The following is a 113367-nucleotide window of genomic DNA, read 5'->3' as shown; positions in this document are numbered from 1 at the left end:
GTGGACCTCCTGCCCGACGTGGCATCCGCGGCGCCTGCTCCGGGCGCGTTCGTGGCCAAGGTCCGGAAGTTCAGTGCCTGCGTACGCGAGAACGGGTTCTCCGAGTATCCAGATCCCGATCCGACGACGGGAGATGTCGACGTGTCTGGTCACCAGGCAGAGAAGTTCAAGACGCCCGAGTTCGCCCTCACTGCCAAGAAGTGCTCCCGAGCCTGGACTCCGGCGCGCTCATCGTCCTCAACCCCGACGCCGTGACCAGAACCGGCCGCTCGGAGTGGGCCTGCCGCTCGGCGAGACGTCGTACTTCCGGATCAACGGCGTCCTCGCCGACGGCACACCGGCCGCCGTGGTGCACTACTCGGCGGCCAGGGGCGACTACATGCAAGACGCTACCGCTTCCGTGGTCCGGCAACGGCAGCGTTGACCGTGGTGCGCGCCGTCCCCCACCCGGGGGCGGTGCGTCTGCGGGCAGCGCACGGTTTCCGGCAGAACAGGCGTCGGCCTTCAGGGCGGCGGCCCGTACCGTCGTCGAGCTTCGCGTCTGTACTCGGCGTCACGAGCCGCAGCGGAACGTCGCCGTCCGGGCGAAGGCCGTATCAAGGCGGCATCAAGTACGTGTAAAGATTGCCGAGGGCAGGCAATGTATTGCCACCCGATCGCATGGCAATATGCAGGCCGGGGAGATCGCCGAATGAAAGCGGGGCCCGAATGAACTGGTTTGTGGGTCTCGGTATCGCGGGACTGGTCCTGCTGGTGCTCTCGCTGATCTTCGACGGGATCCTGGAAGGCCTGTTCGGCGGGGTGCTGGACGGGTTGTTCGCCGGGCTGCTGTCGCTGCCGGTCATCGCCGGATTCGTGTCCATGCTCGGCTTCGGCGGCGCGATCGCGCTCGGCACCACCGGTCTGGGGGTCACGGGGGCAACGGCGATCGGCGTGGTGGCGGGCGTCGCCGCGGGCTGGTTGACGTGGAAACTCAGCCGCGTCCTGATGCGGGAGCAGGGCTCGGCCGCTCCACAGGGCGACGATCTCGTCGGCGGCTCCGGTTCCGTGGTGACCGCTATTCCGGCCGAGGGATACGGCGAGGTGCTGGTGTATCTCGCCGGGCAGCCGCTGAAGCTGGCCGCGAAGTGTTCGGTGCCCGTGGCGCGGGGTGCCGAGGTCTGGGTGGAGTCGGTACTGTCCGCGACCTCGGTCGCGGTCCGGCCGGTCGAAGACTGACCGTCAGAGCGGCGCGCCACACCACGAGGCCCACACGCCAGCCCCTTCATCTTCCTTCATCGTCCTTCATCTTCCTTCCGCGTCCGTTCCTGATCCGTTCCAATCCGCCGTCCCCCGGGGAGGGCTGAGGGGATTCCACACATGAGCCCTGTACTGATTGCCGTGATAGGAGTCGTCGTACTCCTGGTCCTGCTGGCCCTCGCGGTCGTCACCCGCTACAAGGTCGCGGGTCCCAGCGAGGCGTTCATCGTCACCGGACGGCGCGGCAAGAAGTCCACCGACCCCGAAACCGGCCGCGTCTCCACCGACAACAGCGGCCAGAAGGTCGTGGTCGGCGGCGGTGTCTTCGTCGTGCCCTTCGTCCAGCAGAAGTTCACCCTCGACCTGTCCAGTCGGCACATTCCGGTGGCCGTCCGGGGCGCGGTCACGCTGCGCGGGGTGAAGGCCAACCTGGAGGGCGTCGCCATCGTCAAGGTCGGCGGCACCGAGGACTCGATCCGCGCCGCGGCCCAGCGCTTCCTCCAGCAGCAGGACGGCATCGTCGGGTTCACCCAGGAGGTGCTGTCCGGCGCGCTGCGCTCCATCGTCGGGCGGATGTCCGTCGAGGACATCATCCGGGACCGGGCAGCCTTCGCCGGACAGGTCGCGGAGGAGGCCGAGGCCAGCCTGTCCGGGCAGGGTCTTGTGCTGGACGCCTTCCAGATCCAGGACATCACCACCGAGGGCTCCTACCTGGAGGACCTCGGCCGGCCTGAGGCAGCCCGCGCCAAGCAGGAGGCCGACATCGCCGAGGCCGTGGCCCGGCGCGCTTCCGAACAGGCCCGCCTCAAGGCGGAGGAAGAGATCGCGATCGCCCAGCGCACCTACGCCCTGAAGCAGGCCGAGATCAAGGCCGAGACGGACGAGGCCGCCGCCCGCGCCAACGCCGCCGGCCCGCTCGCCGAGGCCGCCCGGCAGCAGGAGGTCCTGCAGGAGCAGGAGAAGGTCGCCGCCCGGCAGGCCGCGCTGACCGACCGCGAACTGGACACCCAGGTCCGCAAGCCCGCCGACGCCGACCGTTACCGGGCCGAGCAGGAGGCGGAGGCCCACCGCATCGCCCTGGTCAAGGAGGCCGAAGCGGCCGCCGAACGGGCACGGCTCACCGGTGAGGGCGAGAAGGCCCACCGTGCGGCGCTCGCCGAGGCCGTTCGTATCGAAGGTGACGCCGAAGCGGCCGCGATCGCTGCCAAGGGCGCGGCGGAGGCCGACGCCATGCACAAGAAGGCCGACGCCTTCGAACGGTACGGCGACGCGGCGGTGCTCCAGATGCTGGTCGAGGTGCTGCCGCAGGTCGTCGGCAAGGCGGCCGAGCCGCTGTCGGCCGTGGACAAGCTGACCGTCATCTCCACGGACGGCGCGGGCCAACTCCCTCGCGCGGTCGCCAACAACGTCGCCCAGGGCATGGAACTCCTCAGCTCCACCACTGGCGTCGACCTCGCCCAGCTCCTCCAGGGCCTCTCCGGACGCGGCACGACGAAGATCCCGGCGCAGGTCGAATCATCGGCTCCGGCATCGGCCGAACCGTCCCACGGCAAGATCGACATCACCGAATAGAACACAAAACGGGGGGACACCGCTGACCACGGAGCCCGGACGCCTGAGTGGCGCCCGGGCTCCGCTGTTTCCCGGCCCTCCTGCACCGCCGGCTGTGTTGAGCAGTCCGAGGAGTTCGGCGCGCAGGGCACGGTGGGCGAAGTGCAGGTCAGCGTCTCTCCGTTACTTGTCCGCTCGGTAGAGCTGGATGTCCTTGTTGACGAAGAGGTGGACGTAGCCGCACCGCCAGCAGATCAGCCCGGTGGCGCTCTCGTTGGCCCAGGCCAACTTCATGAACTCCATGCCGGTGCTGTTGAGCAGGACCTCCCGCTCTCGGAACAGGTCTCCTTGGCAGACCTGGCAGGTGAGCCAGACTTCCCCCAGTGCTGCACGTACCGGCTTTGCCATCGAGTGAACGCCCCCGTCCTTACCGTGTTGACGGAACGAGACTACGAGGCAGTCCGAGCCGCTCACAGCCCGGGGAGGGCGCAGTAGGGTCTTCTCGTCGTGCTGCGGGGAACACCAGGCATGAACTCTGCGGGCGGTCACGCGCCGTTGCCCTTCCCGCGCAGGGCAGCTCAGCAGCCGCCCCTGGACGCCACAAGCTTCCCCAGCTCAGACCATGAGTCTCCTTGGAGTACCTCCTCCGGGAGTGACCGAGCCGGGCTGCCCCCGCCGCTACGCGCGGCGGGGGGGCTTTTGACCGTCGCTCGGACACAGGTGACGTGGTGCTGTCCTTCGGTCAGGCGGTGACGGTGAAGCCGTGCTTCTTGCCGAGCTTGGTGAGGGATTCCTTGCCGGGGATGCCGTCGGCGGGCTCGCCGGGCTTGCGGCCGCGGTACCCGCACCGCTCCTGCCAGCCGCTCATGGCGTCCTTGGTGGCCGTGCCGTAGTGGCCGTCCAGGTAGGTCTTGGCGAGCAGGCCCTCGTTGACGAGAGCGGCCTCCACGGTGCGCACCCCGGCGTAAGTGACAGGCGTGCCCTTCGCGGCCGGGTTCGACTTCGCCGCGGCGATCAGCTTGGACAGCGACACCTTCGGCTTGGCCGGGACGGGCAGCTTGGTGGTGGGCGGCTTGCTGTCGAGCCGTTTCGCGACGCGGTCGAGGACCTGCTCCCAGTCCATGCCGGGCCCGCGCGGGTCGACCTTGCCGGGCTGCCAGTCCAGGTGCCGCAGCGCCGACCGGGCGCCCCACCCGTGCTGCCGGCAGATCGCGGCTATCACGCGGACGATGGCCTCGATCTGCTCGGTCGGCCACGGGTCCTTGTTGTCACCGAGGTTCTCGCACTCGAAGCCGTAGAAGGCCCGGTTGCCGTCGACGGTGGCCTCGTTGTCGACGGGCGGCCGCCGCTCTGCGATGACCGCGGACAAGACGTCCGGGTCTCCCAACCCTGCATGGTTGGCGCGGCCCCAGCCGACCACGTGCACGCGCCCGTCCTTGGCGATCATGCCGTGACAGAGCGGGCCGGGCAGTCCGGCATACCCGTCGCGCACGATCTTCACCGTGTTCGCCGTGCCCTTGGTGACGGTGTGGTGGATCATCACCCCGTGCACCGGACCCCACGGGCCCTTCGCGTTGCGGTTGTGGTTCTTCCAGTCGCCGACCTCGACGACGGTCACGCCCTCAGCCTTCAGGGCGGCGAGGAACTGGGCAGCAGTAAGTGGCGTGGCCACGGGCACCTCCAGGTGTGAGAGACGACGGTGATCCAGATGCGGTCGCCGGCAGCAAAGACCTGAGGGGTCGTCGCCGACACGGCGACCGCCGCTGTCGAATTGCCAACGTAGGCGCTCACGTCCGTGTTTGACCCGGAAATGCAGTTGATGATCAGCGGGTTGGCGAACCCGGATTACCTGGGCGAGGCCTCATGCTCGCCGCTCGCGAACAGCGACGTGTGGGGGAGCCTGGATGTCCTCCGCGGGAGGTCCGACCGGAGTGAGGCCCGCGCCTCACTCCGGTCGGTGATGGCCGTCGCCCGTGAGGTGTTCAGGACGCCCGCAGGAAAGCCGATCGCGCCGCCTTGCCGAGGTACGTGAAGCGCGTGTCGCCCGCGAGGTGCTTGTCGAGCGCTTCTTTGATGCCCGGCCACTTCGGGTCGCGGTAGTCGTCGAGGACGACGATCCCGCCGGGTGCCGCAATCTCCTCCGCCCACTCCAGGTCCTTGGCGACGCCCTCGGCCGAGTGGTCTCCGTCCACGATGATCACGCCGTAGCGGCGGTCGGAGACGGCCGCGCGGGTCTCGGGGTCCTCCGAGAACCCCTGCTGGATCCGGGCGGCGACGCCCGCGGGGCCGGCCAGCGCAAGATTCGTCCGGACGGCGTGCTCGTCGACAGGCGTGCCCGTGGGGTCGGGCCGCTGCTCGGTGCCGGGCTGCAGTTGCACGCCGGCGAAGGGGTCGACGATGGTCAGGATCGGGCTGCGGCCGTCGCGCTCCAGCATCCGGACGAGTCCGGCGGAGAACATGCCGTACAGCGTGCCGATCTCCAGGACCTCGTCGTTCGGCGGGTCGAGCAGCGGTATCGAGCCGAGCTTGCCGCAGATGTTCATGGTGCCGCCCGCGATCCGGCCCACGCCCAGCGACTCCAGTGCGACCAGCAGCCGGTAGGCCGCGGCGACGTTGCGCTCGGCCGCCTGGCGGTCGCCGCCGCCGAGCGCCGCGACCTCGGCCTGGAGACGGTCCATGGCGCCGGGCACGACGATCCGGGAGATGCCGCGGGCGCGGGGGCCGACCAGCAGGTCGAAGGTGTACTGATGCTGTCTCAGCACCTGGATGTCGCGCTTGAGCTCTTCGCTCTGCGACTGCGATCGGGCGACGGCGGAGCGGACCTGCCGCTCGATCCGCTTGTCGAGCAGCTCGGCGACGGGACGGAGCAGGCGCCGGGAGACCGAACTGCGAAGCAAGGAGCGGCTTTTCATGAAACCGATGACCTCGATCATCTCGCGACGAATTGACCCGGTGCCAGCACGGATCACAGGTAAGGAAAGGCTAGACGTGCCCCTTTCGGGCGGAAGGCCACGGAGTCGTCCGGCGGGAAAACTTCTGCCGAACTCCGCATTACGGTGATGCGGGGACAGGGTGTAAAGGACATTCACCCGCACGATGACGCGCCCCGGAGCAAGCGCGTCTTTCATGCGGCGTCGCCCGCGTAGGAGACCTTGTAGGTGACCTTGCCGCCGGCGGGCGGGGTGTCCGTGAAGGAGAAGCTGCCGTCCGCCTTGGTCTTGACGGCGGCCAGCGCCTTGCCGTTCGGCGACCCGACGTCCGTGCGGGTCACCTTCAGGGCGGTGCCCGCGGCGGGCAGCGTCTTCGAGGTCAGCTTGCCGGTGGTGGTGAGCTTCTTGGCACGTTCCGACTTGGCGGGTGCCGACACCTTGAGGGGGCGCCGTAGTAGCCCTGCTGGCCCGGCAGTCTGCCGGTGAAGTCCTCGACCGTCCGCTCGCTGCCGTCGTAGCCGCGCCACTGGTACGGCGCGGTGGAGCCGTCGCTCGTCTCCCGGCGGTGCAGATAGCCGGTGTCTCCGGAGGCGTACAGCACGTCCTGCACCGGCGTGTATCTGTCCGGCGCGGTCAGCACCAGCTCCGCCGGTTCGGTGTCCCCGGCCCGGGCGACCGGTAGGGACGGTGACGACGGGGACGGCGGCAAGGGCGACGACGAGGGTGAGACGGCGGGCGGTATCGCTTAAATGTTCGATTTTAATCCACGCTAGGCACAGCGCAGCACGGGACGGAGACGTCACACCCGCCCGCCGAGCCTCGTCAGCCCAGTGGTTCACTCAGCTCGATGGAGCGCAGGGCTGCCGCCAGAGCTCGTTCGTCGCCGACGTCGAGAGCCGTGTCGGTCAGTTTGATGACGTGTTCGTCGCCGTGCTCCAGGGCCAGTTCGACAACCTCTTCGGGGGTCGGGGTGCCCGGTGGGGTGTATGCGGCCGGGGCGTCCGGCGCGTACATCGCGGTCACCGCCGCGGAGGCCGTCCAGGCGGCCCGCAGGCTCGGTGCCCACAGGGGGCGTGGGAGCGCGGGCAGGACGCGCAGGACGGCGTTGGGCGCCGTGGCCGCGTGGACCAGCATCGTCGCTTCGCCATGGCCATGGGTGGCGTACCGGTGGGTGGCCGCCCGCACCAGCTCGGTGAGGTGGCGGTGCGCCGCGTCGGGGTCCGTGACCGTGGCCGCGGTCGCCCAGGTCGGCAGGCCCCTGACACGCGCGAGCCGGGTGGGGAAGCCGCCGTCCCGTTCGGCGATGGGCGTCACCGCGTCGAGGGCGGCGGCCGCGCTGTCGGCGCCGGACAGCGGGACGAGGCCCGTGACGGGGTGGTGGCGGGCCGCCCAGTAGCCGAGGCCGTGGGCGAGTTCGGTCAGACGTGGCTCGGTGGCCTCGCCGGCGAGGAGCGTGCGGACCGCGTGGCCCACCCGGATCACCGGGTGCGTCGAGCCGCCGTACATGCCGGGCAGCAGCCGGGGCCACCACTCGCCGAGCACGTCGCGCCAGGGGCGCTCGGCGACCTCCTGCCCGAAGTAGCCGATCCAGTCGGCGGCGCGGCGCGGATCACCGAGCGCGCGCTGCCAGTCGGCGGCCGTGACCGGTTCGACGCCGGACGGGAACTCCTCCAGCCTGGGTGCGTACAGATCGAGCCAGCGGTGCACCGAACGCGCCTGTCCGCGGGCGGCCAGCGCCTCGACGGCCATCGGCGCGTGATTGGTGAGCCGCCCCAGCCGCTCCGGCCCCGAGCTGTGCAGTCGTTGGAGTGCCTCGTCGAGAATTCCCGTCGTATCCATGGCAGGGAAGGTAGGCGGGACTCCGCGGCCGCGTAACGGGCTGAAGGCTTAGTCCCGGACCTAGGACCGATGCCAAGTGGCCTTCGCCGGCGACTGCCCGGCTGACCTGGCCGGTCGGTGATCCAGGAGACTGCGCCACGTTCGCGAAGGACCAGGTGCGGCGCGGGAACTACACGGGGCTGCGGCTACCGAAGAGCCCATGAGGCGCACCGCCCACAAGCACGGACACACGGGCCGAAGCGGATCGGCCCCCAGCCCCCAGCCCCCGATCACCCAGCCCCCGATCACTCAGCCGCCGAGCCACCCGGCCGCCCAGTCACCCGGCCATCCAGTCACCCACCCGCAGGCCCGGGTCACCCCAGACGGCGTACCGGCTCGCCCGCCAGGTACGCCCGGATGTCCTCCACGGCGTCGCCGTAGTACGTCGCGTAGTTGGCCTGTGAGACGTAGCCGAGGTGGGGCGTGGCGAGCAGGCGCGGGGCGGTGCGCATCGGGTGGCCGGCGGGGAGCGGTTCGACGTCGAACACGTCCACTCCGGCACCGGCGATCCGGCCCTCGTGCAGGGCGGCGAGCAGTGCGTCCTGGTCGACGATGGCGGCACGCGAGATGTTGATCAGGTACGCGGTGGGCTTGAGGAGGGCGAGTTCGGCGGCGCCGAGCAGGCCGCGCGTGCGGTCGCTCAGCGCGAGGTGGACGGAGACGAAGTCGCTGCTCGACAGCAACTCCTCCTTGGAGGCGGCGAGTTCCACGCCCACTTGGTCGGTGCGCTCCTTGGTGAGATTCCGGCTCCAGGCGCCGACCCGCATCCCGAAGGCGAGGCCCACCTGCGCGACCCGGCTGCCGATCTTGCCGAGGCCGAACAGACCCAGGCGGCGGCCCTGGAGATCGGCGCCGACGGTGGACTGCCAGGGGCCGCCCGCGCGCAGCGCGTTGTTCTCGGTCACCAGGTCGCGGGCGAGGCCGAGCAGCAGCGCCCAGGTCAGTTCCACCGGCGGGGTGGAGGAGCTTCCGGTCCCGCACACGGTGACGCCGCACCGCTCGGCGGCGGCGTAGTCGATGACCGAGTTGCGCATGCCGGAGGCGACGAGCAGCTTCAGGCGGGGCAGGCGGTCGAACAGCGCGGCCGGGAAGGGGACGCGTTCGCGCAGGGTGACGACGATGTCGAAGTCGGCGAGCGCGTTGGCGAGTTCGTCCTCGTCCGAGATGTGCTCGCGGAACGTGACGATCTCCACTCGGTCCTCGACCGAACTCCAGTCGGCGGAGGCGAGGGCGGCGTCCTGGAAGTCGTCGAGCACGGCGCAGCGCAGTGGCATGTCGGTGGTCTCCGTCCTTGGTTCGGACTGATCAGTCGGTTCGATCACACCACTGTCCGGCGAACCTGGTGGACCAGGGGCGACAAGGGCTCGTACTGTCGAACGCGGGCAGCCACAGGGACGACCACACTCGAGACGATCAGAGGTGCCATGACGGACGCCATGACGGACGCCACCGAAGCCACCGCTCCCGCCGCCGGATTCGCGGACATCCCGACGACCACGCTGGCCGACCTCCTCGGCCGGGCGCAGGTCATGGACATCGGCATCCGCCCGCTGTGGTCCCCGGTGCCCCGCGTGGCCGGGCCGGCGTTCACCGTGCGGTGCCCTCCCGGTGACAACCTCATGCTGCACGCGGCCATTCACCGTGCCGCCCCGGGCTCCGTCATCGTCGTCGAGTCCGGCGACCTGGACTACGCCCTGGCAGGCGGCAACGTCTGCGCCGTGGCGCAGCGCCGCGGCGTCACGGCCTTCGTGCTGGACGGCCTGATCCGCGACCTGGGTGAAGTTCGCGAGGCGGGCTTCCCCGTCTTCGCCCGGGGCGTCATCCCGATCCCGGGTGGCAAGAAGACCGTGGAGCCGCTCAACACGCAGGTGACCTGCGGCAGGGCGAAGGTGAGCGCCGGCGACGTCGTGGTTGCCGACGAGGACGGCGTCGTGGTGGTCCCGGCCGCCCGGAGCGAGGAGATCCTCGCCGCCGCACGGGCCCGGCTGGCCGAGGAGGCGGACGAGACCCTCGACGCGTGGGAGGAGGCCCACCGCACCCGCGTCCACGGGATCCTGCACGACCAGGGCTTCGAGAACTGACACCGCCCGGACGGGCCACAGCCGTTCGAGGCAGGGGGACCTCGTTCACCGGGGCCCTGCCCGCCGGATCACCATGACTACCACTGGGCGTAGATCTTGCCCTTGGTGTCGTGGACGGTGACCCGGGACACGTAGTCCCAGGAGCCGCTGCCAGGCTTGACGTCGGCGGTGGCGTACCAGACGCCCCATCCGGGCTTGCCGGGCAGCTCGATGAGCTTGCCGTGCACCGTCCCGTCCACCGTTTCGACCTCCACGCTGGACGCGGTGCCCTTGCCGCCGTAGTACACGCCGGAGAGGTAGATGCTGCCGTCCCCGGACTCCTCCTGGAGGTTGACGCCGGGGTTGCTCCGAGCGATGTTGCCGTCGGCCACGCTCCGGAACTGCGGGTCGGGTGAGGCCGGCGACGTCCAGTGCTTGCCCTCGGCCGTGAGCCAGAGCTCGAAGCCGGGGACGGCCGTCACATGCTCGCCGGAGGCGACGATCCGCGGCGTCGGGGCCGGGGCGGCCGGCGAGGCGGAGGGCGAGGTGGAGGGCGAGACGGACGCGGACGCCGCCGGGGACGTGACGCTGGGGGCGCCGGATTCCGTGCCGGGCAGCACGACGACGGCCAGGGGCACCAGCAGCAGCCCGCACCCGGCGCCGAGTACGGCCGTCCGCCGCCTGAGCCGGATCCGCCGGCCCTGGCGCTCCACGGCCGCCAGCGGCAGCGGGGAGGGTGTGATGTCGTACGCGACCTCGGTCAGTGCCCGACGCAGCCGTTCGGTCTCGGCGTGTCCCGGGGCTGGATCTGCTTCGGTTCTGGGGTGATTCATCAGTGGGCTCCGGAGACGGGATGGGAGCGGTCGGAGGCGCCGGAGGCGTCGAAGGCAGGATGAGATCGCAGAGCCGCGAGGCCGCGCCGCGCATGGGTCTTGACCGTTCCGATCGAGCAGTCGAGCACCTCGGCGATGTCGGCTTCGGCGAGGTCCTCCCAGTAGCGCAGCACCAGCACCGTCCGCTGCCGCGCGGAGAGCGTGGCGAGCGCCTCCATGACCGCGGCGCGGCGCTCGACGGACTCGGCATGGCCGTTGTCCGGCTGGTGCACCCGCTCGGGCAGGAACGGCATCAGCAGATGCGTGACGCGTCTCCTGCGGATCCGGCTGAGGTTGTTGTTGACGAGTGAGCGTCGTATGTAGAAGTCGACGTCCTCGTGCGGGATGCGCCCCCAGCGCGCGTACACCTTGGCCAGGGTGGTCTGCACGAGATCCTCGGCTTCGTGGTGGTCGCCGGTGAGCAGGACGGCGGTCCGTAGCAGACGAGCCCAGGCCGCACCGGCGTAGGCGGCGAAGTCGGTGCTCCCGGAGGAGGCTGCGAATCTCTCGTACTGGGGCACGGATGCGGTTCCTGTGGGTCGGGTACGGGGAGGAGAAGAGCCCGGGCGAGCCGGGGCGGGGACCGCGGCGGGTCCCCGCCGGGGGATCAGCTCAGCGACAACCGGGCGTAGATCTTGCCCTTGGTGTCGTGGACGGTGACCCGGGACACGTAGTCCCAGGAGTCGCTGCCGGGCTTGACGTCGGCGGTGGCGTACCAGACGCCCCATCCGGGCTTGCCTGGCAGCTCGATGAGCTTGCCGTGCACCGTCCCGTCCGCCGTTTCGACCTCCACGCTGGACGCGGTGCCCTTGCCGCCGTAGTACAGGCCGGAGAAGTAGGCGCTGTCGTCCGTGATCTCGGACTGGAGCGAGACTCCGGGGGCGTTCCTGTCGATGTTGCCGTCGACGACGCTGCGGAACTGCGGGTCGGGTGAGGAGGGCGTCGTCCAGTGCTTGCCCTCGGCCGTGAGCCAGAGCTCGAAGCCGGGGACGGCCGTCACGTGCTCACCGGGGGCGACGACACGGGGCGTCGGGGCGGTCTTCTTCGCCGTCGCCTGCACGGCCGTGACGGCCCGGGCCTTCGAGGCCGAAGCGGCCTGGGTCTGCGCCGCCCCCGCCTTCGTGACCGTGCCGTGCGGTGCCGCCGCGGGCACGGCGTACGACACCGTGGCCATCCCCGCCACGGCGGCGGTGACGGCGGCGCAGGTCAGATACTTCAGCGTCCGTTTCATGAACGGGCAACTCCTAGCGGAACACGGACCCTTGGGGGATCCAGGCTGACGGTGGGAAGGAGGGCGCCTCTCCACCCGTTCAAACCCCTCCGGGTTCCCTTCCGGATGACACCCCCGCGGAATTTCTTCGCGAGCGGCGTTCCGGGCCGACGCGCGCCCGGGCGCTGTTCCCGCTCCGCTCGGCGCCCGGCGGCGATAATCGGGGCATGATCCCCTCACGGTGCGCCGTCGCGGCCGAGTGCTCGTGTTCCCGGTCCGGGCAGGGGCCGTTCGCGGACGGCGGGGGCGCCGGATGAACGTCGGTGAGGTGCGGCGGCGGCTGCTGGGCGACCTGCTGGCGGTGGGGGCCCCGTACGGGCTGGCGCTCGCCGGTGGGGACGCGGTGCGGGCGCACGGGCTGGTGGACCGGCCCGGCCGGGACGTCGACGTGGCCACCGAGAGCCCGGTCGAGACCGGGGACATCGTCGCGGCGGTACGGGCCGGCCTGGAGGAGCGCGGCTGGCGGGTGCGGACGTCGGGGACGGAGCCGCTGGCGGCCCGGCTGGTGGTCGGTATCCCGGAGGTCGGGGCCGGGGCCGGGGCCGGGGAGGAGTACGCCGTGCAGGTGCTCAAGGAAGTGCTGTGGCGGCCGCTGGAGGCGGGCGAGTTCGGCCCGGTCCTCTCCGTCGAGGACCTCGTCGGCACCAGGGTGCGCGCACTGGCCGATCAGGGGCTCGCCCCCGACCTCGTCGACGTCCACGCGGCCGCCGACCGGTGGAGCCACCCGGAGCTGGAGGAACTCGGCCGCCGCCACGCCGGTGACGCCCTCGACCTCAGCGATCTGCAGACCCGGCTCGTCGGCGCCGAATGGATCGACGACCGCGAGTTCGCGGCCTGCGGGCTCGACGACCGGGCCATCGCCGAGCTCCGCCGCTGGGCCCAGGAATGGGCGGACGACATCGGCGAACGGCTCGCGGAGTCCTCGGCGCCACCCGACGACGAGTGACGCCACCTCCTACGACCGACCGACCGCGCGCCGCCGCCCGTCCCCTCCCCGCCCGTACCTACGGCAGCCCGCAGCCCGCCGCCCGCAGCCGGGCCCCTCGCCAAGGGATCAGCCGGTGATCACCGTCAGCCCCTCCGGAGCCGACACCTCCGCCGATCCGTCGGCCCTCACCGTGATGTCCAGGCGGCCTCCGGCGACTTGGAGCCCGGTGAGCGTCAGCGGGCCGTACGTGCCGGCGAAGCCCGGGGTCACCGTGAGGGTGCCGGCGGGGACGTCCGCGCTCAGGCCGAGGGCCGACTGGAGGACGAGGACCGAGGACGCGGCCGCCCACGCCTGGGGCCGGCAGGACGCCGGATAGGGCGCGGGGCGCGGGCCGGCCTCGATGCCGTGGCCCGCGAAGAGTTCGGGCAGCCGGGCGTCGAAGCCCGCGGACGCCGTCAGCAGGCCGTCCGCCAGCGACGCCGCGGCGTCCGGGAAGCCGGACCGGACCAGGCCGTGCACGGCGATCGCCGTGTCATGCGGCCAGATCGAACCGATGTGGTAGCCGTACGGGTTGAAGCCCACCGCCTCGCTGCTCAGCGTGCGCAGACCGTGGCCCGCGTCCAGGTCGCCGCCGGAGAGCCGGGCGGCCAGGAGCGCGCTCTCCTCGTGGTTCAGCAGACCCGTGCCCAGGAGGTGGCCGAAGCCCGAGGTGACCGTGTCGGCCGGCCTGCCGTCGCCGTCCAGCGCGACCGCCGGGTACGGGCCCCGTTCGTCCTCCACCCAGAAGCGCTCGCGGAAGCGCGCGGCGAGCCGGTCCGCCCACTCCTCCCACTCGTCGGCCCCCGGGCGGCCGAAGGACCGCAGCAGCGCCGCTCCGCCGCGGGCGGCCTCGTAGGCGTACGCCTGTACCTCGCACAGCGCGATCGGCGGCTGGGCGAGGCTGCCGTCGCGGTACCGGATGGAGTCGCCGGAGTCCTTCCAGCCCTGGTTGGCCAGGCCCCGGCCCGACAGGTCGACGTACTTGAGGAAGCCGTCACCGCCGGCGTCCCCCTGGTCGCGCATCCACGCCAGCGCCGACTCGGCGTGCGGCAGCATCCGCTCGACCTCCTCCGGCGCCAGGCCCCAGCGCCAGGCGTCGTGGAGCAGCGAGATCCACAGCGGGGTGGCGTCCACCGTGCCGTAGTACACCGGTGGGAGCGAGAACGTGTCGCTGAACGCCGAGGTGTCGCGCCGGACTTCGTGCAGGATCTTGCCCGGCTGTTCCTCGGAGGCCGGGTCGGTGACGCCGCCCTGGCGGCGGGCGAGGGTGCGCAGGGTGCCGGCCGCGAGCTCGGTGCCGAGCGGGAGCAGCATACGGGCGGCCCAGAGCGAGTCGCGGCCGAAGAGCGTCAGGAACCAGGGAGCGCCCGCGGCGAGGAACTGGTCCGGCCGGTCACCGGGCGAGCGCGGGTCGGTCAGGCGCAGGCGGTCCAGGTCGGCGAGGGACTGCTCCAGCCACCGGTCGAGGCCCCGGTCCGCGCTGCGCAGGACGGGGGTGCGCCACGGTACGGAGTCGGCGGGGGGCGCCGGGAACTGGTCGCCGTCCACGTGGGCCGCGGTGCAGCGCAGGGTGACCGTCCACGAGGTACCCGGCTCCAGGGCGATGTCGTACGACAGCCGGCCCGTCGCCACATCCAGCGCGTCGGGTGCGGGCTCGCTGGTCAGGCGCACGGCGAACCCGTCGCTCGCCCAGGACAGTTCGTCGGTGCCGGCGGCCTGCGGGGGCGCCATCTCCACCAGGCGACCCGACTTGACCTGCTCCATGGTGGCGAGGTCGGTGGCGGCCGTGACCGTCAGCCGGAAACGAACCGACTGGGTGCCCGCGTTGGTGACTTCGAGGACCTCCTCGAGCCGGCCGGCGGCCGTGGTCCGGCGCCGGTGCAGGGCGACCGCGGGGTCCGCCGTCACCTCTCCGAGCCCCCGCAGGATCGACCGGAAGTCCGCCCGGTCCGCCCCGCGCAGCCCGTGCCCGACCGGCGCCAGCGGGATGCCGTCGGCCGCGACGGTCAGCCGGGAGAGCGCCCGGCGGTCACCGTGGAAGAAGCCGTCCGCGCCGCCGCCGAGGGCCCCGTCGGCGCGCGAGATCACGAAGGTCGGGGCGTACAGCGTGACGACCGCGTCGTGCAGAAACGGCTGAAGGCCCTCGGTCACCGCAGGGGGCGGCGTGACCGAGCCGTTGGTGTCGGGGGTCTTGACAGTCGAGTCCAAGGGAGTAGAACCTCTCAGCGTTTGATCGTTCCAAAGACACTAAGTGACTCGTCAGAGCGCTGACAATGCTTTTGGAACGCTAAAACACGCTCATCGTTCCCTCTGCACGTCGGAGGCCCGCAATGGCCCGCTCCAGCAACGACCCGCCCGCCAGGGGCGGCCCGGTGACGCTCGCCATGGTCGCCCGCCGGGCCGGGGTCTCCCCGCAGACCGTGTCGAACGCGATCAACTCGCCGGACCTGCTGCGCTCCGAGACCCTGGAGCGGGTCCGCCGGGTGATCGACGAGATGGGCTACCGCCCCAGCCGGGCCGCGCAGACGCTGCGCACCCGCTCCAGCAAGCTGATCGGCTACGGCATCCTGCCCTCCCCGGCCAGCAGCCCCGTCCTCGACCGGTTCCTGCACGCCCTGTCGCAGGCCGCCGACGAGGCCGGCTACCGGATCCTGCTGTTCGCCTGCCAGCCCGGCACGCCGACCCTGGACGGCTACGAGGAACTGCTCGACCAGCACGAGGTCGACGGCTTCGTGCTCAGCGGCACCGAGCACAACGACCCACGCCAGGCCTGGCTCACCAAGCGGGACGTGCCGTTCGTCGCCTTCGGCCGGATGTGGTCGCGGCGGCAGATCGGCGACTGGATCGACGTCGACGGCGCCTCGGGCACGGACGCCGCCGTGGAGCACCTGATCGGCCTGGGGCATCGCAGGATCGCCTTCCTCGGCTGGGGGCGCGGCTCCTCCGGCGCCGGTGACGACCGCGCCGAGGGCTGGCAGCGGGCCATGAAACGGCACGGGCTGCCGACCCGCGGGCGCCGCGCGCAGAGCGTGAACGACATCGACGCGGCCCGCGCCGCCGTGAAGCCGCTGCTGGACGCGGGGGCGACCGCGGTGGTCGCGGCCAGCGACATGCTGGCGCTCGGCTGCTACCAGACGCTGCGCGAGCGCGGATCCGTCCCCGGCCGCGACGTCGCCGTGGTCGGCTTCGACGACTCGCCGACCGCCGAACTCCTGTCCCCCGCACTGACCTCCATCGCCCAACCGCTGGAGGAGGTCGGCCGGGAGTGCGTACGGCTGCTGCTGGCGCGGATGGCCGCTCCCGACGCGCCGCCCGAACGCATCCTGCTGCCGCCATCCCTGGTCGTCCGGGACAGCACCCGCGCACCCGCTGCGGACGCGGTCGCGCCCGCTGTCTGACGACGGCCCGGCAGACGCCGGGCACCAGGGCCGGCGCCGCCCCAACTGGCGCCGTTCCACCCCGAGTTCTTTCCTCCTCCACCCCCCGGCCGTGATGCGCGCCGCCGGGCGGAGCCGCCACTCACATCCCCGATCCCCGGAGGAATCCATGTCCCACCGTACGGCCGCCACGGCCCTCGCCACCTGCGCGGCGCTCCTGGCCACCGCGGGCTGCTCGTCGAGCTTCGGCGGCGACAAGAAGAAGGAGCAGGACACCGGCTCCAGCCAGCACCTGACGGTGCTGATAGCCAGCTCCGGCGACGCCGAGACCAAGGCCGTCAAGGAGGCGGCCGCCGCGTACGCCAAGGAGTCCGGCAACAAGGTGACCGTCGACGTCGCCAAGGACATGAACCAGCAGCTCGCCCAGGCGTTCGCCGGGCACAAGCCGCCGGACGCCTTCTACGTCAACTCCGACCAGTTCGCGAACTACACCAGAGGAGGCTCCCTTTACGCCTACGGCGACAAGGTCAAGGACGCCGACGACTTCTCCGAGCAGCTGCGCGCCTCCTTCACCCACGACGGCAAGCTGATGTGCCTGCCCAAGGACACCTCCACGCTCGCGCTGGCGGTCAACACCGACCTGTGGGAGAAGGCGGGGCTGACCGAGAAGGACTACCCGACGACCTGGGACCAGCTGAAGAAGGTCGCGGGCAAGCTGACCGGGCACGGTACGACCGGGCTGGTCGTGGGTGCCGAACACGCGCGGCTCGGCGTCTTCATGAAGGAGGCCGGCGGCTGGATGACCAACGCCGACCAGACGAAGATGACCGCCGACAGCGCGCAGAACGTGCAGGCGCTGACCTACGTGCAGTCCCTGCTGAAGTCCGGCTCCATGAAGTACGCCAACCAGGTCGACACCAACTGGGGCGGCGAGGCCTTCGGCAAGGGCAAGGCCGCCATGACCATCGAGGGCAACTGGCTCGACGGCGCCATGAAGGCCGACTACCCCGACGTCAAGTACAAGGTGGTCCCGCTGCCCGCCGGTCCGGCCGGCCAGGGCACGCTCGCCTTCAGCCAGTGCTGGGGCGTGGCCGCCGAGAGCGCCCACCAGGCGGCGGCCGTCGACCTGGTGACGTACCTCAACTCCAGCGCGCAGCAGCTGAAGAACGCCGACGCCTTCGGCGTGATGCCCTCGCGCACCAGCGCCCTGGCCGAGTACGCGAAGCAGAACCCCGCCGCGAAGGCGTGGGTCGACGGAAGCGCCTACGCGCAGGGCCCGGTGACCCTCGCCGGATTCGACAAGGTGCTCGGCCAGTTCAACACCGACCTCGCGGGCCTGGCCACCTCCGACCCGAAGAAGATCCTCGCCGACCTGCAGCGCAACGGCGAAGCGGCGCTCACGAAGGGCAACTGACCCACCGTGTCCGCGCGTACGCCACACCACCCCCAGCCGGAGCCGCGCTCCCGCGCCGGCCAGGGGTCCCGTACGGCCGGCCCGCCGGGCGAACCTGACACGCCCGGCGGGCCCGGCCCGAAGTCTGCGGCGCCCACCCGGCGGGTGGGGCGCCGCGCGGAGGGCGCCTGGGGCTGGCTGTTCGTCAGCCCCGCGGTGCTCATCCTCGGCCTCTTCCTGGTCCTGCCGACCCTGATGGCGCTGTGGGTGAGCCTGCTGCACTGGGACGGGCAGTCCAACCCGTTCAGCACGCAGGCGGATTTCGTCGGCCTGGACAACTACCGGACGCTGCTCGCCCACGACGGGCTCGACCGCACCCTGTTCGCGACCTCCCTGCGCAACAACCTGTACTACGTGCTGCTGACCGTGCCGCTCCAGACCCTCCTCGCGCTGGGTCTGGCGCTCATCGTCAATCAGCGGCTGCTGCGCGCCCGGGGCGCCCTGCGCACCGCGTTCTTCTTCCCCTCGGTCACCAGCTCGATCGCGGTCTCCACGATCTTCCTCTTCCTGTTCCAGGGCAGCGGAGCCGTCAACACCGCGCTGTCCTGGATCGGGGTGAAGGGCCCGAACTGGTTCAACGACCCGCGTGGAGTGCTGTCCCTGCTGCTCGGCGGCCTGGGCATCGTCGACACCGGTCATCCCTCGGGTGCGCTGGCCGACCACTCCTTCATGGGGCTGTCCTGGTTCGAGTGGCTGTCCGGGCCGTCGGTCGCGATGTGCACGATCATCCTGCTCGCGGTGTGGACGACCTCCGGCACCTTCATGCTGATCTTCCTCGCGGCCCTCCAGGACGTCCCGCGCGAGCTGGAGGAGGCAGCCGCGATCGAAGGCGTCAGCCGCTTCCAGATGCTGAGGTACGTGACGCTGCCCGCGCTGCGGCCCGTGCTGTTCCTCGTCCTCACGCTCGGTCTGATCGCCACCTGGCAGGTCTTCGACCAGGTGTACGTCATGAGCCAGGGCGCGCCCGGCAACACCACGCTCACGCCGGCGTTCCTGTCCTACTCCACCGCTTTCGACGACGCCGACTTCGGCCAGGGCGCGGCGATCGCCTTCGTCCTGCTCGTACTGATCCTGACCATGACGGCCCTCCAGCGCTTCCTGCTGCGCGAGCGCGCCGCCCGTCCCCGGAGGAACCGATGAGCGCTCCTTCCACGGCCGCCCGGGCGCAGGGCCGTCCGGTGCTCGGACGCTTCCCCCGGCCCGTGCGGATCCTCGGGTACGTGCTGGTGGCGGCGCTCGGGCTGCTGTATCTCATGCCGTTCGCCATCCAGTTGGTCACCGGGTTCAAGACGGACCCGGACGCGGCGGCCCATCCCCTCGGACTGTTCCCGGTCACCCCGACGACCGCCGCCTACCAGCGGCTGTTCGGGATCAGCCAGGCCGGGGAGGGTGTGCCGTTCCTGCGCTGGCTGGGCAACTCGGTGTTCGTCGCGGTCGTCGTCACCACCGGGCGGGTGCTGTTCGCGTCGATGGCCGGGTACGCGCTGGCCCGGCTGCGCTTCCCCGGCCGCACGCTGCTGTTCGGGTTCCTCCTCACCGTGATCGCGGTGCCCCCCATAGTGCTGCTGATCCCGAGGTTCCTGGTGCTCAACACCTTCGGGCTGTTCGACACCTACGCCGCCATGATCCTGCCGCTGCTGGTGGACGCGGCGCAGGTCTTCATCATGAAGCAGTTCTTCGAGTCGATCCCCCGGGAGGTGGAGGAAGCCGCCCGCGTCGACGGCGCCGGTGTATTCCGCACCTTCTGGTCGGTCGTCCTGCCGATGGCCCGGCCCGCCCTGATCACCGTGACGATCCTGGCGTTCCAGGGCTCCTGGAACGAGTTCACCCACTACCTCGTGGCCACCCAGTCCAGCCAGTACGAAACCCTGACCACCGGCCTCGCCCGCATGGTCTCCGGCAGCCTGGGCGGCGGCACCCAGTACCCCCTGAAACTGGCCGCGGCCCTGCTGTCGACCCTCCCCGTGGCAATCCTGTTCTTCTGCTTCCAACGCCACTTCGTCCAGGGCGCGAACGCGGGGGCGGTCAAGGACTAGAACAACCACACCAACCCACCCACCAAGCGCCGCGGCCCGCACTTGTCGGGCGGAGAAGCTCAGAGCGCGTCGAACACGGCCTCGAACGCGTCCGCCGTGGGGTCTATGACAACCGCCTTCTCCTTGAGCTGCGCGGGGAGATGACGGCGGTCGTCCTCGTGGAAGATCAGCGCGCCACCGTCCTGGGGCACTATCGAGGCCCCGAGGGCTGCCGCCAGCCGGGCGAGCACGCCGCTCATCGCGCCACGGGCGAAGTGCGTCGCCATCACGGACGACATCCCGTCCTCGGCCTGGGACGCGTGGTACAGGTCCGCCTCACCCCCATCCTCCGCGCGGAGCTGGGTGAAGCCCTCCTCCAGGCCGCCCGCCGCCGCGTAAGGCCCGGTCATCCGCCGGAACCGTTCGACGTCCAGAGCGACGGCCTCGCCGTCCACAAACCGGAGCAGGAAGACGCTGTAACTCACGGGCACACTCTGCCAGCACCATGATCCGCCGGACAGGCCCCAACACAACCACACCAAGCCACCCACCGGGCGCCGCGGCGGGTAGTACAACCCGCCGCGCCGTCCATAACGTTTCTGCAGGTCAGCAGGGGCGTTCCGTGGTCACCTGGGACGGTGAACCGCGTCGGCGTCCCGCAACTCGCCCTGTCTGGGCGCGGTTGTCCCCCGTGATTGGCAAGGGGCCATCAGGAGGGGATCACCATGGCCATTCCTCAGGTCGCACGGCTCATCACCGCCATCGGTGCCGCCGGCGCGCTGGTTTTCACCTCGGCGACGGGCGCCAGCGCTTCGGCAGTCGGCTCGACCCCCGTTCGGACCTTCGAGTACAGCGTGGGCGGTGTGACCATGAAGGTCCCCACGGGCTGCATGTTCACGCACATCATCCGCGGCAGCGCACTCCGGATCACCTACCAGAACGCCGGTGTCGACTGCGCCTTCGTGGGAGCGCTCAGCAGTGGCTTCTGCAACTGGCGTATCGACTTCACCTACGCGGACACCGGCAACCGCACCTATCGCACCTCGCGGGGCAGGACGCACGACGAGGGGATGAATCAACGCCATGCGGACCAACTCTCCTCAGACGCTCCCTCGTTAAGGCAAGGCGTGCGCCCGCCTCCATCTCAACAGGGTGTGGTGGGTGGGTCGGTGTCGTCGGGTCGCGGGGTGAGTCGTGCATGGGTGAGCAGTGGGGGTGGCCGCGCTGGGCCGGGGTTTGTGGGTTCGGGGTTGGGTTCGGGGTCGTTGTTGCGTTCTTCGCGTTCTTTCCCGGGTTGCCGCATGTCATCGACTGGGGTGCTCTTCTTCTGGCGCTGGGGGTGGGGCTGCTTGGGCGGTGGGGCGGGAGGGCCTGGGTGAAGAGGGTTCGTACTTCTCGGTGTCAGGGCGGCGGGACGCGATGGCCAGGGTGAGGGTCACCGCCGTCGAGGCCGCGGCCGTCGCCGTCATCGCCGTCGCGGGGGTCGTGAGTTGGGCGACCGTGCCGGCCAGGGTGGCGCTGACGCCCTGGAGGGTGAGCATGCCCGCGGAGTGCAGACCCAGGGCGTGGCCGGCCAGTTCGTCGGGGGTCGAGTTCATCAGGTGCTCCTGCTGCACCAGGCTCGCGCCGAAGCCGACGGAGGCGAGGGTGACCAGGCAGGCGGCCACCGGTACGGGCGGGTGGAGAGCGAAGAGCAGGTACGGGCCGGCCAGGAGCAGGAGCAGCGGCGTGGCCGCCCGGCGCCGTACCGCCGGAGGCAGCAGGCGGCCCACCGTCACGTCGCCGGCCAGCATGCCGAGCGCCGCGCACGCGAACAGCGTGCCCGCCGCGGCGGGGGCGTAGGAGACGTAGAGGGACTCGCAGCCGACCACCAGGCCGTTGGGGAGCCACAGGCCCAGGTAGGTCAGACGGCGCCGGCGGGACGACCACAGCAGGGCATTGGTGCGCCAGGTCGCCGAGACCGAGGGGCGGCCGGAGGCACGGGGCCGCCGGTGGGTCAGGCCGAGGCGGAGCACCACGGCCGCCACGGCGTACAGCACGGCGGACAGCAGCAGCGAGACCCGCGGTGACAGGGCCGCCACCAGCACCCCGCCCGTCGCGTACCCGGCGATCTGCATGACGCCGCTCATCATGTTGAACACCGAACGCCCCAGCAGATAGCCGTCCTTGGACAGGATCTCGTTCAGCAGTCCCCAGCGGACTCCTCCGCCCAGGGAGGCGACCAGCCCCTGCGCGAGGACCACGGCGAAGACCGCCCACAGCGCCAGGCCGGGCACCGCCAGCAGCGCCGTGCCCGCCGCGAAGGACAGGCACACGCCCACCAGCGCACGGCGTGGCGGCAGCCGGTCCGCGCCGGACAGGAAGAGGGTGGCGCCGAGCACCTGGGCCAGCGAGGGGCCGAACATGCTCACCGCGGAGAGCAGCGGCGAGTCCGTCGCTCGGTACACCAGGGTGCCGAGCGCAAGTCCGCTCGCCGTCTGGGCCACCGTCTGCGCGCAGGACGCGAGGAAGAGCGGGGTGAACTCCGGGGTGCGGAAGAGCTGTTGATAACTGCGCATGCGCCGGAGTCTCGGGCGGGCACGGCGCCGGTGGTTATTGTTTCGGACAGGTGCGAAAGGTCGCCGGGGGCGGGAGGGTCCATGGGCTGGTGGCAGGTCAACGCCGACACGCTCGCCGGAAGCCGGTTCCTGCTCTCGCCGCTCGCCGAGACCTTCGCGAGCCTGAAGCTGCTGCACGCGGGCACCGGCGGGCATCCCGGCGAACAGGCGTGGCTGCGCGCGCACCTGCCCGCCTACCGGCGGCTCCTCGCCGACGACCCCGTCACCGCCCTCCTCGTCCGCGCCGGACTCGGCCGGGACTGGATCGCCGACTTCCTCACCCCCACGCCACGGGACGAGGAGACCTTCGAGGAGGGGGTGGAGAGGGTGCGCGCCACCGACCCGGCGGACGCCCGCGCGCACCTGCGGACCTCGCTCGCCGGGCCACTGCCCTCCGCGCTGGAGCGGGACGACCTGCCCGAGCGCGCGGCCCGGCTCCTGGAGTACGTCTGGGCGGACGCCGTACGGCCCTACTGGGCCCGGCGGCGGCGCGTCCTCGAAGCCGATGTCGCGGCACGGACCGCGCGGGTCAGCCGGGGCGGCTGGGCGGCGGTACTGGACACCCTGCGGCCGGGCACGCGCTGGCTCGGCGAGAGCCGGTTCCAGGTCAACCTGCACGAGTATCCGCCGCGCGAGATCTCCGGCGCCCAGCTCGTCTTCGTACCGGTCACCCCACAGGCCGGCTGGGTGTCGTGGGACGAGACGCAGCGCCGGTACGCCGTCGTCTACCCCTGCGCCGGCGCCCTCGCCGACACCGACGCGCGCCGCTCCGCCGTGCCCGCGGGCCTCGGCGCGCTGCTGGGCCGTACCCGCGCGCAGGTTCTGCTCCTGCTCGACTCGCCGCTCAGCACCACCCAGCTGACCGCCGTGACCGGGCAGAAGCTGGGCTCCGTGGGCCGCCATCTGCGCGTACTGCTGGACGCGGGGCTGGTGGAGCGCCGGCGGGCCGGACGATCGGTGCTGTACTCCCGGACGGGGGCGGGCCAGGTCCTCATCGAGGCGGCAGCCTCAAGGACAGGCACGGGCACAAGCGCCGGCACGAGCGCAGAGACCGGCGCAGGGTCGAGCCCGGGCCAGGGGACTGCCCGCTCGGTGCTGCCGTCCCCGCGCGGCTAGCATCCGGTCATGACGACTTCAGACAGCAGCGGCGCCATCGCCCCGGACTCCCCCCTGGCCGTGGAGATCGGCGCTCTCCAGGGCGGGTCGGCCGGCCTCGGGCAGTACGCGGGGCAGGTCGTGCTCATCGTGAACGTGGCGTCCAAGTGCGGGCTCACCCCGCAGTACGCCGGACTCGAACAACTGCACGAGCGATACGCAGGCCAGGGCTTCACCGTGCTCGGGGTGCCGTGCAACCAGTTCATGGGGCAGGAGCCGGGCAGCGCCGAGGAGATCGCCGAGTTCTGTTCCGCCACGTACGGCGTCACCTTCCCCATGACCGAGAAGGTCGAGGTGAACGGGGAGGGGCGGCACGCGCTCTACGAGCGTCTGACCGGCTTCGCCGACGCCGAGGGCCACAGCGGGGACATCCGCTGGAACTTCGAGAAGTTCCTGGTCGGCCGGGACGGCAAGGTCGTCGCCCGGTTCTCCCCGCAGACCGGTCCCGAGGCCGCCGAGCTGGTCGCGGCCGTCGAGGAGCACCTCGCCTGAAGGCCCGACCCACGCCCGTCCCACGCCCGTCCCACGGGCCTTGCCCGAAGGGCCCGCCCCAGAGGTGTTGACCTTGCCCCTGGGGCAGGGCGGAGCGTCCTTTTCGCCGGGCGGAACAGGCCGCCCGGTGACGGAGGATGAGGGCGTGGACGAGGAACTGCTCACCATCGGCGCGTTCGCCGCGCGGGCCCGGCTGTCGGCCAAGGCCCTGCGGCTGTACGACCGTCTCGGCCTGCTGGTCCCGGCGCACGTCGACGCGTCCAGCGGCTACCGCTACTACCGCGGGTCCCAGGTCGAGCGGGCCCGGCTCGTGGCACTGCTGCGCGAGCTGGACATGCCGCTCGCCCGGGTCGCCGAGGTGGTCGAGGCCGTCGAGGTGGACGGCGCGGACGCGGCCGACCGGCTCGCCGCGTACTGGGCGGCCGTCGAGGCACGGGTGGCCGGCCAGCGGACCCTCGCCGAGTACCTCCGTGGACGACTGTCGGGGAGGAGCTCCGAGATGTACGGCAAGTTCGAGGTGGAAACGGTCGGCGTACCCGGGCAGGTGGTGATCACCGAGACCCGGCACACCCTGGCGGACGAGCTGCCCGCGTGGATCGGGGCGTCGCTGACCCGGCTGCTGGCGGCGGCCGACGAGTGCGGGGGCGTCACGGCGGCGCCGTTCGTCGTCTACCACGCCGAGGTGTCCATGGAGAGCGACGGGCCCGCCGAGGCCTGTGTGCCCGTCGCCGACGAGGCGGCCGCCCGGGCGTGGGCCGAGGCGCGGGGCCGGGCCTGGGAGACGAAGGTGCGGGTGGAGCCTGCGCAGCGGCTGGCCTACACCCGGATCACCAAGGCGCAGGTGGCCCATCCGCAGATCCTGGCCGCGTTCGGCGCGGTGGAGCAGTGGATCGCCGAACGAGGACTGGAGCAGGCGGGACCCTGCCGGGAGGTGTACTTCGCGGACTGGGAGGCGTCGGGGCCGGAGGACCCGGTGTGCGACGTGGCGTTTCCGGTGAGGTGAGCGGACCGACCAGCCCGCCCGGCGTCTGAGGACGAGGCCGTTCTGAGGACGAGGCCGTTCAGGCCGGAGCGGGGGTCCGGGGGCGGCAGTCCCCAGCGCCCCCGCACCCGGCAGCGGTCACTTCAACTCGTCCGGGCACGGAGTGCCCCGCGGCAGCTGGTACGGCGCCGCCAGGCGGTACGTGCCCGCCTTCGGCGCGACCAGCACGGTCCACTTGTCGCCCTCGGCGTCCTGCTCCGTCTCCATGAGGCAGCCGTTGACGTTGTCGTACGTCTTCGGCTCGCCCTTGGCGCGGTGCTTGGAGGCGTCGGTCTCCTGGGGCGGCTTGAGGCTCTTGCCCTGGTCGTCGACGAGGCTCAGCCAGGGCGAGTACGGGATGCGGATGAGGACGCGGCCGGCCTTGCGCACCTGGAGGGTCATCTCGCCCTGCTCGGCGCGTTCGACGACCGCGTCCGGCTCGGCGAGCGACGCCGGGTCGGTGACCTTGAACAGCTGCCAGTTGGCGTCGCCCCAGACCTGCTTGAGGTACGGCATGCCCTCCTGCACCAGCGCGCGCTCGCGCTCTCCGCCGTTGCCGTCGACCTCGCCCTTGGGCAGCACCACGTAGTGCACCGCCCACCGCTGCAACCAGTCGTGGTAGTTCGCCGAGTTGAGCGTGTCGTCGTAGAAGAGCGGGTTGCGCTGCATGTCGGCCTGCCGGTTCCAGCCGCGGGCAAGGTTGACGTAGGGCGCCAGCGCGGAGGCCTCGCGGTGGGAACGGGCGGGGACCACCTCGACGCGGCCCTTCTCCGCGCCCACCTGCTGCAACTGGTTGACCAGGGGGGCCAGCTCGCGCGCCCAGGAGGCGGCGGGCGTGGTGTTGACGATGTCGTCGACCGACTTGAACCCTATCCAGCCGACGAAGACGGCGACGGCCAGCACGATCGTGTACCAGGTGCGCGAGCGCGGGACCGCGAACGGCAGCGCCGCCACCAGGACCACCCCGCCGAACAGCATGGCCAGCCGGGTGATGTTGGAACCGATCTGGGAGCTGATCAGCCAGACCAGGACGACCGCCAGGCCGTACACCGCGGACGTGATCCGGACCGTCTTCCACTCCCGGGGGACGAGGACGACGGCGAACACGGCGTAGGCCAGGGGCAGGATCACCGAGGCGAACGACATCGGCTGGGTGCCGGAGAACGGGAACAGCCAGGCCGACGCGGCCACCACCGCGGCCGGCGCCAGGCCCAGCGCCCAGGCGCCCGGGCGGCGCTTCTGGAAGAACAGCGCGACCGCGACCAGGCCCACGAACAGGCCCGCGACCGGCGAGGACATGGTGGCGAGCGCGGCCAGCGGAGCCGCGACCAGCGCCTTCGCCCAGCGTTTGAAGCGCCAGCGGTGCGGCCAGCAGAACACGGCCGCGACCGCGCCCAGCGCGAACATCGTCCCCAGCCCGAAGGTGACCCGGCCCGACACCGCGTTGCACAGCAGCCCGAAGACGCCCATCAGCGCGGCCCACAGCGGGTTCCTGACCGAGCGGCTGCGGATGAGGACCAGCGTCAGCAGGCCCGCCGAGGCCGTGCCCGCGATCATCATGGTCGTACGGACGCCGAGGAGGGACATCAGATACGGCGACACCACGCTGTACGACACCGGGTGCATGCCGCCGTACCAGGCGAGGTTGTACGCCGAGTCGGGGTGCCGGCCGACGAACTCGGCCCAGGCGTCCTGCGCCGCGAGGTCGCCGCCGCTGTTGGCGAACGTGAAGAACCAGACGATGTGGAGCAGACCGGCCAGGACGGTGACGGACAGGACCGGGTGCCGCAGCATCCGCTCCCGCACCGCCATGACCGCCGACCGGGCGCGGGACCGTTCGCCGTCCCGATCGCCCCCGGGGTCGCCCACCGGGCCGTCCGGCCGCCCGCGGTCACCGTCCGTGTCAGTCGTGGACGCGCCTATTCGCGGACCGTTCCCCGGGCCCGGCTCGGCGTCGTCGGCGCGTGTCGGATCCGCTGTGGCCACCTGACGGCACTCCCCGTGTCCTGTTCTCTGTTCGCGGCCGCGTCCCGCGACCGGCGACATGCCCGTTTCGTGACGCTAGCACGCACCCCGCCGGATCAGCTCCCGGGTGGGGCTGGTCGACGGGGTGCGCGGGGGCGGCGACGGCCGCCGGATGACGCGGAGGTCAGCCGAGGCGCGTCAGCCTGGCCGGGAAGCCCGGCTCGGCGAGGTCCTCCTGAAGGGCGACGGGGACCTGTACGGCACCGTCCCCGCCGTCACCGACGGTGAGCATGCCCACCTCCGTGCCGGCCTTCGCGGTGTGCGGCAGTACGTCCTTGGTGACCAGGGACAGCTTCAGCCGCAGGCCGGCCCAGCCGACCGCGGTGACGTCCTTGGTGACGACGACCGGCGTGTGGCCGCCGAGCTGGTCGTCGACGTACCCGACGACATCGCCCTTCTTCACGATCTTCGCCGAGGTCGGCACGTCCTTCGCGGCGACCAGCGCGGTCTTGCTGACCGCGTTGACCGTGTCGAGGATCGACTGTCCCTTGTGCTGGCCGAGGATCGCGCCGACGATCGTCACCGTCCGGCCGCCGACCTGCTTGTGGGCGGCGAAGAGCAGGTTGCCGCCGGCCGCGGTGGTGGAGCCGGTCTTGATGCCGATCGCGCCGATGGCGTAGGGCAACTCGTTGTAGTTGTTCCAGTACTTCCCGGTCGGGTCCGTCCAGCTGGCCGCGCTGGTGATGGCCACCATGGCCGGGATCTTCATGGCCGCGTTGCCGAGCTTCACCTGGTCCTCGGCGGTGGAGACGGTGGTCTCCTTCAGACCCGAGGGGTCGGTGTACGTGGTGTTCGCCATCCCGAGTTCCTTGGCGGCGGCGTTCATCTTCTTGACGAACTCCGCCTCGGAGCCCGCGTCCCAACGGGCCAGCAGACGCGCGATGTTGTTGGCGGACGGGATCATGACCGCCGACAGGGCCTGCTTCTCGGTGAGGGAGTCGCCGACCTTCATGGTGTTGAGCGTGGACTCGCCGGCCTTGTCGTAGCCGCCCTCCTTCTCCGCCGTCGCGTCGATCTCGATCTTCGGACCTTCCTCGCCGGCCTTCAGCGGGTGGTCGCGCAGGATGATGTACGCGGTCATGGTCTTGGCGACCGAGCCGATGGCGACCGGCTTCTGCTCGCCGAAGTGGTCCATCGTGCCGACGCCGTCCACGTCCATCCAGCCCTGGCCCTCGTCGGGCCACGGCAGCTTCACCTGGTCGCCTTGGAAGGTGTAGGTGTCCTCAGCGGTCAGCGCGAAGGCGGGGCCGGGCAGCGGGCGCACGGCCTGCACGACCGCAAAGACGATCAGCAGGAGGATGACCAGCGGGGTCCAGATCTTGACGCGGCGCACCGCGGTGCGCAGCGGGGTCTCCGGGGGCGGCGGAGTGTTCGTCAGCTCGGCCAGCAGGTCCAGCGGCGGCCTGGGAGGCAGCGGCTGCTGGGTGGTGCGCTCGGGGCCGACCTGAGGGACGGCGGCCGTGGCGTCCGCGGGTACGGGCTTGGACGTGGGCGTGTCCGACTGCGCGGGCTGCGGCTTGCGGGGCTGCGCGGTGTCGTGCCGCTTGAGCGCGACGAACTTGCTGGTCCGCTCGGCGTCGGTCTCGGGCGCCCGCTTCTTGTCGCCGCCCAGCTTGAGCATGGTCGTGGGCTGGTCGACCTGGGGCTTGGCGGCGCCGCCGATCTTCAGCATGGTGGTGGGCTGGTCCACGGGCGGCTTCTCGTCCGGGGCCACCCCCTCCGAGCCGCTGTCGCCGGCTTCGGGGTCGTCGTCCTCCGCGGCCTCATCGGCTTCGGCACGCTTGCCGTCATCGGAGCCCTTGGCGCCGCCGTCACGCTTGGCGTCGCCGTCATCGTCGGCGTCGTCGGCGTCCTCGGCGTCCTCGGCGTCGTCAACGTCGGTGTCGGGCCCCTCGGCGTCAGCCTCGGGCTCAGCGCCGTCCTTCGTGCGCTCGGCAGCCTCAGGGGCGGCCCCGGCCTCGGAACGCTTGGCGTCGGCGGCCTCGTCGGCGTCCTCCGCGTCGGAAGCGTCCACCGCGGCCTCATCGGCGGCCTCGGGCTCAGCCTCGGCCTTCCCACGCGCGGCGTCCTCGGGCCCCTCGGCGTCGGCCTCCGGCGCGACCCCGGCCTTCGTAGGCTCGGCGTCGTCGTCGGCCTCGTCGGCGTCCGCCGCGTCGGAAGCGTCCACCGCGGCGTCGTCGGCGGTCTCGGACTCAGCCCCGGCCTTCCCACGCGCGGCGTCCTCGGCCCCCTCGGCGTCGGCCTCCGGCGCGCCCCCGGCCTTCGTAGGCTCGGCGGCCTCGTCGGCGTCCTCCGCGTCGGAAGCGTCCACCGCGGCGTCGTCAGCTGCCTCGGACTCAGCCCCGGCCCTCCCCCGCGCGGCGTCCTCGGCCCCCTCGGCGTCGGCCTCCGGCGCGCCCCCGGGCTTCCCACGCTCGGCGCCGTCGGCGTCCTCGCCCTCGGCGTCCTCGCCCTCGGCGTCCTCGCCCTCGGCGTCCTCCGCGTCGGAAGCGACCGTGGCCTCGTCGGCGGCCCGGGACTCGGCCCCGGCCTCCCCGCGCGCGGCTGCCTCCCCGCCAGAGGCGCCCTCCGAGGCCTCAGCCTCGGTGTCGGCGTCGGCATCGGCGTCCTCGGTCCCAGACACGGCCCCCGCGCCCTCCGCGCGCTTCTCGTCGTCCCCGGAGTCCACCCACGCGGCCACCGCCGCACGCAGGCGCGCGTCACCCGCCGCCCCGGCCCCGTCACCGTCGGCGCCGGCCTCTGCGGCAGCGCCCTCAGTGTCATCGGCATCGTCAGCGTCGTCGGTGTCATCGGCGTCGGCGGTCTTCGCCGTCGTCTTCACGTCCCGCGTCGAAAGCACCCGAGTGGCCGTATCGACCCCGCCGCGCCCCTCGGAGCCACCTGCCGAGCCCAACTCACGGGACTCCGCCGACTCACCGGACTCCCCCGTCAGCGCGAGCCGCGGGTCGCGGGCCTCGTTCCTGGACTCGGGAACCGGACCCGCGCTCCCCGACGTCTTTTGTACCGACGACTCGCGCTGCTTCGACCTGTCGGGGGACTCGCCCGCCACCGATGCCTCCTCATGTGCCGCACGCCCAACGTGCCGCTACCGAACCGTGAATCACGATCTGAACCGCCACCCGGACGACGCAGTCGGACCCTTGGCCGTACCACTGTCCGAACCATGTACCAGTGTCCTGTTGTACGGACCAAACTCATGCGGTAGACGAGAACGACATACCTACCGGTTCCCTTACGAACCGGTCACGCACCCTCGACAGACCAATGTGAGAGGGGTCACCCTGTCATTCATCCACGCGGGGAGGCATGGATGGGCAGGAGCCGCAGAACAATTCCGGAGGAGCTTCTGTTGCTGGCACTGGACCCGGCCACGGGTACCACTGCACAGCCGCAGTCGCTCGACCTAGGTCTGGCCGGAGCACAGCTAGTGGAGCTGGCGCTGGCCGGACGGATAGCCCCAGACGGGGATCGTATCGCCGTGGTGGCGCCACGGCCGACAGGAGATCCAACCCTGGACTGCGCGTTGGAGTTGCTGCGAAGGCGCGGCGCTCCGGTACGGGCCGTCCACTGGATCGGCGGGCCGCGTCTCGGGCTCCGCCAGACCTACCTCTCGCATCTGGAGCGGTGCGGCATGGTGCACGCCGTGGCCGGCCAGATGTGCGGGGTGCTGCCGACGACTCGCTACCAGGCGACGGACACCGCCATCAGCCGGGAGATCAGGGCCCGGCTGGACTCGGCGATCCGCACCGGCGTACCGCCGGACCCGCGGACGGCGGCGCTCGCCGCGCTGGCGCACGCGGTCGGCCTCGGCAAGCACCTGTACCCCGGCAACGAGGGGCGGTCGTCACGGTCCCGGCTCAGGGACCTGATCCGGCACGACCCCATGGGCGGCCTCGTGGCGCACGCCGTGATGGACGTCCAGAACGGCGTGGCGGCACAGCCACGCCGCAGCGCGGCCTCGGCCGGCCGCCAGGGCGGGGCGGGCACCAGGCCCGCGGCGGAACCCGCTCGCGGCGTTCCGATGCAGCCACGCCACGGTTCCATGGCCCGTGCCGTGGCCCACTGAGCCGCACCGTACAGAACAACGCCGCACCGCAGTCCCCAGCCCCGGAGCGACGGTCCGGGAGCCGCAGGATCGACATGGGCGGCGGGAACGTACACCTCGTACGCCTCCCGCCGCCCATCCGGCCATGTCCGGGTGCGGAGTACGTGCCCGAACTGACGTGTACTCGCTGCATATCCGGCGTTTTCCAGCGGTAGTAAGCACCTTGGTGGCAGTCTGCTCAGCAGCAGATACGCAAAGTAGAGGCATGCGGCCGGAGGTGCACGTCCCGTGGCGTCCAATGTCAATCCCACTGTCAGGCGGCGCCGGCTGGGCCAGGAGTTGCGCAGGCTGCGCGAACTCAAGGGCATGACGGCCGAGGAGGTGGCCGAGCGACTGCTGGTGTCGCAGTCGAAGATCAGCCGCCTGGAGAACGGCCGGCGCAGCATCAGCCAGCGCGACGTGCGCGATCTGTGCGGGGTCTACGAGGTGGAGGACCACCGGATCGTCGACTCGCTGATGCAGATGGCCAAGGACTCGCGCCAGCAGGGCTGGTGGCACTCCTTCGGCGACATCCCCTACAGCGTCTACATCGGCCTGGAGACGGACGCGGCGAGCCTGCGGATCTACGACCCTCAGGTCGTTCCTGGGCTGCTTCAGACCCGCCAGTACGCGGAGGCGTTGATCGCCGGTGCACTGCCGGAGACCGCGCCCGCCGACATCGAGAAGCGGGTGCAGGTCAGAATGCGCCGGCAGGAACGAATCTCCGCCGCCGAGAACCCGTTGCGGCTGTGGACGGTCCTGGACGAGGCCGCCCTGCGCCGGATCGTCGGCAGCCCCGCCCTGATGCGGGAGCAGTTGGAGCACCTGGTCGAGCAGTCCCGACTGCCGCACGTGACCGTGCAGGTCATCCCCTTCGACATGGGCGCGCACCCGGGCCTCAACGGCCAGTACGCGATCCTGGAGTTCCCGGACACGGCGGACTCCAGCGTCGTCTACATCGAGGGCGTCACCAGCGACCTGTATCTGGAGAAGGCGAACGACGTCCAGAAGTACAGCGTGATGTACGAGCACCTGCGGGCGCAGGCCCTGAACGTGGAGCAGTCACGTCAATTCATCGCGAATATCGCCAAGGAGACCGCGCGCTGAGTGCTGCAGCTCGAAGGTGCCGAACCGTACACCTTCACCAAGCCAAGGCGGAAGACTGCCTTGGAATATGCCATCCGTAAGGATGAATCGTCACTTCGGACTTGGAGTGCGGCGGGTAGCGTCGATCACGCCATCAGCACAACGTTGGCGTAAACCACTCCACTCGCAATCCGGAGCAGAAATGGCAATTCGTCAGGGCGTCACGGAGACGTGGACCAAGTCCTCGTACTCCACGGGCAACGGCGCGTGCGTCGAAGTCAAGTCACCGGTGGTCGCGGCCATGGCGGTCCGGGACTCCAAGGTCCCCGCGGGCCCGGTGCTCGGCTTCCGCGCCGACACGTGGAACACCTTCGTGGCGTCAGTCAAGGCTTGAGAAAACGACACAACCGCACGACAACTGCAACAAGCGCCAATTGATGAGCCCTCTCGACGAGTTCGCCGTCCTTGCCGAGGGGGCTCCGCTTGTGCCCGGACCCATCCGATCCGCTTTCACGTACATGAACCAAGGCCGGCAAGCGGAACATCCAACGGCGGAATGCTCAACCAGGCGCAGCGGTACATGGCCACCGCGTCCGCCCGTGAGGCCACCCGATCCGCGCGGCTCTCCGCCGTCCTGTGGCTGGTCTGGCCACTCGTCCTGTTCTTCCCGATGTGGATGTCGCCGCTGCTGGTCCACGCGCAGAAGCCGGACGGCTCCGACTCCTACGCCCTGATGACCGAGCAGTTGCTGCCGCACGGCCTGCTGGGCCTGGTGATCGTCGGCTTCTTCTCGCACACGATGGCCATGTGCTCCTCCGACGCCAACGCCATCGCGGCCGTCTTCACCCGGGACATCGCACCCGTCGTCTCCGCGCGGGCACGGGCCTGGAACCAGCGCAGCGGACTCGTCGCCGCCCGGCTGACCACGGTGGTCTTCCTCGCGCTGTCCATGGCGGTGGCCACCCAGGTCAACTCGCCGACGTTCAAGGACATCATCACCGTCGTCATCAAGTGGGTCGCCGGTCTCATGGGACCGATCGCCATCCCGATGATGCTGGGTCTGCTCCGCCCGTTCCGCCGGTCCGGTCCGACGGCGGCGCTCACCAGCTGGGCGGCGGGCCTGCTGGCCTTCTGGCTGGTGAACTACCCGATCAACTGGAACGTCGACGGCGGCGTGCCGTTGCAGTACCAGGTGTCGGTGCCGCTCGCCGTCTCGCTGGTCCTCTACATCGGCATCGGGTTCGTCAAGCCGGAGGACACACCGGAACGGCTCGCGATCATCGAGAAGGTCAACACGGACGGGGACGGCGACCTGGCGGCGGCCGCGGTACCGGCTCCGGCGGGCGCGGGCGACGACGTGGTGGGGAAGCAGCCGTAGCGGCGCGCGGCCCGGGCGGCTACCGGGCCCCGCGCGGATAGCGTGCCAGCCACCCCGGGGAGGACCCTGTGGGCCCGTGCAGTGCGGGCCCCTGGGTCATCTCCATCGCGAAGTCGTCCGCCAGGACCAGCAGAGTGGGACGGCCCTCCAGCTCGGCCAGCCAGCCCGGCGGGAGGGCCGTCTCTCCGTGCAGGGCGCCGAGCAGCCCGCCGGTGAGGGCGCCGGCCGCGCCGGAGGACCTGCCGTGGTTCACCGCCAGGCACAGCCCGTGGCGTACGTCCTCGCTCACCAGCGCGCAGTACACGGACACGGCGAGCAGCCCCTCCGCCGCCCCCTCCCCCGCCAGCTCCTCCACCCGGTCCGGGGTCGGCATGCCCTGCCGTACCGTGCCCAGCGCGCGCTGGAGGGCGTCCGACACCGGCTGGTGGCCGGGGCACACGGCGAGCAGTGCCAGCGACTTCTGCACGGCGCCGTCGAGACCGTCGCCGCGGGCGAGGGCGTGCACGATCACGGCGTAGGCGCCGGCGGCGAGGCAGGCGGTGGGGTGCCCGTGGGTCTGCGCCGCGCACTCGACGGCGAGCTGCAGGACGAGCTGCGGCTCCCAGCCGACGAGAAGCCCGAAGGGCGCCGACCGGGCGACCGCCTCCGGACCGGCCTCGGCGGGGTTCTTGGGCGCCTCCAGGGTGCCCATGGTGTCGTCCCCGAACCCGATCAGCAGCGGCCGGCTGGGGCTCCGCCGGGCGTACAGCCACTCCTCGCGGGCCAGCCAGCCGTCGTCCTTGCGCCGCTCGTCGGGCCCCCAGTCCCGCTGGGTGGCGGCCCACCGCAGGTACGCGCGGTGCACATCGGTGGGCGGATGCCAGGCCCCGGTGTCGCGGCGCACCTGCGCGCGGATGAGCCCGTCGACGGAGAACAGGGTGAGCTGCGTGAAGTGCGTGACGGCACCGCGGCGGCCGTGGGCGGGCTCGAGATCGCGGATCCCCTCGGGTCCGTGGGCCTCCCGGATCGCTCCGAGGTCCAGGGACTCCACCGGCGCACCGAGGGCGTCCCCCACGGCCACCCCGAGCAACGTCCCGCGCACCCGACTCCGGAAGTCCTGCTGCTCGCCACGCCCCCAGACGACCCCGGACGTCGCACCCACGCTGAGACCTCCCCGGCAGTTACCCGTCCGTACGCCCAACAGTTCAGCACTGTAATCGAACAGGGATGGTCAGTTGGGGGGACGGAAAGGTAGGGAATTTGTGATGGGCGCGATCCCGAAAGATCGTTTTCAGCCGTACCAGGTCACGTTGCACACGTAGACGCACTCGTGGCGCGGCACTGGCAGAAAGCTGACGAACCCACGACCGCCGAGAATGTCGAATTCACGCAGCCCGCCTTCCCGGTCGAAGGGCCTGCCGACCTTCACCGAGTCATGGCCGAGCGCAGCCAACTCGGTGACGATCCGCTCCACCTCGGCGACCACGCCCGGTGGTAGTCCATCCGTGACGTACGCGGCACTGGGGTTGTAGTCCCACGCCCAGTCCGTCACAACCCGGCCTCCGCCTCAGCCGCCTCCCGAATGGTTCGGATCTCGGCGATGGCCTGAGCCGGGTCCTGCTCTCCCGCGTCCACAATCCGTTCCAGCTCACGCAGCCGGACGGCGCGCTCCGGGTGCCGTTCGATCGCCACGAATACCGCCCAGGAGTGCACGAAGGCTCTCAGCGGCGCAAGGCTCTGTGTCTGCTGCGCGTTCGTCGTGGCTTCGAACAGGTGCTGCGTGAGGACGGGGATCCGGCTCGGAGCGATGCGCGCGACTGCCGCCCGCAGCGCGTCCGGCGTGAGCTCGGGCATGGGGATCAGCGGTCCGTACGGGCCGTCAGTCTGAGCGCTCACGGTGACCTCCGGTACTGGTGCGTCGGTCCTCGTACGGTACCGGTGTGGCCGGTGGCGCGACGCAGAGGCAGTGCTTGGCATCCGGCTCATCTCTGGGTCTCCCTACGCGGCTGCGGTGGACGGGCGGCAGTCTCTGCAGCGGCCTGGTTCTGGGGACCTGAACGCTCTCTCGCAGCCGTCGCAGGTCCGAAGCGGAGCCGGGCGGAGAGCGGTCGCGGGGGGGTGGTGGGGCAGCGGGGAGGGGTGCGGCAGGAGGGAGGCCAGGCGGTGGGCCAGGAACGCCGTCGGGTGCTTGATCGGGTCCTGAGGCAGGCCCGCCGTGAGCGTTCGCGCCACGGCCGTGGGCGGTACGCCCCGCCCCAGCCACTCGGAGACCGCCGGTGCCAGCCGGTGTACGTCCCGCTCGGTGAGGAGCAGGCGGGAGTCATGGGCGCGGAGGCCGGCGAGCAGGTCGTTCGCCGCGCGGGGTGCGGGGCCGAGGCGGCGGGGGGCCCGGGCAGGGCGCCCGGGCGGTCGGGCTCGGCGGTCCGGGCGGCTTCGGCGCGTCGCGGCTTGTTGTACGAGGTCGTGCGGGTCGTCATTCGGCCCGATTGAAGACGCTGCTTGGCGCGTGAGAGGTAGCCGTGTTCCTCCAGCTCCCGCAGGGCGGCGGCAATCCGGATCTCTCCCTCGGGGAACTTCCCGGCCAGCGTCTTGATCCCGATAGGGGTGCCCTTCGGCAGCGACTGGATGTGCACCGCCAGGCCGATCGCCCTCAGGGACAACTCGGCGTGCTGGGCCAGATGGTTGCCGACCACCGTGAAGTTCTCGTGGTGGGGTTCGTTCATGTGGATGACGCCGCCGGAATGGCCGGACTTGGCGCGTGCGGGCGCGTTAGGGTGCTGATCAGTCATCGGAAAGCGGCTGCTTCCTTCCAGTCATCGGGAAGCGGCTCTTCCCGATGATCAGGCCCTCGCAGTGGGATGGCAGTCCCCGCGAGGGCCGATGCATGTGTGCGGTTGGTGGGACAGACGCTGCACCACGTTCACCTCGCCACGCCAGCCGAGCGGGGCATATTCACTCCGCCGGGTGATCGACGGGGGCGGTGGGGGCGGGTTCGGTTCTTTCCCCGGTTCTTTGGTCTTTGGCGTCGGGCGCGGCCGGGTCACCGATCTCCGCGACGCGGTGCGAGTTCGGCCCAGACCGTCTTGCCGTGGGCGGGTGCCTCGGTGACGCCCCAGCGGTCGGCGAGCGCGGCCACCAGCAGCAGGCCCCGCCCCGACTCCGCGTCCGCCGCCACCGGGTCCGCGATCCTCGGGAGCCGGTCACCGCGCGCGTCGGTCACCTCGATACGCAGGACGCCGTCCCCGTGCAGCCTCAGCGCGAGCCGGAAGTCCCGCCCCCTGACCCGCCCGTGGAATGCCGCGTTCGCCGCCAGCTCCGCCACGATCTGTGCCGGATCGGCCAAGTCCAGTCCCCAGTCGTCCAATTGGCGCTCGGCCAGCAGGCGAGCCAGTCGCGCACCTCTGCGCGTCGCGGAGAGCTGCACGGCGAAGTGGGCCAACGGAGCAGCGATCGGGAGGGACAATTTCTTACTCATGTCACCCAGAGTCGTCATCTGTCCCTACGCTGAACAGCCATCACCTCGGTACGCAACGCGACTGTACGAACGCGGGGCGGAGTCGTCCGGCTCGTACGTCGGGAGGGGAAGGCATGGAGGACGAAGAGGCCGAGGCCGTACTCAGGACGGTCGGCCGGCAGATCAAGATGTGGCGGGAAGCCGCCGGGCTCAAGCAGGCCGAACTCGGCGCCGCCATCGGGTACGGCGACGAGATGGTCTCGTCCGTCGAGCGCGGACGCCGCATCCCCAAGCCCGACTTCCTCGACAAGGCCGACGAGGTGCTCGGCGCGGGCGGGAAGCTGTCGGTGATGAAGGCGGATGTGGAGCGGGCGCGGTACCCGAAAAAGGTACGGGACTTGACGAAGCTGGAGGGCGAGGCGGTCGAGTTGGGGGCCTACGACAATCAGCAGATCCACGGTCTGTTGCAGACTCCGGCGTACGCCCAAGCGCTGTATGCGATGCGTCGCCCCGCGTACACGGAGGACGAGATCGAGCGCCACGTCGCCGCGCGTATGGCCCGCAAGACCGTGTTCGAACGAGTGCCCCGGCCGCTCATCACCTTTGTCCAGGAGGAGGTGACGCTGCGGCGGCCGATCGGCGGCAGAATGGTTCTGCGGCAGCAACTCGAACGCCTACTGGACATCGGTCAGTTGCGGCACGCCTCGGTACAGGTGATGCCCACGGACCGTGAGGACCACGCAGGCATGGCCGGACCGCTGCGGCTCCTGAAGCTCCGGGACGGCAAGACACTGGGGCATTGGGAGGCCCAGTTGCACAGCCGGGTGATCAGTGACCCGAGAGAGGCCCAGATCCTGGATATGCGCTATGGAATGATCCGTGCGCAGGCCCTCTCACCTCGGGAGTCGCTGTCCTTCATCGAGAAGATTCTGGGAGAAGAGACATGACCACCACGCTCAACTGGTTCAAGAGCAGCTACAGCAGCAACGACGGACCTGATTGCGTCGAGGTCGCCATAGCCACCCCCGCCCCCTCCCCCACCACCGTCCACGTCCGTGACTCCAAGGACCGGGACGGTGCGCGGCTCGCGTTCGGGGGCGCGTCCTGGAGCGCGTTCGTCGAGGGTGTCGCTATTTGACGACCTCGACCCTCGTGCCCTTGGCCGCGAAGGTCCACAGGGCCGTGCCGTCGGGCTTGCCCATGCGGATGCCGCCCGTCTTGGCGTCGGCGGCGGCCGGTGGGGGTGAGGCACCGTCCACGGCGTTGCTGAAGGCGATGAAGACGCCGGACTTGCCCGCGAAGTACATGATGTGCTCGATCTGGACGCCGTCCGAGCCGGTGGTCGACGGGACGTCGCTCTTGGAGATCACGTAGGCGCCCGGGTCGGGGCTCACCGTGCCCGGCCAGACCGGGAAGGTGCGGATGGGTTTGTCGCTCTCGTCGACCAGCCACACCCGCTTCTGGGCGAGGGCGTAGACGATCCGGTGGCCCACGCCCGAGTCGGCCGGGACAGCCGGCGGGGCCGGGGGCTTGGGCTTGGCGGAGGGGCTTGCGCTTGCCGAGGGGGCGGGTCGTTGGTGAGCCGTCGCGGCCGTGGGGTGGGGACCCTGGTCGGCCTTCACCGCCAGTACGGCCACTGCCGCGACCGCTCCCACGGTCAGGCCGCTGACCCAGGCCCACGAAGGTATTCGGGCCGCCATGGGCACGCATCTCCTCGGCTGCTACTCGACCCCTCCAGCGGGGGTCGGATCATCGTACTGTGAGCTGCGTCTTCCTCGGTTCAATCCAGAACCGGCAGCAGGTCCGGCAGGTGACCGTCCGACGCGGCCGCCGCCCGCCGCCGTTCCTCCGGGACCTCGCCGTAGAGCGTGGTCCTCGGCTTCGCCGGGCGTCCGGCCGCCGCCGCCACCGCGATCAGGTCCTTGACGGACTTGTACGAGCCGTAGGAGGAGCCGGCCATGCGGGAGATCGTCTCCTCCATCAGCGTGCCGCCGAGGTCGTTCGCGCCGGAGCGGAGCATTTCGGCGGCGCCCGCCTCGCCCAGCTTCACCCAGCTCGTCTGGATGTTGGGGATCCAGGGGTGCAGCAGGAGGCGCGCCATCGCCGTGACCGCCCTGTTGTCCCGTACGGAGGGGCCGGGCCTGGCGATGCCCGCCAGGTACACCGGGGCGTTGGTGTGGATGAAGGGGAGCGTGACGAACTCCGTGAAGCCGCCGGTCTGCTGCTGGATGCGGGCCAGGGTGCGCAGGTGGCCGAGCCAGTGGCGGGGTTGGTCCACGTGGCCGTACATCATCGTCGACGAGGAGCGGATGCCCAGTTCGTGGGCGGTCGTCACGACCTCGATCCAGGTGGCCGTGGGCAGTTTGCCCTTGGTCAGGACCCAGCGGACCTCGTCGTCGAGGATCTCCGCCGCCGTCCCGGGGATGCTGTCCAGGCCCGCCGCCCCGGCCTCGGTCAGCCACTCGCGGATGGACATGCCGGTGCGGGTGGCGCCGTTGACGACCTCCATCGGGGAGAAGGCGTGCACGTGCATGCCGGGGATGCGTTCCTTCACCGCCCGCGCGATGTCGAAGTAGGCCGTGCCCGGCAGGTCGGGGTGGATGCCGCCCTGCATGCAGACCTCCACCGCGCCGACGTCCCAGGCCTGCTGGGCTCGGTCGGCGACCTGGTCCAGAGACAGGGTGTAGGCGTCCGCGTCGGTGCGGCGCTGGGCGAACGCGCAGAAACGGCAGCCGGTGTAGCAGACGTTGGTGAAGTTGATGTTCCGCGTCACGATGTACGTGACGTCCTCGCCCACCACCGATTTGCGGACGTCGTCCGCGATCCGGCAGAGCGCGTCCAGGGCCGGGCCGTCCGCGTGCAGCAGCGCCAGGGCCTCGTCGTCGGTCAGCTTCGTCGGGTCGTCGGCGGCCGTGCGCAGGGCCTGCCGTACATCCGTGTCGACGCGCTCCGGGGCCATGCCGGGGGCGGCCGCCTCGCGCAGGGCGCCCCAGTCGCCGTACACCTCGTCGAAGTCGCCGCGGCAGTCGGCGGTGCGGCCGTCGGTGTCGATGGTGCGGTGCAGGTCGGTGCGGCCGGTGGCGGTGAAGGCCTCGTCCGGCTCCTGCCAGGGGCGGCCCTCGGCCACCGCGTCCGGGCGGGCCAGGCCCGTCTCGGGGTCGGCCAGGGCGCGGACGTGCGGCAGCAGCCGCGGGTCGAGCCAGGGCTCGCCGCGGGTGACGAACTCCGGGTAGACGCAGAGCCGTTCGCGCAGCTCGAAGCCCGCCGCGGCCGACTTCTCGGCGAGTTGCTCGATCCGGGGCCAGGGGCGCTCGGGGTTGACGTGGTCGATGGTGAGCGGGGAGACGCCGCCCCAGTCGTCGATACCGGCGCCGATGAGCCGTTCGTACTCGGCGTCCACCAGGTTGGGCGGGGCCTGGAGGCAGGCGGACGGTCCCATGATGTGGCGGGCGACGGCCACCGTGGCGACCAGTTCGTCGAGTTCGGCGTCGGGCATGCCGCGCATGGCCGTGTCCGGCTTGGCGCGGAAGTTCTGGATGATCAGTTCCTGGATGCCGTGGTGGGCGCGGGCGACCCTGCGCAGCGCGAACAGGGACTCGGCGCGCTCCTCGTACGTCTCGCCGATGCCGATCAGGATCCCGGAGGTGAAGGGGACGGAGGAGCGGCCGGCGTCCTCCAGCACCCGCAGCCGCACGGCCGGTTCCTTGTCCGGTGAGCCGTGGTGCGGGCCGCCCGGCTCGGACCACAGCCGCCGCGCGGTCGTCTCCAGCATCATGCCCATCGACGGGGCGACGGGCTTGAGACGCTGGAAGTCCGTCCAGGTCATGACGCCCGGGTTGAGGTGCGGCAGCAGGCCGGTCTCCTCCAGGATGCGGATGGAGACGGCCCGTACGTAGGCGATGGTGTCGTCGTAGCCGTGCGCGTCGAGCCACTCGCGCGCTTCCGGCCAGCGGTCCTCCGGCTTGTCGCCGAGGGTGATCAGGGCTTCCTTGCAGCCGAGTTCGGCGCCTCGGCGGGCGATGTCGAGGACCTCGTCGGGGGACATGAACATCCCGTGTCCGGCGCGGCGCAGCTTGCCGGGCACGGTGACGAACGTGCAGTAGTGGCACTTGTCCCGGCACAGCCGGGTCAGCGGGATGAAGACGCTCTTGGAGTAGGTGATGACGCCGGGACGGCCGGCGGCCTCGAGACCGGCGTCCCGCACCCGGGCCGCGGAGGCGGCGAGATCCCGAAGGTGCTCACCCCGGGCCTGGAGCAGCACCGCCGCCTCGGCGACGTCGAGCGCGACCCCGTCCCGGGCACGTTTGAGGGCGCGACGCAGGGAGTTCTCGGTGGGGCCGGTTCCGGAGGTCGCGGAAGTCGTCATCCTTCGAGGATACGGTCGCGGTCACCAGGGCCGATCAAGGAAGGACCGGCAGGCGGCGCCGGTGGTCCGGCCGCGGACCCGGACGGCGCACTCCGGTCGTGACGGGTGCCTCCGCGGCGCCTACGTTGGGAGGCGTGACCTTCGCGAGCGGCGCCGGGACCGCGGACGGCGGGCAGGAGACCCGGACGATCCGGGGCACGCTGCCGCCGGGCGCCCCCGACTACGTGTACGTTCCCGTCGACGTCCCGGCCGGGGTGCGGGAGATCAGGGTCTCGTACACGTACGACAGGCCGGCCGTCCCCGTCGGCACCCCCGGCAACGCGCTGGACATCGGCATCTTCGACCAGCACGGCACCGAATCGGGCGGCCGGGGCTTTCGCGGCTGGTCGGGCGGGGCGCGCACGGAGTTCTTCATCCGCGCGGACGACGCGACACCGGGCTACGTCGCGAGGCCGGTCGACGCGGGTGTCTGGCACATCGCGCTCGGGCCCTACACGGTCGCGCCGCAGGGCCTGTCGTACGTGCTCGACGTCACCCTGACGCACGGCGTCCCGGGCGTGGCCGTACGGCCGGTGTACCCGCCGCAGTGGGCGAGGGGGCGGGGGCGGGCCTGGTACCGGGGGGACTGCCACATCCACTCCTGGCACTCGGACGGCCGTCGCACCCCCGCCGAGATCGCGGCGCGGGCCAGGGGGGCCGGGCTGGACTTCATCAACAGCTCGGACCACAACACCCACGCCTCCCATCCGCACTGGGCGGACCATGCGGGCGACGACCTGCTGATCATGCTGGGCGAGGAGGTGACGACGAGGAACGGCCACGTCCTGGCCCTCGGCACCGACCCCGGCACCTTCGTCGACTGGCGCTACCGGGCACGGGAGGGCCGCTTCGACCGCTTCGCCCGCGAGATCCGCCGCGCGGGCGGCCTGGTCGTGCCCGCCCATCCGCACGCCACCTGCGTCGGCTGCGCCTGGAAGTTCGGCTTCGGCGAGGCGGACGCGGTGGAGGTGTGGAACGGACCCTTCACGCCGGACGACGAGACAGCGGTGGCCGCGTGGGACGCCACGCTCGTGGCGGCGGCGCGGGAGGACCGGCGCTGGCTGCCCGCGATGGGCAGCAGCGACGCCCACCGGCCGCCGGACGCCGTGGGCCTGCCCCAGACGGTCGTCCTCGCCGACGACCTCACCCGGGAGGCGGTCCAGGACGGCATCCGCGCGGGCCGCTCGTACGTCGCCGAGTCCAGGAACGTGTCGCTCGCCTTCACCGCGACGGGGGCCGGGGACGAGCCGGCGGGCATCGGGGAGCGGCTGCGGGTGGCCGCGGACACCCCGGTGACGGTCCGCCTGGAGGCCTCCGGTGTGCCGCGCTGCTCGGTCCGCCTCGTGACCGACCAGGGGGTGCTCCTCACCAGCGACCCGTTCCCCGTGTCGGGCTCGGGGGTCGTCGAGTGGCGTACGACCCCGGCGTACGCGGCCTACGTGCGCGCGGAGGTGCGTCACGAGAATGCGGTGGGCCCGCTGCCCGGCGTGATGGCGGCGCTCACGAACCCGATCTTCCTGGGGCGTGCGTGACAGACTTGTCCGTATGTCCCGCTACGCCGACATCAAGCGCCGGGCCGTCACGACGTTCCAGCGGCGCGTCGCCAACCCGGTCCTGCGACGACTGCCGCTCCAGACGGTTCTGGAGACCACGGGCCGCGCCTCCGGCCTCCCCCGCCGTACACCGGTGGGCGGCCGCCGCGTCGGCGACTCCTTCTGGCTGGTCTCGGAGTTCGGGGAGCGCTCCCAGTACGTCCGCAACATTCGTGCCGACCCCGAGGTGCGGGTACGCATCCGTGGCCGTTGGTACGAGGGCACCGCGTATCCCCTTCCCGACGACGACCCCGTCGCCCGCCTGCGCGGCCTGCCCCGGCTGAACAGTACGGCGGTTCGGGCGCTGGGAACGGATCTGCTGACGGTGCGGGTGGGCCTGAGGGAACGCTGAGGCGGTCGGTCAGATCGGTGTGGCGAGCACCCTTCGGCGCGCGCAGAGAACGTGCGGAGAGGTTGTGTGGGCCGTGTGTCGTGGGTAGTGCGGGGCTGTGATCGCGGTCTCGGGAGCTGACGCATCTGCCGTGAACAAGGCAAACTGGCTCTGATTGTTGACGGTTCGGCAGGGGGCCAGGGGGCAGCAATGGAAGGTGTACCGCGGGTGCCTGAGCAGCGGGGTCCCGCGCGATCGGGGACACTGCGCTTCAGCGTGCTCGGTCCGGTGCGAGCCTGGCGCGGTGAGCAGCCCCTCCCCACCGGATCCCCGCAGCAACGCGCCCTGCTGGCCGCGCTGCTGCTGCGCGAGGGCCGCACCGCGACCGCGGCCGAGCTGATCGACGCGCTGTGGGGCGAGGAGCCACCGTCGCAGGCGCTGGCGGCGGTGCGGACGTACGCCTCCCGGTTGCGCAAGGCGCTGGACCCCGGGGTGCTGGTCAGCGAGTCCGGTGGATACGCCGTGCGCGGGCCGGGCGAGGGCGCGCTGGACCTGGCCGACGCGCAGGAGCACGCGGCCCGCGCCGACAAGGCCCGTTCGGCCGGGGACCTGTGCCGGGCGCGCGAGCTCCTGCGGCGGGCGCTCTCCCTGTGGGACGGGGAACCGCTGGCCGGCGTGCCCGGTCCGTACGCGGAGGCGCAGCGGGTGCGCCTGGAGGAGTGGCGCCTGCAACTCCTGGAGTCCTGCCTGGACATGGACCTCGAACAGGGCTGCCACGCGGAGGCCGTCTCGGAGCTGACCGCGCTGACGGCGGCGCACCCGCTGCGGGAGCGCCTGCGCGAGCTGCTGATGCTGGCGCTGTACCGCAGCGGCCGGCAGGCGGAGGCGCTGGCGGTGTACGCCGACACCAGACGCCTGCTGGCGGACGAGCTGGGCGTGGACCCCCGCCCCGGACTGCGCGAACTGCAACAGCGCATCCTCCAGGCCGACCCGGCCCTCGCCGAGCCGTCCTCCCCGGTGGCCGAACCGGCGGTGGTCGCGGTGCGCCCCGCGCAACTTCCGGCGACCGTGCCGGACTTCACGGGCCGCAGCTCCTTCGTGGCCGAGCTGAGCGAGGTGCTGGCGTCGGCCGAGGGGCGCGTGATGGCCGTGTCGGCGCTGGCCGGGATCGGCGGCGTGGGCAAGACGACGCTGGCCGTCCACGTGGCCCACCAGGCGCGGGCCGTCTTCCCGGACGGACAGTTGTACGTGGACCTCCAGGGCGCCGGCCCGAGAGCGGCGGAACCGGAGACGGTGCTGGGGTCCTTCCTGCGTGCCCTCGGCACGGCGGACTCGGCGATCCCGGACTCCCTGGAGGAACGCGCGGCCCTGTACCGGTCGGTGCTGGACGGCCGCCGGGTCCTGGTCCTGCTGGACAACGCGCGGGACGCGGCCCAGGTCAGGCCCTTGCTGCCGGGGACGGAGGGGTGCGCGGCCCTGGTCACGTCCCGGGTGCGGATGGTGGACCTGGCGGGCGCGCACCTGGTGGACCTGGACGTGATGAGCCCCGACGAGGCGCTGTCCCTGTTCACGAGGATCGTGGGCGAGGACCGGGTGGCGGGCGAGCGCGAGGCGGCCCTCGACGTGGTCGCCGCCTGCGGCTTCCTGCCCCTGGCCATCCGTATCGCGGCGTCCCGGCTGGCGGCGAGGAGGACCTGGACGGTCTCGGTCCTGGCGGCGAAACTCGCGGACGAGCGGCGGCGGTTGGACGAGCTCCAGGCGGGTGACCTGGCGGTGAAGGCGACGTTCGAGCTGGGCTACGGCCAGTTGGAGCCGGCCCAGGCCCGGGCGTTCCGCCTCCTGGGCCTGGCCGACGGCCCGGACATGTCCCTGGAGGCGGCGGCGGCCGTACTGGACCTGTCGGTGGACGACACCGAGGACGTGCTGGAGTCCCTGGTCGACACGTCGCTCCTGGAGTCGGCGGCCCCCGGCCGCTACCGCTTCCACGACCTGGTCCGCCTCTACGCCCGCGCCTGCGCGGAACGCGACGAACACCCGCCGGGCGAACGCGAGGCGGCGATGTCACGGCTGCTGGACTTCTACCTGGCCACGGCGGCCGGCGTCTACGCAATCGAACGGCCGGGGGACCGGCTGGTGGATCACCTGGAAAAAACGGCGTTTCCAGGCCTGCGGTTCAGCGATCGCCATGCGGCACGAGACTGGTTGTACGCGGAGGCCAACTGCCTTTTGGCCTGTGTGAGTCAGTCGGTCGGCAACAGCGGACTGCGCCGAGCCGTCGACCTGCTCTGGGCCGCGAAGGACCTGGCCGAGTCCGGTGCGAACGGCCTCGGCTACGGAGCAGCCGCGACAGCGGCCCGCGAAGCCGCGCAGGCCCGCGATGACGGCCGTGCCGAGGCCAGGGCGCGCATCACGCTGACCGAGGCACATCTGGTGGCCGGTCGCTTCGCGCAGGCCGACGAAGAGGCCAGGCATGCGGCATCGTTGATCGCCGACTTCGACGACGCGGCCCTGAACTGCTGGGTGCCGAATCACTGCGGCGTGATCGCGGTCTATCGGAACCGCCACGACGAAGGCGCCGCCTTCTTGCGGCAGGCCATCACCAACTTCCGCGTGGACGGGAACCTGGCGGGCGAGGCGAGCGCGCTGTGCAACCTCTCCCGGTCACACCTCGCCATGGGAGACACCGCGATCGCCATCGACCTCGCACAGCAGGGCGTCGACATCTACGACCGTCTGGGCCACACCCTGCGCGGTGCGAACGGACGCTACGCTCTCGGGCTCGCTCTGGCGCAGGCCGAGGAACTCGACGAGGCAGCAGAGCAGTTCACCCAAGCGCTCGGCGGATTCCGTGAAAGCCGACAGCGGCTCTGGGAGGGCATGACGATCTTCCGCCTCGCCGAGGTGGGTCTCGCCAAGAACAGGCCGGCGCAGGCCGCGGCCCTCGCAGAGCAGTCCCTTGCCATGCTGCGGGGAATCGGTGGCGACTGGCGTCGCGGCAACGTGCTGACCCTGCTGGGAAAGGCACTTCACCAGGTCGACCAGGTCGACCGTGCCAAAGCCTGCTGGCATGACGCGCTGTCGCTCTACGAGGCACTGGGGGCTGCCGAGGCGGCCGACATCAAGGAACTGCTTCTTCCCACGCGCACTGCCCAAAGCGTCCGTTGAGGCGTTCATCGTTTGTTTATGCCCTTACGGCACTCTCGTCCTATCAAGCCGTCGCGTCGGGGGGCAGACGGCTCGAATCGGGCCCGCCGCTAGGGTGAGCGGTCCCTACCAGTCCGTCCGGCGGCCCTCGGGGGAGTCGCCGGACGGGCCTCACGACCACAGAGCCACAGGAGTTGAACAACGATGGCGGAAGCGAAGAAGTCCGACGGCACCGTCAAGCCGCTCGACACCCACATCACGGACGCCCCGCTGAAGGACGACACCGTCAAGCCGCTCGACACCCACATCACCGACGAAAAGGCCTGACGGCCCTAACAAACGGGGGATCGGCCGCGGTGGCACCGAGGGGGAGCCACCGCGGCCGAAGTGTGTCGGCAGGTTCCTGCCAATTCCTGACGCGGGCGCTTCGAACTCAGGGCTGGGTCCGGCTGTATGCCGGTGCGTGGGCGGAGCCGGGAAGTGCCCCGGCCCTCGCCACACGGCTGCGGGCTGTGCAACTCGTCAGGCCACGACTCGTCGCCAGCCACGGCTCGGCAGCCGCGCTCTGGCGGATCGAAACGCTGGGCAGCAGCGCCGGAGCAACGCTGGAGTTCATCGACCCCGGACGCGCCGTGCACGGCAATGAAACGGGCGTGCGGGTGCATCGCATGCTCCTGGAGCGGGCCGAGGTGGTCGAGGGCTTGCACGGCCTCCGGTTCACCAGCGCGCGCCGCACGCTCACCGACCTCCTCCGGGCCGGCCCAAGGGACGACGCGATCGTCGCCGTGGACTCCGCGCTCGGGTATCGGAAGGTCGACGGTGCCCGCCGTCCACCGCTCACCGGCATGGCCTCCGTCGAGGCCACTCTGAAGGCCCGCTCCCGGGGTACGGCGCGGGCGAGAACCTGGCTGCTGCTGTGCGACCCACGCGCCGGTTCGCCGGCCGAGACGATCGCCCGGCTGCGCCTGCACGACGCCGGTCTCCACCCTGAGTCGCAAGCCGAGATCATCACCCCGGCCGGACGCCGCGTGCGCCTCGACTTCCTCTTCCGTGAGGCGGGACTTGCCGTGGAGATCGGGGGATACGCCTATCACGGCACCCGCGACTCCCACCGCCAGGACATCGCCCGCTTCAACCAGGTGCTCCAGTGCCCCGAGGTACGAAGCCTCCTCCGCTTCACCGCCGAAGACGTCTTCCACCGCCCATCGTTCATGATCGAGCAGATCCGCACAGCTCTGTCCACGAGCGCGAGGTAACTGCCCACAGGCAGAGCAGCAATTGGAGGATTTGGGCCAACCCACAGACCCGCGACCCCAGCTCACAGCTCCCAGCGGTGGCCCAAATCCTCCACTTGCCTCTCCGGACTTGGCCGGCGGCGGCCGCTCAACTCCGGGGCGAGGCCGTGGGGTCTGGTTCGCAGCGGGCGGCCGAGGGCAGGAAGGGTTCGCCGAGGGGTACTTCGGTGGTGGCCTTGCCCTTTGCGGGTACCGAGACCACCGGGGACGAGTTCTTCAGGAGTTGGGTGCCCTCGGTGTCGTAGAGGGTGACCCAGGCCTGGAAGTCGGCCTTGCTGTCGTTGGGGTTGGTGACCTCGACGGTCGCGTACGGCCTCTTCCGCGTCGCGCAGCCGATCAGCCTCACCGTGGCGTCCCGCAGGCCGCGGCTCTTGCCGGTGCCGCTGGGGGAAGTGGGTGTGGAGCGGTAGCCGGGACGGCGGTTGTAGGTGCCGCTGGTGCCGCCGGTGCCGCTGGTCCCGCCGTCGTCGTCCGAGTCGCCGTAAGAGCCGCTGGACGAGCCGCCGTACGGGCCGCTGGATGTCGAACTGTCGTGGTTCTGGTGCGAGTTGCTGCACCCGCCGCCACCGCCGCCGCCGTGTCGGCTGCGCCCGTGCCCATGTCCCTCGGAGAAGCCCGTCAGCGCGAGTACCACCACCGCCGACACCGCCGTGAACCTGATCCTGCGCCCACGCGTCTGCATGCGATCACCCTATCGGCGTAGCGGCGGCTCACCGGGACTCGCGTGGCGACGAACCCGCACGCCGAGTAGCGTCATCCGCGTGAGCGGTGACGAAAGCATCGCTGACCAGGACCGACGGCCGTCGTCGGAGGCCCTTTCCGTGTATCCCGTACGACGGCCGTCACCACACCGCCCTGGCGCGGATCAGGTGGTGCGGACGGTGCCCGTCCCCTTCTCCGCGTCCAGGGCGTACACGCAGCGGTCCTTGCTGCACGCGTACACGACCCCGTCCCTGACCACCGGGGAACCGGTGATCTCGCCGCCGGTGGCGAGCTTCCAGCGCAGCCGGCCGTCGTCGGCCTTGAGCGTGTACAGCAGGTGGTCGGTGGAGCCGAAGTGGATACGGCCCTCGGCGACCGCCGGGGAGCCGACGATCTCGCCGCCCGCCTGGAAACGCCACTTGGGCGTGCCGGTGACCGCGTCCAGGGTGTACAGGCCCCTGCCGCTGCCGACGTGGACGTGCCCGGCGGCGACCAGGACCGGGGCGACGGAGGCGCGGGACTCGGTGGCGATGCGCCAGCGGTCGCGGCCGTCGGTGGCGTCGAGGGCGTAGACGGTGCCGAGGTAGTCGGCGAGGTAGATGCCGCCGCCGCTCACCGCCGGGCCCGGCGCGAAGGCCGGCGGGCACAGGAAGACCGCGGGGGCCTCGAAGTGCCAGCGCACGTGGCCGCTCGCCACGTCCACGGCGAGCACACGGGCGCCGGCGCAGATGTAGACGTAGCCGTCGGGGGCCGGGGTGACGCGCACCGGCACGCCGCCGCAGGAGGCCGCGTCGCCGATCGGGTAGGACCAGCGCTCCTCGCCCGTGCGGGCCTCCAGGGCGCGCAGGCGGGCGTCCTGCCAGACGTACACGGTGCCGTCGTGGACGACGGGGCCGGCCTCGGGGGACTCGAAGTCGGTCTGGCAGCCGGCGATCTCCCACAGCTTCTGGCCGCCGGCGGCCTCCCAGGCCTGGACACCCCCGCCGCGGGTGCCGGTGACGACGGTGCCGCGGTCGGCCGTGAGGGAGTACACCCAGGAGTCCGTCTGCAAGCGCCACAGGTCGGCGCCCTCGCGGGCGTCCAGGGCGAACAGGGTGGGCCCGTCGGAGGCGTGCACCCGGCCGTCGGCGACCGCCATGGACCAGGCCACGTCGCGGGTCTTGAAGCGGCGGCGGCCGGTGGCCACGTCCAGGGCGTGCACCTCGAAGGAGGTGACGTAGACGAGGTCGTCGACGACGGACGGGGTGCCCCAGACGTCGTTGGACATACGGAAGCGCCACGGCCGCCAGCCGGCCGGGGTCTCCGGCGGCGCCGGCGGCAAGGCCGGTACGGCGGGTACGGCGGGGTCGGCGCCGTTGACGCCGGGGTGCGGTCTGGACCAGGTGGCGGCCAGGCCCGCCTCGGGCGGGGGCGCCTTGACGGCGGCGGCACGGGCGTCGGCGACGCGCGGACCGGGACCGATCGGCACCTGGGCGCCGGCCAGCCGCACGGGACCGGAGTCGGGGACGCCCACCGGCGCGGGCCCGGGCGGCGCCGGTACGGCCGGGCTGTGCGAGGGCGGGGGCGGTACGGGGAGCCGGCCGCCGCCGCGGGGGCCGGGCGCGGCGGGCTGCACGGCCAGGCGGCCGCCGCGGCGGGACTCGATGAGGCCGACGGCCGGCTCGGGCAGCCAGGCGGAGGCCGTACCGCTGTCGTCGGAGCCGGAGCCGAACAGATGGGGGGCGAGCTGGGCCTGGAGGTCGGCCGGCTTGGGCCGGCCGGTGGCCTCCATCTGCATGCACGACTCGATCAGCGGACGCAGCTCGTCCGGGAGCCCTTCCAGGTCGGGGCCCTCGCGCAGCAGCATGAAGACCGTCTCGACGGGGTTGGCGCCGTGGAAGGGCGGATGCCCGGTGGCGGCGAAGACCAGCATCGAGCCGAGCGAGAAGACATCGCTGGCGCCGGTGACGCTGCGCGAGTCCTTGGCCTGCTCCGGGGACATGTACGCGGGGGTGCCGACGGCGACGTTCGTCATGGTCAGCCGGGTGTTCGAGACCCCGGAGGCGATCCCGAAGTCGATCACCCGCGGCCCGTCCTCGACGACGAGGACGTTGGACGGCTTCAGGTCGCGGTGGACGAGCCCGGCGCCGTGGATGGACTGAAGCGCCTCGGCGACGCCCGCCGCCAGCCAGCGCACCGCCTGGGCCGGGAGCGGACCGCACTCGGTCACTATCTCCTCGAGGGAGGGCGCCGGGACGTAGGCGGTGGCCAGCCACGGCACCGCGGCGCGCGGGTCGGCGTCGACGACCGCGGCCGTGTAGAAGCCGGAGACCGCTCGCGCGGCCTCCACCTCACGTGTGAAGCGGACCCGGAACAGCTGGTCCTCGGCCAGCTCGGTCCGGACCGTCTTGATCGCCACGCGCCGGCCGGACGCCGAGCGCGCGAGATAGACCAGCCCCATGCCGCCGGCACCCAGCCGTCCCAGCACCTCGAACGGCCCGATCCGCCGCGGGTCGTGCTGCGTCAGCTGATCCACCACTTGCCTGCCACCTCCCCGTACGAGCCGCGCCACCCACATATGTACGCGACCCAAGTGCAGCGTCTCACCACCGCACCGCCGCGGCGGCACGCACCCTGATTCTTCCTGTCCGGCGCACAGGTTGCGAACCCGGCGACACATCGGGATGTCATGCCGCAAAACCCCCTCTTCCCGGCTGGGGGGCGGAATTCACCTCTCCAGTAGGGCGAAGGACGCCCCCTGATTGTCGGCGACGACGGCGACGGTTCCGTACGACGTCCCGAAGGGCGGCACCTGCACGCGCCCGCCGAGCCGGGCCACCGCGCCGAGGGCGGCCTCCGTCTCGGCGACCCGGAAGTGGACGAGGAAGTGCGGCGGCATCTCGGGCGGGAAGACGTCGGAGACGGCGGACCGGCCGAAGTCGGGCTCGGCACCCGGCCCGAACAGGGCGTCGTGGAACAGTCCGCCGTAGAAGTCGTTGGCGGCCTCGGTGTCGCGGGCGTAGAGCTGGGCCCAGGCGAAGGTGCCCGGCTCGTGGCGCCTGCCGAAGCCCTGGTGGCTGTCCGGCTGCCACAGCCCGAAGACGGCGCCCTCGGGATCGGCGGCGAGGGCGGCCGTGCCCAGGCCGTCGACCCGGGCGGGCGGCGTCACGACCTGCCCGCCGGCAGCCCGGATCCGCTCGGCCAGCGCCCGGGCGTCCGGGGTGGCGAAGTACACCGTCCAGACGGTGGGCATACGGCCGTCCGTCTTCGGCGAGAGCGCGGCGACGGGCTCCCCCTCCAGCCGGGCCGGTACGGATCCGCCGTACGTCTCCTCCGCGAAGCTCCACCCGAAGAGCTCACCGTAGAACCGCTTTCCCGCCTCGACGTCGGGAAGCTGCGCGTCCACCCAGCAGGGGATGCCCTCTGTGCTCGCGGATGCCCTGTTTTCGGCCATGTCGCCAAACTAGCCGGGTCCCGTGCGACCCGCAGACCAGGCACACCAGCCTCTCTGAGCCCACGCACCCCATTTGCACTCGGCCGAATCGCGCTCCGATCACTGCTCGGTAAGCTGACGACATGACAGGACAAGTGCGTACCGTCGACGGCCGCGTGGCCGGTCGACGTGGGCAGGCGACCCGGCAGAAGCTGCTCGACTGCCTCAGCGAGATGCTCAGCTCCTCCCCCTACCGGGACGTCAAGGTCATCGATGTCGCCAGGAAGGCGGGCACTTCGCCCGCGACCTTCTATCAATACTTCCCCGACGTCGAGGGCGCCGTTCTGGAGATCGCCGATCAAATGGCCGCCGAGGGCGCCGGATTGGCCGAGCTGCTGGAAGGCCGGTCGTGGACCGGCAAGTCCGGCTGGCAGACGGCGCAGGAACTCGTGGACGGGTTTCTCGAGTTCTGGCATCGCAACGACGCCATTCTGCGCGTGATCGATCTCGGCGCCGCCGAGGGCGACAAGCGCTTTTACAAGATCCGTATGAAGATCCTGAACTCCGTGAACAACTCCCTGACGGACTCGGTCACCGAACTCCAGTCCAAGGGACGGGTCGACAAGGATGTGAATCCGGCCGCGATCGCCGGTTCGCTGGTCGCGATGCTCGCGGCGGTCGCCTCGCACCAGAAAGGTTTCGTCTCGGGGGTGAAACAGGCCGACCTGAAGCCGAACCTGGCGCTCCTGGTCCACCTGGGCGTCACCGGCAGGAAGCCGACACGATAGCCCGCGCCCCGGCCTCGGACTCCCTCCAGGCCCCAAGTCCTGTCAGGCAGGCGGCGGTCCACCCAAGTGGACCGCCGCCTGCTGCGTTGGGGGGAGAACCGAACCACGCGGGGCGGGCCTGGAGCCGGCCGGGCTTGGGGGCGGCAGGGCTTGGAGACGACCGGGATTGGAGACGGCCGGGATTGGAGACGGCCGGGATTGGAGACGGCCGAACCTAAAGGCGGCCGAGCTTGGAGGCGACCGAGCCCAGCGACGGTCGGGCCCAAAGGCGGCCGAGCCCGGAAACGGTCGGACCCAAAGGCGACCGGGTCTGAAGGCGGCCGGGTCGGAGACGACCAGGCCCAGCGACGGTCGAACCCGAAGACAGCCGGACCCAGCGACGGTCGAGCCCAGCGACCGCCGCGCTCAGAGGCGGCCGGACCCAGCGACGACCGGGCCCTGAGACTGCCGGACCCGAAGATGGCCGAGCCCAGCGACGGTCGAGCCCAGCGACGGCCGGACCCACGGACAGCCGAGCCTAGAGACGGCCGGACCCAGCGACGGTCGAGCCCAAAGGCAGCGGGACCCGAAGACGACCGAGCCGACGACGGCCAAGCCCGAAGACAGCCGGACCCGAAGACGACCGAGCCGACGACGGCCAAGCCCGAAGACAGCCGGACCCGAAGACGGCCAAACCCAACGACCGCCGAGCCCGAAGACAGCCGGACCCGAAGACGGCCAAACCCAACGACCGCCGAGCCCGAAGACAGCCGGACCCGAAGACAGCCGGACCCGAAGACAGCCGGACCCGAAGACGGCCGGACCCGAAGACGGCCAAGCCCAGCGACGACCGAGCCCAGCGACCGCCAGGCTCAGAGACGGTCGGCCCTGAGGCGGTCGGGCGCTGAGGCGGTCGGGCCCTGCGGTGGTCGGGGCTAGGCGTGGTCGAGCCAGAGCACGATGCCCGTCAGGTTGTGGAGGACGGCCGCGACGCCCGCGCGGACGGCGGCCGCGCAGCGCCCGGCGGTGAACGACTCCGGGTCGTACGTCGAGGACATGCCGAGGCCCTCGCCCCGGAACGACGCACCCGACCAGTCGACCGCCGTCACATTGTGGGTGGGCTCGGCCAGCTCCGCGCCGACGACGAGGAACTCCTGCGACAGATGGCTCGCGGTGACCACGGTGAGGGGATCGACGAGATCGTTGCCCGCGCTGATGACGAGGTCCGGGCCCATGTCGATGGCCCTGCCGATGCCGGGAACGAGGTCGTGGGGGCCGTCCGCGGTCACCGTCCTGAGATCGACGTGCTCGCTCGCGGCCCAGTCCTCGACCGCTGACGCCAGGGCCCTGGTCGGACGGTCGTCGCCCGCGGTGAGCAGCACCACGCGGTAGCCCTTCGGCGGGTGCACCCCCTTCCAGGAACCGGGCCGCGGCGTGACCGTGGCCTCCGGGGTGGGCGGGGCGGAGGGGTCGGTGAACCCCGCGCCGAGCATGCCGACGGCGGTGGGCTTCGCGTGCGGCCGTGACCAGTCGTCGCCGGAGCCGCATCCGGCGACCAGCGCGGCGACCGCGGCCAGCGTGGCAACGGCCCGAAGCGGGGAGCGCAAGGCGATCGTCCTCCGAGTGATGAGGGGGTGCGCCGCCATCCTGCTATCCCGGTCACCGCAGGTCGCCTCCGCGAGCGCCGTTGCGGGGCTTGTTTCTCAACGGTTCGCCGATGGGCCGGAGTTTGTTCACCGGTGACATGCACCGTGCACGGGAAACCTCAAGGAGCCACCATGTCATCACGGATCCGCCGCGCCCTCGTCGGGATCATCGCGGCGGTGATCGCTTTCCTGAGCCTCGGGCAACCGGCCTCCGCCCACGGCTTCTCGTCGGTCGTGTACGTCCACATCACGAACGGCGACGGCGGCCGCATACGCACGGTGCTGGAGCTGGAGTACGACCTCTTCGTCGTGTCCGCCGCCGACGCCGAGCACGACGATCCCCTCTTCCGGGCGGGCACCGCCGCGTTCGAGGCCGGGGACACCGAAGGACAGGCGGCGGCGCTCGACTCCCACGCGAAGTCGGCCGTCAGGTACGTCACCGAGCGCTTCTCGGTCGGCACCGGCGGCAAGGCCTGCACACCGTCCCGGGCCGGCGACTTCACGATCGGCCGGCGTGAGGGCGTGCCGTACGCCACCCTGCCCCTTGAGTGGGCCTGCCCCGAACAGGGCGGCGACCCCGAGGTGCGCAGCACGCTCTTCCCCGACTCCGAGGGCTATGTCCGCGGCACCCGGACGATCGCCACGTACGACCTCGCCGGCCTCTCCGGCAGCGCCGCGCTCGACGCCGACCATCCGTCCTTCTCGATCGGCCAGTCGTGGTACGAGCGGTTCTGGGAGTTCTTCCGCCTGGGCGCCGAGCACCTGCTGACCGGGGTCGACCACGTCCTGTTCCTGCTGGCGCTCATCGCCGGGTCCCGCCGCCTGCGCGAAATCGTGCTCGCGGCCACGAGTTTCACCCTGGCCCACTCGGTGACGTTCCTGCTCGCCGCCCTCGGTCTGGTGCACGTGCCGGAGCGGATCGTGGAGCCCGTGATCGCGCTGTCGATCGCCGTCGTCGCCGGCTGGCACCTGTGGCGGCTGCCGCGGCGCGGCGACCGGGCCGCCGCCCTTCCCGACCCGGCGGTTGAGGGCCCGTTGGGCCTGGACCGGGCCGGATGGCTGCGCCTCGGCGTCGTGTTCTGCTTCGGTCTCGTGCACGGCCTGGGTTTCGCGGGAGCGCTGGGGATCGACGAACCGTGGTCCTGGACCCTGCTGTGGTCCCTACTGGTGTTCAACGTCGGTATCGAAGCAGTGCAGTTGGGAATCATCGCGATCGTCTTCCCGCTGCTGGCGCTGCTGTACCGCCGTGCGCCGAGGGCAGGCCTCTGGGCGACCGGCGCACTGTGCGCGGGCGTGGCCGCCATGGGCCTGGTGTGGTTCGTGCAGCGGGTGCTCGAAGGCTGAGAACGGCCGAGAGCGGCCGAGAACTGCCCAGGTCTACCTCGAAGTTCAGCCAATCCCAAGATCACATTTGCGATTGATTTACCAAATCCGGAGACCTTGATGGCCTCCATTCCATGCACCTCCGTGCACTAAAGGAACGAATCTGATGATTTCGAGACCCTCCTCGCCGGCCTCCGGGTCGGCGCGGCGCCGCGTGGCCACTGGTGCCGCCGCGGCATTCCTGGGCCTGACCGTGGCCCTCGGCAGCGGCCTGGCCTCCCCCGTCCAGGCAGCCGAGACCAGCACGTTCACCGGCATCATCCTCGGCGTCGGCGCCAACGAGTCCCAGCGCACCGTGACCTGGTACTCCTCGGCCGACACCACGCAGAAGGTCCAGCTCGCCCCGGCGGCGCAGCTCGACAACGGAGGGTTCCCGGCCTCCGCCACCGTCTTCGACGCTCTCGGCGGCGAGAACATCTCCACCAGCGGCGGCTACAACCGCCACGCCACGCTCACCGGCCTCCAGGAGCACACGGCCTACTCCTACCGGGTCGGCTCCGAGGGCAACTGGTCCTCGACGTACACCTTCAAGACGCAGGACTTCAAGGGCGACTACGACTTCCTGTTCTTCGGCGACCCGCAGATCGGCTCGTCCGGCAACACCGCCAAGGACCAGGCCGGCTGGCAGGACACCCTGGACGTCGCGCTCGGGGCCAACCCGGACTCCGAGCTGCTGGTGTCGGGCGGCGACCACGTCGAGACCGCCAACACCGAGTCCCAGTGGAACGCCTTCCTCGCCCCCGACCAGCTTCGCCAGTACCCGTGGGCCGCCACCATCGGCAACCACGACGTCGGCGGCAAGGCGTACGAGCAGCACCTCTACACGCCGAACACCGACCGCTCGGCGCCGCTGTACTCGAACGGCAACCCGGCTTCCAACTCGTCGGGGGGCAACTACTGGTACATCTACAAGGATGTGCTGTTCATCGACATCAACAGCAACAGCTACGCCACCAGCCAGGGCGGCGGCGGCGACGCGGCGCACATCAACTACGTCACGGACGTCGTCAACAAGCACGGCTCCGAGGCCAAGTGGAAGGTGCTCGTCTTCCACCACGCGATGTACTCGCCGGCCTCGCACGCCAAGGACTCCGACGCCAAGGTCCGCCGCAACGACCTGCCGGCCGCCTTCTCCAAGCTGGGTGTCGACCTGGTGCTGGCCGGCCACGACCACGCCTACTCGCGCAGCTACCTGCTGAAGAACAGCGAGAAGCAGAACAAGGACGAGCAGCCCGGCGCCGCCGACGTGTACCCCGGTCCCGGCGGTGTGCTGTACGTGACGGCCAACTCGGCCTCGGGCTCGAAGTACTACGGCATCACCAAGCCGGACAGCAGCGGCACGAGCGGCGCGGGCAACGGTGCCGACCCGCTGAACCCTGGCAACTACTGGTTCAACTCGGTCCAGAACCAGGAGAACGTCCGCAGCTACGTCAAGGTCAAGGTCCGCAACGACAAGCTCGTCGTCGAGAACCTGCGCAGCGGCACCTGCGCGGCGCCGAACGCCGCGGTGGAGCTCAGCCAGGTCTCCTGCACCAACACGCCCTCCGGTCAGCCGGTCGGCTCGGTCGTCGACAAGGTCACCGTGCACCCGTACCACGGCGACGGCCAGGACATCCAGGTGAACGTCCCGAACGCGGCCCCGGGCGAGTTCGGCTGGACGATCGACGGCTACAACGGCCTGGTGGACCTCGGCACCGCCAAGGAGCACGACGGCGACTACTTCCAGGCCGGCGGCAAGATCAACCCGATCCTCGTGTCGGACAGCCGCCGCTCGCTCGCCCCGTGGTCGGTCTCGGCCAGCGTGGGTGACTTCAAGGACGCCGACAAGGTGTTCTCCGGTGCCTACCTCGGCTGGACGCCGAACGTGCTCCAGGACGGCGCCGGCGCCAAGGCCAGCGGGGAGGTGGCCTCCGGCTACGACGGCGGCACGGGTCTGTCCGTCTCGCGCGGGCTCGGCTGGGCCGACCAGGGCCACCCCAAGGGCAAGGCCAAGCTGGGCGCGGACCTGGATCTGAAGATCCCGGGCAGCGTCGACAAGGGCGCCTACCGCGCCACCCTCACGATCACTGCGCTGAGCAGCTGACCGTAACCGCTTGACCTGGGGTGGGCACCTTCCGGTGCCCACCCCCCTCCGCTCGCCCCAGACCCGCACCAGACCGCCCGAGGACCCCGAGATGCCCCTGCCCGCAACGCGCCGGAAGACCACGGTCACGGCCCTCGTCCGTACCGCCGCCCTGACCCTGCTCATGGCCTTCACCCTCACCGGGCTGCGGGCCACTCCGGCCGCGGCGGCGGGCGGCGACGTCACCTGGACGGTCAGGACGGCGCCGAACAGCTACGGTGCCGACCGGTCCAGCTTCAGCTACGCCGTGAACCCCGGTGGACGCGTCGAGGACGCCATGGTCGTCTCCAACCGCGGCAAGTCCCCGCTCACCCTGGCCGTCTACGCCGCCGACGGCTTCACGACCGACACCGGCCAGCTCGACCTGCTCACCAAGGACAAGAAGTCCGTCGGCGTCGGCGCCTGGGTCAACGCCGACCGCAGGAGCGTCGTGCTCCGGCCCGGCAAGTCCGTCCAGATCCCCTTCACGGTCACCGTTCCCGGCAACGCCACGCCCGGCGACTACGTGGGCGGCGTCCTGACCTCGCTGCGGCAGTCCGACGAGGCCGAGGGCATCAACGTGGACCGGCGCCTCGGCATCCGGGTCAAGCTGCGGGTCGGCGGCGACCTCAGGCCGAACCTGGCGGTCGAGAACCTGCGCGTGGACTACTCCGGCTCGGCCAACCCGTTCGCCGCCGGCGACGCCACCGTCACGTACACGATCCACAACACCGGCAACGCCATGCTCTCGGCCGGGCAGACGGTGTCGGTCGCGGGCCCGTTCGGATGGCTGCGGACCGAGGCGGGCAAGATCCCCTCGCCGCCGGAGCTGCTCCCGGGCGAGAGCTGGAAGGTGAAGGTGCCCGTGCACGGCGTGACGCCCGGCGTCAGCCTGACCGCGACCGCCACCCTCACTCCCCTGCTCACCGACGCGTCGGGCTCCACCACCTCGCTCGATCCGGTCCGGGCCACCGCGCACGGCTGGGCCGTCCCTTGGATGCTGCTGCTGATCCTCGTCCTGCTGATCGCGGTCATCGCCGGCGCGGTCGTCCGCGCCCGTCGCGGCCGGGCCCGGCGCAAGCTGCGCGAGGACGCCCGCGTGCGGGACGCGGTCGAACAGGCGCTGCGCGACAAGCAGGCGACCGAAGACGCCCCGGAGGCCCAGCAGGCCCTGGAGGCCGAGGAGGCCCAAAAGAGCTGAGCTCCGGCGTCGGGGGCGATACTCGGGGCATGGAACCGGATCTTCACGAGCTGCTGGCGTCACTTCGCGTCTGGGACCCGGAGTTCACCGAACTGCCCGCCCTCGACCCCGCGACGGCACCCGCCACCCCGCTGCCCCTCTTCGCACGGTGGCTGGCGGAGGCGGCGGCGGCCGGGCAGCCCGAGCCGCACACGATGTCGCTGGCGACCACGGACGAGGAGGGCCGGCCGGACGTCCGCATCGTGATGCTGCACGGCGCGGACGCCGCGGGCTGGTCCTTCGCCACCCACGCCGGCAGCCGCAAGGGCCGCCAGCTGGCCGCCTGTCCGCACGCCGCCCTCGCCTTCTACTGGCCGGTCCGGGGCCGCCAGGTCCGCGTCCGGGGCCCGGTCACGGCCGCCCCGCCGGAAGAGGCCCACTCGGACCTGCACGCCCGCTCGACAGGCGCCCTGGCCGCCGCCCTCACCGGCCACCAGAGCGAGGTCCTGGACTCCCTGGACGAGCTGACCCGCGCCTCGGAGTCGGCCTGGGAGCGGGCCCGGAGCGCCCCGGACACCGAGGTCCCCTCCTGGACCCTCTACCGCCTCCAGCCCACCGAGGCCGAGTTCTTCCAGGGCGACGCCCAGCGCCGCCACGTACGGCTCCGCTACAGCCGCACACCGGACGGCTGGGCCCGCGAACTGCTGTGGCCCTGACCCGGCTCAGCCGAAGTCGTACATCGCGAAGTCGGACACCGGCCGGTAACCGATGCGCTGGTAGAGGCCGTTGCTGGTCGGATTGGCGAGATCGGTGAACAGCAGCACCTCCTCGGCCCCCGACTCCAGCGCCGCCCGGCTGACCTCGACCGTGACGGCGCCCGCGTACCCGCGCCCCCGCAGGTGCGCCGGCGTGTAGACCGCGACCACCCGCACCTGCCCGGCGACCTTCGGAGACATGCCCGCCATGGCGACGGGCGTCCCGTCCGAGTCCCTCCAGAACATCACGTCACCGCGCCGCACGCGCTCGTCCGCCCAGTACTCCGGGTCCTGGGCGCCCGGCTCGCCGATGGCGGCGGAGAACTCCTCGAACCACCGTGCCAGTCGTTTCCGGTCCGCCTCGCCCGCCACCCTGGCCCGCCCCGGCGGGACCGGCTGCGGCACCGTCAACTCGCCCAGCCGGTAGAGCCGCATCCGCTGCCGCAGGCGTACCTCGGCGCCGGCGATCCGACGCCAGGCCCCGGCGAACGCGGCGGCGGTGTCGCGGTCCGCGGTGACACCGGACACCCCGCGTCCCTCATCGGCCAGCCGCGCCGCCAGCACGGCGGCCTCCTCCTCGGTCAGGGCAGTGAGGAGGAGCGGATGGGGCGGCGTGCGGAGGAAGGCGGCGCGCACGCCCGCCCCGTCCTCCCCGGCCAGCACGCCGAACTCGGGGTCGGCGTCTCCGTAGGGCCGCGCGCCGCTCGAGCGCAGATTCTCCGTCACCGTCAGGTGCACGGTGTGCGGTGCGGGCCGTGAGCGGAGGAACTCCCCTGCGCGCGCCAGGAATTCCTCGACGTCGTCGGTCAGGTACCAGTCGTCGGAAGGCATGCCCCATGGTCCTGTCCACGGCCGTCCGGCGCCTCCTAATTTACGGGGCGTCCGGCTCCGGATCCGTGGCCAGACGCGCGTGCAGGTGCGCGTCCCGGAAGGCGTCGCGGCGTCCCGACTCGAAGATCGCGCCGCGCATCGTGCCCTCGTACCGGAAGCCGCAGCGCTCGGCGACCCGGCAGGACGCCCCGTGCCCGACGGCGTGGTCCAGTTCCAGCCGGTGCAGGCGCAGTTCGCCGAACCCCCAGCTCGCCACCAGCTTCAGCGCCCGGGTGGCGACCCCGCGTCCGCGGGCCTCGGGCAGGACCCAGTAGCCGATCGCCGCGACGCCGAGCCGTGGGCGGATGTCGTTGACGCCGATGTGCCCGAGCGTCGTGGCGCTCCCGGCGTCCGCGATCACGAAGGACGCGCCCGAGCCCTCCCGCGCACGCGCGGCCCGTGCCCGCAGGGAGTCGCGGGCGCCGGTGAAATCCGTGACGGGCACGAGCGGTGTGTTCCAGCGGCAGAACTCCGGGTCGGTGATGCCGCGCAGCCACGCCCGTACGTCGGCGTCGGACTCCGGGTCCCACGGGCGCAGCAGCAGCCCGTGCCCCGAGGTCCGTACGGTCGCGAGGTTCCCGGGGTCACGAAGGTCGGCGGTCACCGGCCCATTAGACACCGCCGCGTACCCGGACCGCACAGCCGTTCAGTTGTGAACATACGGTCGTTCACTTGTGATCAACCTGCAACCGATTCCCGCGTTGACCGCGACCCATCAACCAGATGGGCTATTAGTCTCGCGCTCATGACCGACTCGACCACCGCCTCCGCGGCGCGGCACGCCGACCGTCCCGTCTACGTCATCGGCGGCGGTCCGGGCGGGCTGGCCGCCGCGCAGGCACTGCGCGCACGGGGGATACGCGCGGTCGTCCTGGAGAAGTCCGACCGGGTCGGGGCGTCCTGGCGGCGGCACTACGACCGGCTGCGCCTGCACACCACCCGGCGCCTATCCGCGCTGCCCGGACTGCCGATGCCGCGCCGGTTCGGCAGATGGGTCGCGCGCGAGGACGTGGTGCGGTACCTGGAGAAGTACGCCGAGCACCACCGGCTGGAGATCGTGACCGGCGTCGAGGTCTCCCGCGTCGAGCCCGCGCCGGGCGGCACCGGCTGGCTGCTGCGCGCCTCCGGCGGACGGGAGCTGACCGGCGGCGCGGTGGTCGTCGCCACCGGCCACAACCACACACCCCGCGTGCCCGACTGGTCCGGCCGGGAGACGTACCAGGGCGGCCCCGGCGAACTCGTGCACGCCCGCGACTACCGCAACGCCGAGCCGTACGCCGGGCGTGACGTGCTGGTCGTCGGCGTCGGCAACACCGGCGCCGAGATAGCCGTGGACCTGGTGGAGGGCGGGGCCGCGCGCGTTCGGCTGTCGGTGCGCACCGCCCCGCACATCGTGCGCCGGTCGACCGCCGGGTGGGCCGCCCAGTACACCGGGGTGCTCGTACGGCGGCTGCCGGTCCGGCTCGTCGACGTGCTCGCGAGACCGCTGGCGAGGCTGAGTGTGCCGGACCTGTCGGCGCACGGCCTGCCCCGTCCCCGCACCGGCCTGTACTCGCGGGTCGAGGAGGGCTCGATCCCGGTCCAGGACGCCGGTCTCGTCGACGCGGTCCGCAAGGGCAGGGTCGAGATCGTGGCCGCCGTGCAGGGCTTCGAGAGCGGCAAGGTCCTCCTCGCCGACGGCACGCGCATCCAGCCGGACGCCGTCGTCGCCGCCACCGGCTACGTGCGCGCCCTGGAAGGGCTGGTCGGCCATCTGGACGTGCTCGACTCCCGTGGCAGACCGGTCGTCCGCGGCCGCCGCACGCCGAAGAACGCGCCCGGCCTGTACTTCACCGGCTTCACCAACCCCATCAGCGGCATGCTCCGCGAACTGGCACTGGACGCCGAGGGGATCGCCGGGGCCATCGCGAAGGAGAACGCCCGCAAGGGCGGCCGCCGGGTCTCCCGGCTGCCGGACTGAAGACTGCCGATGCCCCGTCGGATGCGTTGCCGCCGGAGGCCTCACACGGCCGCAGGGCTCAGGGCCGCCGGCCGCCGCCGGATCACCAGCGCCATCAGGGCCGCCGCGGCGCACAGCGCGCCCGAGGCGTACCAGACCACGTCGTAGGAGCCGAAGACGTCCCGCGCGAGGCCGCCGAAGTAGGCGACCAGCGCCGCGCCGACCTGGTGAGAGGCGAGCACCCAGCCGAAGACGATCGCGCTGTCCTCGCCGTAGTGCTCCCGGCACAGGGCGAGAGTGGGCGGCACGGTGGCGACCCAGTCGAGTCCGTAGAAGACGATGAAGAAGATCATCGGCGGGTGCACGCTCGGCGCCAGCAGCATCGGCAGGAACAGCAGCGAGACACCGCGCAGCGCGTAGTACACGGCGAGCAGGCGGCGCGGTTCGAAGCGGTCGGTGAACCAGCCGGAGGCGATCGTGCCGGCCACGTCGAACACGCCGACGACCGCGAGCAGCGAGGCGGCCGCCGTGATGGGCATGCCGTGGTCGTGGGCGGCGGGCACGAAGTGGGTCTGGATCAGGCCGTTGGTGGAGGCGCCGCAGATGGCGAAGGTGCCGGCCAGCAGCCAGAAGGGGCCGGTGCGCACCGCCGAGGACAGGACGGCCAGGGTGCGGCGGGCGGCCCCGGGCACGGGCTCCGGCTTCGGTACGAACTCGTCGGCGCCGTACGGCTTGACGCCCACGTCCGCGGGGTGGTCGCGCAGCAGCAGCCAGACGAAGGGGACGACGGCGAGGGCCGCCAGCGACACCGTGACGGCGGCCGGGCGCCAGCCGTGCGACTGGACGGTCCAGGACAGGAACGGCAGGAAGATCAGCTGGCCGGAGGCGGAGGCGGCGGTGAGGATGCCGGTGACCAGGCCGCGCCGCGCGGTGAACCAGCGGTTGGTGACCGTCGCCGCGAAGGCGAGCGCCATCGAGCCGGTGCCGAGACCGACCAGCAGGCCCCAGCACAGCCACAGCTGCCAGGCGGCGGTCATCCACACGGTCAGGACGGAGCCGACGGCGATCACCGTGAGCGCGGCGGCGACCACCCGGCGGATGCCGAAGCGGTCCATGAGCGCGGCGGCGAAGGGCGCGGTGAGCCCGTACAGCGCGAGGTTGATCGAGACCGCGGCGCCGATCGTGCCCCGCGACCAGCCGAACTCCTGGTGCAGCGGGTCGATGAGCAGGCCGGGCAGCGAGCGGAAGGCAGCGGCGCCGGTGATCGTGACGAAGGTGACGGCGGCGACGAACCACGCTCGGTGGACGCGGACCGCACGGCGGGCGGACGGCGTCCGGGCCGCGGTGGCGGACGCGGGTTCGGTTGTCTGGGTCACGCCATAGAGCTTCCGGTATCGGCCCGGATCTCCTCCACTGGCCCGAAGGACAGCATTCGCTAGGATCGGGCCATGCACAGGACCACGGAGTTCCGCGCGCACCGCGTCGTCGTCCTCGCCCTCGACGGGCTGCTGCCCTTCGAGCTGGGCATCCCGCACCGGATCTTCGGACGGCCCGTGGACACCGCCGGACGGCATCTGTACGAGGTCGTCACCTGCTCGATCCGGCCTCCCGGGCCGGTGGACACGGACGCCGACTTCTCGATCCACGTGCCGCACGGGCCGGAGATCCTGGCCACCGCCGACACCGTGATCGTCCCGGCCTCGTACGAACTCGGCCCGGTCTACGAGAAGGGGGTGCTGACCGAGGACCTGGCCGCCGCCCTGGCGTACATCCGGCCCGGCACCCGGCTCGCCTCCATCTGCACCGGCGTGTACGTGCTGGCCGCGGCGGGGTGCCTGGACGGGCGGCGCGCCACGACGCACTGGGCCGAAGCGGACCGCTTCCAGCGGGTCTTCCCGCGGGTCGAGGTGGACGCGGACGTGCTGTTCATCGACGACGGCGACGTGCTGACCTCGGCGGGCGTGGCGGCCGGGATCGACCTGTGCCTGCACATGGTGCGCCGCGACCACGGCACCGCGGTCGCCAACGAGGTGGCCCGGCGGACCGTCGTGCCGCCGCACCGCGACGGCGGTCAGGCGCAGTACATCCACCGACCGGTGCCCGACCAGCAGTTGGCCACCACGACCACCGCGCGCGCATGGGCGCTGGGCCGCCTGCACGAGCCCATCCGGTTGCAGGACATGGCCGCGCGGGAGGCGATGTCGGTACGGACCTTCACCCGGCGCTTCCGCGAGGAGGCCGGCGTCAGTCCTGGGCAGTGGCTCACCCAGCAGCGCGTCGAACGGGCCCGGCACCTGCTGGAGTCCACGGACCTGTCCGTGGACCGGGTGGCCCGGGACGCCGGCTTCGGCACGGCCCAGTCGATGCGGCAGCATCTCCAGACGGCGCTCGGGGTGACCCCGACGGCCTACCGGCGGACCTTCCACGTGAGCGGCTCCTCGCGGACCGGGGCGGAGTCTGAGGTCTGAGGTCTGAGGCTTGAGGTCCGGAGAGTTGTCCACAGCCTGTGGACAAGTGTCCGACTGTCCCGCAGGACAGGGCGAGCCCGGCTGGCGGCGCGCCCCTGCCCGCCCCGAACACGGCAGCGCGCGCCGCCCTCCGATCCCGGCGCGCCGGTCCCACCCCCTCGGACCCTGAAGGGACCGGTCGGCGCCGACATCACGACCCACGCTCGCCGAGGGCTTCCAGCACCCCAGCCCTCGTCGTCCCCTCGCGGCGAATCGCTGACCATCAGCGTGATCAGGCGAACACGAGGCGTCAACACCGCCTTGGCGATTTACCCGTTATGCCCCACCACGACGGGGTGCGCACAGAAGCATGTCCCGGCGCACGGCCTCGCCGCCGGGACACACGGGACACCCGCCCTACACCGCTCCGTACGCCAGACCCCCGTAGACCCCGTAGACCCCGTAGGCCAAACCCTCGTACGCCGGGGTCGTGCGGCCGCAGTTGCTCGCCACCGCCGTCTCCGTCGCGTCCACCGTCGTGGCACAGCGGTCGAGTTCGCACCAGATGCGCTTGCCCACACCCTCCGGGCACCAGCCCCACCGGTCGGCGAGGCCGTCGACGAGGGCGAGGCCGCGGCCGCCGGTCGACTCGTCGCCCGGACAGCGCGGCACGGGAGCCCGAGTGCTGACGTCGGCCACCTCCAGGCGCACGGTGACCGCCCCGGCCGGGCCCGCGGACAGGAACAGCCGCAGCACGGCCGGGCAACCAGTGTGCACCACGGCGTTGGTGACCAGTTCGGAGACGAGCAGGACCAGGTTCTCGGCGAGCGGCTCGTCCGCCGCTATCCCCGACCCGGCGAGCCGGGAGCGTGCCCACCGCCGGGCTCGCCCCACCTCCGCGGGGTCGGGCCGGATCTCCAGCTGCACTTGAAGCACCTGCACCGCTCACACCATCCGAACCGGCGGACACACAGCCTCGCGCCTCACGAGGCCACGATCGCAGCCATTTTCTGCATGGCCAGAACAACAGCCAGAGCAAGGGTCACGGAACGTGACTCCCTTGGAAGTCAGCATGGTTGACGTACCGTCACTGCAACAAGCGCTTCGGGCATATTCCAGCGCGAAGGAGTACCCGTGCGGCATACTGTGCGACGCTCGTCATGGGATGGCTCGGACTCGGAACCACTCGCATCCCACACAAGGTACCCGAGCACGAGGGCGACTCCGGGACGTGACAAGTCACGCGCGGGACACGACCCGACATCAACGCTCCGTGATGAAGCAGTGCCACGATCGGTGACATTCATGCCCGGGAGACCGCGGCGCGGAGCCGTCCCGGACCGCCGATGTCACCGCCCGCGGGCACGACGCGCGGCGGCCCGCGCGCCAGCGGCCGGGCCGCGCCGATGTCCACGAGGTCCGCCGGCGGCCTGTGCCGCGGTATGCCGCACGGCCCGGAAGGCACCGATCAGCGCCCCGAACTGCTCACGCGCCCGGGCGTGTTGCACAACCCGGCCCCTCTGCGCGCGTGGCTACGCCCGCCACGGCGCGAGGCGCCGCGGAGGGGGCTCAAGTACCGGCTGCGCGAGGGATGTTCGGCTGCGATGGTGGGGCGGGGTGGGTGCTACTCGGGGACGGTGAAGTAACGGGCGAGGGCGGGCACGATCTCCTGCTCGCCCACCCTGCCGTCGCCGTCGGTGTCGAGCGCGGCGGCGATGGGCCGGGCGGCCTCCTCGGGCACGCCGAGGACCCGGAGCACGCGCACGGTGTCCTCGATGGTGGCGGCGCCGTCGCCATCGGTGTCCGCGACGGCCAGGGCGGCGTGCAGGAAGGGGCGGGCGATCTCGGCGAACCGCTCGGGGTTGTCGCGCAGGCGCTTGACCGCCCCGGTCACGAACTCCTCCCGGCTGATGCGCTGGTCGCCGTCGCGGTCGGCGATCCCGGCCATGCCCTGCCAGAAGGCCTCCGCGCCCGCATAGAGGGCCTGGCCCTTGTCGGAGCGGGCGGCGGTGGCGAACTCGGCAAGCAGCGAGCGGGCCGCCACGCTGAAGTCCTCGCGGTCGATGTAGCCGTTGCCGTCCTGGTCGAAGGTGGCGAACCGCGCCGTGATCCTGCGCTCGTACTCGCTGCTGACCATGTCTTACGGGCCGCCTTACGTGTGGGGTGCGTCTGGCAGGGAGCGTACGACGCGGAGAGCGGTCCGGGGCACCAAAACCACGGTTGTGCCAAGACCGGGGGAATTCCGGGACAACGGCGCTCGACTCGTGACGACCGGACTCGCGACAGCTCGGCTCGTGACGACCGGACTCGTGACGACTGGACTCGTGACGACTGGACTCGTGACGACTGGACTCGTGACGACTGGACGGCGCTGTCCGCCGGGGCGGCCGGCCGGTCAGGCGGACAGCGGCTCGTCGTCCACCGCGGCCGCGACGTCCGGGTAGACGTCGAAGAGGCGCCGGACACCGAGCGCGCCGAGGACCCGGTTGACGTGGGAGCCGTCGACCGCGCCGCGGGCCGGGAGTATCAGACGCAGCCGGCCCCGGCAGGAGCGGATCAGACGACGGGCGGCGATGAGCACGCCGACGCCGCTGGAGTCGCAGAAGAAGACCTCGGAGAGGTCCAGGACGAGGTCGTGACGCCCCTGGGCCACCACCTCGTGCACTCTCTGGCGCAGCACCGGCGAGGTCACCAGGTCCAGTTCGCCGGCGACCCGGAGCACGCTCCACTCGCCCTGTTCGTCGTCGGTCACCTTGAACGCCACGGCCCGCCCTCCGTCAGCCGGAACTTCCCCGGAACCGCTCGGAAACGGAACCAGTTCCTACGCTTCTTTCCGCGCGGCTGCCCAGCGGCCGTTCCCCCAAACGCCGTAGAGCAAACCGAGACCGTTCGGTCAGGGGCTTGTTTCGGTCACTTTCGGTCATGTTCGATCTGAGTTGACCTGAAAGCGAAAGACCAGGCGGGACAGAAGGGTCAAGTCACCTGACAAATGCCATAACACCCCTGGCTTCCCCTACCACCAGCGGCTCTTCAGGGGGCGCACATTGTCATAAAGGGGCGTGCGCTGTCGGACATGCCGACTACATTCGAGGAGACCACGTCGGACACGCTGGACACACACGCCGGACGGGAGCGGGCCGGGACGCGGGCCGCGGCACGGCTGGGCGCGGAGGGGGCCTCATGGCGAAGAAGGACGCACCGCCCCACTGGGACCGCGGAATGCAGCAGCGGCTCGTGCGGGGAGAGGCCGCCGCCCTCGGTGAGCTCTACGACCGTTTCGCCTCGCTCGTGCACGGCCTGGCCCACCGGGTCCTGGGCGAGGAGCGGGCCGCCGACCAGATCACCCGCGAGGTGTTCGCCCACGTCTGGGAACACCCCGACGCCTACGACCCCCGGCAGGGCCCGCTGCGCGCCTGGGTGGCCGGGCTGACCCACCGGCTCGCCGTGCAGCGGCTGCGCACCACCGAGACCGCCGCGCTGGCCCGCGGCGGGCCGGGCTCCGCCGAGGATCTGGAGCACAGGGTGTTCCGTGCCTCCGCCGCCGCCCGCGCCGACTACATCGTCCACGCCATGCCGGCCCCGCTGCGCGCCGCCCTGGAACTGGCCTGCTTCCAGCGCCGCGACTACCGGCAGACCGCAGCCGACCTCGGCGTCACCGAGGACGAGGCCCGCCGCCGCCTCCGCCTGGGCCTCCAGCTCCTCTCCACCGCCCATCACACGGACACCCCCGACGCGCCCTCCGGTTACGGAGGCGCCGCATGACCCCGGACGCCCCCCAGAAGCCGGAGGAACCGGCGGAGCCGGCGGAACCGAAGGACCGGGGCGTGCCGGCACACCACCTGCTGAAGTCGCTGCTCGGGGCGTGGGCGCTGGCCGCGTGTTCGCCGGAGGAGACGGCGGCCGTGGAGGAGCACCTCGGCGGGTGCGGCGACTGCGCGGAGGAGGCGCTGGGGCTGCGGGAGGCGGTCGGGCTGCTGCACCGGCCCGACACCCTCGACCTGGACCCGGGGCTGCGCACCAGGGTCCTGGAGAGCTGTCTCGAGCGTCGGCCGCCGCACCTCCCGGTGCCCGGCTGGGCGGCGCCCTACGACGCCGAGACCGCGCGCCTGGACGCGCTGCTCCAGGACATAGGCGACTCCGAGTGGCACGCGCCGGTGCGGCTGCGGTGGTTCGAGGGGGAGGACGCCACCAGCCGGCACACCACCGTCGCCGGGGTCATCGCACATCTGATGAGCGTCGACGGGCTGGTCGCGGTGGCGCTCGGCCTTGACGACCCACTCGGCGGCGCGACCACCGCCGCGTACGGCCCCACCCCCGCGGAGCGCACCGAGGCGTACTGGCGGGCCGCGCACTCCCCGCCGGCGCGTTCGGTGCGGACGCCGTGGCGGGAGCAGACGCACGCCCTGGTGCGGACGGTCTCCTTCGCCGCGAACTGTGTGAAGGCGCCGTCGGTGCCGTACGGCGCCTTCGAACTGCCGCTGCCCGACGCGATGCTGGACCGCGCCTTCGAGTGCTGGGTGCACGCCGAGGACATCGCGGAGGCCGTGGACTACCCGTACGACCCGCCGGCCCCGCGCCATCTGCACCGCATGATCGACCTCGCCGCCCGGATACTGCCGGGTGTGCTGGCCGGCCGGCGGCGGGCCGGGCTCGCCTCCCCCGCTCACGCCCGGCACCTGGTGACCGCGGGCGAACCCGGGCGCAGTCTGCGGCTGGAGGTCGAGGGGCTGGGCGGCGGCCAGTGGCTGATCCCGCTCGACTCGCCCGGAGCGGTGGGCTCCGCGGACCACGAGGTGGCCCATGTGGCGCTGGACGCCGTGGAGTTCTGCCGGCTCGCGGCGGGGCACGTGGCCCCGCGGGAGGCGGCGGCCGGTCAGGTCGGCGACCGTGAGGCGATCCGGGACGTGCTGTGCGCGGCGGCGTCGCTCAGCCGTATGTGAGACCGCCGCCGGCCGCCTCCCCGGGCCGCGCTACGCGAAGACCACCGTCCGGCGCCCGTTCAGCAGGATCCGGCGCTCCGCGTGCCACTTGACCGCGCGCGCCAGCGCCTGGCACTCCACGTCCCGGCCGATCGCGACCAGCTGGTCCGGAGTGACGTCGTGGCCCACCCGCTCGACCTCCTGCTCGATGATCGGGCCCTCGTCGAGGTCGGCGGTCACATAGTGCGCCGTCGCGCCGATCAGCTTCACGCCCCGGGCGTGCGCCTGGTGGTACGGCTTGGCGCCCTTGAAGCTCGGCAGGAAGGAGTGGTGGATGTTGATGATCCGGCCGCTGAGCTGCTTGCACAGGTCGTCGGAGAGGACCTGCATGTAACGGGCGAGGACGACCAGTTCGACCTTCTCCTCGCGCACGATCTCGAGCAGCCGCTCCTCGGCCACGGACTTGGTGTCCCTGGTCGCCGGAATGTGGTGGAAGGGGATGTCGTACGACCCCACCAGCTCGGCGAAGTCGGTGTGATTGGACACCACCGCCGCGATCTCCACCGGCAGCGCGCCGATCCGGGCGCGGAAGAGCAGGTCGTTCAGGCAGTGCCCGAACCTGCTGACCATCAGCACGACGCGCATCTTCTCGTCGGCCCGGTGGATCTGCCAGTCCATCCCGAAGGAGTCGCCGATCGCCGCGAAGCTGGCGCGCAGCTTGTCCACCGTCACCGGCGCGTCGGCCGAGAAGTGGACCCGCATGAAGAACAGTCCCGTGTCGTGGTCGCCGAACTGCTGGCTGTCCTCGATGTTGCAACCCGTCATGAACAGGTAGCTGGACACCGCGTGCACGATGCCCTTCTTGTCCGGGCACGAGAGGATGAGGACGTACTGTTCGGCCTGCGCCGCGGCGGCGCGGGAGGACTGCTCGCTCATGCGGGACAGGGTCTCACGTCCGGGCCCCCGCGTGGCTCTCCGTCCGCTAAGCGGACCGCGTCATGATCCGCAGCACCTCCAGGCTGCGGGGCTGCGTGTCCGGGTCCTCGCCGTCGCTCGCCGCGAGGCGCACATGCGCGTCGTGGGCTGCCCGCACCGCCTCCGGCCAGGCGTGATGGTCGAGGTACGCGGACACCGGCGCGTCCGGGCCGACCTGGTGCATGATGCGCAGCACCCGCAGGACCGCGGTGTCGACGAGCGCCGCCTCCTGGGAGTCCCGGAAGATCGTGCCGACGTACTTCTCGGCGGACCAGTTGTCCAGCCAGGTGTCCTCGACCAGGCGGTAGACGGCGTCGGTCACGTCGCCGTACCCTTCGACGCCTGCCAGCCAGACGTCCCGCTGGAACACCGGGTCGGAGAGCATGTGCAGCGCGGAGCGCACATTGCTGCGCCAGCGCCACCACGGCATGTCGTTGAGTGGCATGCCGCCCATGGTGGAGGAGCGACGGCCGCGACGGGAAGAGTTCTCCGAACCTTGCACGGTCATCGATCGTACGTTCCCCGCCCCAGGGGCCCCACCTGCCCCCATAATTCACCCATACGTCACCACTCATTGACCGAGAGTCATCAACGGGTTGGCGATGTGACGGAATCGTGCATGAGTATGACCGGCAGGCGAAGCTCCCGTGGCACATTCCTCCCCTCACGCACCCGGTCCGTGAGGAGAGCCCTGCTGCCGGCATGGGCTCTGCTGGCGTGTGCCTCGCTCGCCGCCGGCTGCGGCATCGTCCCCGGTGCCACGGGGGGCTCCGGGGGCGGTTCCGTCACCGTGATGACGTGGGCGCCGGAGAACACCCGGGCGACCAACAAGCCCGGCATGCCCGCCATGGCCCGCGCCTACGCCCGCTGGGTGAACTCCCACGGCGGTATCGCCGGCCGCAAGCTCAACGTCCTGACCTGCAACGAAGGCAACGACGGTGTGGCCGCGGCGAAGTGTGCCCGGCGCGCCGTCAAGGAGGACGCGGTCGCCGTCGTGGGCTCGTACAGCCAGTACAGCGACTCCTTCTTCCCGCCCCTGGAGAGCGCCGGCATCCCGTACATCGGCGGCTACGGCGTGACCACCACCGAGTTCACCCGCGCCCTGTCCTACCCCGTCAACGGCGGCCAGCCGGCCCTGCTGGCCGGTCTGGGCAAGGAGCTCGCCGCGCACTGCGGCCCGGTCACCCTGGTGCGGCCGGACACCATCGCGGGCGACGAGCTGCCCGAACTGCTCAACGCGGGGCTGCGGGCCGGCGGCCACGAACCGGCCCACGACCAGCGGGCCGCCGAGGACGCCACCGAGTACTCCGACCAGGCCGATCTGGCGCTGCGGCAGGCGAGCGCCGACCCGGCGCGGACGGGCTGCGTGATCCCCGCCCTCGGCGAGCGCACGAACATCTTCATGGACTCCTTCCGCCGTGCACGCGACACCTATCCGCAGGTGCGCACCGCCGCCGTGCTCGGCAGCGTCAACCAGACCGTGATCGACGCCAGTGGCGGGCGGTCCGGCCCGTACGAGGGGTCGTACCTCAGCGGCTGGTACCCGGTGGCGAGCGACTCGCGCTGGGACAGGATGAGGAAGGTGATCAACGAGGCGGCCTTCGGCGACAACCGCGTCGATCCCGAGGACGCCGGGGTGCAGACCACGTGGATCGCCTACACGGTGCTCCGGGCCGTCCTCGAGCAGATCGCCGACGGGGAGGTGAGCGCCTCCTCCGTGCGGCGCGCCCTCGACGGCGGGCTGGAGGTCCGCACCGGCGGGCTGACCCCGCCGCTGCGGTGGCGCCACTCGGGCCTGCTCGCCGCCACCGGCTTCGCCCGCCTCCCCAACGCCGACGTGTCCCTTCAGACGGTGCGGCAGGGCCGACTGGTGCCGGCCACCAAGGGCTTCGTCAACGTGGCGAAGACGCTCGAGAACGCCGGCTGAGCCGCACCGCGCCGGCCGGCCCCTACAGCTGGGTCGGCTGGCGCTGGGTGAGGCCGTACGTCTTCGCGATCGCGTTCCACAGCTGGGCCGCCTTGGCCTTCTCCGAGGTGGCGACGCCGCTCTCGCGGTTGCCGGCCCTGGTCTCACCCGTGTCCCGGGCGTGGCCCTTCTTGCACACCTTCCTGCCGTGGGCCTGGTCGGCCCAGGCCGCGTAGTGCAGGTCGGCCGACTCCGAGGCCTTCCAGGCCTTGTTGAGGGCCGCCGTCAGCTCGGCGTGGGCGGGGAGCTTGTCGACGGACAGCTGTCCCAGACGGGTGACCAGGCCCTTGCGCTGCTCAGCCGCGCTGCGCAGGTCGGAGGCCGCCTGGCCGAGGTTGTCGCAGTTCCTGACGTCGGCCACCGCCTTGATCACGGAGGCGCGGCTGCTGCCGCTGTCGGCCAGCAGCTTGTCCAGCTCGACCGCCTGCTCCCGGGCCGGGTCGGCGGCGGGCGAGGGAGAGGCATCGTCGGTGGCGGGCGCGGTGGCCGCGATGGGGGTGTTCTTGTCGGCGCTGTCGCTGTCCCCGTCGCCGCCGCTGAGCAGTGCCCCGGCGCCGATGCCGAGGACGGCGATCCCGACACCCACGGCCGCGATCACCGGAACGCGCGAGCCGGTGCGGCGGCCTCCACGGCCGCCGTCGCCGTCGTACCCACCGGGCGGGGCGGACGCGGGCCGGGCGTGGGGCTGGTCGGGCGGGCCCTGCGGGATCAGGGGCAGCTGCTGGGTCGCCGGGGCCGCACCGCCGGCGTCGCTGCGGAAGAGGTTGTCGAACTCGGCGGGCGTCTGCCGCCCGCCCTGGGCGTCCACGGGCGCGATGAACTGCGTCGCCTCGGCGTCGGGGTGGTGACCGGGCGCGGCGCCCTGGGGTATCTGCCCCGGGTACGGGGACGGCCCGCCGCCGGACGCCTCCGGAGGCAGGGCTCCCGGCCCCACCGGCGGGATGTACTGCGTCGCTCCCTCGTCCACCGCCGCGCCCGTCATGGGCGGCAGGAACTGGGTGGCCCCTTCGTCCGCGGGTCCACCGGGGACCGGCGGGATGTACTGCGTCGCTCCCTCGTCGGCGCCCGGCATCCCGTGCGCCGCGCCCTGCGGTACGGAGTGGCCGGAGGCGCCGTACGGGTCGGCACCGGCGGGCGGCAGCCCGTGCGCGGGAGCGCCGTAGGGATCGGTACCGGCGGGCGGCAGCCCGTGCCCGGGGGGTGCGGGGACGCCGTAGGGGTCGGTACCGGCGGGCGGCAGTCCGTGCCCGGGAGGTGCGGGGACGCCGTAGGGGTCGGCGCCGGGCTGCTGGTACGGCGGGGCGCCGTGGGACGGGGCGTTCTCCGGGGGCAGGGGGCCCGCGCCCGGGTGCTGGGGGGCCTGGCCCTGTGCGTCCCACTGGCCCTGCTGCTGGTACGGCTCCGGGGAGCCCCAGCCCTGCTGCCAGCCCTGGTCCTGCTGCTGCGGAGGCTGCTGCTGGTCGGGGCCCCAGGGCTGGCCCCAGGCCTGACCGCCGGCCGGGGTCGCCGCCTGCGGGGCCTGACCGCCCGGCTGCGCTCCGGTCGGATGGCCGCCCGAACCGCCGGTCATGCCCGGCAGCAAGGGCTCACCGCCGTCGGAGGGCAGCACGATGCCTTCGTGCGCGGGTCGCGCCGAGGGCTCCTCGCCCTGTCCACTCTGCGTCACCGGGACTCCTACGAATGGGGGACCTTCGGAATCGTCGGTTCACGCTACCGGGTCCCCGGAGCCCCGTGCCACGCAGCAGGGGACGAGACCTCCTTCCCTGTGACGGCAGTAACAAAACCCGCCCGTGGCACGCTGCTTATGTCCCAGGCCTCACGAGGAACACGAGAAGGGAGAACACGGACGCACGGTCACGCCGCCACCCGCATCTCCAGCCGTGCCCCGAACTCCCGTACCACCGGCTCGTCCCGGAACGGCTCCAGGCACTGCTGGAAGTCCTCCAGGTATTCCGCGCCCCGGTTGGACCGCAGCGTCCGCAGCAGCTCCACCGCCTTCAGGCCGGTGCTGCAAGCCTGTTCGACCTCCCGCTGCTGCACCTGCGCTGTGGCGAGCAGCACATAGCCGATGGCCCGCCGTCGCGCCCGCGACGCGGGATGCCCGGCCAGAGACTCCTCCGCCGCCCGCGCCGCCGCCTGCGCCTGCCCCAGGTCCCGGTGGCAGTGCGCCAACTCGTCGGCGAGATAGGCCTCGTCGAAGTGCGCGATCCACGCAGGGTCGTCCCCGGAGTGCGGCTGGGCGGCCTCCAGCGCGCTCACCGCCCGCCCGGCGGACAGCTGGGCCGCCCGCGCGTCGCCCATGAGGGCGTGCCCGCGCGCCTCGGCCGCGTGGAACATCGCCTCCGCGCGCGGTGTCACGCGACCGCGCGCGCCCTCCTGCGCCGCACGCGCCAACTGCGCGATCTCTCGCGGGTTGCCGAGTTGCGCGGCGAGATGGCTCATGGAGGCGGCCAGCACGTAGCCGCCGTAGCCGCGGTCCCCGGCCGCCTGGGCGAGCCGGAGCGCCTGGATGTAGTACCGCTGGGCCAGGCCCGGTTGGCCGGTGTCGACGGCCATGTACCCGGCCAGCTCGGTGAGTCGGGCGACCTCGGCGAACAGATCGCGGCCCACCGCCTCCCGGTAGGAGCCGGCGAGCAGCCCGGAGACGACGCTGTTGAGGTAGTGCACGACCACCGGACGCACATGCCCGCTGCCGTGGCTGTGGTCCAGGTCGACCAGCGCCTGCGTCATGGCCCGTACGGCGGCCACGTCGGACTGGCCCACCCGCGACCCCGCCGCCCGCGCCACCTGCGGGTCAGGCGCGGAGATCAGCCAGTCACGGCTCGGCTCGACCAGCGCGGAGGCGGCGACGGCGGAGCCGGACAGGAAGTCCCGGCGGCCCACGTCGCTGCGCCACAGCTCGCAGACCTGCTCGATGGCTCCCAGCACCGTCGGCGAGAACTGAAGGCCCACGCCCGAGGCGAGGTTCTTGCCGTTGGCCATGCCGATCTCGTCGATCGTGACCGTACGGCCGAGCTTGCGGCCGAGCGCCTCGGCGATGATCGCCGGGGCCCGGCCGCGCGGTTGCTGCCCGCGCAGCCAGCGTGCCACCGACGTCTTGTCGTAGCGCAGATCGAGACCGTGCTCGGCGCCGCACATGTTGACCCTGCGGGCCAGCCCGGCGTTCGAGCAGCCCGCTTCCTGGATGAGCGCCTGCAGCCGTTCGTTCGGCTGCCGCGCGACGAGAGGCCTGGCGGCCATGGCGTTAACCCCCTGAGGCTGCGGTGCCTGCCCACGCACCGGGTTGACGGCTCTTGCGCGGCCGGACGTGATCCGCGCCCCGGCGGAAAATTCCGGCCGTGAAGATCGATGCCCCGTGGACATACTGAAAATGCGGGACATGTGAGGATTGCCGGGGTGAAGGCGAATACCGCCCCCCACCGAACTACCCAGCGTCCGCCGGAGATCCTCCTGCGCGCCCCCACACATGCACCCATGCGCCCCGGGCACCGAGGAGGTGCTCCTCCCCGGCGCGTCCGACCACCAGACCCGCCCGTAACTCCAGGTGGGCGCGGCAGTTGAGTGGGGCGTGGAAGAGACGATCGCGGGCGCGGAAGCCGCACAGAGCGCCGGTCAGGCGGCCGATCACATCCCCCAGCAGCGCGGGGAGTCGCTGCTGGAGACAGCCGTTCGCTACACCGAGGAACGCCACTGGGACGTGTTCCCCGGCACCTGGCTGGTGACGGTCGGCGGGGCGCAGCGCTGCTCCTGCGGGGACCCCCGGTGCACCGCGCCCGGCGCGCACCCGGCGCGCGAGGGCTGGGCGTCCCTCGCGACCGGCAGCGCGAGCACGGCGCGCCGGATGTGGGAGCGGCAGCCGACGGCGTCGGTCCTGCTGCCCACGGGCCGCACGTTCGACGCGGTCTCCGTGCCGGAGACGGCCGGGTTCCTCGCGCTGGCCCGGCTGGAGCGGATGCGGTCGGCGCTGGGGCCGGTGATCCTCACCCCCGAGCGGCGGATGCAGTTCTTCGTGCTGCCGGGCACGTCCATGAAACTGCCGGACCTCGTACGGAAGCTGGGCTGGTCGCCGGCCTCGCTCGACCTGGCCGCCCTCGGAGAGGGCGCGTACGTGGTGGCGCCGCCCACGCGGTACGGCTCGCGGGCCGTGCAGTGGGCCTGCCGGCCGACGCCGGCCAATCGCTGGCTGCCGGACGTCGAGGAACTGGTCCCACCGCTGGCGTACGCGTGCGGCAGGGACCGGTAGCCCTTCCGGTACGTGCTCTCCGGCGCCCGCCGGTCCCGCGTGGCGGCCCGCCCCCGCACGGCGCAGCCGCAGATCAGCGCCGTCCCGCACCCCTCGGGCAGGGTTCTCCCCCGTAGGGTTCGTGCTGACGGAGGGAGCAGTCGCAGTGGGTACAAGCGCCGTTCGCGTGCAGGGGCTCTGGAAGCGGTTCGGGCAGCAGGTCGCCGTCGCCGGGATCGATCTCGAACTGCCCGCCGGGAAGTTCATCGGGCTGGTCGGGCCCAACGGGGCCGGGAAGACCACCACGCTCTCCATGGTGACCGGGCTGCTCCGGCCCGACCAGGGCACCGTCGAGGTCGTCGGGCACGACGTGTGGCGGGACCCGGTCGCGGTGAAGGCGCGGATCGGCGTGCTGCCCGAGGGGCTGCGGCTCTTCGAGCGGCTGTCGGGCCGCGAACTGCTGTCGTACTCCGGGCGGTTGCGCGGGCTGCCGGGGGAGGAGGTGGACCGGCGGGCCACGCAACTGCTGGACGTGCTGGACCTCGCCGGCGCCCAGCACAAGCTCGTCGTCGACTACTCGACCGGCATGCGCAAGAAGATAGGACTCGCCTCCGCTCTTCTGCACAACCCGGAAGTCCTCTTCCTCGACGAGCCGTTCGAAGGCGTCGACCCGGTGTCCGCGCAGACCATCCGCGGCGTCCTGGAGCGGTACACCGGCTCCGGCGCCACCGTCGTGTTCTCCTCGCACGTCATGGAGCTGGTGGAGTCCCTGTGCGACTGGGTGGCCGTGATGGCCGCCGGCCGCATCCGCGCCCAGGGCACCCTCGCCGAGGTGCGCGGCGACGCTCCCACCCTTCAGCAGGCCTTCCTCGAACTCGTCGGCGCGCGGAGCCGGGACGCCGGTTCCGACCTGGACTGGCTGGGCGGCGGTTCCCGGTGAGCGCCGGCACCCGGGCCCCCTCGATCACGCCCGTCGTCGTACGCCTGAAGCTGTCGCTGCTGCGCAACGGGCTCAGGCAGTCCGCCGGGCGGCGTGCCGCGTTCATCGCCTCGGCCGTCGTCGCGCTGCTGTTCGCCGCGTTGCAGATGGCCGGCCTGATCGCGCTGCGCGGCCACGCGCACATCGCCTCCGTGGCCGTCCTGGGCGTGGCCGTGCTGGCGCTGGGCTGGGCCGTGATGCCGCTGTTCTTCCCGAGCGGCGACGAGACCCTCGACCCGACCCGTCTGGTGATGCTGCCGCTGCGGCCGCGGCCGCTGGTCGGCGCGCTGCTGGCGGCGTCCCTGGTCGGCATCGGGCCGCTGTTCACGGTGCTGCTGCTGGTGGGCTGCGTGATCTCGGTGACGCGCGGGGCGGCCGCGTCCGTCGTCGCGGTCCTCGCGCTCGTCCTCACGCTGCTGGTGTGCGTGGCCCTCGCGCGGACCGTGGCCACCGCCAACATCCGGCTGCTGACCAGCCGCAAGGGACGGGACCTCGCGGTGCTCAGCGGACTGGTCATCGCGATCGGGGCGCAGGTCGTCAACTTCGGCATGCAGCGCCTGGGGTCCGCGGGCCTGGGCCGGCTCGACCCGGTGGCGGACGTGCTGCGGTGGCTGCCGCCTGCCTCGGCGGTGGGCGCGGTGGACTCGGCGAGCAGGGGCTCCTACGGCGTCGCGGTGGCCCAACTCGCGCTGACCGCGGCCACCCTGGCCGTCCTGCTGGCGGTGTGGGCGCGCAGCCTGACCGGGCTGATGACCTCGCCCGACTCCTCGACCCTGCAAGCCGTCGACGCTCCCGCGCGCGATCGGGCCCGCGAAGGCGGCGGCCTGGCGCGATGGCTGCCGGCCGGCCGCACCGGCACCGTCATGGAACGCAGCCTGCGCTACGTCTGGCGCGATCCGAAGACCAAGGCGGCCTGGGTGACCTCGCTGGCCATCGGACTGTTCGTGCCGGTGTTCAACGCGGTCCAGGGCACCGGCTCGCCGTACTTCGCCTGCTTCGCCGCGGGCATGCTCGGCATTCAGATGTACAACCAGTTCGGCCAGGACACCTCCGCGTTCTGGCAGGTCGCGCTGACGATCTCGGCCCCGCGGGACGCCTACGTCGAGCTGCGCGCGAGGGCGCTGGCCCTGCTGCTGATCACCCTGCCGTACGCCACCCTGGTCACGGTGCTGACGACGGGCCTGCTCGGCGAGTGGCGCCGGCTGCCGGAGGTGCTCGGCCTGTCCTTCGCCCTGCTCGGCGCGATGCTGGCGACCGGGGCGTGGACGTCGGCCCGCTTCCCGTACTCCATCCCGCAGGAGGGCCACAAGAACGTGGCCCCCGGTCAGGCCGGCCTCGCCTTCGTCTCCATCTTCGGCGGCATGGTCGCGGCGGCCCTGCTGTGCGCGCCGTTCATCATCCTCGTCATCTGGTCGAACGTCAGCGCCACCGGCGACAGCTGGAGCCGGCTGCTGCTGCCGGTGGGCGCGGCGTACGGGGCGGGGGTCACCCTGCTGGGCCTGCGCCTGGCGGCTCCGCGCACGGCGGCCCGGCTGCCGGAGATCCTCACGGCGGTCAGCAAGGGCTGAGGCGCGGGCCGCTCAGCGCAGGCGCGCGGTCACCACGTGGACGGTGAAACCGCACGGAACCCGCCCGTCGGGACCGGCGAGCCCGGCCGCCTCCCGCACGAAGCTCTCCCGCAGCCGGGAGACGGCGGCCGGATCGAGCGGTCCGACGTCGTAGATGCCGGAAAGAGCCGCCCAGACCTGGTCCACCGGGCCGCTCAGGTCGATCGGGACGGTCTCCCGGTCCGGAGCCCCGAACCCGGCCGGCTCCAGGATCGCGCCGAGCCCCTCGCGGCTGTGGGTCCTGCGGTCCCCGAGCGGCGGAATGCGCTGCTCGGCGGGCGCCCGCTGGACGGCGGCCTTCAGCAGGCCGCTGAACAGCTCGTACGCCTCCCCGCCGAGAGGACCGCCGCCGACCACGCAGGCCAGGACGCCGCCGGGCGACAGCACCCGGGCCGTCTCCGCCGCGACCCGGTCGACGTCACCCATCAGCATCAGCGCCATGTGGCAGACGCAGGCGTCGAAGGCCCCGTCGGGGAACGGCAACCGCTGCGCCCTGGCCTGGGCCAGGGCGGTGGCACGCAGAGACGGGCGGCGCCGGGCCAGGGCCAGCGCTTCGGGCGAGAGGTCCACACCGGCGAGCCGCCGCCCCTCGGTGCGGGCCAGCAGTACGCCGTCGCCGCAGCCGAGGTCCAGAACCCGCCGGGCGCCGGCCACCCGGTCGCTCAGGATCTCGTAGCTGGAGCGCCCGTCGGGCGCCCGCCCGGCGAGGAAGGCGTCCGCGGTGACCGCCGGGCGCTCGGCGTGGAAGGCCTTCAGGAACGCCTCCTGGACGGCCGTCGGCACGGCGGGGGACGTGGGGGCGGCGCTCATCCGGTGAGCACCGCGTCCAGGAACGGTTCGATGGCCATGCGCCACGCCTCCGGCTGGTCGTAGTGGACGAGGTGACCGGCGTCCGCCACCTCCGCGTACTCTCCGCGCGGCAGGACGCGGACCATCTCCTGGGCCTCGGCCCGGCCGAGTTCGCCGTCCAGGCCGCGGACCACGAGGGCCGGGCAGCAGACCTGGGCCAGCTCCTCCCAGTGGGCGTCGTACACCCAGGCCTCGCGGGAGGTCAGCATCTGCCGCGGTTCGAAGACGGGACGCCAGCCGTCCGCGCTCTCGTGCATGACCTCGGCGTAGAACTCGCCGCGCGCCGGGTTCGGGCGCTCCACCCAGGGGTCGTCCTCGCCGAACCACTTCCGCACGTCGGCGAGGGCGGCGAACGGCACCGGCCAGGCCCGGAACCAGTCCTCCCACTCCCGCTGGGAGGCGGCGCCGAGCGCGGAGGCCCGCATGTCGCAGATGATCACGGCGCGCACCAGGTCGGGACGGCGGGCGGCGAGCTGCCAGGCGGTCAGCGCGCCCATCGCGTGCCCGATGACGACGGCCGGGCCGAGGCCGAGCTGTTCGAGGGCGGCCTCGGCGTCCTCCACGTAGGCCTCACGGCTGTAGGCGGCCTGCGGCGGCTTCTCGCTCTGGCCGTGCCCGCGCTGGTCGAGGGCGACGGCGCGGTGCCGCCCGGAGAGCCAGCGGGCGGTGGCGGCCCAGTGCGAGGCGCGGCCCATGAGGCCGTGCAGTAACAGCACGCCGTCGGTCCGGTCGGGTCCGGCGCCGGACCGCCCCGGTGTCCGCTCCCTCGCCTGCCCCGGCACGGCCTTCGGGGGTTCGGCGAACTCCCAGGCCGCGAGCCGTACACCGCCCGACCCGGTCACGTCGATGCGCCGCACCATTGGTCCTGGCACCCCCCCTGGAACCGTGTTCAGCTTCCGTATGCCGTCGTGCACATTCCTGTAGCGCGGGCCCGGGGGCCTCATGCGCAGACACTCAGGCTATCGAATACTTATTCGAAAATTGTGGCTCCGTCACCAACACCCCTCGTTCGAGTGACGCCTGGCCAGGATTGATCGCCGCCCCCCTGGGGAGATCTTCAACGGGAGGCGGACCGCTCGGGGAAAAGGGGTCCGAGGGGGACGACCTTGAGAGCTCGGGGCTCCGGGTCGTCGAAGGGGAGGACAGGCCCCGGCGCCACACGGCGCCGGGGCTCTCTCCACATCTCCGGCACATTCTCCCCCACCCCTTCAAGCCCTATGCCTCTCGCGACAGCCTCGCACGCCCGGCGCCCGCGCGCTGCGCTTCGACGCGCTCAACCACGGACGGGGAAAAGGGCGGCCCGGACCGGCGGCCCGCTCAGCGCTTGGCGACGAAGACGTGGGAGGCGACCTCCGCGTCCAGCTCCGCCGCCTCGCCGCTGCTGCCGACCAGCACACCGCCCGCCGACTCGGTCACGCTGACCACCGAGCCGGGCTGCACGCCCGCGCGGCGCAGCGTGTACATCAGCTGCGCGTCCGTCTGGATCGGCTCGCCGATCCGGCGGACGACCACCGTCTTGCCGTCGGCCCCCGGGTCCAGGTCGGCCAGCGACACCATCCCCTCGTCCAGGAACGGGTCGGCGCCGTCCTTCTCGCCCAGCTCCTCCAGGCCCGGGATCGGGTTGCCGTACGGCGACTCGGTCGGGTGCCGCAGCAGCTCCAGCACCCTGCGCTCGACGGCCTCGCTCATCACGTGCTCCCAGCGGCAGGCCTCGGCGTGCACCTGCTCCCACTCCAGGCCGATCACGTCGACCAGCAGGCACTCGGCGAGCCGGTGCTTGCGCATCACGCGCGTGGCCAGCCGGCGGCCCTCGCCCGTGAGCTCCAGATGCCGGTCGGGGGCCACCGAGACCAGTCCGTCGCGCTCCATCCGCGCGACCGTCTGGCTCACCGTCGGCCCGCTCTGGTCCAGGCGCTCCGCGATCCGGGCGCGCATGGGGACGACGCCTTCCTCCTCCAGCTCGAGGATGGTGCGGAGATACATCTCCGTGGTGTCGATCAGTCCGGACATACGTGCCCCTCGATTACCTCGGCCGGAGGCCCGGAGGCTCCCCGGCGCGTGCGCTGGCCCTGGAGTCAATTCTGACGCATCCCACTGACAACCGGGTGGCCCGCGCGAAACGCGGACGACCCGCGAGCTGGGTCCCTCCGCCTCGGCGGAGGAGCCGGCCGGACGTACCGGCAGCTCGCGGGTCGGGTGACTGCTTGAAATTGGGCCGGCCGCACGTCTCTGTCACGCGCTGGTCCGGCACCGCACAGGGTGGGGTGTCGGGCCGCTAGCCCGCAGCCACCTCACGCGTCCGGGTCTCACTCATCTACCGGATCACCTCCCTTCGTGTGTGCACAACACCCTAGGAAGCGGACCGGCGATACTCAACAGGTTTTTCTCACGGAACGCGTGTGCCGTCGCAGCGGGGGCCGCCCCGTGTGGTCAGGCGCGGCCGTCCCTCGCCAGGAGCGCCAGGTCCAGGCCCGTGGCGATGCGTGCGGCCACGTCCTCGGCGTAGGCCGCGTCGGCACGCTCGAAGGGGGTGCGGCCGGAGCCGCGCAGGAAGGTCACGACACCGAGGGTGCGGCCGCGGCTGCGCAGCACCGCGCACAGGGCGTGCACGGCGTCGCCCGGCCACTGCCGGGCCTCGGCCCACTCCCGCGCCCGGTCGGCGGGTACGGCCCCGGCGGAGGCGCGTACGGAGCCGATGCGGTCGACGCACTGGAGGGCAGGGTGTCCCGTTCCGTAGCGGACGGGCAGCCCGGCCTGCCCGGTGAGCAGGCTGGGCCCGGGGCCGCCGGAGGGGGTGGCCGCGACGCGGACCAGCCGGACCGGGGCCGGCGCTTCCTCGTCGGCCGGGGCGGTGCCGCCCGCCACACGGTCGATCAGGGCGTGGTCGGCGAAGCCGGCGAGGGCGAAGTCGAGGTGGACGGTGGCGGCCTCGGCCGGGTCCTCGCACTCGGCGGCGGCGCGGACGGCCCTGTGCAGCTGGTTGGTGCGGAACCGCAGCAGCGCGGCCTCCTGCTCGCCCTGCTTGGCCTCGGTGACGTCGGCGAAGAGCCAGGCGACGCCGAGCGGTACCGGTTCCTCGGCGAGCGGGGAGGCGAGCCGGACGAATCCGCTGCGCCAGCAGCGCCGCCGGTCGCCCTCCGGGGTGCGTACGCCCACCCAGAACTCGGCGGGGGCGGGCGGGGCGCCCTCGGCCAGGACGTGGGTGAGCGCGCTCTCCAGTTCCTCCAGGCCCTGGGTGAGCAGTTCACCGAGCGGCCGGCCCAGCGCGGCGGTGCGGCCGGTGCCCAGGGCCTGGGCGGCGTAGGCGTTGACGACGGCGGGCCGCAGGTCGGCGTCGACGAGGACGACGCCCCAGAAGGCGTCCTCGAACAGGGCCTCGCTGAGCGCGATGGAACGCTCCAGGTCGATCTGCGCGTGCACCTCGCTGAAGGCGCAGTACAGGCCGGCGGGCTTGCCGTCGGGCCCGTGCACGACCGCGGACTGGGTCCGCACCAGGACACGGCCGCCGTCCTTGGTGAGCAGCGCGAACTCGTGCACCTGGCGTCCGGGGGCGTGCATGGCGGCCATCAGCCGCCCCTCGACCTCCTCGGCGTCCGCGCTGCGCACGGCCCAGCCGGCGAAGCCGTGCCGTCCGACGGCCTCGGCGGCGGTCCAGCCCAGGATGCGCTCGGCCTCGCGGTTCCAGTGGGTGACGACGCCGTCGGCGTCGAAGGCGCACAGGGCCGCGTCCATGCCGTCGAGGAGGGCGGCCAGCAGATCGGAGCCGTCGTGGGTGTCGGCGGCCTGCGGACCGTCCCGCTCCGGCTCGGGCTCGTCCGGCCCCAGCTCGTCGGTGGCCCCTTTACGCCGGGAAGCACTCACCTGGACCCCCTGCAGGCTGCGTCCGCACGTACGGCGCGTCGTTTCGCTCACTGCCCATCATTCAACTGGAACGTGACCCAGCACACACCGGGTTCCCAGAACATTGAAGGAATTGCCGTCCGGGGAAATTCCCGTGCGCCGGGATCGACGCCGTGGACGCGCGCGCGGCCCGGGTCGTCGAGCCGGACCGATCGGTACCGGTCAGTGCCGGTAGAAGATCCGGTCGGCGTACCGGTCGAAGATGCGGCCGTTCCACTCGTGGCCGCCGTCGACGTTCCCGGAGCGCAGCAGCGGGGGTTCGATGCCGCGGTCGGCGAGGACGGCGGCGGTGGTGGCCATGACTGCCTGGAGGAGGGCGGAGGTGACGACGGTGGAGGCGGGGGCGAAGGGGGCCGCGACGGTGTCGAGGGTGAGTTCGGCGTCGCCGACCGCGATCTTGGAGTCGAGGACGATGTCGCAGTGGTCCTTCAGAAACGTCCCCGAGGCGTTCCGGGAGGTGGTCCCGGTCGCGTAGGCCACCGAGGTCACGCCGACGACCCGTACGCCGAGGGCGCGGGCGTGCACGGCCATCTCCACGGGCAGGGCGTTGCGCCCGGACAGCGAGACGACGATCAGGGCGTCGCCGGAGCGGAGGGGGGAGCTGTCCAGGACGGCGGTGGCGAGACCGTCGACGCGTTCCAGGGCGGAGCCGAGGGTGGCGGGCACGACGTCGACGCCGACGGCGCCCGGAACGGCGAGCAGGTTCATCAGGGCCAGGCCGCCGGCGCGGTAGACGAGGTCCTGGGCGGCGAGGGAGGAGTGGCCGGCACCGAAGGCGAACAGGCGGCCGCCTGCGGCCACGGTGTCGGCGAGCAGCGTCCCGGCGGCGGCGATCTGCTCGGCCTCCTCGTCCCGGACCCGCTGGAGCAGGCCGATGGCGGCGTCGAGGAACTGGCCGGCCGGCGTGCGGTCGCTCATGCGAGGTCCGTCCCTTCGGGGCGACTGTGTGTCGCGGATCACGGTGAGGTCTGGACCAGAGCCGTGTCAATACGGCGCCCGCGACCGGGGTGCGTCAGGGGCTCAGCCGCTCCACGCGCCAGCCGCCGTCCGGTTCGGCGACGTACCGCAGGCGGTCGTGCAGGCGGTTCTCGCGGCCCTGCCAGAACTCCACCGACCGCGGGGCGACCCGGAAGCCGCCCCAGTGCGGCGGTACGGGCACCTGCTCGCCCTCGGGGTAGCGGGCGGCCAGGTCGGCATAGGAGGCGTCGAGTTCCGCGCGGCCGGCGATCACCGTGGACTGGGCGCTGGCCCAGGCGCCGAGCTGGGAGCCGTGCGGGCGGGTGCGGAAGTAGGCGGCGGTCTCGTCGCGGCCGGTCCGGCGGGCCACGCCCTGGACGATGACCTGGCGGGTCATGGGGTGCCAGGGGAAGAGCAGGGAGACGTACGGGTTCCCGGCGAGGTCTCGGCCCTTGCGGGAGTCATAGTTGGTGTAGAAGACGAAGCCCTGCTCGTCGAAGGACTTCAGCAGCACCGTGCGGGAGCTGGGCCGACCGTCGGTGTCCGCGGTGGAGACGACCATGGCATTGGGCTCGAACAGCCGGGCCTCGGTCGCGGCCTGCTGGAACCAGCGGGCGAACTGGGCGACGGGGGTGGCGGCCAGGTCGGCCTCGACCAGCCCCTCGGCCCGGTAGTGCATGCGCATGGAGGCGAGGTCGAAGGGCGCGGTTTCGCCGGCTTCTCGGTCGGTCACGCGGTCATCTTGCCGTATCCACCGGGCGCCTTCGCGGGGTACCCTCGCCCTCCACCGCGGTCCTGGGTGGCACTGAGTGCCGCTCCACTCCCCTTTTGTGGCACTCGGGGTTATGGTGCTGCTGTCGTGCTGGTGGGGTGACAGCCGGCTGCACGGGGCATCACAGGGATGCCCACAGGGATGCCCGCCATGGACCGCGAGTCACGGGACGCGACCGTGGATCCGCCGGCGGACGGCCCGATTCCCGACGTCCCGCACCTGATCGCCGTCCCAGTCACCCCAGTCACCCAGTCACCCCACTCTTCACAGTCCGGCGCACCATCCCAGTAGCCCCAGTCGTCCCTGTCGCACCCTCTGGCCGCACAGACCACAAGGAGCCGCCTGATGTCCGACTTCGTACCCGGTCTCGAAGGAGTCGTCGCGTTCGAGACGGAGATCGCCGAACCGGACAAGGAGGGCGGCGCCCTCCGGTACCGGGGCGTCGACATCGAGGAACTCGTCGGTCAGGTCTCCTTCGGCAACGTCTGGGGGCTGCTGGTCGACGGCGCCTTCGATCCTGGCCTGCCGCCCGCCGAGCCGTTCCCGATCCCCGTGCACTCCGGGGACATCCGCGTGGACGTCCAGTCGGCGCTGGCGATGCTCGCCCCGGTGTGGGGCCTGAAACCGCTGCTGGACATCGACGTGGAGAAGGCGCGCGACGATCTGGCGCGGGCCGCCGTCATGGCGCTGTCGTACGTCGCCCAGTCGGCGCGCGGGCAGGGCGTGGCGATGGTGCCGCAGCGGGAGATCGACAAGGCCCGTTCCATCACCGAGCGGTTCATGATCCGCTGGCGGGGCGAGCCGGATCCCAAGCACGTGGCGGCCGTCGACGCGTACTGGACGTCCGCCGCCGAGCACGGCATGAACGCCTCCACGTTCACCGCCCGCGTCATCGCCTCCACCGGCGCCGACGTGGCGGCCGCCCTGTCGGGCGCGGTCGGCGCCATGTCCGGCCCGCTGCACGGCGGCGCGCCCTCCCGGGTCCTGGGCATGATCGAGGAGATCGAGCGGACCGGGGACGCGGAGGGCTACGTCAAGAGCGCCCTGGACCGCGGTGAGCGGCTGATGGGGTTCGGCCACCGGGTGTACCGGGCCGAGGACCCACGCGCGCGCGTGCTGCGCCGCACCGCCCGGGAGCTCGGCGCCCCGCGGTTCGAGGTCGCCGAGGCCCTGGAGAAGGCCGCCCTGGAGGAGCTGCACAGCCGCCGCCCGGACCGGGTGCTGGCCACGAACGTCGAGTTCTGGGCGGCGATCATGCTGGACTTCGCCGAGGTGCCGGCGCACATGTTCACGTCGATGTTCACGTGCGCGCGTACCGCGGGCTGGTCCGCGCACATCCTGGAGCAGAAGCGCACCGGCCGGCTGGTGCGTCCCTCCGCCCGTTACGTCGGCCCCGGTCCGCGCAGCCCGCGGGAGATCGCGGGCTACGACGACATCGCGCGCTGACCGAGCGCTTCACCGCACCCGGTCGGCGCACCCGGCGTCACACACGGCGTCACGCGGGGCTCAGCAGCTCCGCGTGATGCCGCTGGGCGACCAGCGGGTGGGCGCGCAGCTTGCCTTTCAGCTCGTTCAGCCCGTACTCCGCGAACAGCGGGTTGCCCGGGTCGTCCGTGACGCCGGGCGCGGTGGAGGCGTGCGGGAAGGGCAGCGGGGCGACGCGGGCGTCCAGGCGCGGGTTGTAGAAGAAGGGCACCGAGAACCGCTCGGTGGCGCCGGGCGGGGAGACGACCCGGTGGTTGGTGGCCACGAGGTAGCCGTCGGTGGCGACCTCCAGCAGCTCTCCGAGGTTGACGACGAACGCGCCCTCGATCGGCGGCACGTCGTGGAAGAGCCCGTCCGCTCGCTGCACCTGGAGCCCGCCGATGCGGTCCTGGAGCAGCAGGGTGAGGAAGCCGTAGTCCTTGTGGGCGCCGACGCCCTGGTCGGTGCCGTCGCCTGCGCTGCCGGGGTAGCGGACGAGCTTGAGGTGCGGGTGGGCGTGCTCGCCGAAGACCGGGTCGTAGAAGTCGGCGGGTGCGCCGATGGCGGTGAGCAGTTCGTGCAGCAGCCTGCGGGCGACGGCGCCGAGCCGGTCGATCCAGGCGAGCGCGGCGGTGCGCAGCTCGGGCAGGGCGGCCGGCCACTGGTTGGGGCCCTGGAGCCACCAGTACGCGGGCTCGCCCGGCCCGGGGACGCGGGCGGGCCGCTCGGCGCCTATGTCGAGCTGGTCGCGCCAGTCGCGGGCGCCGCCGGTGCGCTCGTCCCCGGTGCGCGTGTAGCCGCGGAAGTGGGGCGAGTTGACGTTGTCCAGGGCGAGACGGTCGGCCTCGGGGAGCCGGAAGAAGGCGTGCATCGCGTCGAGCAGCGCGTCGGTCTCGGCCCGGGTGACGCCGTGCCCGACGAGCTGGAAGAAGCCCACGTCGTGGGCTGCGCCGTGCAACTGCTCGTGCAGCAGCGCCCGTTCACGGGGGCCGCGGTCGGCCGCGGCGAGGTCGATGATGGGGAGCTGGTCGTACGACGGGGTCGTCGCCGTGTTCGTCATGGGTCACGTCCGCAGGGTGTACGGGTCCCGGGCAGCCGCCATGGGTGGGCGCGCGGCGCGGGTGCCGGATGAGAGGAACCGGGTGAGAGGTGCGGGCGATCGGGTCGCCACGGAAGGGCCTGGGTCAGGCGGAGCGCCGACAGCCCATGCTCGTGACGCGCACGTAGTCCACGTGGCGGCGTCGCACGAGCAGCAGAAGCATGCGCACAGGGTACTGCGGGGTGCGCGATACGGATGTGGCCCGGTTCACGCGGTCGCCGGGCCGCGGCCCAGTGCCTCCTCCAGCAGGGCCGACCACTGGGCCACCACGCGTTCGCGGCGGGCGGTGTCGTCGGTGAGGAGGTTGGCGAGGCCGAGGCCGCGGGCCATGTCGAGGAAGCCCTGGACGGTCTCGCGGGTGCCGGGGCGGGCCTCGTCCGCGCCCAGCAGCTGGACGGCTATGCGGTGCGTCTCGCGGCCGACACGGGCTTCCAACTCGGTGACGCGGGGGCGCAGTTGGTCCTCGTTGGAGGCGGCCACCCACAGATGGAGCGCGGCCCGGAAGAGGGGCCCGGTGTAGAGGTCGACGAGGGCGCCGACCACGGCTCGCCGGTCGTCGGCCGCGCCCTCGGGGAACAGGGCGCGCAGGGCGGTGGAGCGTTCCTCGGCCACGTACTCGACGGCGGCGGTGAACAGGTCCTCGCGGGTGGGGAAGTGGTGCTGGGCGGCGCCGCGGGAGACACCGGCGCGTTCGGCGACCACCGAGACCGTGGAGCCGGCCCAGCCGTGTTCGGCGAGGCAGGCCACGGCGGCCTGGAGGAGCCGCTGCCGGGTGGCCCGGCTGCGGTCCTGCTTGGGGGCGCGTTCCGCGCGGTCGTGTGTGGTCACACCACCCATTCCGGATCCCGTCGTTCGAGGAAGGCCGCCATGCCCTCGCGCGCCTGCGCGGAGGAGAACAGTCGGGCCGAGAGCGCGGTCAGGCCGGCCGCGTCCCGGTCGAAGGCTTCCAGCACCCTAGCCGTGAGCAGCCGTTTCGTCTCGGCCAGAGCCTGGGGGGAGGAGCGGCGCAGACCGTCGAGGATCGGCTCCAGTACGGCGTCGGCGTCGTCCCCGGCCGCCGTCACCAGCCCGGTCCGGACCGCCTCGGCCGCGTCGAAGCGTTCCCCGGTGAGGCAGTGGCGGGCCAGCGCGCGCGGGTCGGCGCGGGGCAGCAGCGGCAGCGAGATGACCGCGGGGGCCACCCCGATGCGCACCTCGGTGAACGCGAAGGTGGCCTGGTTCGAGGCGATCGCGATGTCGCAGGCCGCGAGCAGGCCGAGGCCGCCCGCGCGGACGTGTCCGGTGACGCGGGCGACGACCGGCTTGGGCAGTTCGACGATCTGCCGCAGCAGGGCGACCAGCGCGTCGGGCCGGGGAGGGTCGCGCAGGTCGGCGCCCGCGCTGAAGGTGTTGCCGGTGTGGGTGAGGACGACGGCGCGCACGGCGGCGTCCTCGGCGCAGTCGGCGAGCGCGGCGGCGAGTTCCCCGACGAGCGCCGCCGACAGGGCGTTGCGGTTGCCCGGCGAGTCGAGGCCCAGGATTTCGACGGCACGCGCGCGCGTGCGTGCGATCGTCGTCACGGCCACTCCCCCGCTTCCCGCGGCTGCTCGGACCCCTGGTCCCGCAGCCGCCGCCGCACCGAGGCACCCGCGCGCGTGGCGGCGTAGAAGGCCACGGGGAACAGGACCGTGTTCGGGCTGTGCAGGGCGAGGACGTCGCCCTTGCGCACGCCGGCCTCGGCGAACGCGGCGGCGGCACGCCGGTGGAAGCGGTCCACCTGGTCGTACGTGAGGGTGGTGCCGTCCATGCCGTCGATCAGCGCGGGGGCCCCGCCGAACCGGGCGGCTCGGCCCAGGACGGCCTCGTGGATGGGCAGTTCTACGGCCGGGACGTCTGCGTACTCGCTGCGGAACACGGTTCCTCCTCGCACACGGCGGGCGGGTCAGTACGACTTGGGCAGGCCCAGGGTCTGGTGGGAGACGTAGTTGAGAATCATCTCCCGGCTCACCGGGGCGATACGAGCCACGCGCGCGGCCGTTATCAGCGAGGCGAGCCCGAACTCGCGCGTGAGGCCGTTGCCGCCGAGCGTGTGCACGGCCTGGTCGACGGCCCGCACACAGGCCTCACCGGCCGCGTACTTGGCCATGTTGGCGGCCTCTCCCGCGCCCACGTCGTCTCCCGCGTCGTACAGGTGGGCCGCCTTCCCGGTCATCAGGCGGGCGAGTTCGAGGTCGATGTGGGCCTGGGCGAGCGGGTGGGCGATGGCCTGGTGGGAGCCGATGGGGGCCTTCCAGACGGTGCGCTCGCGCGCGTACTCCACGGCCCGGCCGAGCGCGTGACGCCCCATGCCGATCGCGAAGGCGGCCGTCATGATGCGCTCGGGGTTGAGTCCGGCGAACAGTTGCAGCAGGCCCGCGTCCTCGTCGCCCACGAGCGCGTCCGCGGGCAGCCGCACACCGTCCAGGACCAGCTCGAACTGCTTCTCGGCGGCGGTGATTTCCATGTCGATGGGGTGCCGCTGGAAGCCGTCCGCGTCCGGCGGGACGATGAAAAGGCAGGGCTTGAGGCGGCCGGTGCGCGCGTCCTCGGTGCGGCCGACGACCAGGACGGCGTCGGCGATGTCGACACCGGAGATGAACACCTTGCGGCCGGTGAGCACCCAGTCGGCTCCGTCGCGGCGGGCGGTGGTGGTGATGCGGTGGGAGTTGGAGCCGGCGTCGGGTTCGGTGATGCCGAAGGCCATGGTGCGGGTGCCGTTGGCCAGCGGAGGCAGCCACGCGCGCTTCTGCTCCTCCGTGCCGAACCGGGCGATGACGGTGCCGCAGATGGCGGGCGAGACGACCATCATCAGCAAGGGGCAGCCGGCCGCACCCAGCTCCTCCAGCACGATGGACAGTTCGGTGACGCCACCGCCTCCCCCGCCGTACGCCTCCGGCAGGTTGACGCCGAGGTAGCCGAGTTTGCCTGCCTCGGACCAGAGTTCGGTGGGAGGGCGTCCCTCGGCGACGGTGCGGGTGAGGTAGGCGCGGCCGTAGCGTTTGCCGAGCGCCGCCACGGCGGCGCGCAGATCCTTGTGTTCATCGGTTTCCAGCGTGGCGCTCACTGATCCTCCCGGGTGGCCTCTACGACGGCGAGCAGGGCACCGACCTCGACCTGGCGGCCGGGTGCGGCGTGCAGGGCGCTGAGCGTGCCCGTGACGGGCGCGGAGATCTTGTGCTCCATCTTCATCGCCTCCAGCCACAGCAGCGGCTGTCCGGCCCGTACGGCGTCGCCCACGGCCAGCCCGTCGGCGACGCGCACGACGGTGCCGGGCATGGGCGCCAGCAGTGAGCCGGGGAGACGCTGGGCGACGGGGTCGGGGAAGCGGGGCAGGGCGGTGAGCGCGGTCGGTCCGGCGTACACCCGCTCGCCGTACCGGGCGATCTCGTACCGGCGCCGGATGCCGCCGGCTTCGAGGACGACCAGGCACGCGTCCGCGTGCACCACCCGCACCCCTACGGCGTCGGCGGCCAGACCCGCGCGGGTGTGCCGGTAGCGCACCTCGTGCTCCTCGCCCGCCATCAGGTACCGCTTGACCTGCGGCTGCGAGGGCACGTTGCGCCAGCCGCCGAAGCGGGAACGGCCGTGCGCGTCGGCAAGAGCGGCGGCCAGGGGCGCGTACGGGTCGGGGGCGGGGGCGGTCAGTTCGGCGAGATGGCGGTCGTAGAAGCTGGTGTCCATACGGCCGCTCGCGAACTCCTCGTGCCGCAGGGACCGCACGAGCAGGTCCCGGTTGGTGACCGGGCCGTGGACGGCGGCCCGCTCCAGCGCGCCGGCGAGCTTGCGCAGCGCCTCCGCGCGCGTGGGGGCGTGGGCGACGGCCTTGGCGATCAGCGGATCGTAGTGGACGCCGATCGCGTCCCCGTCGCCGTAGCCGGTGTCCAGGCGGACGCCGGGGACGGACAGGCGGTGCAGGGTGCCGGTCTGCGGGGCCCAGTCGCGGGCCGGGTCCTCGGCGTACAGGCGGGCCTCGACCGCGTGCCCGCGCGCGGCGGGCGGTTCGGCGTCCAGGGCGTGGCCCTCGGCGACACGGATCTGCAGGGCGACCAGGTCCACGCCGAACACGGCCTCCGTGACCGGGTGTTCCACCTGGAGGCGGGTGTTCATCTCCAGGAAGTGCGCCCTGCCGTCGGCCACCAGGAACTCGACGGTCCCCGCACCGCTGTAGTCGACGGCCCGCGCGGCCCGTACGGCCAGCTCGCGCAACTCCTGCTCGGTGTCCGCGGGAAGCCCGGGTGCCGGGGCCTCCTCGACGACCTTCTGGTGGCGCCGCTGGAGGGAGCAGTCACGCGTGCCCAGCGTCCACACGGTGCCGTGGGTGTCGGCGAGGACCTGCACCTCCACGTGCCGCCCGCCCGCGTCGCCCCCGAGGTACGGCTCGACGAACACCTCGCCGTCGCCGAAGGCGCTCAGCGCCTCCGCGCGCGCGGCCGCCAGTTCGGCGTCCAGGTCCTTCAGCCACCGTACGATCCTCATCCCGCGCCCGCCGCCGCCCGCGGCGGCCTTCACGAGGACCGGCAGGTCGGCCTCGGTGACCTCGCGCAGGGGCCGCACGCCCATCAGCTCCTTGGCGCGGGTCTTGGACGCCATCGCCTCGATGGCCCGCGGAGGCGGCCCGATCCAGACCAGGCCCGCGTCCAGGACGGCCCGCGCGAAGCCGGCGTTCTCGGCGAGGAAGCCGTAGCCCGGGTGCACGGCGTCCGCGCCGGCCGCCACCGCCGCCTTCACGATCAGGTCGCCGCGCAGATACGTCTCGGCGGGCGTCACGCCCGGCAGGCGCACCGCGGTGTCGGCCGCGCGCGTGTGCAGCGCGTTCTCGTCGGCGTCCGAGTGCACGGCGACCGTCCGGATGCCCAACTCGGCGCAGGTGCGGAAGACACGGCAGGCGATCTCGCCCCGGTTGGCGACGAGCAGAGAAGAAATCAAGGGATCCCTCACATCCGGAAGACGCCGAAGCCGCCGCGCGCGCCCTCGAAGGGCGCGGTGTGGACGGCCGACAGGCACAGGCCGAGGACGGTGCGGGTGTCGCGCGGGTCGATGACGCCGTCGTCGTACAGCCGCCCGGACAGGAACGCCGGCAGCGACTCGGACTCGATCTGCCGCTCCACCATCGCCCGCAGCGCGGCGTCCGCCTCCTCGTCGTACGGCTGCCCCTTGGCGGCCGCCGACTGCCGGGCCACGATCGACAGCACGCCCGCGAGCTGCTGCGGCCCCATCACGGCGGACTTGGCGCTGGGCCAGGCGAACAGGAAACGGGGGTCGTAGGCCCGTCCGCACATGCCGTAGTGCCCGGCGCCGTAGGACGCCCCCATGAGGACGGACAGGTGCGGGACGCGCGAGTTGGACACCGCGTTGATCATCATCGCGCCGTGCTTGACGATGCCGCCCTGCTCGTACTCCCGGCCGACCATGTAGCCGGTGGTGTTGTGCAGGAACAGCAGCGGTACGTCCCGCTGGTTGGCGAGCTGGATGAACTGGGCCGCCTTCTGCGACTCCTCGCTGAACAGCACGCCCCGGGCGTTGGCGAGGATGCCGACGGGATAGCCGTGCAGGGTGGCCCAGCCGGTGGCCAGGCTCGTCCCGTACAGCGGCTTGAACTCGTCGAAGTCGGAGGCGTCGACGAGCCGGGCGATGACCTCGCGCGGGTCGAAGGGGATCCGCAGATCGCCGGGAACGATCCCCAGAAGCTCCTCCTCGTCGTACTCCGGTGGCGCGGCGGCGGGCGGATCGGGGTGCGCCTTGCGGTGATTGAGCCGGGCGACGACCCGGCGGGCCTGCCGCAGGGCGTCCGGCTCGTCGACGGCGAAGTAGTCGGCGAGACCGGACACGCGCGCGTGCATCTCGGCGCCGCCCAGGGACTCGTCGTCGCTCTCCTCACCGGTGGCCATCTTCACCAGCGGCGGACCGCCGAGGAACACCTTGGCCCGCTCCTTGACCATGATCACGTGGTCGGACAGGCCGGGGATGTACGCGCCCCCGGCGGTGGAGTTGCCGAAGACGACGGCGACGGTCGGGATGCCGGCCGCCGACAGCCGGGTCAGGTCCCGGAAGACGGCGCCTCCGGGGATGAAGATCTCCTTCTGGGACGGCAGGTCGGCGCCCCCGGACTCGACGAGGCTGACGCAGGGCAGCCGGTTGGCGAGCGCGATGTCGTTGGCCCGCAGCGCCTTCTTCAGGCTCCACGGATTGCTGGCGCCGCCGCGCACGGTCGGGTCGTTGGCGGTGATCAGGCATTCCACGCCCTCGGCGACCCCGATCCCGGTGACCAGCGAGGCGCCCACGGTGTAGTCGCTGCCCCACCCGGCCAGCGGCGACAGCTCCAGGAACGGCGTGTCGGGGTCGAGCAGCAGCTCGATCCGCTCGCGGGCGAGCAGTTTGCCGCGCCGCCGGTGCCGCTCGACGTACTTCGCGCCGCCGCCCGCGAGCGCCTTGGCGTGCTCGGCGTCGAGTGTGGCGAGCTTGTCGAGCATGGCCTCGCGGTGGGCCTGGTACTCGGCGGAGCCGGTGTCCAGGGCGGAGGAAAGGACCGTCACAGGAGGGCCTCCGGTATGTCCAGGTGGCGGGAGCGCAGCCATTCGCCCAGGGCCTTGGCCTGCGGGTCGAACCGGCGCTGGGCGGCGGCGCCCTCGCCGAGGATCCCTTCGACGACGAAGTTGAGGGCGCGCAGATCGGGCAGTACGTGCCGTTCCACGGCCAGCGTCCGGCTCTCGGGGACCAACTGCCGGAACGTCTCGGTCGTCAGCGCGTGCGCGAGCCACCGCCAGCCCTGTTCCGAGCGCGCCCACACGCCGACGTTGGCGTCGCCGCCCTTGTCCCCGCTGCGCGCCCCGGCGACGAGTCCGAGCGGGGCCCGCCGGGTCGGACCGTCCGGGAGGGGGTCCGGCAGCGGCGGCCGCTCCACGTCCTCCAGGGCGCGCGTCTCCTCGGGCGGTGGCACGGCGACCCGGCGGCCGTCGTGGAGGACGGCCACCTGCTCGACGACGTCCTGGGGGACGTACACGGCCTCGAAGACGCCGTAGGGCGCGCCCTTCCCGGGAGGCGCCGGCATGTGGAAGCCGGGGTATCCGGCGAGCGCCAGCTCCACGGCGGCCCCGCTGAACGCCCGCCCCACCGCCCGCGGGTCCCGGTCCCGTACGACCAGCCGGAGCAGGGCGCTCGCCGTCTCCTCGGTGCCGGCGTCGGCCCGGTCGGTCCGCACCAGGTCCCAGCGCACCTCGCCGGGGGGTGACCCGGCGGTGCCGAGCGCGTCCCGCATCTGCTGCCGCACCAGCTCTGCCTTGCGCTCGATGTCGAGTCCGGTGAGGACGAAGGTGACCTCGTTGCGGAAGCCGCCGAGGCGGTTGAGGCCCACCTTGAGGGAGGGCGGCGGGGCCTCCCCGCGCACGCCCTCGACGCGTACGCGGTCGGGTCCGTCCTGGCTGAGCCGTACGGTGTCCAGCCGCGTGGTGACATCGGGCCCGGCGTACCGGGCGCCGCCCGTCTCGTACAGCAGTTGGGCGGTCACCGTGCCGACGTCCACCACCCCGCCGCTGCCGGGATGCTTGGTGATCACGCAGCTGCCGTCCTCGTGGATCTCGGCGAGCGGGAAACCGGGGTGGCGCAGCCGGTCGAGGGCATGGTCGGCGAAGAAGGCGTAGTTGCCGCCGGTGGCCTGGGCGCCGCACTCCAGCACGTGCCCGGCGACGACGGCGCCCGCCAGCCGGTCGTACTCCCCCGGCCGCCAGCCGAAGTGGGCGACGGCGGGCCCGGTGACCAGGGCGGCGTCCGTGACCCGCCCGGTGACCACGACGTCGGCGCCCGCGCGCAGGCAGGCGGCGATCCCGAAGCCGCCGAGGTAGGCGTGGGCGGCGAGGGGGGTGTCCCCCTCGGGGGCGGAGCCGAGGGCCCGGGGGAGGTCGGCGGTGAGGTCGTCGCCCTCGACATGGGCGACGCGCAGGGGGATCCCGAGCCGCTCGGCCAGTTCCCGCACCCGGTCGGCGAGCCCGGCCGGATTGAGCCCGCCCGCGTTCGTCACGATCTTCACCGACCGCTCATGGACGAGTCCGAGGCACTCCTCCATCTGCCGCAGAAAGGTGCGGGCATAGCCGGCGGCCGGGTCCTTGAGCCGGTCCCGAGCCAGGATCAGCATGGTCAGCTCGGCGAGGTAGTCGCCGGTGAGGACGTCCAGTTCACCGCCGGTGAGCATCTCGCGCATGGCGTCGAACCGGTCGCCGTAGAAGCCGGAGGCGTTGCCGATGCGCAGGGTCATCCGGCCGCCCCCTGGGGCGCCCGGCCGGCGCCGGGCGGGCCGGCGAAGGCCTGGGCGATGTCCAGCCAGCGGTCGGCGTCCGGGCCCTCGGCGCGTACCGCGAGATCGGCGCGGTGGGCGCGCTGGGTGACCAGGAGGCAGAAGTCGAGGGCGGGCCCGGTGACACGCTGCCCGGCGTCCTCGGGGCCGTACGTCCACAGCTCCCCGCAGGGCCCGCGGACCTCCACGCGGAACTCCTCCTCTGGCACGGGCAGCCCCCGCACCCCGAAGGCGAAGTTCCGCGCCCGCACCCCGATGCGCACCACATGCTTGAGCCGGTCGGTGGGTGTGCGCACCACACCGAGCGCATCGGCGACGTCCTGCCCGTGCGCCCAGGTCTCCATCAGCCGCCCGGTCGCCATGGAGGCGGCCGACATGGGCGGCCCGTACCAGGGGAAGCGGGCCCCGGGGGGCGCCGCTCGCAACGCCCGGTCGAGAGCGGCCCGCCCCTCCCGCCAGCGCGCCAGCAGCATGTCGGGGGCCAGCCGCGCGCCTTCCGCGGCCCCCTCGTCCACGAACGAACCGGGCGCGGCCAGCGCCTTGTCCACGAGTTCCCGGAAGCCGGCGGAGTCGGTGACGGCGCGGAGGGCGGACCGGTCGGTCCAGGCGAGATGGGCGACCTGATGGGCGATGCTCCATCCGGGCGCCGGCGTCGGGCGCCCCCATTCCCCGGGGCCCAGCCCGGCGACAAGCCGATCTAGTTCGTCACTCTCAGCACGCAGATCGTCGAACACCAGCGTCGGATCGGACATGCGTGGAGCATGGCAGCGACCTCTGAAACAATCAAGCATGCTTGCATGAATTCACAGCCCCGCCGTGCGGCGCCGAAAACCGGCACCGGTTACGGGTGCGCCTCCGGAAGCGGCGCCTTGCTCCGCGCCACCTGGGTCCGCACCGCCCCCATGCTCGCCGCGATGACCAGGACGATGGCCACGGCCTGGAGGGCGGTGAGGGACTGGCCGAGGATGAGGAAGCCGGCCGTGGCGGCGAGGGCCGGTTCCAGGCTCATGAGGACGGCGAAGGTGGAGGCGGGCAGCCGGCGCAGGGCGAGCAGTTCGAGGGTGTACGGCAGGACGGAGGACAGCAGCGCCACCCCCGCGCCCAGGGCGAACGTCGTCGGGACGAGCAGCTTCGACCCGGACTCGGCGATCCCCAGCGGCAGGAACAGCAGCGCGCCGACCGCCATCGCCAGGGCCAGCCCGTCGGCCTGCGGGAAGCGCCGGCCGGTACGGGCGCTGAAGACGATGTACGCCGCCCACATCACGCCCGCGCTCAGCGCGAAGGCGACGCCGACGGGGTCGAGGCTGTCGAAACTCCCGCCGCCGAGCAGGAAGACGCCGGCCAGGGCCAGGGCGGCCCACACGAAGTTGATCAGGCGGCGCGAGGCCAGCACCGACAGGGCGAGCGGGCCGAGCACTTCGAGGGTGACGGCGGGGCCGAGCGGGATGCGGGCGGCGGCCTGGTAGAAGAGGCCGTTCATCCCGGCCATCGCGACACCGAAGACGACGACCGTGCCCCAGTCGGCGCGCGAGTGCCCGCGCAGCCGGGGCCGGCAGACCAGCAGCAGCACGATCGCGGCCACCAGCAGCCGCAGGGTCACCACGCCGAGCGCGCCCGCCCGCGGCATCAGCGTCACGGCCACCGCAGCGCCGAACTGCACCGAGATGCCCCCGGCCAGCACCAGCCCGACCGGGCCGAGCGAGCCGAAACGGCCCGGGGATCCGGGCGAGGGCGCGGTGGCCGGTGCGGAGGCGACCGGGGACGGCGAGGAAGGGGTGGCGGCGCTGGGCGTGGTCACGGGGCGGTCCAGTTACGGGGCTAGGGGTTTGTTCATCGCGATGTACTGATGGGTCCAGGGTAGTGGACGCGGTCAGGGGCGTGAACCCGTACACCACTGTCCACGATGCCCCGCCCGTCCCCACGGTTCACAGGCCGACGTACCCCTCCCGCGGCGACACCGCACGCCCGCCCGGCGTCCGGTCACGGTCCCGGTGTCCCTCCAGTCCCTCGGCGGCCCCACGGTCACGAGCCGCCGCGCGCCTCCCGGCCGTCCTGTCACTCCGGTCCTTCCAGTCCCTCCGCCAGCACCTCCGCCAGATGACGTCCCCGTACTCCGGCCAGCTGGTCCAGCTGGGTGCGGCACGAGAAGCCGTCCACGAGGACCACCGCGCCGTCCGGGGCCCGCCGTACCGACGGCAGGAGCTGTTCCTCGGCGCAGGCGGCCGACACCTCCCAGTGGCCCTTCTCGAAGCCGAAGTTCCCGGCCAGGCCGCAGCAGCCGCCGGACAGTTCGCCGGTCAGGCCGGCCGCCTCGCGCAGGTACCGGTCGGCCGCGTCGCCGAGCACGGCGTGCTGGTGGCAGTGGGTCTGGCCGGCGACCGGGCGGTCCAGGCGGGGCGGGGTCCAGCCGGGGGCGTGGCGCCGCAGGGCCTCTGCGAAGGTCAGGACGCGGTCGGCCAGGCGGCGGGCCCGCGGGTCGTCGGGCAGCAGCTCCGGCAGGTCGGTGCGCAGGGCGGCGGCGCAGCTCGGTTCCAGGACGACGACCGGGGCGGCGGTCTCCAGCACCGGTTCCATCAGGTCGAGGGTGCGGCGCAGCACCGCGCGGGCCCGTTCCAACTGGCCGGTGGAGACGTACGTCAGGCCGCAGCAGACGCGGCCACGGCCCCGCAGGACGGACACGGGGTTCAGCAGCGCCGAGCTTCCGTCGCCCACCGGAGGGCGGCGCAGGCGCAGGGTCGGCGGGAGCGCCACCCGCAGCCCGGCCGCCTCCAGCACGCGTACGGCCGCCCGGCCCACGGACGGCGAGAGGTGCTCGGTGAAGGTGTCCGGCCACAGGACGACCAGATCGCCCGCTCCCTCCCCGGCGTCCGCCCGTGCGTCCGCCCGCGTGCGCCACCATCGGGTGAACGGCTCGCGGGCCAATCGCGGGATCCCTCGTTCGGGTGTGATTCCGCCGAGCCGTTTCACGGCCGACGCGAGCGGCCGCAGTGCGGCGAGCGCGTTCAGCAGTGGCGCGGTGCGCGTACGGGCGGTCCAGCGCAGCCACACCGGAAGCCACCCCAGGGCGTAGTGGGCGGCCGGGCGGCGCCGTCCGGCGTAGTGGTGGTGCAGGAACTCCGCCTTGTACGTGGCCATGTCGACCCCGACCGGGCAGTCCGAACGGCACCCCTTGCACGACAGGCACAGGTCGAGCGCGTCCCGGACCTCCACCGACCGCCAGCCGTCGGTCACCACCTCACCGGCGAGCATCTCGTGCAGCAGCCGGGCACGCCCGCGCGTGGAGTGCTCCTCCTCGCCCGTGACCCGGAAGGAGGGGCACATGACCGCGGCGCCCGACACCTCGGTCGTACGGCACTTCGCGACCCCGACGCACCGGCGCACCGCCGCCGAGAAGTCCCCCTGGTCGGCCGTGTAGCCGAAGGCCACATCGACCGGGCGGCGCGGCAGCACGGCGAAGCGCAGGTTCGCGTCCAGGGGCGCCGGACGGACCAGCATCCCGGGATTGAGCAGGTCGTCGGGGTCCCACAGTCCCTTGACCCGCTCGAAGAGGGCCACCATCCGCTCGCCGTACATCGTCGGCAGCAGCTCAGCGCGCGCCTGCCCGTCCCCGTGCTCCCCGGACAGCGAACCGCCGTGCGCCACCACCAGCTCGGCCAGCTCCTGCGAGAACCGCCGGAACCGGCCGATCCCGGCCGGGGTCAGCAGGTCGAAGTCGATACGGACGTGGATGCAGCCGTCCCCGAAGTGCCCGTACGGTGCGCCCCGCAGCCCGTGGGCGGCCAGCAGCTCCCGGAACCGCCGCAGATACGCGCCCAGCCGCTCCGGCGGCACCGCACAGTCCTCCCACCCCGGCCACGCCTCTGTGCCGTCCGGCATCCGGGTGGCCGTCCCGCTCGCGTCCTCCCGGATCCGCCACAGCGCGCGCTGCGCGGCCGGGTCCTCGACGATCGCGGCGTCCACGGCGTCGGCCGCCCGCGCGATCGCCTCCGCAGGCGCGCGTGCCTGCGCCGCCGTCTCCCCGCCCGTCTCCACGAACAGCCAGGCGTCCCCGCGCGGCAGCCCGGCCGCCGCGGAGGGCACCAGGTCCCGTGCCATCCCCTCCACCGTCAGCGGCCTGTGCGGCAGCAGTCCGGCCGCGGCGTCGGCGGCGGCGCCCTCGTCGGCGTATCCCAGCACGGCCAGCACGCGCGCGGGGGGCGTCTCGACGAGCCGTACGACCGCTTCCGTCAGCACGCCGAGAGTGCCCTCCGAGCCGCAGAAGGAGCGCGCCACGTCCGCGCCGTTCTCGGGCAGCACGGCGTCCAGGGCGTACCCGGAGATACGGCGGGGCAGTCGCGGGAAGCCGGTGCGCAGCCGGGCGAGTTCGCTCTCCACCAGCTCCCGCAACCCGTCCGGTGCCCCGGCCCACTCGCGCCCGAGCCGCAGCCTCCGCCCGCGCGCGGTGAGCACCGACAGCTCCCGCACGCTGTCCGCGGTCGTCCCCCAGGCCACCGAATGGGAGCCGCACGAGTTGTTGCCGATCATCCCGCCGAGCGTGCACCGGCTGTGCGTGGAGGGGTCGGGGCCGAAGCGCAGCCCGTGCGGTGCGGCGGCCTCCTGGAGCCGGTCCAGGACCACGCCCGGCTGGACGACGGCGGTCCGCTCCCCGGGGTCGAGCGCCAGCACCCGGTTCATGTGCCGGGTGAAGTCCAGCACCACCCCCGTCCCGGTCGCCTGGCCCGCGATCGACGTCCCGCCGCCCCGGGCGACCACCGGCACTCCGCGCGCCCGGCAGACCTCCAGCACCGCCGCCACGTCGTCGGCGTCCCGCGGAGCCACCACACCCAGCGGGACCCGCCGGTAGTTGGACGCGTCCATGGTGACCAGCGCCCGTGAGGTGGCGTCGAACGCCACCTCCCCGCGCACGGCCCGGCGCAGCTCCGCCCGAAGCTCCGAAAGATCCGCGAGATCGGTCATGCGTCCAGCATGCACGCGATCGATTCGGCGGCCGTCTCACCCGGCGGAATGCGTTTCACCCGGATTTCTCCGACCCGCTACTCTCCCGTTCGTGGCTGAGATCCAGATTCCCTCTGACATCAAGCCCGCGGACGGACGTTTCGGCGCGGGACCCTCCAAGGTGCGGACCGAGGCGCTGGACGCCCTCGCCGCCACCGGCGCATCCCTCATGGGCACCTCCCACCGCCAGGCCCCGGTCAAGAACCTGGTCGGCCAGGTGCGCGAGGGCATTCGCGAGCTGTTCCGGCTCCCCGACGGCTACGAGGTCGTGCTCGGCAACGGCGGCTCGACGGCGTTCTGGGACATCGCGACCCACGGACTGATCGAGAACAAGTCGCAGCACCTCACCTTCGGCGAGTTCAGCTCGAAGTTCGCCAAGGCCGCCAAGCTCGCCCCCTGGCTCGCCGAGCCCACCGTCGTCTCCTCCGACCCCGGCACGCACCCGGAGCCGCGGGCCGAGGCGGGCGTCGACGTCTACGCCTTCACGCACAACGAGACCTCCACCGGTGTCGCCATGCCCATCAAGCGCGTGGCCGGCGCCGACGAGGGCGCCCTGGTCCTGGTCGACGCCACCTCCGGCGCCGGCGGCCTCCCGGTCGACATCGCCGAGACCGACGTCTACTACTTCGCCCCGCAGAAGTCCTTCGCCTCCGACGGCGGCCTGTGGATCGGCGTGTTCTCCCCGGCCGCGCTCGAACGCGCCGAGCGCGTCCACGCCTCCGGCCGCCACGTCCCGGAGTTCTTCTCGCTGCCCACGGCGATCGACAACTCCCGCAAGAACCAGACGTACAACACCCCGGCGCTGGCCACCCTCTTCCTGCTCAACCAGCAGCTGGAGTGGCTCAACGGCCAGGGCGGCCTCGCCTGGTCCACGGCCCGCACCAAGGACTCCTCCTCCCGTCTCTACGCCTGGGCTGAGGAATCCAAGTACGCGACCCCGTTCGTCACCGACCCGGCCAAGCGCTCCCAGGTCATCGGCACGATCGACTTCTCCGACGAGATCGACGCCGCCGCCGTCGCCAAGGTCCTGCGCGCCAACGGCATCGTGGACACCGAGCCCTACCGCAAGCTCGGCCGCAACCAGCTGCGCATCGCGATGTTCCCGGCCATCGACCCGGCGGACGTCGAGGCCCTGACGAAGTGCGTCGACCACGTGATCGAGAAGCTGTAGCCGTCCCCGCACACGACGGCGAAGGGCGCCCGGCGGTCTGCATCCGCCGGGCGCCCCTCGCGGTCCGCGCCCCTGCCGGTCCGTGCCTCCTGCCGGTCCGTGCCTCCTGTCGGTCCGGGTCGGACGCTCTCAGTCCAGTTCGATCCGGGCGGCGACCGGCAGGTGGTCGCTGCCGGTGGCGGGCAGGGTGCGGATGTGGGCGACGGCCGCCGAGCGCGCCATGACCTGGTCGATCCGGGCCAGCGGGAAGGCGGCGGGGAAGCTGAGGGCGAAGCCCCGTTCCGCGACGTTCAGCCGCGAGGTCAGCGGGGCCAGCCCGCGGTCCTCGACCGTGCCGTTGAGGTCGCCCAGCAGGATCACCGTTCTCAGCTCCTCGGCGGCCACGGCCTCGCCCAGCAGCAGGGCGCTCTCGTCGCGCCGGGCGGACGCGAGGCCGCTCGCCCGGACGCGGAGGGAGGGCAGGTGTGCCACGTAGGCCGCGATCCGGCCGTGCGGGGCGTGCACCACGGTCCGCAGCCCGCGGCTCCATGCCTCCGTGATCCCCCGGGGCTTGATGTCGAGGAGCCGGGTGCCGCTGAGCGGATGCCTCGACCAGAGTCCGACGGTGCCCCGGACCTCGTGGTACGGGTAGGCGGCGGCGAGGGTCCTCTCGTAGACCGACAGCGCCGGGGGCACCAGCTCCTCCAGCGCGATGAGGTCGGGCCCGGCGTCGGCCAGGGCGCGGGCCGTGCCCGCCGGATCGGCGTTCTCGTCGCTGACGTTGTGCTGCACCACGACCAGTTGGCGCGCGCCGGGCGCCGGCCCGGGCAGGAACAGCCCGCCGAAGAGGTATGTCCAGGCCGCCACCGGCAGCAGCAGAGCCACCAGCGCCACGGCCGAACGGCGCAGCAGCGCGAGGGCGAACAGCACCACGACCACCAGGCCGAGCCACGGCAGGAACGCCTCCAGCAGACTGCCCAGGCGGCCCGCCGAGTTGGGCACAGCACGGTGGAACGCCAGCAGCCCGGCCGTCAGCGCCGCGAGCGCGGCGAGCACCCGCCCCCGCCGCCACGCCGACCGGTGCCCCGCGTCCCCCTGCGCCTCCTGGCCGGGAGCACGCCGCCCCGCCCGGCGCCGCGCCCACGGGGGGACCACCGCCCTCACCGCCGCTGCCGCACCGCCGCCCGCCCGTTCCCGACCCACCCTGGCTTCCCATCCACTCGGCCTCGCCATCCAAGACGCTCCTCCGAATGGATCAGTTTCCGACATCCGCGGGTGGGCACCAGGACGACCGGACGCCGTCCGGTCGACGACAGGCCGCAACCGTGAGGCGCCCGGCGTCGAGCACCGGGCGCCTCGCGGTCGTCAGGACGCCGTGCAGCTCACGCTCGGCACACCCCCGCCCCCGGGCGCGCCACCGAAGCCGAAGGCGGTCGAACCATTGGCCGCGATCGCCCCGTTGTGGGCGGCGTTGACCGCCGTCACGGTCCCCCCGCTCTGGGTGTACGACGCGTTCCACATGTTGGTGACCTTCTGGGGCCCGCTCCAGGTCCAGGTCACCTTCCAGGACTTGATCGCGGTGGTGCCCGTGTTGGTCACCGTCACATCGGCGTTGAAGCCGCTGCCCCAGTCGCTGCTGACGACGTAGGCGGCCCGGCAGGCGGCCTTGCCGCCGCCGTCACCGCCGCCGTTGTCGCCGCCGCCCCCGGTGCTCGGGAAGCCCGGTGCCTTGACGGTCGCCAGATAGCCGTCCTTCACCGTGTCCACGCTCTGCCAGTCGTCCTTCAGGATCCCGCCGGTGTCACCGGAGTTGGGGTTCCAGGACCAGAACGTCCAGTGGAAGGAGTCGCCGCCGTACGTCGAGGTCGGGCGCAGGTAACTCACCAGCGCCGCCAGCCACTTCTGGTCCACCGTGGGCTGGAGCGTGGTGCCGAACTCGCCGACCCAGACGGGGGCGATGTTCTGCTTGAAGATGTAGCCCCAGTACTTGTCCCAGATGCCGGGCATGTTGTTGGGGAAGGACGGGTCGCTGAACCAGCTCTGCTGGGCGACGCTGGTGGCGTAGTCGTGGGCGGAGTACACGACCCGGTTGGCCACGTCGAGGCGTACCGGGTACTGGCCGACGCCCATCAGGTTGCCGCCCCACCAGCCGGAGACGCCGTTGAAGGTCTGGATGCCCTCGACGAAGATCAGCAGGTCGGGGTTGGCGGAGAGGACCGCGTTGCCGGCCCGCTCGGCGGCCAGCCGCCAGTCGGTCGCCTGGTCGCCGCAGCCCCAGCAGGCCGGGTCGTGGGGCTCGTTGTGCAGGTCGATGCCGATGACCGTGGCGTTGCCCTTGTAACGGGTCGCCAGCGACTTGAGGTTGGCGATCCACGTCGACTCGGGGACGGAGGCGGTGTACCAGAGGGCCGACTGGCCGCCCGAGTCCGGCCGGTGGCGGTCGAGGATGACCTTCAGGCCGTCCTGGCCGGCGTACGCTACGAGCTTGTCGATGACCTGGAGGGAGGTCAGCCCCTGCAGGTCGGCGTTCTTGCCGGCGGAGAAGTCGATGCTCGAGGGCATCGCGCCGGACTTGAGGATGTCGTCGCTGTAGGGCAGCCGGATGGTGTTGTAGCCCAGCGACTTCATCTGGTCGATCATGCTCTTGTAGTCGCGGGACCACAGGCCGTGGACGACCTGGTTGCTGGTCTCGAAGCCGAACCAGTTGATGCCGGCGATCCGGACGGACTGTCCGGACGCGTCCAGGATCTGGCGTCCGCTGGTGTGCCAGTAGCCGACGCCGCCCGCGGTGGGGGCCGCGTGCGCGGTGGCCGGCAGGCCGAGTCCCAGGCCCAGCGGTAACAGGAGCGCCGCGGCGGCGCAGAGCGCTCTTCGCAAGGTGCGGAACATGTTGCTGCTTCCTCCCGAGGGGGCCGCGGGACCGGAACGAGTGGGAGCGCTCCCACACACCCGCGCCTCCCAGTGGAAGTCAGGTGGCGACCACCCGTCAAGAGCGCCGACGCAACAAACGCCCCAACCCCCACACCGCGGCCACCGCACCGGCCACCACGGCGACGGTGCCCGCGCCGAAGCGGCCGCCTCCGCCCTGACCGGCCCCGACGGAGTTCGAACCGCCCTGCCGGGACGGCGACTTGGCGGACCCGTCGGCATCCGGCGCGTCGCGCACCTGCACCGGGCTCTCGGAGCCCTCGCTGCCGTACAGGAGCTTCGTGCCGTCCACGCTGTAGGTGGCGGACTCCCCCTGCCCCTGAAGCGGCACGTCGAGCCGGCCCGCGCGCTTGATCCTGCCGCCGTTCCAGTCGTAGTGGATGCCGCCGAAGTAGCCGCGCACGGCGAGGTGCGTGCCGTCCGGGGAGAGGGCGGCGTCGGTGGCCCACAGGTCGACGGGGGCGATCGGCTTGAAGACGTTCGTGCCCGAGGAGGACAGCTCGGCCGGGCCCTCGTAGAGGTGGCCGCCGTCCTCCTTCTTGTCGATGATGTAGACGCGCCCCGTCTTCGGGTGCACGACCATCGACTCGGCGTTGCGCGGCCCGTCCGCGTACTTCACGACGTACTGCGTGGCCCGGATCGTCTGGTCCTTCAGCTCCTTCGGCTCGGGCAGCCGGTAGATCCACACGTACGGCCAGGTGCCGTCGAGGTTGTCGCCGATGTCGCCGACGTAGATCTGGTTGCCGGGCCCGATGGAGATGGCCTCCATGTCGCGGGGCTTGCCGATGCCGCTGAGGGTGACGGTGGCGACGGTCTCGCCGGTCCTGCCGTCCACGGCGTAGATCTGCGGGCCGTAGCCGCTGTCGTTGTGCGTCCAGTAAACGCCCGGATGCAGGTGCGAGGCCGCGAGGCCGCTGGACTCCTTGATCCGCGGGTCCTTGATCGTGAACCCGTCGTCACCGTCGGCGGCGAGGGCGGCGGGCGCGGCGAGCGCACCCGCGAGAAGGGCCCCGGCAAGCAGGGCGAACGGTCGGCGCATCCCCCAAGCCTGCCATCCCGCACGGATGTTCACACTGCGTGGTGGGCCTCACATCGCACCGTCCCCGCCCATCGTCCATGATGAGCGGATGCTCAGGTTCATGCCCGTCGGCGACTCCATGACGATCGGCAGCGCGGGCGAGCACACCTGGCGTTACCGCCTGTGGCAGCACCTGTGCGCGACGCACGGCGGTCCGTTCACCCTCGTCGGCCCGCGCGAGACGCTCTACGACAAGTCGGCGGACGCGCCGACCTCCCTCGCCTACGCCGATCCGGACTTCCCCCGCGCCCATCTGGCCGGCTGGGGCGAGGGCTGGGGGCACATGGTCCCGCTCGTCGGCGACGCGGTACGCGAGTGCCGCGCGGATGTGCTGCTGGTCTCGCTCGGCCTGATCGACCTGGGCTTCTACACGAACGCCGAGCAGACGGCGGTGCACGTGAAGGCCTTCGTGGCACAGGCGCGGGCCGCCGACGCGCGTATCCGCGCGGTCCTGCTCCCGGTGATCACGAACATCCGCGCCGAGGCCGACCCGCTCTTCGCCGCGGAGGTGGACCGCTTCAACGAGCTGCTGGCCGAGACTGTGGCCGGCCTGGACGAACCCGGCTCCCCGCTGCTCCTGACGCCCCCGCCGCCGGCGTACGACACCCACACGGACACCTACGACGGCACCCACCCGAACGAAAGCGGCGAGCACAAGATCGCGGCGGCGTTCGCGGGGGCGCTGCACCAGGAGTGGGGGTGGGGTGGGGAATACGGGGGGTGAGCCGCGTCGGCTTCTCCTCTTGGCATCTGCGCTGCCACACCGCCAACTGGCAACTTTGACGCCAGGTTGCACAGCAGCGCATCGCTGACGCTCACCGCTCATGCGGACCCCGAGTGGAAACGACGAAGCCGCCGCCTCCAACTCGCTTCGAACGCAAGCAGAAGGCGACGGCCCCTCACACAGACCCGCTACCTCACCATGCGAAGGCTTCGGGAGACGGTCCGGAACCGGGGAAGATCTCGTCCAGAGACGTCAGCAGCTCCTCGCTCAGCTCCAGCTCCAGGGCGCGCAGCGCCGAGTCCAGCTGCTCCTGCGTGCGGGGGCCGACGATCGGGCCTGTGACGCCGGGGCGGGTCAGCAGCCAGGCGAGCGCCGCTTCACCGGGCTCCAGGCCGTGCTTGTCGAGGAGGTTCTCGTACGCCTGGATCTGCTCGCGTGTCTTGGTGTCCTTGAGCGCGTCGGCAGCGCGGCCGCTCGCCCGGCGCCCCTGCGTTGCCTCCTTCTTGAGGACGCCGCCGAGCAGTCCTCCGTGCAGCGGAGACCAGGGGATGACACCGAGGCCGTAGTCCTGGGCCGCCGGGATGACCTCCATCTCGGCGCGGCGCTCAGCGAGGTTGTAGAGGCACTGCTCGCTGACCAGGCCCATGCGGCCGTGCCGGGCAGCCAGCTCGTTGGCTTGGGCGATCTTGTAGCCGGGGAAGTTGGACGACCCGGCGTAGAGGATCTTGCCCTGCTGGACCAGGACGTCGATCGCCTGCCAGATCTCCTCGAACGGCGTCGACCGGTCGATGTGATGGAACTGGTAGATGTCGATGTAGTCGGTCTGCAGCCGCTTGAGGGAGGCGTCGACGGCCCGGCGGATGTTCACCGCGGAGAGCTTGTCGTGGTTGGGCCAGACGTCCCCGTCGCCCGCCATGTTCCCGTACACCTTGGTGGCGAGGACCGTCCTGTCGCGCCGCCCGCCACCCTGGGCGAACCAAGTACCGATGATCTCCTCGGTGCGGCCCTTGTTCTCACCCCACCCATAGACGTTGGCGGTGTCTACAAAGTTCAGACCCGCGTCGAGAGCGGCGTCCATGATGCCGTGGCTGGTTGATTCGTCTGTCTGCGGACCGAAGTTCATCGTGCCGAGAACGAGTCGGCTGACCTTGAGTCCCGTGCGTCCGAGCTGCGTGTACTTCATGGACCACAAGCCAACTGCTTCGAGCCCGCTCCAGGCAAGGGCATCAGGTGCCGCCGTCAGGAGTCGTCTCCGAGGTGGCGGTACAGCGTGGCCCGGGAGACGCCCCGAGCCTTGGCGATGGCGCTGACGCTTCGCCTTCCTCGCGCGGGCCACGGTCAACACGTCCTCGTTCACGACGGACGGCCGTCCACCGGTACGCCTCTGTGCCTTGGCTGCGTCGAGTCCGGCGCGGGTGCGCTCCTTGATGAGGCTGCGCTCGAACTCCGCCATGGCTCCTACCACCGCCAGTGTCGTTGTCCAGTGCCATGGAACCTTGAGCGTGCGTCATCGAAGTTCGAGTGGCGAGGTCGCGCTGGCCTGGCTGTTCACCCGGCCCGGCGTGACCGGCCCGATCGTCGGCCCGCGCACCGCCGAGCAGCTCGCGTCGGCGCTGCGGGCGGTCGAGCCGGAGCTGAGCGGGGAACTGCCGGCCGGACTCGACGAGATCTTCCCGGGACCGGGTCCGTCGCCGGAGGCCTTCGCCTGGTAGGCACCTCCCGCGCCGCCCGAGCGGCCGTACCGGCCCTGGCGTCCGTGCTCCGCGTCACCTGCCGAGCGCGGACGCCAGGGCGACGACGGCGAGCATCAGCACGAGCGCACCGGCCATGATCCGGTTCCGGGTTTTCGGGTCCACGTACTCGAGACTAACCGGCCCCCCGCAGTGGCCAGCGGCCGACCGGCTCGTAGCGGGGCTGCTCCCCCTGCACCCCGGACCTCGGCAGCAGGCTGCGCACGAGGACCAGCTCCTCCACGGTCCACGCACCGCTCGTGAAGTCCCGCAGCGCCTGGACGTACGGCCGTACGTCCAGGCCGTCCCGGCTGCGCGCCACCGTCAGGTGGGCCTGGTAGGGGCGGTGCTCCTTCATCGGCACACCCGTCTTCCGCGCCGCCGCCTCCGCGCGGTCGGCCAGCAGCCGCAGGGTCGCGAGGTCGCCCTCCGCCCCCGTCCACAGCGCCTTGCCGCGCCCGAACTGCCCTCCCCCACGCAGGGCGAGCGAGAAGACCCCGGTCCGGTGTGCGGCCTTCTCCAGGCGGGCCGACAGCTCGGGTACGACCTCCTCACCGACCTCGCCGTAGAAGGCGAGCGTGAAGTGCCAGGCGGGCCGCTGCGTCCAGCGCAGCCGGTCCGCGCCCGGCAGCTTCCGCAACCCGGCGATCTCGTCCGCGAGCGCGCCGAGCACGTCCCGCGGGGGCAGTACGGCGGCGAACAGTCTCATGGGCCCAGTGTCCCGCCGCGCTCCCGGACGTGACCTGGTCACCGTGCGTATCGTTGTACCGCGCGGCTGCATGCGACCAGGCAGCAGCGGGGAGGAGCGGCACGGTGACTGTTCTGGCAGACAGGATCGAGATGGCCGACCACAGCGACGGGCCCACCCTCGACGAGATGTTCAAGTGGCTGGAGCAGATGCACATCCCCGAGGGTCTCAAGGCCGAGATCGTCGGGGGGGGCATCTTCGTGACGCCACAGCGCGACACCCACTGGGAGATCATCCTGGACATCGTCGAGCAGTTGCGCGCCAAGTACCCGCGCAAGCGCGTGAAGTCCGACGTCCGCATCGACTATCCCGGACACCTCAACGGCTTCGCGTCCGACGTCGTGGCACTCGCGGAGAGCGCCCGGACGGACGAGAAGGGTCACTGGCGTCCCGGGGACGTCGAGCTGGTCGCCGAGGTGATCTCCCAGGGCACCGCCAGGAACGACCACGGTCCGAAGAAGGACGCGTTCGCGGCCGCCGGAGTGCCGGTGTACCTGATCGTGGACCCGTACACCGGCACATGGCATCTGCACACCCTGCCCAAGGACGGCGAGTACCGCGGTGTCCTCAGCCTCGACTTCGGTGACGAGATCGACCTGAACGACACCCCGGTCGGCCTCGTCCTCAAGACCGACGAGTTCCCTCGCGACTGACCCCTGCCCGGCGGACCGGACGCACCCGGGCTACGCCACGGCGGCCAGTTCCTTTCGGTGCTCTCGGGGGACGAGGTCCACGCGGGGGTGTCCGCGGTTCCAGCCGAACGACAGGCGCAGACCGCCGGCGCGGGCCAGGACCAGACCTATGGTGGCGGCCGCGGCGAGCGAGACGACACCGCCCACGGCGAAGCCGACGCGGGCGCCGTAGGCGTCGGTGATCCAGCCGACGAGGGGCGCGCCCAGCGGCGTACCGCCCATGAAGACCATCATGAACAGGGCCATCACCCGACCGCGCATGGCCGGGTCGGTGCCCATCTGCACCGCGGTGTTCGCCGTCACGTTGACCGTCAGGCCGAAGATCCCGATGGGCGCCATCAGCAGTGCGAACAGCCAGTACGACGGGGCCAGCGCGGCGACGACCTCCAGCGCGCCGAAGGCCGCGGCGGCCGCGATGAGCACGCGCAGCCGGGCGGTGCCGCGGCGGGCCGCGAGCAGGGCGCCGACCAGGGAGCCGACCGCCATCACGGTGTTGAAGAGGCTGTAGGCGCCTGCTCCGGAGTGGAAGACGTCCTCGGCGTAGGCCGACAGCCACACCGGGAAGTTGAAGCCGAAGGTGCCGATGAAGCCGACCAGGACGATCGGCCAGATCAGCTCGGGGCGGCCGGCGACGTAGCGCAGGCCCTCGCGGAGCTGGCCCTTGCCGCGCGGCGCGCGCTCGACGACGTGCAGCTCACGGGTGCGCATCAGCAGCAGGCCGACGATGGGGGCGACGAAGGACAGGCCGTTGGCGAGGAACGCCCAGCCGGTGCCCACGCCGGTGATCATCACGCCCGCAACGGCGGGGCCGACCAGACGGGCGGACTGGAAGTTCGCGGAGTTCAGGCTGACCGCGTTCTGGAGCTGCTGCGGGCCGACCATCTCCGAGACGAAGGACTGGCGGGCCGGATTGTCGACGACCGTGGCGAGGCCCACCGCGAACGCGGCGAGGTAGACGTGCCACACCTGGACCTGGCCGGTGAGGGTGAGTACGGCGAGCGCGAGGCCGGTGACGGCCATGGCCGACTGGGTGACGAGCAGCGTGGGCCGCTTGGGCAGTCGGTCGACGAGGACGCCGCCGTAGAGGCCGAAGAGCAGCATCGGCAGGAACTGGAGGGCCGTGGTGATACCGACGGCGGCCGAGGAGCCGGTGAGGCTCAGGACCAGCCAGTCCTGCGCGATGCGCTGCATCCAGGTGCCGGTGTTGGAGACGACCTGGCCCAGGAAGAACAGGCGGTAGTTCCTGACCCTCAGCGAGCTGAACATCGAGGACTTGCGGGGGGTGTCGGGGGCGGTGGGGGAATCGTGGGTGGTCGGTGCGGGGGCGGAGTCTGCTCCGGATCCCGTACTCAAAGGGGTTCGCCTCCTTGGCCGGCTGCTCATTCGCCGAGCGGTACGTGTTTACAGGTGTGCGAGCTTCTCCAATACGGGGGCGGCGGCGCTCAGTTTGGCCCACTCGTCCTCGTCCAGACCCTCGACCAGGCCCGCCAGGAAGGCGTTCCGCTTGCGGCGGCTCTCCTCCAGCATGGTTTCGGCCTGGGCGGTCCTCGTGACCACCTTCTGGCGCCGGTCCTCGGGGTGCGGCTCCAGGCTGACCAGCCCCTTGGCCTCGAGCAGCGCCACGATGCGGGTCATTGACGGCGGCTGCACGTGCTCCTTGCGGGCGAGCTCGCCCGGTGTGGCGCTCCCGCAGTTGGACAGGGTGCCCAGCACCGACATCTCGGTGGGGCTCAGCGACTCGTCGACACGCTGGTGCTTGAGTCGACGGGACAACCGCATCACGGCGGAGCGCAGGGAGTTCACGGCGGCAGCGTCGTCGCCATGGGTGAGGTCCGGCATGTTCTTTAGCTTAACTCATTACCCTCGCTAAATACCACCGCGAACACACCTCTACGCCCGTGACTCCCGCCACTGAAGATCACATCACTCTTTCGGGTGATCCACGCCCGAAACACCACGCCTCGCGCGGGAAAGTCCCGCGACCCTCGTGTCCATGGGGACCAGTGTGCTCAGCCTGCGCATGGACCACGAGCTGCTCGAACGGCTCAGGCGCCACGCCGCGAAAAGAGGAATGAGCGTCCAGGACTATGTCGTCCGGACGCTCATTCGGGATGACTTCGACGAGCGGTTCCAGGCCGCCGTCGAGGAGACGGAGAGGTTCTACGGGGTCACATGACCCGCGCCGAACCGGGTCGGATCACGTCAGGCCGAGGGCCGGCATCAGGTAGTAGAAGGCGAAGACCGCCGCCACCACGTACATCGCGACCGGGACGTCCTTGCCGCGGCCGGCCGCCAGGCGCAGTACCACGAAGGTGATGAAGCCCATGCCGATGCCGTTGGTGATCGAGTAGGTGAACGGCATCATCACCATCGTCACGAAGGCCGGGATGGCGATCGTGTAGTCCGCCCAGTCGATCTCCTTGACCGAACCGGACAGGATCAGGAAGCCCACCGCG

At 72.1% G+C, this 113367-nt stretch carries 102 protein-coding genes and 3 pseudogenes (2 of these 105 only partly in view); 44 read left to right on the top strand and 61 right to left on the bottom strand.

Features of this window, described 5'->3' with window-relative positions:
• The 4 genes from ACIQFZ_RS14405 to ACIQFZ_RS14390 form a co-directional block, all read left to right on the top strand.
• On the top strand, positions 1–255 hold the 3' portion of the coding sequence (locus ACIQFZ_RS14405; RefSeq protein ID WP_402691324.1) for a hypothetical protein. The gene continues 105 nt to the left of window position 1, outside the view; 255 of the gene's 360 nt are visible here — the last part of the coding sequence; its start codon lies off the left edge, out of view; it ends in the stop codon at positions 253–255.
• Between the two features lie 19 nt (positions 256–274).
• A complete protein-coding gene (locus tag ACIQFZ_RS14400) occupies positions 275–424 on the top strand; it encodes a hypothetical protein (protein ID WP_383056209.1) in 150 nt (49 codons plus the stop codon).
• A gap of 284 nt (positions 425–708) precedes the next feature.
• The gene (locus ACIQFZ_RS14395; protein ID WP_365427013.1) at positions 709–1218 is read left to right on the top strand and encodes a hypothetical protein; all 510 of its coding nucleotides are present in this window, start codon (positions 709–711) and stop codon (positions 1216–1218) included.
• Positions 1219–1359: 141 nt separating this feature from the next.
• A complete protein-coding gene (locus tag ACIQFZ_RS14390) occupies positions 1360–2811 on the top strand; it encodes an SPFH domain-containing protein (RefSeq protein ID WP_365427016.1) in 1452 nt (483 codons plus the stop codon).
• A 162-nt stretch (positions 2812–2973) separates the two neighbouring features.
• On the opposite strand, the gene ACIQFZ_RS14385 is transcribed toward ACIQFZ_RS14390, so the two are convergent.
• From ACIQFZ_RS14385 to ACIQFZ_RS14370, 4 genes and pseudogenes are all read right to left on the bottom strand, one after another.
• Positions 2974–3198, bottom strand: a complete 225-nt coding sequence (locus ACIQFZ_RS14385; RefSeq protein ID WP_365427019.1) for a hypothetical protein — start codon at positions 3196–3198, stop codon at positions 2974–2976.
• A gap of 334 nt (positions 3199–3532) precedes the next feature.
• Positions 3533–4462 (bottom strand): peptidoglycan recognition family protein, encoded by a 930-nt coding sequence (locus ACIQFZ_RS14380; RefSeq protein WP_365776139.1) that lies wholly within the window; start codon positions 4460–4462, stop codon positions 3533–3535.
• 310 nt (positions 4463–4772) lie between these two features.
• Positions 4773–5702, bottom strand: coding sequence for a class I SAM-dependent methyltransferase (locus ACIQFZ_RS14375; protein WP_365776138.1), 930 nt, complete (start codon positions 5700–5702; stop codon positions 4773–4775).
• Between the two features lie 218 nt (positions 5703–5920).
• Positions 5921–6163: pseudogene (locus ACIQFZ_RS14370) on the bottom strand (Ig-like domain repeat protein); the annotation flags it as partial.
• 135 nt (positions 6164–6298) lie between these two features.
• Between ACIQFZ_RS14370 and ACIQFZ_RS14365 the strand changes: the two are divergent.
• The gene (locus tag ACIQFZ_RS14365) at positions 6299–6469 is read left to right on the top strand and encodes a hypothetical protein (protein ID WP_383056216.1); all 171 of its coding nucleotides are present in this window, start codon (positions 6299–6301) and stop codon (positions 6467–6469) included.
• Positions 6470–6542: 73 nt separating this feature from the next.
• Here the strand turns inward: ACIQFZ_RS14365 and ACIQFZ_RS14360 are convergent, their stop codons facing one another.
• Together ACIQFZ_RS14360 and ACIQFZ_RS14355 are read right to left on the bottom strand one after the other, a co-directional pair.
• Positions 6543–7559 carry a questin oxidase family protein gene (locus tag ACIQFZ_RS14360; RefSeq protein WP_402691323.1) on the bottom strand — a complete coding sequence of 339 codons (1017 nt, stop codon included), beginning with the start codon at positions 7557–7559 and terminating at the stop codon, positions 6543–6545.
• Positions 7560–7912: 353 nt separating this feature from the next.
• A complete protein-coding gene (locus ACIQFZ_RS14355) occupies positions 7913–8872 on the bottom strand; it encodes a D-2-hydroxyacid dehydrogenase family protein (protein ID WP_402691322.1) in 960 nt (319 codons plus the stop codon).
• A gap of 162 nt (positions 8873–9034) precedes the next feature.
• On the opposite strand from ACIQFZ_RS14355, the gene ACIQFZ_RS14350 reads away from it, so the two are divergent.
• Complete coding sequence (locus ACIQFZ_RS14350) at positions 9035–9679, top strand: RraA family protein (RefSeq protein ID WP_402691336.1); 645 nt, start codon at positions 9035–9037, stop codon at positions 9677–9679.
• 77 nt (positions 9680–9756) lie between these two features.
• Here the strand turns inward: ACIQFZ_RS14350 and ACIQFZ_RS14345 are convergent, their stop codons facing one another.
• From ACIQFZ_RS14345 to ACIQFZ_RS14335, 3 genes are all read right to left on the bottom strand, one after another.
• Positions 9757–10491: a hypothetical protein gene (locus ACIQFZ_RS14345; RefSeq protein WP_365432824.1), complete on the bottom strand. Its 735-nt coding sequence runs from the start codon at positions 10489–10491 to the stop codon at positions 9757–9759.
• Positions 10491–11051, bottom strand: a complete 561-nt coding sequence (locus ACIQFZ_RS14340; RefSeq protein WP_365432821.1) for a SigE family RNA polymerase sigma factor — start codon at positions 11049–11051, stop codon at positions 10491–10493. Before ACIQFZ_RS14340 ends, ACIQFZ_RS14345 begins: the two co-directional genes overlap by 1 nt.
• Positions 11052–11137: 86 nt before the next feature.
• Complete coding sequence (locus ACIQFZ_RS14335; protein WP_402691321.1) at positions 11138–11761, bottom strand: hypothetical protein; 624 nt, start codon at positions 11759–11761, stop codon at positions 11138–11140.
• Positions 11762–12053: 292 nt separating this feature from the next.
• Here ACIQFZ_RS14335 and ACIQFZ_RS14330 point away from each other — a divergent pair, with 292 nt between their 5' ends.
• Complete coding sequence (locus ACIQFZ_RS14330; RefSeq protein WP_383056228.1) at positions 12054–12746, top strand: hypothetical protein; 693 nt, start codon at positions 12054–12056, stop codon at positions 12744–12746.
• Between the two features lie 108 nt (positions 12747–12854).
• On the opposite strand, the gene ACIQFZ_RS14325 is transcribed toward ACIQFZ_RS14330, so the two are convergent.
• Complete coding sequence (locus ACIQFZ_RS14325) at positions 12855–14975, bottom strand: glycogen debranching N-terminal domain-containing protein (protein WP_402691320.1); 2121 nt, start codon at positions 14973–14975, stop codon at positions 12855–12857.
• Positions 14976–15097: 122 nt separating this feature from the next.
• Between ACIQFZ_RS14325 and ACIQFZ_RS14320 the strand changes: the two genes are divergently transcribed.
• The 4 genes from ACIQFZ_RS14320 (at position 15098) to ACIQFZ_RS14305 (ending at position 19633) form a co-directional block, all read left to right on the top strand.
• Positions 15098–16165 (top strand): LacI family DNA-binding transcriptional regulator, encoded by a 1068-nt coding sequence (locus ACIQFZ_RS14320; RefSeq protein ID WP_365433158.1) that lies wholly within the window; start codon positions 15098–15100, stop codon positions 16163–16165.
• A gap of 148 nt (positions 16166–16313) precedes the next feature.
• Positions 16314–17558: an extracellular solute-binding protein gene (locus ACIQFZ_RS14315; RefSeq protein ID WP_402691319.1), complete on the top strand. Its 1245-nt coding sequence runs from the start codon at positions 16314–16316 to the stop codon at positions 17556–17558.
• 144 nt (positions 17559–17702) lie between these two features.
• A complete protein-coding gene (locus ACIQFZ_RS14310) occupies positions 17703–18737 on the top strand; it encodes a carbohydrate ABC transporter permease (protein ID WP_376652035.1) in 1035 nt (344 codons plus the stop codon).
• Positions 18734–19633 (top strand): carbohydrate ABC transporter permease, encoded by a 900-nt coding sequence (locus ACIQFZ_RS14305; RefSeq protein ID WP_365418797.1) that lies wholly within the window; start codon positions 18734–18736, stop codon positions 19631–19633. The genes ACIQFZ_RS14310 and ACIQFZ_RS14305 overlap by 4 nt, the downstream gene beginning before the upstream one ends.
• Positions 19634–19692: 59 nt before the next feature.
• On the opposite strand, the gene ACIQFZ_RS14300 is transcribed toward ACIQFZ_RS14305, so the two are convergent.
• From ACIQFZ_RS14300 to ACIQFZ_RS14290, 3 genes are all read right to left on the bottom strand, one after another.
• Entirely contained in the window at positions 19693–20097 is a 405-nt protein-coding gene (locus tag ACIQFZ_RS14300; RefSeq protein ID WP_402691318.1) for a hypothetical protein, read from the bottom strand.
• Between the two features lie 251 nt (positions 20098–20348).
• A complete protein-coding gene (locus ACIQFZ_RS14295) occupies positions 20349–20510 on the bottom strand; it encodes a hypothetical protein (protein WP_383056241.1) in 162 nt (53 codons plus the stop codon).
• Positions 20511–20916: 406 nt separating this feature from the next.
• Positions 20917–22170, bottom strand: coding sequence for an MFS transporter (locus ACIQFZ_RS14290; RefSeq protein ID WP_402691317.1), 1254 nt, complete (start codon positions 22168–22170; stop codon positions 20917–20919).
• Positions 22171–22251: 81 nt separating this feature from the next.
• On the opposite strand from ACIQFZ_RS14290, the gene ACIQFZ_RS14285 reads away from it, so the two are divergent.
• The 3 genes from ACIQFZ_RS14285 (at position 22252) to ACIQFZ_RS14275 (ending at position 24859) form a co-directional block, all read left to right on the top strand.
• Positions 22252–23325: a helix-turn-helix domain-containing protein gene (locus ACIQFZ_RS14285; protein WP_402691316.1), complete on the top strand. Its 1074-nt coding sequence runs from the start codon at positions 22252–22254 to the stop codon at positions 23323–23325.
• Positions 23326–23334: 9 nt separating this feature from the next.
• The gene (locus ACIQFZ_RS14280; protein ID WP_365418808.1) at positions 23335–23856 is read left to right on the top strand and encodes a glutathione peroxidase; all 522 of its coding nucleotides are present in this window, start codon (positions 23335–23337) and stop codon (positions 23854–23856) included.
• 127 nt (positions 23857–23983) lie between these two features.
• Complete coding sequence (locus tag ACIQFZ_RS14275) at positions 23984–24859, top strand: MerR family transcriptional regulator (RefSeq protein WP_365776132.1); 876 nt, start codon at positions 23984–23986, stop codon at positions 24857–24859.
• 117 nt (positions 24860–24976) lie between these two features.
• Here ACIQFZ_RS14275 and ACIQFZ_RS14270 read toward each other — a convergent pair whose 3' ends face one another.
• Together ACIQFZ_RS14270 and ACIQFZ_RS14265 are read right to left on the bottom strand one after the other, a co-directional pair.
• Positions 24977–26863, bottom strand: a complete 1887-nt coding sequence (locus ACIQFZ_RS14270) for an MFS transporter (RefSeq protein ID WP_402691315.1) — start codon at positions 26861–26863, stop codon at positions 24977–24979.
• 163 nt (positions 26864–27026) lie between these two features.
• Positions 27027–29951: a D-alanyl-D-alanine carboxypeptidase gene (locus tag ACIQFZ_RS14265; RefSeq protein ID WP_402691314.1), complete on the bottom strand. Its 2925-nt coding sequence runs from the start codon at positions 29949–29951 to the stop codon at positions 27027–27029.
• A gap of 261 nt (positions 29952–30212) precedes the next feature.
• Between ACIQFZ_RS14265 and ACIQFZ_RS14260 the strand changes: the two genes are divergently transcribed.
• The 4 genes and pseudogenes from ACIQFZ_RS14260 to ACIQFZ_RS14245 all read left to right on the top strand — a co-directional run.
• The gene (locus ACIQFZ_RS14260) at positions 30213–30968 is read left to right on the top strand and encodes a GPP34 family phosphoprotein (protein ID WP_365418819.1); all 756 of its coding nucleotides are present in this window, start codon (positions 30213–30215) and stop codon (positions 30966–30968) included.
• Positions 30969–31235: 267 nt separating this feature from the next.
• Positions 31236–32093 (top strand): helix-turn-helix transcriptional regulator, encoded by an 858-nt coding sequence (locus ACIQFZ_RS14255; protein ID WP_365776129.1) that lies wholly within the window; start codon positions 31236–31238, stop codon positions 32091–32093.
• A gap of 181 nt (positions 32094–32274) precedes the next feature.
• Positions 32275–32466, top strand: a complete 192-nt coding sequence (locus ACIQFZ_RS14250; RefSeq protein ID WP_365418825.1) for a DUF397 domain-containing protein — start codon at positions 32275–32277, stop codon at positions 32464–32466.
• Between the two features lie 153 nt (positions 32467–32619).
• Positions 32620–33450: pseudogene (locus ACIQFZ_RS14245) on the top strand (Na+:solute symporter); the annotation flags it as partial.
• 19 nt (positions 33451–33469) lie between these two features.
• Here ACIQFZ_RS14245 and ACIQFZ_RS14240 read toward each other — a convergent pair.
• From ACIQFZ_RS14240 to ACIQFZ_RS14225, 4 genes are all read right to left on the bottom strand, one after another.
• The gene (locus ACIQFZ_RS14240; RefSeq protein WP_365776128.1) at positions 33470–34591 is read right to left on the bottom strand and encodes an ADP-ribosylglycohydrolase family protein; all 1122 of its coding nucleotides are present in this window, start codon (positions 34589–34591) and stop codon (positions 33470–33472) included.
• 129 nt (positions 34592–34720) lie between these two features.
• Positions 34721–34981: a hypothetical protein gene (locus tag ACIQFZ_RS14235; protein ID WP_402691313.1), complete on the bottom strand. Its 261-nt coding sequence runs from the start codon at positions 34979–34981 to the stop codon at positions 34721–34723.
• Complete coding sequence (locus ACIQFZ_RS14230) at positions 34978–35283, bottom strand: hypothetical protein (RefSeq protein ID WP_402691312.1); 306 nt, start codon at positions 35281–35283, stop codon at positions 34978–34980. Before ACIQFZ_RS14230 ends, ACIQFZ_RS14235 begins: the two co-directional genes overlap by 4 nt.
• A gap of 1186 nt (positions 35284–36469) precedes the next feature.
• Positions 36470–36904, bottom strand: coding sequence for an ATP-binding protein (locus ACIQFZ_RS14225; RefSeq protein ID WP_402691311.1), 435 nt, complete (start codon positions 36902–36904; stop codon positions 36470–36472).
• A 113-nt stretch (positions 36905–37017) separates the two neighbouring features.
• Between ACIQFZ_RS14225 and ACIQFZ_RS14220 the strand changes: the two genes are divergently transcribed.
• The gene (locus ACIQFZ_RS14220) at positions 37018–37830 is read left to right on the top strand and encodes a helix-turn-helix domain-containing protein (protein ID WP_402691310.1); all 813 of its coding nucleotides are present in this window, start codon (positions 37018–37020) and stop codon (positions 37828–37830) included.
• Complete coding sequence (locus ACIQFZ_RS14215) at positions 37827–38021, top strand: DUF397 domain-containing protein (RefSeq protein WP_365418837.1); 195 nt, start codon at positions 37827–37829, stop codon at positions 38019–38021. The genes ACIQFZ_RS14220 and ACIQFZ_RS14215 overlap by 4 nt, the downstream gene beginning before the upstream one ends.
• On the opposite strand, the gene ACIQFZ_RS14210 is transcribed toward ACIQFZ_RS14215, so the two are convergent.
• Together ACIQFZ_RS14210 and ACIQFZ_RS14205 are read right to left on the bottom strand one after the other, a co-directional pair.
• Positions 38014–38583, bottom strand: coding sequence for a hypothetical protein (locus ACIQFZ_RS14210; RefSeq protein ID WP_365418840.1), 570 nt, complete (start codon positions 38581–38583; stop codon positions 38014–38016). The two genes, ACIQFZ_RS14215 and ACIQFZ_RS14210, sit on opposite strands and share 8 nt — an antisense overlap.
• Before the next feature lie 80 nt (positions 38584–38663).
• Positions 38664–41249, bottom strand: a complete 2586-nt coding sequence (locus tag ACIQFZ_RS14205; protein WP_402691309.1) for a bifunctional FO biosynthesis protein CofGH — start codon at positions 41247–41249, stop codon at positions 38664–38666.
• Positions 41250–41374: 125 nt separating this feature from the next.
• Between ACIQFZ_RS14205 and ACIQFZ_RS14200 the strand changes: the two genes are divergently transcribed.
• The 5 genes from ACIQFZ_RS14200 to ACIQFZ_RS14180 all read left to right on the top strand — a co-directional run bounded on the left by ACIQFZ_RS14200 (position 41375) and on the right by ACIQFZ_RS14180 (position 47611).
• Entirely contained in the window at positions 41375–42820 is a 1446-nt protein-coding gene (locus ACIQFZ_RS14200) for a CehA/McbA family metallohydrolase (RefSeq protein ID WP_402691335.1), read from the top strand.
• A 13-nt stretch (positions 42821–42833) separates the two neighbouring features.
• Positions 42834–43232 (top strand): nitroreductase/quinone reductase family protein, encoded by a 399-nt coding sequence (locus ACIQFZ_RS14195; RefSeq protein WP_383056271.1) that lies wholly within the window; start codon positions 42834–42836, stop codon positions 43230–43232.
• A 189-nt stretch (positions 43233–43421) separates the two neighbouring features.
• Positions 43422–46376 carry a BTAD domain-containing putative transcriptional regulator gene (locus ACIQFZ_RS14190; RefSeq protein WP_402691308.1) on the top strand — a complete coding sequence of 985 codons (2955 nt, stop codon included), beginning with the start codon at positions 43422–43424 and terminating at the stop codon, positions 46374–46376.
• Positions 46377–46559: 183 nt separating this feature from the next.
• Positions 46560–46682 carry a hypothetical protein gene (locus ACIQFZ_RS14185; RefSeq protein WP_402691307.1) on the top strand — a complete coding sequence of 41 codons (123 nt, stop codon included), beginning with the start codon at positions 46560–46562 and terminating at the stop codon, positions 46680–46682.
• Between the two features lie 185 nt (positions 46683–46867).
• Positions 46868–47611, top strand: coding sequence for an endonuclease domain-containing protein (locus tag ACIQFZ_RS14180; RefSeq protein WP_402691306.1), 744 nt, complete (start codon positions 46868–46870; stop codon positions 47609–47611).
• A gap of 127 nt (positions 47612–47738) precedes the next feature.
• Here the strand turns inward: ACIQFZ_RS14180 and ACIQFZ_RS14175 are convergent, their stop codons facing one another.
• From ACIQFZ_RS14175 to ACIQFZ_RS14165, 3 genes are all read right to left on the bottom strand, one after another.
• Positions 47739–48332 carry a hypothetical protein gene (locus ACIQFZ_RS14175; RefSeq protein ID WP_402691305.1) on the bottom strand — a complete coding sequence of 198 codons (594 nt, stop codon included), beginning with the start codon at positions 48330–48332 and terminating at the stop codon, positions 47739–47741.
• 183 nt (positions 48333–48515) lie between these two features.
• Positions 48516–50870: a PQQ-binding-like beta-propeller repeat protein gene (locus ACIQFZ_RS14170; RefSeq protein ID WP_402691304.1), complete on the bottom strand. Its 2355-nt coding sequence runs from the start codon at positions 50868–50870 to the stop codon at positions 48516–48518.
• A gap of 189 nt (positions 50871–51059) precedes the next feature.
• Complete coding sequence (locus tag ACIQFZ_RS14165; protein WP_365418866.1) at positions 51060–51785, bottom strand: VOC family protein; 726 nt, start codon at positions 51783–51785, stop codon at positions 51060–51062.
• 134 nt (positions 51786–51919) lie between these two features.
• On the opposite strand from ACIQFZ_RS14165, the gene ACIQFZ_RS14160 reads away from it, so the two are divergent.
• Positions 51920–52552: a TetR family transcriptional regulator gene (locus ACIQFZ_RS14160; RefSeq protein ID WP_383056412.1), complete on the top strand. Its 633-nt coding sequence runs from the start codon at positions 51920–51922 to the stop codon at positions 52550–52552.
• 914 nt (positions 52553–53466) lie between these two features.
• Here the strand turns inward: ACIQFZ_RS14160 and ACIQFZ_RS14155 are convergent.
• A complete protein-coding gene (locus ACIQFZ_RS14155) occupies positions 53467–54138 on the bottom strand; it encodes a hypothetical protein (RefSeq protein WP_365435423.1) in 672 nt (223 codons plus the stop codon).
• 171 nt (positions 54139–54309) lie between these two features.
• Between ACIQFZ_RS14155 and ACIQFZ_RS14150 the strand changes: the two genes are divergently transcribed.
• From ACIQFZ_RS14150 to ACIQFZ_RS14135, 4 genes are all read left to right on the top strand, one after another.
• A complete protein-coding gene (locus ACIQFZ_RS14150) occupies positions 54310–55521 on the top strand; it encodes a HupE/UreJ family protein (protein ID WP_383056287.1) in 1212 nt (403 codons plus the stop codon).
• A 145-nt stretch (positions 55522–55666) separates the two neighbouring features.
• Entirely contained in the window at positions 55667–57643 is a 1977-nt protein-coding gene (locus tag ACIQFZ_RS14145; RefSeq protein WP_402691303.1) for a fibronectin type III domain-containing protein, read from the top strand.
• Between the two features lie 91 nt (positions 57644–57734).
• Positions 57735–58862 carry a WxL protein peptidoglycan domain-containing protein gene (locus ACIQFZ_RS14140; RefSeq protein WP_402691302.1) on the top strand — a complete coding sequence of 376 codons (1128 nt, stop codon included), beginning with the start codon at positions 57735–57737 and terminating at the stop codon, positions 58860–58862.
• A 29-nt stretch (positions 58863–58891) separates the two neighbouring features.
• A complete protein-coding gene (locus ACIQFZ_RS14135) occupies positions 58892–59557 on the top strand; it encodes a pyridoxal 5'-phosphate synthase (protein ID WP_402691301.1) in 666 nt (221 codons plus the stop codon).
• Positions 59558–59563: 6 nt separating this feature from the next.
• On the opposite strand, the gene ACIQFZ_RS14130 is transcribed toward ACIQFZ_RS14135, so the two are convergent.
• Entirely contained in the window at positions 59564–60427 is an 864-nt protein-coding gene (locus ACIQFZ_RS14130) for a GNAT family N-acetyltransferase (RefSeq protein ID WP_402691300.1), read from the bottom strand.
• A 40-nt stretch (positions 60428–60467) separates the two neighbouring features.
• Positions 60468–61070 (bottom strand): GNAT family protein, encoded by a 603-nt coding sequence (locus ACIQFZ_RS14125; protein WP_365417239.1) that lies wholly within the window; start codon positions 61068–61070, stop codon positions 60468–60470.
• A 141-nt stretch (positions 61071–61211) separates the two neighbouring features.
• On the opposite strand from ACIQFZ_RS14125, the gene ACIQFZ_RS14120 reads away from it, so the two are divergent.
• Positions 61212–62426: a flavin-containing monooxygenase gene (locus ACIQFZ_RS14120; protein ID WP_402691299.1), complete on the top strand. Its 1215-nt coding sequence runs from the start codon at positions 61212–61214 to the stop codon at positions 62424–62426.
• A 41-nt stretch (positions 62427–62467) separates the two neighbouring features.
• Here the strand turns inward: ACIQFZ_RS14120 and ACIQFZ_RS14115 are convergent, their stop codons facing one another.
• Positions 62468–63781, bottom strand: coding sequence for an MFS transporter (locus ACIQFZ_RS14115; protein WP_383056296.1), 1314 nt, complete (start codon positions 63779–63781; stop codon positions 62468–62470).
• A 72-nt stretch (positions 63782–63853) separates the two neighbouring features.
• Here ACIQFZ_RS14115 and ACIQFZ_RS14110 point away from each other — a divergent pair, with 72 nt between their 5' ends.
• A complete protein-coding gene (locus ACIQFZ_RS14110; RefSeq protein ID WP_365417248.1) occupies positions 63854–64873 on the top strand; it encodes a helix-turn-helix domain-containing protein in 1020 nt (339 codons plus the stop codon).
• 396 nt (positions 64874–65269) lie between these two features.
• On the opposite strand, the gene ACIQFZ_RS14105 is transcribed toward ACIQFZ_RS14110, so the two are convergent.
• The 3 genes from ACIQFZ_RS14105 to ACIQFZ_RS14095 form a co-directional block, all read right to left on the bottom strand.
• The gene (locus tag ACIQFZ_RS14105) at positions 65270–65779 is read right to left on the bottom strand and encodes an ATP-binding protein (protein ID WP_365417321.1); all 510 of its coding nucleotides are present in this window, start codon (positions 65777–65779) and stop codon (positions 65270–65272) included.
• Positions 65780–66476: 697 nt separating this feature from the next.
• Complete coding sequence (locus tag ACIQFZ_RS14100) at positions 66477–66989, bottom strand: EF-hand domain-containing protein (RefSeq protein ID WP_402691298.1); 513 nt, start codon at positions 66987–66989, stop codon at positions 66477–66479.
• Between the two features lie 258 nt (positions 66990–67247).
• Complete coding sequence (locus ACIQFZ_RS14095; RefSeq protein WP_361412586.1) at positions 67248–67616, bottom strand: STAS domain-containing protein; 369 nt, start codon at positions 67614–67616, stop codon at positions 67248–67250.
• A gap of 416 nt (positions 67617–68032) precedes the next feature.
• On the opposite strand from ACIQFZ_RS14095, the gene ACIQFZ_RS14090 reads away from it, so the two are divergent.
• Positions 68033–68614, top strand: coding sequence for a sigma factor (locus ACIQFZ_RS14090; protein ID WP_365417253.1), 582 nt, complete (start codon positions 68033–68035; stop codon positions 68612–68614).
• The gene (locus ACIQFZ_RS14085; RefSeq protein WP_402691297.1) at positions 68611–69792 is read left to right on the top strand and encodes a maleylpyruvate isomerase N-terminal domain-containing protein; all 1182 of its coding nucleotides are present in this window, start codon (positions 68611–68613) and stop codon (positions 69790–69792) included. Before ACIQFZ_RS14090 ends, ACIQFZ_RS14085 begins: the two co-directional genes overlap by 4 nt.
• Positions 69793–69822: 30 nt before the next feature.
• On the opposite strand, the gene purU is transcribed toward ACIQFZ_RS14085, so the two are convergent.
• Both purU and ACIQFZ_RS14075 read right to left on the bottom strand, forming a co-directional pair.
• Complete coding sequence (gene purU / locus ACIQFZ_RS14080) at positions 69823–70707, bottom strand: formyltetrahydrofolate deformylase (RefSeq protein ID WP_365417259.1); 885 nt, start codon at positions 70705–70707, stop codon at positions 69823–69825.
• A gap of 46 nt (positions 70708–70753) precedes the next feature.
• A complete protein-coding gene (locus ACIQFZ_RS14075; protein WP_365417262.1) occupies positions 70754–71254 on the bottom strand; it encodes a hypothetical protein in 501 nt (166 codons plus the stop codon).
• A gap of 117 nt (positions 71255–71371) precedes the next feature.
• Here ACIQFZ_RS14075 and ACIQFZ_RS14070 point away from each other — a divergent pair, with 117 nt between their 5' ends.
• Positions 71372–72673, top strand: coding sequence for an ABC transporter substrate-binding protein (locus ACIQFZ_RS14070; RefSeq protein ID WP_383056414.1), 1302 nt, complete (start codon positions 71372–71374; stop codon positions 72671–72673).
• Between the two features lie 22 nt (positions 72674–72695).
• On the opposite strand, the gene ACIQFZ_RS14065 is transcribed toward ACIQFZ_RS14070, so the two are convergent.
• Both ACIQFZ_RS14065 and ACIQFZ_RS14060 read right to left on the bottom strand, forming a co-directional pair.
• A complete protein-coding gene (locus tag ACIQFZ_RS14065; protein ID WP_402691296.1) occupies positions 72696–74378 on the bottom strand; it encodes a hypothetical protein in 1683 nt (560 codons plus the stop codon).
• Positions 74379–74566: 188 nt separating this feature from the next.
• Positions 74567–75952, bottom strand: coding sequence for a transcriptional regulator (locus tag ACIQFZ_RS14060; protein WP_383056306.1), 1386 nt, complete (start codon positions 75950–75952; stop codon positions 74567–74569).
• Positions 75953–76280: 328 nt separating this feature from the next.
• Between ACIQFZ_RS14060 and ACIQFZ_RS14055 the strand changes: the two genes are divergently transcribed.
• From ACIQFZ_RS14055 to ACIQFZ_RS14045, 3 genes are all read left to right on the top strand, one after another.
• Positions 76281–76955, top strand: a complete 675-nt coding sequence (locus tag ACIQFZ_RS14055; RefSeq protein WP_365417268.1) for a bifunctional DNA primase/polymerase — start codon at positions 76281–76283, stop codon at positions 76953–76955.
• A gap of 124 nt (positions 76956–77079) precedes the next feature.
• Entirely contained in the window at positions 77080–77874 is a 795-nt protein-coding gene (locus tag ACIQFZ_RS14050) for an ABC transporter ATP-binding protein (RefSeq protein WP_402691334.1), read from the top strand.
• On the top strand, positions 77871–79481 hold the full coding sequence (locus tag ACIQFZ_RS14045; RefSeq protein ID WP_383056309.1) for a transporter: 1611 nt from the start codon (positions 77871–77873) through the stop codon (positions 79479–79481). The genes ACIQFZ_RS14050 and ACIQFZ_RS14045 overlap by 4 nt, the downstream gene beginning before the upstream one ends.
• Positions 79482–79493: 12 nt before the next feature.
• On the opposite strand, the gene ACIQFZ_RS14040 is transcribed toward ACIQFZ_RS14045, so the two are convergent.
• The 6 genes from ACIQFZ_RS14040 to pdxH form a co-directional block, all read right to left on the bottom strand.
• Complete coding sequence (locus ACIQFZ_RS14040; RefSeq protein ID WP_402691295.1) at positions 79494–80330, bottom strand: class I SAM-dependent methyltransferase; 837 nt, start codon at positions 80328–80330, stop codon at positions 79494–79496.
• Entirely contained in the window at positions 80327–81229 is a 903-nt protein-coding gene (locus tag ACIQFZ_RS14035; protein ID WP_361412596.1) for an alpha/beta hydrolase, read from the bottom strand. Before ACIQFZ_RS14035 ends, ACIQFZ_RS14040 begins: the two co-directional genes overlap by 4 nt.
• A 457-nt stretch (positions 81230–81686) precedes the next feature.
• Positions 81687–82379, bottom strand: coding sequence for a metal-dependent transcriptional regulator (locus tag ACIQFZ_RS14030; protein WP_365417278.1), 693 nt, complete (start codon positions 82377–82379; stop codon positions 81687–81689).
• 420 nt (positions 82380–82799) lie between these two features.
• Positions 82800–84230: a PAS domain-containing protein gene (locus ACIQFZ_RS14025; protein ID WP_365417281.1), complete on the bottom strand. Its 1431-nt coding sequence runs from the start codon at positions 84228–84230 to the stop codon at positions 82800–82802.
• A 201-nt stretch (positions 84231–84431) separates the two neighbouring features.
• Entirely contained in the window at positions 84432–85187 is a 756-nt protein-coding gene (locus ACIQFZ_RS14020) for an SIS domain-containing protein (protein ID WP_365417284.1), read from the bottom strand.
• 94 nt (positions 85188–85281) lie between these two features.
• Entirely contained in the window at positions 85282–85959 is a 678-nt protein-coding gene (gene pdxH, locus ACIQFZ_RS14015) for a pyridoxamine 5'-phosphate oxidase (RefSeq protein WP_365417287.1), read from the bottom strand.
• Between the two features lie 384 nt (positions 85960–86343).
• Between pdxH and ACIQFZ_RS14010 the strand changes: the two genes are divergently transcribed.
• Complete coding sequence (locus tag ACIQFZ_RS14010; RefSeq protein WP_365417290.1) at positions 86344–87444, top strand: citrate synthase 2; 1101 nt, start codon at positions 86344–86346, stop codon at positions 87442–87444.
• A gap of 49 nt (positions 87445–87493) precedes the next feature.
• On the opposite strand, the gene ACIQFZ_RS14005 is transcribed toward ACIQFZ_RS14010, so the two are convergent.
• The 11 genes from ACIQFZ_RS14005 to ACIQFZ_RS13955 form a co-directional block, all read right to left on the bottom strand.
• Positions 87494–88522 carry a 2-oxoglutarate and iron-dependent oxygenase domain-containing protein gene (locus tag ACIQFZ_RS14005; RefSeq protein WP_365417291.1) on the bottom strand — a complete coding sequence of 343 codons (1029 nt, stop codon included), beginning with the start codon at positions 88520–88522 and terminating at the stop codon, positions 87494–87496.
• 246 nt (positions 88523–88768) lie between these two features.
• Entirely contained in the window at positions 88769–89398 is a 630-nt protein-coding gene (locus ACIQFZ_RS14000; protein ID WP_361412603.1) for a TetR/AcrR family transcriptional regulator, read from the bottom strand.
• Entirely contained in the window at positions 89386–90120 is a 735-nt protein-coding gene (locus ACIQFZ_RS13995) for an enoyl-CoA hydratase family protein (protein ID WP_402691294.1), read from the bottom strand. Before ACIQFZ_RS13995 ends, ACIQFZ_RS14000 begins: the two co-directional genes overlap by 13 nt.
• Complete coding sequence (locus ACIQFZ_RS13990) at positions 90117–90455, bottom strand: AMP-binding protein (protein WP_402691293.1); 339 nt, start codon at positions 90453–90455, stop codon at positions 90117–90119. The genes ACIQFZ_RS13995 and ACIQFZ_RS13990 overlap by 4 nt, the downstream gene beginning before the upstream one ends.
• A 27-nt stretch (positions 90456–90482) precedes the next feature.
• Positions 90483–91643 carry an acyl-CoA dehydrogenase family protein gene (locus tag ACIQFZ_RS13985; protein WP_402691292.1) on the bottom strand — a complete coding sequence of 387 codons (1161 nt, stop codon included), beginning with the start codon at positions 91641–91643 and terminating at the stop codon, positions 90483–90485.
• Positions 91640–93505 (bottom strand): acetyl/propionyl/methylcrotonyl-CoA carboxylase subunit alpha, encoded by a 1866-nt coding sequence (locus ACIQFZ_RS13980; RefSeq protein WP_402691291.1) that lies wholly within the window; start codon positions 93503–93505, stop codon positions 91640–91642. The genes ACIQFZ_RS13985 and ACIQFZ_RS13980 overlap by 4 nt, the downstream gene beginning before the upstream one ends.
• Positions 93506–93513: 8 nt before the next feature.
• Positions 93514–95112: an acyl-CoA carboxylase subunit beta gene (locus tag ACIQFZ_RS13975; protein WP_402691290.1), complete on the bottom strand. Its 1599-nt coding sequence runs from the start codon at positions 95110–95112 to the stop codon at positions 93514–93516.
• Positions 95109–96827, bottom strand: a complete 1719-nt coding sequence (locus tag ACIQFZ_RS13970) for an acyclic terpene utilization AtuA family protein (protein WP_402691289.1) — start codon at positions 96825–96827, stop codon at positions 95109–95111. The genes ACIQFZ_RS13975 and ACIQFZ_RS13970 overlap by 4 nt, the downstream gene beginning before the upstream one ends.
• Complete coding sequence (locus tag ACIQFZ_RS13965) at positions 96824–97618, bottom strand: TIGR03084 family metal-binding protein (protein WP_402691288.1); 795 nt, start codon at positions 97616–97618, stop codon at positions 96824–96826. Before ACIQFZ_RS13965 ends, ACIQFZ_RS13970 begins: the two co-directional genes overlap by 4 nt.
• Before the next feature lie 89 nt (positions 97619–97707).
• On the bottom strand, positions 97708–98664 hold the full coding sequence (locus tag ACIQFZ_RS13960) for an EamA family transporter (RefSeq protein WP_365774937.1): 957 nt from the start codon (positions 98662–98664) through the stop codon (positions 97708–97710).
• Positions 98665–98921: 257 nt separating this feature from the next.
• On the bottom strand, positions 98922–101822 hold the full coding sequence (locus ACIQFZ_RS13955; protein WP_402691287.1) for an FAD-binding and (Fe-S)-binding domain-containing protein: 2901 nt from the start codon (positions 101820–101822) through the stop codon (positions 98922–98924).
• 91 nt (positions 101823–101913) lie between these two features.
• Here ACIQFZ_RS13955 and serC point away from each other — a divergent pair, with 91 nt between their 5' ends.
• Positions 101914–103032 (top strand): phosphoserine transaminase, encoded by a 1119-nt coding sequence (serC, locus tag ACIQFZ_RS13950; protein ID WP_365417318.1) that lies wholly within the window; start codon positions 101914–101916, stop codon positions 103030–103032.
• Positions 103033–103161: 129 nt separating this feature from the next.
• Here serC and ACIQFZ_RS13945 read toward each other — a convergent pair whose 3' ends face one another.
• The 3 genes from ACIQFZ_RS13945 to ACIQFZ_RS13935 all read right to left on the bottom strand — a co-directional run bounded on the left by ACIQFZ_RS13945 (position 103162) and on the right by ACIQFZ_RS13935 (position 106978).
• Complete coding sequence (locus tag ACIQFZ_RS13945) at positions 103162–104067, bottom strand: endonuclease/exonuclease/phosphatase family protein (RefSeq protein WP_376652099.1); 906 nt, start codon at positions 104065–104067, stop codon at positions 103162–103164.
• A gap of 309 nt (positions 104068–104376) precedes the next feature.
• On the bottom strand, positions 104377–105900 hold the full coding sequence (locus ACIQFZ_RS13940) for a cellulase family glycosylhydrolase (RefSeq protein ID WP_402691286.1): 1524 nt from the start codon (positions 105898–105900) through the stop codon (positions 104377–104379).
• Positions 105901–105997: 97 nt separating this feature from the next.
• Entirely contained in the window at positions 105998–106978 is a 981-nt protein-coding gene (locus ACIQFZ_RS13935; protein WP_402691285.1) for a WD40 repeat domain-containing protein, read from the bottom strand.
• An 88-nt stretch (positions 106979–107066) separates the two neighbouring features.
• Here ACIQFZ_RS13935 and ACIQFZ_RS13930 point away from each other — a divergent pair, with 88 nt between their 5' ends.
• On the top strand, positions 107067–107741 hold the full coding sequence (locus ACIQFZ_RS13930; protein WP_402691284.1) for a GDSL-type esterase/lipase family protein: 675 nt from the start codon (positions 107067–107069) through the stop codon (positions 107739–107741).
• A 193-nt stretch (positions 107742–107934) separates the two neighbouring features.
• On the opposite strand, the gene ACIQFZ_RS13925 is transcribed toward ACIQFZ_RS13930, so the two are convergent.
• Together ACIQFZ_RS13925 and ACIQFZ_RS13920 are read right to left on the bottom strand one after the other, a co-directional pair.
• Positions 107935–108924 (bottom strand): aldo/keto reductase, encoded by a 990-nt coding sequence (locus tag ACIQFZ_RS13925; protein ID WP_402691333.1) that lies wholly within the window; start codon positions 108922–108924, stop codon positions 107935–107937.
• A 56-nt stretch (positions 108925–108980) separates the two neighbouring features.
• A complete protein-coding gene (locus ACIQFZ_RS13920; protein ID WP_402691332.1) occupies positions 108981–109043 on the bottom strand; it encodes a hypothetical protein in 63 nt (20 codons plus the stop codon).
• A 215-nt stretch (positions 109044–109258) separates the two neighbouring features.
• Here ACIQFZ_RS13920 and ACIQFZ_RS13915 point away from each other — a divergent pair.
• Positions 109259–109453: pseudogene (locus tag ACIQFZ_RS13915) on the top strand (aldo/keto reductase); the annotation flags it as partial.
• Positions 109454–109607: 154 nt separating this feature from the next.
• Here ACIQFZ_RS13915 and thpR read toward each other — a convergent pair.
• Entirely contained in the window at positions 109608–110180 is a 573-nt protein-coding gene (thpR, locus tag ACIQFZ_RS13910; RefSeq protein ID WP_365416708.1) for an RNA 2',3'-cyclic phosphodiesterase, read from the bottom strand.
• A gap of 104 nt (positions 110181–110284) precedes the next feature.
• Here thpR and ACIQFZ_RS13905 point away from each other — a divergent pair, with 104 nt between their 5' ends.
• Positions 110285–110872 (top strand): Uma2 family endonuclease, encoded by a 588-nt coding sequence (locus ACIQFZ_RS13905; protein ID WP_402691283.1) that lies wholly within the window; start codon positions 110285–110287, stop codon positions 110870–110872.
• Between the two features lie 30 nt (positions 110873–110902).
• Here the strand turns inward: ACIQFZ_RS13905 and ACIQFZ_RS13900 are convergent, their stop codons facing one another.
• On the bottom strand, positions 110903–112264 hold the full coding sequence (locus ACIQFZ_RS13900; protein WP_365774949.1) for an MFS transporter: 1362 nt from the start codon (positions 112262–112264) through the stop codon (positions 110903–110905).
• A gap of 48 nt (positions 112265–112312) precedes the next feature.
• A complete protein-coding gene (locus tag ACIQFZ_RS13895; protein ID WP_100568981.1) occupies positions 112313–112750 on the bottom strand; it encodes a MarR family winged helix-turn-helix transcriptional regulator in 438 nt (145 codons plus the stop codon).
• Positions 112751–112904: 154 nt separating this feature from the next.
• On the opposite strand from ACIQFZ_RS13895, the gene ACIQFZ_RS13890 reads away from it, so the two are divergent.
• Positions 112905–113087, top strand: a complete 183-nt coding sequence (locus ACIQFZ_RS13890) for a ribbon-helix-helix protein, CopG family (protein WP_402691282.1) — start codon at positions 112905–112907, stop codon at positions 113085–113087.
• 21 nt (positions 113088–113108) lie between these two features.
• On the opposite strand, the gene ACIQFZ_RS13885 is transcribed toward ACIQFZ_RS13890, so the two are convergent.
• Positions 113109–113367, bottom strand: the final stretch of a protein-coding gene (locus ACIQFZ_RS13885; RefSeq protein ID WP_365416713.1) for an NCS2 family permease. 1193 nt of this gene lie beyond the right edge of the window; 259 of the gene's 1452 nt are visible here — the last part of the coding sequence; its start codon lies beyond the right edge, outside the window — the gene reads right to left on this strand; its stop codon occupies positions 113109–113111.

Origin of the sequence: Streptomyces sp. NPDC093064 (assembly GCF_044754605.1) — a bacterium.
Lineage (GTDB): Bacteria > Actinomycetota > Actinomycetes > Streptomycetales > Streptomycetaceae > Streptomyces.
The sequence above is the reverse complement of the archived record's forward strand: the minus strand, read 5'-3'. Positions and strand labels throughout refer to the sequence as shown.

Excerpts from the sequence above, each read along its gene's own strand:
- ACIQFZ_RS14060 (WP_383056306.1), bottom strand. The coding sequence starts at position 75,952 with ATGGCCGCCAGGCCTCTCGTCGCGCGGCAGCCGAACGAACGGCTGCAG.
- ACIQFZ_RS13925 (WP_402691333.1), bottom strand. The coding sequence starts at position 108,924 with ATGAAGTACACGCAGCTCGGACGCACGGGACTCAAGGTCAGCCGACTC.
- ACIQFZ_RS14000 (WP_361412603.1), bottom strand. The coding sequence starts at position 89,398 with ATGGGTGGTGTGACCACACACGACCGCGCGGAACGCGCCCCCAAGCAG.
- ACIQFZ_RS14350 (WP_402691336.1), top strand. The coding sequence starts at position 9,035 with ATGACGGACGCCACCGAAGCCACCGCTCCCGCCGCCGGATTCGCGGAC.
- ACIQFZ_RS14210 (WP_365418840.1), bottom strand. The coding sequence starts at position 38,583 with ATGGCGGCCCGAATACCTTCGTGGGCCTGGGTCAGCGGCCTGACCGTG.
- ACIQFZ_RS14030 (WP_365417278.1), bottom strand. The coding sequence starts at position 82,379 with ATGTCCGGACTGATCGACACCACGGAGATGTATCTCCGCACCATCCTC.
- ACIQFZ_RS14320 (WP_365433158.1), top strand. The coding sequence starts at position 15,098 with ATGGCCCGCTCCAGCAACGACCCGCCCGCCAGGGGCGGCCCGGTGACG.
- ACIQFZ_RS14190 (WP_402691308.1), top strand. The coding sequence starts at position 43,422 with ATGGAAGGTGTACCGCGGGTGCCTGAGCAGCGGGGTCCCGCGCGATCG.
- ACIQFZ_RS13970 (WP_402691289.1), bottom strand. The coding sequence starts at position 96,827 with ATGACCCTGCGCATCGGCAACGCCTCCGGCTTCTACGGCGACCGGTTC.
- ACIQFZ_RS14290 (WP_402691317.1), bottom strand. The coding sequence starts at position 22,170 with ATGCGCAGTTATCAACAGCTCTTCCGCACCCCGGAGTTCACCCCGCTC.
- thpR (WP_365416708.1), bottom strand. The coding sequence starts at position 110,180 with ATGAGACTGTTCGCCGCCGTACTGCCCCCGCGGGACGTGCTCGGCGCG.
- ACIQFZ_RS14345 (WP_365432824.1), bottom strand. The coding sequence starts at position 10,491 with ATGAATCACCCCAGAACCGAAGCAGATCCAGCCCCGGGACACGCCGAG.
- ACIQFZ_RS14205 (WP_402691309.1), bottom strand. The coding sequence starts at position 41,249 with ATGACGACTTCCGCGACCTCCGGAACCGGCCCCACCGAGAACTCCCTG.
- ACIQFZ_RS13940 (WP_402691286.1), bottom strand. The coding sequence starts at position 105,900 with ATGTTCCGCACCTTGCGAAGAGCGCTCTGCGCCGCCGCGGCGCTCCTG.
- ACIQFZ_RS14315 (WP_402691319.1), top strand. The coding sequence starts at position 16,314 with ATGTCCCACCGTACGGCCGCCACGGCCCTCGCCACCTGCGCGGCGCTC.
- ACIQFZ_RS14220 (WP_402691310.1), top strand. The coding sequence starts at position 37,018 with ATGGAGGACGAAGAGGCCGAGGCCGTACTCAGGACGGTCGGCCGGCAG.
- ACIQFZ_RS14185 (WP_402691307.1), top strand. The coding sequence starts at position 46,560 with ATGGCGGAAGCGAAGAAGTCCGACGGCACCGTCAAGCCGCTCGACACC.
- ACIQFZ_RS14135 (WP_402691301.1), top strand. The coding sequence starts at position 58,892 with ATGGAACCGGATCTTCACGAGCTGCTGGCGTCACTTCGCGTCTGGGAC.
- ACIQFZ_RS14230 (WP_402691312.1), bottom strand. The coding sequence starts at position 35,283 with ATGCCCGAGCTCACGCCGGACGCGCTGCGGGCGGCAGTCGCGCGCATC.
- ACIQFZ_RS14120 (WP_402691299.1), top strand. The coding sequence starts at position 61,212 with ATGACCGACTCGACCACCGCCTCCGCGGCGCGGCACGCCGACCGTCCC.
- ACIQFZ_RS14250 (WP_365418825.1), top strand. The coding sequence starts at position 32,275 with ATGGCAATTCGTCAGGGCGTCACGGAGACGTGGACCAAGTCCTCGTAC.
- ACIQFZ_RS14010 (WP_365417290.1), top strand. The coding sequence starts at position 86,344 with ATGTCCGACTTCGTACCCGGTCTCGAAGGAGTCGTCGCGTTCGAGACG.
- purU (WP_365417259.1), bottom strand. The coding sequence starts at position 70,707 with ATGAGCGAGCAGTCCTCCCGCGCCGCCGCGGCGCAGGCCGAACAGTAC.
- ACIQFZ_RS14195 (WP_383056271.1), top strand. The coding sequence starts at position 42,834 with ATGTCCCGCTACGCCGACATCAAGCGCCGGGCCGTCACGACGTTCCAG.
- ACIQFZ_RS14280 (WP_365418808.1), top strand. The coding sequence starts at position 23,335 with ATGACGACTTCAGACAGCAGCGGCGCCATCGCCCCGGACTCCCCCCTG.
- ACIQFZ_RS14330 (WP_383056228.1), top strand. The coding sequence starts at position 12,054 with ATGAACGTCGGTGAGGTGCGGCGGCGGCTGCTGGGCGACCTGCTGGCG.
- ACIQFZ_RS13935 (WP_402691285.1), bottom strand. The coding sequence starts at position 106,978 with ATGCGCCGACCGTTCGCCCTGCTTGCCGGGGCCCTTCTCGCGGGTGCG.
- ACIQFZ_RS14390 (WP_365427016.1), top strand. The coding sequence starts at position 1,360 with ATGAGCCCTGTACTGATTGCCGTGATAGGAGTCGTCGTACTCCTGGTC.
- ACIQFZ_RS14355 (WP_402691322.1), bottom strand. The coding sequence starts at position 8,872 with ATGCCACTGCGCTGCGCCGTGCTCGACGACTTCCAGGACGCCGCCCTC.
- ACIQFZ_RS14175 (WP_402691305.1), bottom strand. The coding sequence starts at position 48,332 with ATGCAGACGCGTGGGCGCAGGATCAGGTTCACGGCGGTGTCGGCGGTG.
- ACIQFZ_RS14385 (WP_365427019.1), bottom strand. The coding sequence starts at position 3,198 with ATGGCAAAGCCGGTACGTGCAGCACTGGGGGAAGTCTGGCTCACCTGC.
- ACIQFZ_RS14075 (WP_365417262.1), bottom strand. The coding sequence starts at position 71,254 with ATGACCGTGCAAGGTTCGGAGAACTCTTCCCGTCGCGGCCGTCGCTCC.
- ACIQFZ_RS14395 (WP_365427013.1), top strand. The coding sequence starts at position 709 with ATGAACTGGTTTGTGGGTCTCGGTATCGCGGGACTGGTCCTGCTGGTG.
- ACIQFZ_RS14070 (WP_383056414.1), top strand. The coding sequence starts at position 71,372 with ATGACCGGCAGGCGAAGCTCCCGTGGCACATTCCTCCCCTCACGCACC.
- ACIQFZ_RS14335 (WP_402691321.1), bottom strand. The coding sequence starts at position 11,761 with ATGAAACGGACGCTGAAGTATCTGACCTGCGCCGCCGTCACCGCCGCC.
- ACIQFZ_RS14375 (WP_365776138.1), bottom strand. The coding sequence starts at position 5,702 with ATGAAAAGCCGCTCCTTGCTTCGCAGTTCGGTCTCCCGGCGCCTGCTC.
- ACIQFZ_RS14260 (WP_365418819.1), top strand. The coding sequence starts at position 30,213 with ATGGGCAGGAGCCGCAGAACAATTCCGGAGGAGCTTCTGTTGCTGGCA.
- ACIQFZ_RS13895 (WP_100568981.1), bottom strand. The coding sequence starts at position 112,750 with ATGCCGGACCTCACCCATGGCGACGACGCTGCCGCCGTGAACTCCCTG.
- ACIQFZ_RS14305 (WP_365418797.1), top strand. The coding sequence starts at position 18,734 with ATGAGCGCTCCTTCCACGGCCGCCCGGGCGCAGGGCCGTCCGGTGCTC.
- ACIQFZ_RS14035 (WP_361412596.1), bottom strand. The coding sequence starts at position 81,229 with ATGGTGCGGCGCATCGACGTGACCGGGTCGGGCGGTGTACGGCTCGCG.
- ACIQFZ_RS14130 (WP_402691300.1), bottom strand. The coding sequence starts at position 60,427 with ATGCCTTCCGACGACTGGTACCTGACCGACGACGTCGAGGAATTCCTG.
- ACIQFZ_RS14140 (WP_402691302.1), top strand. The coding sequence starts at position 57,735 with ATGCCCCTGCCCGCAACGCGCCGGAAGACCACGGTCACGGCCCTCGTC.
- ACIQFZ_RS13965 (WP_402691288.1), bottom strand. The coding sequence starts at position 97,618 with ATGTCCGATCCGACGCTGGTGTTCGACGATCTGCGTGCTGAGAGTGAC.
- ACIQFZ_RS14215 (WP_365418837.1), top strand. The coding sequence starts at position 37,827 with ATGACCACCACGCTCAACTGGTTCAAGAGCAGCTACAGCAGCAACGAC.
- ACIQFZ_RS14040 (WP_402691295.1), bottom strand. The coding sequence starts at position 80,330 with ATGAGCGCCGCCCCCACGTCCCCCGCCGTGCCGACGGCCGTCCAGGAG.
- ACIQFZ_RS14085 (WP_402691297.1), top strand. The coding sequence starts at position 68,611 with ATGACCCCGGACGCCCCCCAGAAGCCGGAGGAACCGGCGGAGCCGGCG.
- ACIQFZ_RS13890 (WP_402691282.1), top strand. The coding sequence starts at position 112,905 with ATGGGGACCAGTGTGCTCAGCCTGCGCATGGACCACGAGCTGCTCGAA.
- ACIQFZ_RS14005 (WP_365417291.1), bottom strand. The coding sequence starts at position 88,522 with ATGACGAACACGGCGACGACCCCGTCGTACGACCAGCTCCCCATCATC.
- ACIQFZ_RS14110 (WP_365417248.1), top strand. The coding sequence starts at position 63,854 with ATGCACAGGACCACGGAGTTCCGCGCGCACCGCGTCGTCGTCCTCGCC.
- ACIQFZ_RS14090 (WP_365417253.1), top strand. The coding sequence starts at position 68,033 with ATGGCGAAGAAGGACGCACCGCCCCACTGGGACCGCGGAATGCAGCAG.
- ACIQFZ_RS14225 (WP_402691311.1), bottom strand. The coding sequence starts at position 36,904 with ATGAGTAAGAAATTGTCCCTCCCGATCGCTGCTCCGTTGGCCCACTTC.
- ACIQFZ_RS14165 (WP_365418866.1), bottom strand. The coding sequence starts at position 51,785 with ATGGCCGAAAACAGGGCATCCGCGAGCACAGAGGGCATCCCCTGCTGG.
- ACIQFZ_RS14150 (WP_383056287.1), top strand. The coding sequence starts at position 54,310 with ATGTCATCACGGATCCGCCGCGCCCTCGTCGGGATCATCGCGGCGGTG.
- ACIQFZ_RS14145 (WP_402691303.1), top strand. The coding sequence starts at position 55,667 with ATGATTTCGAGACCCTCCTCGCCGGCCTCCGGGTCGGCGCGGCGCCGC.
- ACIQFZ_RS14285 (WP_402691316.1), top strand. The coding sequence starts at position 22,252 with ATGGGCTGGTGGCAGGTCAACGCCGACACGCTCGCCGGAAGCCGGTTC.
- ACIQFZ_RS13930 (WP_402691284.1), top strand. The coding sequence starts at position 107,067 with ATGCTCAGGTTCATGCCCGTCGGCGACTCCATGACGATCGGCAGCGCG.
- ACIQFZ_RS14100 (WP_402691298.1), bottom strand. The coding sequence starts at position 66,989 with ATGGTCAGCAGCGAGTACGAGCGCAGGATCACGGCGCGGTTCGCCACC.
- ACIQFZ_RS14020 (WP_365417284.1), bottom strand. The coding sequence starts at position 85,187 with ATGAGCGACCGCACGCCGGCCGGCCAGTTCCTCGACGCCGCCATCGGC.
- ACIQFZ_RS13955 (WP_402691287.1), bottom strand. The coding sequence starts at position 101,822 with ATGACCGATCTCGCGGATCTTTCGGAGCTTCGGGCGGAGCTGCGCCGG.
- ACIQFZ_RS14360 (WP_402691323.1), bottom strand. The coding sequence starts at position 7,559 with ATGGATACGACGGGAATTCTCGACGAGGCACTCCAACGACTGCACAGC.